This window comes from Bradyrhizobium sp. 154 (assembly GCF_023073875.1).
Classification (GTDB): Bacteria; Pseudomonadota; Alphaproteobacteria; order Rhizobiales; family Xanthobacteraceae; genus Bradyrhizobium.
In genome coordinates, this window is the sequence record NZ_JADPKG010000030.1 from 171507 (window position 1) to 283688 (window position 112182).

General features: G+C 64.4%; 109 protein-coding genes, 1 tRNA gene, 1 pseudogene and 1 riboswitch (2 of these 112 running past the window's edge). Of the genes and pseudogenes, 58 read left to right on the top strand and 53 right to left on the bottom strand.

The features are described from left to right. From IVA92_RS06360 to soxX, 10 genes are all read right to left on the bottom strand, one after another. A protein-coding gene (locus tag IVA92_RS06360) for an MFS transporter (RefSeq protein WP_247281913.1) crosses the window boundary here: on the bottom strand, window positions 1-363 show its 5' portion. It extends 846 nt beyond the left edge of the window; the window shows 363 of its 1209 coding nt (coding positions 1-363); the start codon lies at window positions 361-363; the stop codon falls past the left edge of the window. Between the two features lie 176 nt (window positions 364-539). Next, window positions 540-728, bottom strand: a complete 189-nt coding sequence (locus IVA92_RS06365) for a hypothetical protein (protein ID WP_247281912.1) — start codon at window positions 726-728, stop codon at window positions 540-542. 86 nt (window positions 729-814) lie between these two features. Beyond that, the gene (locus IVA92_RS06370) at window positions 815-1852 is read right to left on the bottom strand and encodes an MBL fold metallo-hydrolase (protein ID WP_247281911.1); all 1038 of its coding nucleotides are present in this window, start codon (window positions 1850-1852) and stop codon (window positions 815-817) included. A 252-nt stretch (window positions 1853-2104) separates the two neighbouring features. Continuing rightward, the gene (locus tag IVA92_RS06375) at window positions 2105-2563 is read right to left on the bottom strand and encodes a hypothetical protein (RefSeq protein WP_247281910.1); all 459 of its coding nucleotides are present in this window, start codon (window positions 2561-2563) and stop codon (window positions 2105-2107) included. Beyond that, window positions 2560-4311 carry a thiosulfohydrolase SoxB gene (soxB, locus tag IVA92_RS06380; RefSeq protein ID WP_247281909.1) on the bottom strand — a complete coding sequence of 584 codons (1752 nt, stop codon included), beginning with the start codon at window positions 4309-4311 and terminating at the stop codon, window positions 2560-2562. The genes IVA92_RS06375 and soxB overlap by 4 nt, the downstream gene beginning before the upstream one ends. A gap of 153 nt (window positions 4312-4464) precedes the next feature. Then, window positions 4465-4773 (bottom strand): hypothetical protein, encoded by a 309-nt coding sequence (locus tag IVA92_RS06385; RefSeq protein ID WP_247281908.1) that lies wholly within the window; start codon window positions 4771-4773, stop codon window positions 4465-4467. Further along, on the bottom strand, window positions 4770-5633 hold the full coding sequence (gene soxA, locus IVA92_RS06390) for a sulfur oxidation c-type cytochrome SoxA (protein ID WP_247282052.1): 864 nt from the start codon (window positions 5631-5633) through the stop codon (window positions 4770-4772). Before soxA ends, IVA92_RS06385 begins: the two co-directional genes overlap by 4 nt. Continuing rightward, window positions 5633-5944, bottom strand: a complete 312-nt coding sequence (gene soxZ / locus IVA92_RS06395; protein ID WP_247281907.1) for a thiosulfate oxidation carrier complex protein SoxZ — start codon at window positions 5942-5944, stop codon at window positions 5633-5635. Before soxZ ends, soxA begins: the two co-directional genes overlap by 1 nt. Window positions 5945-5957: 13 nt before the next feature. Next, entirely contained in the window at window positions 5958-6449 is a 492-nt protein-coding gene (soxY, locus tag IVA92_RS06400; protein ID WP_247281906.1) for a thiosulfate oxidation carrier protein SoxY, read from the bottom strand. A gap of 26 nt (window positions 6450-6475) precedes the next feature. Further along, complete coding sequence (gene soxX, locus IVA92_RS06405; protein ID WP_247282051.1) at window positions 6476-6829, bottom strand: sulfur oxidation c-type cytochrome SoxX; 354 nt, start codon at window positions 6827-6829, stop codon at window positions 6476-6478. A 259-nt stretch (window positions 6830-7088) separates the two neighbouring features. On the opposite strand from soxX, the gene IVA92_RS06410 reads away from it, so the two are divergent. After that, the gene (locus IVA92_RS06410) at window positions 7089-7763 is read left to right on the top strand and encodes a DUF938 domain-containing protein (protein WP_247281905.1); all 675 of its coding nucleotides are present in this window, start codon (window positions 7089-7091) and stop codon (window positions 7761-7763) included. Window positions 7764-7774: 11 nt separating this feature from the next. Here the strand turns inward: IVA92_RS06410 and IVA92_RS06415 are convergent, their stop codons facing one another. Then, window positions 7775-9844: a prolyl oligopeptidase family serine peptidase gene (locus tag IVA92_RS06415; protein ID WP_247281904.1), complete on the bottom strand. Its 2070-nt coding sequence runs from the start codon at window positions 9842-9844 to the stop codon at window positions 7775-7777. A gap of 198 nt (window positions 9845-10042) precedes the next feature. On the opposite strand from IVA92_RS06415, the gene IVA92_RS06420 reads away from it, so the two are divergent. Further along, window positions 10043-11290 carry an MFS transporter gene (locus IVA92_RS06420; RefSeq protein ID WP_247281903.1) on the top strand — a complete coding sequence of 416 codons (1248 nt, stop codon included), beginning with the start codon at window positions 10043-10045 and terminating at the stop codon, window positions 11288-11290. Window positions 11291-11479: 189 nt separating this feature from the next. After that, entirely contained in the window at window positions 11480-12712 is a 1233-nt protein-coding gene (locus IVA92_RS06425) for an MFS transporter (protein ID WP_247281902.1), read from the top strand. Between the two features lie 165 nt (window positions 12713-12877). On the opposite strand, the gene IVA92_RS06430 is transcribed toward IVA92_RS06425, so the two are convergent. Together IVA92_RS06430 and IVA92_RS06435 are read right to left on the bottom strand one after the other, a co-directional pair. Continuing rightward, a complete protein-coding gene (locus tag IVA92_RS06430) occupies window positions 12878-13372 on the bottom strand; it encodes a VOC family protein (protein ID WP_247281901.1) in 495 nt (164 codons plus the stop codon). A gap of 200 nt (window positions 13373-13572) precedes the next feature. After that, window positions 13573-14118: a carboxymuconolactone decarboxylase family protein gene (locus tag IVA92_RS06435; protein ID WP_247281900.1), complete on the bottom strand. Its 546-nt coding sequence runs from the start codon at window positions 14116-14118 to the stop codon at window positions 13573-13575. A gap of 148 nt (window positions 14119-14266) precedes the next feature. On the opposite strand from IVA92_RS06435, the gene IVA92_RS06440 reads away from it, so the two are divergent. Next, a complete protein-coding gene (locus tag IVA92_RS06440) occupies window positions 14267-15481 on the top strand; it encodes an acyl-CoA dehydrogenase family protein (protein ID WP_247281899.1) in 1215 nt (404 codons plus the stop codon). Between the two features lie 126 nt (window positions 15482-15607). Then, window positions 15608-16747 carry an acyl-CoA dehydrogenase family protein gene (locus IVA92_RS06445; RefSeq protein ID WP_247281898.1) on the top strand — a complete coding sequence of 380 codons (1140 nt, stop codon included), beginning with the start codon at window positions 15608-15610 and terminating at the stop codon, window positions 16745-16747. Between the two features lie 256 nt (window positions 16748-17003). On the opposite strand, the gene IVA92_RS06450 is transcribed toward IVA92_RS06445, so the two are convergent. The 10 genes and pseudogenes from IVA92_RS06450 to IVA92_RS06495 form a co-directional block, all read right to left on the bottom strand. Continuing rightward, window positions 17004-18041, bottom strand: coding sequence for an amino acid ABC transporter substrate-binding protein (locus tag IVA92_RS06450; RefSeq protein WP_247282050.1), 1038 nt, complete (start codon window positions 18039-18041; stop codon window positions 17004-17006). A 54-nt stretch (window positions 18042-18095) separates the two neighbouring features. Beyond that, on the bottom strand, window positions 18096-18689 hold the full coding sequence (locus tag IVA92_RS06455) for a L,D-transpeptidase (RefSeq protein ID WP_247281897.1): 594 nt from the start codon (window positions 18687-18689) through the stop codon (window positions 18096-18098). Between the two features lie 448 nt (window positions 18690-19137). After that, complete coding sequence (locus IVA92_RS06460; protein WP_247281896.1) at window positions 19138-20109, bottom strand: hypothetical protein; 972 nt, start codon at window positions 20107-20109, stop codon at window positions 19138-19140. Between the two features lie 51 nt (window positions 20110-20160). Beyond that, window positions 20161-20763 (bottom strand): thioredoxin family protein, encoded by a 603-nt coding sequence (locus IVA92_RS06465; RefSeq protein ID WP_247281895.1) that lies wholly within the window; start codon window positions 20761-20763, stop codon window positions 20161-20163. 31 nt (window positions 20764-20794) lie between these two features. Beyond that, window positions 20795-21492: pseudogene (locus IVA92_RS06470) on the bottom strand (cytochrome c biogenesis CcdA family protein). Window positions 21493-21859: 367 nt separating this feature from the next. Further along, the gene (locus IVA92_RS06475; RefSeq protein WP_247281893.1) at window positions 21860-22471 is read right to left on the bottom strand and encodes a sigma-70 family RNA polymerase sigma factor; all 612 of its coding nucleotides are present in this window, start codon (window positions 22469-22471) and stop codon (window positions 21860-21862) included. A 338-nt stretch (window positions 22472-22809) separates the two neighbouring features. Continuing rightward, on the bottom strand, window positions 22810-23547 hold the full coding sequence (locus tag IVA92_RS06480; protein ID WP_247281892.1) for a response regulator: 738 nt from the start codon (window positions 23545-23547) through the stop codon (window positions 22810-22812). Window positions 23548-23557: 10 nt separating this feature from the next. Next, window positions 23558-25303 (bottom strand): DUF3369 domain-containing protein, encoded by a 1746-nt coding sequence (locus IVA92_RS06485; protein WP_247281891.1) that lies wholly within the window; start codon window positions 25301-25303, stop codon window positions 23558-23560. Continuing rightward, a complete protein-coding gene (locus IVA92_RS06490; RefSeq protein WP_247281890.1) occupies window positions 25273-27351 on the bottom strand; it encodes an ATP-binding protein in 2079 nt (692 codons plus the stop codon). The genes IVA92_RS06485 and IVA92_RS06490 overlap by 31 nt, the downstream gene beginning before the upstream one ends. Window positions 27352-27357: 6 nt before the next feature. After that, a complete protein-coding gene (locus IVA92_RS06495) occupies window positions 27358-28353 on the bottom strand; it encodes a TRAP transporter substrate-binding protein (protein WP_247281889.1) in 996 nt (331 codons plus the stop codon). Between the two features lie 143 nt (window positions 28354-28496). On the opposite strand from IVA92_RS06495, the gene ugpB reads away from it, so the two are divergent. From ugpB to IVA92_RS06545, 10 genes are all read left to right on the top strand, one after another. Next, on the top strand, window positions 28497-29879 hold the full coding sequence (gene ugpB, locus IVA92_RS06500) for a sn-glycerol-3-phosphate ABC transporter substrate-binding protein UgpB (protein WP_247281888.1): 1383 nt from the start codon (window positions 28497-28499) through the stop codon (window positions 29877-29879). A gap of 210 nt (window positions 29880-30089) precedes the next feature. Next, complete coding sequence (locus tag IVA92_RS06505) at window positions 30090-31049, top strand: aminoglycoside 3'-phosphotransferase/choline kinase family protein (RefSeq protein ID WP_247281887.1); 960 nt, start codon at window positions 30090-30092, stop codon at window positions 31047-31049. 385 nt (window positions 31050-31434) lie between these two features. Beyond that, window positions 31435-33057 (top strand): ABC transporter substrate-binding protein, encoded by a 1623-nt coding sequence (locus IVA92_RS06510; protein ID WP_247281886.1) that lies wholly within the window; start codon window positions 31435-31437, stop codon window positions 33055-33057. A gap of 234 nt (window positions 33058-33291) precedes the next feature. Further along, window positions 33292-34305, top strand: coding sequence for an ABC transporter permease (locus IVA92_RS06515; protein ID WP_247281885.1), 1014 nt, complete (start codon window positions 33292-33294; stop codon window positions 34303-34305). A gap of 218 nt (window positions 34306-34523) precedes the next feature. Next, a complete protein-coding gene (locus IVA92_RS06520) occupies window positions 34524-35423 on the top strand; it encodes an ABC transporter permease (RefSeq protein ID WP_247281884.1) in 900 nt (299 codons plus the stop codon). Window positions 35424-35697: 274 nt separating this feature from the next. Further along, entirely contained in the window at window positions 35698-37482 is a 1785-nt protein-coding gene (locus IVA92_RS06525; RefSeq protein ID WP_247281883.1) for an ABC transporter ATP-binding protein, read from the top strand. 17 nt (window positions 37483-37499) lie between these two features. Continuing rightward, window positions 37500-37679, top strand: coding sequence for a DUF4089 domain-containing protein (locus IVA92_RS06530; RefSeq protein WP_247281882.1), 180 nt, complete (start codon window positions 37500-37502; stop codon window positions 37677-37679). A gap of 7 nt (window positions 37680-37686) precedes the next feature. After that, window positions 37687-39081, top strand: coding sequence for an AtzE family amidohydrolase (locus IVA92_RS06535; RefSeq protein ID WP_247281881.1), 1395 nt, complete (start codon window positions 37687-37689; stop codon window positions 39079-39081). Between the two features lie 12 nt (window positions 39082-39093). Beyond that, window positions 39094-39489 carry an oxalurate catabolism protein HpxZ gene (hpxZ, locus tag IVA92_RS06540; RefSeq protein WP_247281880.1) on the top strand — a complete coding sequence of 132 codons (396 nt, stop codon included), beginning with the start codon at window positions 39094-39096 and terminating at the stop codon, window positions 39487-39489. After that, window positions 39486-40208: a GntR family transcriptional regulator gene (locus IVA92_RS06545; protein ID WP_247281879.1), complete on the top strand. Its 723-nt coding sequence runs from the start codon at window positions 39486-39488 to the stop codon at window positions 40206-40208. Before hpxZ ends, IVA92_RS06545 begins: the two co-directional genes overlap by 4 nt. 113 nt (window positions 40209-40321) lie before the next feature. On the opposite strand, the gene atzF is transcribed toward IVA92_RS06545, so the two are convergent. Beyond that, on the bottom strand, window positions 40322-42127 hold the full coding sequence (gene atzF, locus IVA92_RS06550) for an allophanate hydrolase (RefSeq protein ID WP_247281878.1): 1806 nt from the start codon (window positions 42125-42127) through the stop codon (window positions 40322-40324). A 181-nt stretch (window positions 42128-42308) separates the two neighbouring features. Further along, window positions 42309-42803: a MarR family winged helix-turn-helix transcriptional regulator gene (locus IVA92_RS06555; protein ID WP_247281877.1), complete on the bottom strand. Its 495-nt coding sequence runs from the start codon at window positions 42801-42803 to the stop codon at window positions 42309-42311. Between the two features lie 150 nt (window positions 42804-42953). Here IVA92_RS06555 and IVA92_RS06560 point away from each other — a divergent pair, with 150 nt between their 5' ends. Continuing rightward, on the top strand, window positions 42954-44804 hold the full coding sequence (locus tag IVA92_RS06560) for a feruloyl-CoA synthase (protein ID WP_247281876.1): 1851 nt from the start codon (window positions 42954-42956) through the stop codon (window positions 44802-44804). Between the two features lie 344 nt (window positions 44805-45148). Here IVA92_RS06560 and IVA92_RS06565 read toward each other — a convergent pair whose 3' ends face one another. Next, window positions 45149-45655 (bottom strand): MarR family transcriptional regulator, encoded by a 507-nt coding sequence (locus tag IVA92_RS06565; protein WP_247281875.1) that lies wholly within the window; start codon window positions 45653-45655, stop codon window positions 45149-45151. A gap of 83 nt (window positions 45656-45738) precedes the next feature. Here IVA92_RS06565 and IVA92_RS06570 point away from each other — a divergent pair, with 83 nt between their 5' ends. The 3 genes from IVA92_RS06570 to IVA92_RS06580 are packed head-to-tail and all read left to right on the top strand — an operon-like array spanning window position 45739 to window position 48564. Next, entirely contained in the window at window positions 45739-46959 is a 1221-nt protein-coding gene (locus tag IVA92_RS06570; protein WP_247281874.1) for a cytochrome P450, read from the top strand. A gap of 11 nt (window positions 46960-46970) precedes the next feature. Beyond that, window positions 46971-47294 (top strand): 2Fe-2S iron-sulfur cluster-binding protein, encoded by a 324-nt coding sequence (locus tag IVA92_RS06575; protein ID WP_247281873.1) that lies wholly within the window; start codon window positions 46971-46973, stop codon window positions 47292-47294. A gap of 58 nt (window positions 47295-47352) precedes the next feature. Next, window positions 47353-48564 (top strand): ABC transporter substrate-binding protein, encoded by a 1212-nt coding sequence (locus IVA92_RS06580; protein WP_247281872.1) that lies wholly within the window; start codon window positions 47353-47355, stop codon window positions 48562-48564. A 163-nt stretch (window positions 48565-48727) separates the two neighbouring features. Here the strand turns inward: IVA92_RS06580 and IVA92_RS06585 are convergent, their stop codons facing one another. Next, complete coding sequence (locus IVA92_RS06585) at window positions 48728-49990, bottom strand: NAD(P)/FAD-dependent oxidoreductase (RefSeq protein ID WP_247281871.1); 1263 nt, start codon at window positions 49988-49990, stop codon at window positions 48728-48730. A 312-nt stretch (window positions 49991-50302) separates the two neighbouring features. On the opposite strand from IVA92_RS06585, the gene IVA92_RS06590 reads away from it, so the two are divergent. Then, window positions 50303-51475 (top strand): ABC transporter substrate-binding protein, encoded by a 1173-nt coding sequence (locus IVA92_RS06590; RefSeq protein WP_247281870.1) that lies wholly within the window; start codon window positions 50303-50305, stop codon window positions 51473-51475. A 273-nt stretch (window positions 51476-51748) separates the two neighbouring features. On the opposite strand, the gene IVA92_RS06595 is transcribed toward IVA92_RS06590, so the two are convergent. The 9 genes from IVA92_RS06595 to IVA92_RS06635 all read right to left on the bottom strand — a co-directional run bounded on the left by IVA92_RS06595 (window position 51749) and on the right by IVA92_RS06635 (window position 60728). Next, window positions 51749-53620: a sugar phosphate isomerase/epimerase and 4-hydroxyphenylpyruvate domain-containing protein gene (locus IVA92_RS06595; RefSeq protein ID WP_247281869.1), complete on the bottom strand. Its 1872-nt coding sequence runs from the start codon at window positions 53618-53620 to the stop codon at window positions 51749-51751. Beyond that, window positions 53617-54354: an ABC transporter ATP-binding protein gene (locus IVA92_RS06600; RefSeq protein ID WP_247281868.1), complete on the bottom strand. Its 738-nt coding sequence runs from the start codon at window positions 54352-54354 to the stop codon at window positions 53617-53619. Before IVA92_RS06600 ends, IVA92_RS06595 begins: the two co-directional genes overlap by 4 nt. 12 nt (window positions 54355-54366) lie before the next feature. Beyond that, window positions 54367-55110 carry an ABC transporter ATP-binding protein gene (locus tag IVA92_RS06605; RefSeq protein WP_247281867.1) on the bottom strand — a complete coding sequence of 248 codons (744 nt, stop codon included), beginning with the start codon at window positions 55108-55110 and terminating at the stop codon, window positions 54367-54369. Next, a complete protein-coding gene (locus tag IVA92_RS06610) occupies window positions 55107-56105 on the bottom strand; it encodes a branched-chain amino acid ABC transporter permease (protein WP_247281866.1) in 999 nt (332 codons plus the stop codon). The genes IVA92_RS06605 and IVA92_RS06610 overlap by 4 nt, the downstream gene beginning before the upstream one ends. Further along, window positions 56102-56977, bottom strand: a complete 876-nt coding sequence (locus IVA92_RS06615; protein ID WP_247281865.1) for a branched-chain amino acid ABC transporter permease — start codon at window positions 56975-56977, stop codon at window positions 56102-56104. The genes IVA92_RS06610 and IVA92_RS06615 overlap by 4 nt, the downstream gene beginning before the upstream one ends. A 220-nt stretch (window positions 56978-57197) precedes the next feature. Further along, a complete protein-coding gene (locus IVA92_RS06620; protein ID WP_247281864.1) occupies window positions 57198-58328 on the bottom strand; it encodes an ABC transporter substrate-binding protein in 1131 nt (376 codons plus the stop codon). 56 nt (window positions 58329-58384) lie between these two features. Then, window positions 58385-59263 carry a shikimate dehydrogenase gene (locus tag IVA92_RS06625; protein ID WP_247281863.1) on the bottom strand — a complete coding sequence of 293 codons (879 nt, stop codon included), beginning with the start codon at window positions 59261-59263 and terminating at the stop codon, window positions 58385-58387. A gap of 132 nt (window positions 59264-59395) precedes the next feature. Then, window positions 59396-60334 (bottom strand): LysR family transcriptional regulator, encoded by a 939-nt coding sequence (locus tag IVA92_RS06630; RefSeq protein WP_247281862.1) that lies wholly within the window; start codon window positions 60332-60334, stop codon window positions 59396-59398. Window positions 60335-60551: 217 nt separating this feature from the next. Further along, window positions 60552-60728 carry a hypothetical protein gene (locus tag IVA92_RS06635; RefSeq protein WP_247281861.1) on the bottom strand — a complete coding sequence of 59 codons (177 nt, stop codon included), beginning with the start codon at window positions 60726-60728 and terminating at the stop codon, window positions 60552-60554. A gap of 166 nt (window positions 60729-60894) precedes the next feature. Here IVA92_RS06635 and IVA92_RS06640 point away from each other — a divergent pair, with 166 nt between their 5' ends. From IVA92_RS06640 to IVA92_RS06670, 7 genes are all read left to right on the top strand, one after another. Continuing rightward, window positions 60895-61623 carry a LuxR family transcriptional regulator gene (locus IVA92_RS06640; RefSeq protein WP_247281860.1) on the top strand — a complete coding sequence of 243 codons (729 nt, stop codon included), beginning with the start codon at window positions 60895-60897 and terminating at the stop codon, window positions 61621-61623. Between the two features lie 84 nt (window positions 61624-61707). After that, window positions 61708-62367, top strand: a complete 660-nt coding sequence (locus tag IVA92_RS06645) for an acyl-homoserine-lactone synthase (protein WP_247281859.1) — start codon at window positions 61708-61710, stop codon at window positions 62365-62367. Window position 62368: 1 nt separating this feature from the next. Then, complete coding sequence (locus IVA92_RS06650) at window positions 62369-62587, top strand: hypothetical protein (RefSeq protein ID WP_247281858.1); 219 nt, start codon at window positions 62369-62371, stop codon at window positions 62585-62587. A gap of 304 nt (window positions 62588-62891) precedes the next feature. Continuing rightward, complete coding sequence (locus IVA92_RS06655) at window positions 62892-63809, top strand: branched-chain amino acid ABC transporter permease (protein ID WP_247281857.1); 918 nt, start codon at window positions 62892-62894, stop codon at window positions 63807-63809. Further along, window positions 63806-64750 (top strand): branched-chain amino acid ABC transporter permease, encoded by a 945-nt coding sequence (locus tag IVA92_RS06660; RefSeq protein WP_247281856.1) that lies wholly within the window; start codon window positions 63806-63808, stop codon window positions 64748-64750. Before IVA92_RS06655 ends, IVA92_RS06660 begins: the two co-directional genes overlap by 4 nt. Continuing rightward, window positions 64743-65510: an ABC transporter ATP-binding protein gene (locus IVA92_RS06665; RefSeq protein WP_247281855.1), complete on the top strand. Its 768-nt coding sequence runs from the start codon at window positions 64743-64745 to the stop codon at window positions 65508-65510. Before IVA92_RS06660 ends, IVA92_RS06665 begins: the two co-directional genes overlap by 8 nt. After that, a complete protein-coding gene (locus IVA92_RS06670; RefSeq protein WP_247281854.1) occupies window positions 65503-66216 on the top strand; it encodes an ABC transporter ATP-binding protein in 714 nt (237 codons plus the stop codon). The genes IVA92_RS06665 and IVA92_RS06670 overlap by 8 nt, the downstream gene beginning before the upstream one ends. A gap of 125 nt (window positions 66217-66341) precedes the next feature. On the opposite strand, the gene IVA92_RS06675 is transcribed toward IVA92_RS06670, so the two are convergent. The 3 genes from IVA92_RS06675 to IVA92_RS06685 all read right to left on the bottom strand — a co-directional run bounded on the left by IVA92_RS06675 (window position 66342) and on the right by IVA92_RS06685 (window position 69926). Beyond that, window positions 66342-66683 (bottom strand): hypothetical protein, encoded by a 342-nt coding sequence (locus tag IVA92_RS06675; RefSeq protein WP_247281853.1) that lies wholly within the window; start codon window positions 66681-66683, stop codon window positions 66342-66344. 289 nt (window positions 66684-66972) lie between these two features. Further along, window positions 66973-68418 carry a glutamine synthetase family protein gene (locus IVA92_RS06680; RefSeq protein WP_247281852.1) on the bottom strand — a complete coding sequence of 482 codons (1446 nt, stop codon included), beginning with the start codon at window positions 68416-68418 and terminating at the stop codon, window positions 66973-66975. Window positions 68419-68567: 149 nt separating this feature from the next. Beyond that, a complete protein-coding gene (locus tag IVA92_RS06685) occupies window positions 68568-69926 on the bottom strand; it encodes an aromatic ring-hydroxylating dioxygenase subunit alpha (RefSeq protein WP_247281851.1) in 1359 nt (452 codons plus the stop codon). A 109-nt stretch (window positions 69927-70035) separates the two neighbouring features. Here IVA92_RS06685 and IVA92_RS06690 point away from each other — a divergent pair, with 109 nt between their 5' ends. Next, window positions 70036-70821 (top strand): IclR family transcriptional regulator C-terminal domain-containing protein, encoded by a 786-nt coding sequence (locus tag IVA92_RS06690; protein WP_247281850.1) that lies wholly within the window; start codon window positions 70036-70038, stop codon window positions 70819-70821. Between the two features lie 67 nt (window positions 70822-70888). Continuing rightward, complete coding sequence (locus IVA92_RS06695; RefSeq protein WP_247281849.1) at window positions 70889-71221, top strand: PRC-barrel domain-containing protein; 333 nt, start codon at window positions 70889-70891, stop codon at window positions 71219-71221. Window positions 71222-71272: 51 nt separating this feature from the next. On the opposite strand, the gene IVA92_RS06700 is transcribed toward IVA92_RS06695, so the two are convergent. Together IVA92_RS06700 and IVA92_RS06705 are read right to left on the bottom strand one after the other, a co-directional pair. Then, entirely contained in the window at window positions 71273-71668 is a 396-nt protein-coding gene (locus IVA92_RS06700) for a group II truncated hemoglobin (RefSeq protein WP_247281848.1), read from the bottom strand. A gap of 69 nt (window positions 71669-71737) precedes the next feature. Then, the gene (locus IVA92_RS06705) at window positions 71738-72646 is read right to left on the bottom strand and encodes a helix-turn-helix transcriptional regulator (RefSeq protein WP_247281847.1); all 909 of its coding nucleotides are present in this window, start codon (window positions 72644-72646) and stop codon (window positions 71738-71740) included. Between the two features lie 120 nt (window positions 72647-72766). Here IVA92_RS06705 and IVA92_RS06710 point away from each other — a divergent pair, with 120 nt between their 5' ends. The 4 genes from IVA92_RS06710 to boxB all read left to right on the top strand — a co-directional run bounded on the left by IVA92_RS06710 (window position 72767) and on the right by boxB (window position 78866). Further along, window positions 72767-74308, top strand: a complete 1542-nt coding sequence (locus IVA92_RS06710) for a benzoate-CoA ligase family protein (RefSeq protein ID WP_247281846.1) — start codon at window positions 72767-72769, stop codon at window positions 74306-74308. A gap of 257 nt (window positions 74309-74565) precedes the next feature. Beyond that, window positions 74566-75384 (top strand): alpha/beta hydrolase, encoded by an 819-nt coding sequence (locus tag IVA92_RS06715; RefSeq protein ID WP_247281845.1) that lies wholly within the window; start codon window positions 74566-74568, stop codon window positions 75382-75384. Window positions 75385-75576: 192 nt separating this feature from the next. Then, window positions 75577-77265, top strand: coding sequence for a 2,3-epoxybenzoyl-CoA dihydrolase (boxC, locus tag IVA92_RS06720; RefSeq protein WP_247281844.1), 1689 nt, complete (start codon window positions 75577-75579; stop codon window positions 77263-77265). 149 nt (window positions 77266-77414) lie between these two features. Continuing rightward, window positions 77415-78866 carry a benzoyl-CoA 2,3-epoxidase subunit BoxB gene (gene boxB, locus IVA92_RS06725; protein WP_247281843.1) on the top strand — a complete coding sequence of 484 codons (1452 nt, stop codon included), beginning with the start codon at window positions 77415-77417 and terminating at the stop codon, window positions 78864-78866. Between the two features lie 174 nt (window positions 78867-79040). Here the strand turns inward: boxB and IVA92_RS06730 are convergent, their stop codons facing one another. Both IVA92_RS06730 and IVA92_RS06735 read right to left on the bottom strand, forming a co-directional pair. Beyond that, on the bottom strand, window positions 79041-79850 hold the full coding sequence (locus IVA92_RS06730; RefSeq protein ID WP_247281842.1) for an SDR family oxidoreductase: 810 nt from the start codon (window positions 79848-79850) through the stop codon (window positions 79041-79043). 149 nt (window positions 79851-79999) lie between these two features. Then, window positions 80000-81058 carry a polysaccharide deacetylase family protein gene (locus IVA92_RS06735; protein WP_247281841.1) on the bottom strand — a complete coding sequence of 353 codons (1059 nt, stop codon included), beginning with the start codon at window positions 81056-81058 and terminating at the stop codon, window positions 80000-80002. A 164-nt stretch (window positions 81059-81222) separates the two neighbouring features. Here IVA92_RS06735 and IVA92_RS06740 point away from each other — a divergent pair, with 164 nt between their 5' ends. From IVA92_RS06740 to phoB, 14 genes are all read left to right on the top strand, one after another. Then, window positions 81223-82617 (top strand): OmpA family protein, encoded by a 1395-nt coding sequence (locus tag IVA92_RS06740; protein WP_247281840.1) that lies wholly within the window; start codon window positions 81223-81225, stop codon window positions 82615-82617. 2 nt (window positions 82618-82619) lie between these two features. Continuing rightward, window positions 82620-82919, top strand: a complete 300-nt coding sequence (locus IVA92_RS06745) for a hypothetical protein (protein ID WP_247282049.1) — start codon at window positions 82620-82622, stop codon at window positions 82917-82919. A 126-nt stretch (window positions 82920-83045) separates the two neighbouring features. Further along, window positions 83046-83636 (top strand): TetR/AcrR family transcriptional regulator, encoded by a 591-nt coding sequence (locus tag IVA92_RS06750; protein ID WP_247281839.1) that lies wholly within the window; start codon window positions 83046-83048, stop codon window positions 83634-83636. Further along, window positions 83633-84538 (top strand): haloalkane dehalogenase, encoded by a 906-nt coding sequence (locus IVA92_RS06755; RefSeq protein WP_247281838.1) that lies wholly within the window; start codon window positions 83633-83635, stop codon window positions 84536-84538. Before IVA92_RS06750 ends, IVA92_RS06755 begins: the two co-directional genes overlap by 4 nt. A gap of 11 nt (window positions 84539-84549) precedes the next feature. Further along, complete coding sequence (locus tag IVA92_RS06760) at window positions 84550-84768, top strand: Rdx family protein (RefSeq protein WP_247281837.1); 219 nt, start codon at window positions 84550-84552, stop codon at window positions 84766-84768. Window positions 84769-84787: 19 nt separating this feature from the next. After that, window positions 84788-85219 carry a GNAT family N-acetyltransferase gene (locus IVA92_RS06765; RefSeq protein WP_247281836.1) on the top strand — a complete coding sequence of 144 codons (432 nt, stop codon included), beginning with the start codon at window positions 84788-84790 and terminating at the stop codon, window positions 85217-85219. Window positions 85220-85633: 414 nt separating this feature from the next. Next, complete coding sequence (locus IVA92_RS06770; protein WP_247281835.1) at window positions 85634-86689, top strand: lysylphosphatidylglycerol synthase domain-containing protein; 1056 nt, start codon at window positions 85634-85636, stop codon at window positions 86687-86689. A gap of 33 nt (window positions 86690-86722) precedes the next feature. Next, window positions 86723-88021 (top strand): ATP-binding protein, encoded by a 1299-nt coding sequence (locus IVA92_RS06775; RefSeq protein WP_247281834.1) that lies wholly within the window; start codon window positions 86723-86725, stop codon window positions 88019-88021. Window positions 88022-88166: 145 nt separating this feature from the next. Next, complete coding sequence (gene pstS, locus IVA92_RS06780) at window positions 88167-89180, top strand: phosphate ABC transporter substrate-binding protein PstS (protein WP_247281833.1); 1014 nt, start codon at window positions 88167-88169, stop codon at window positions 89178-89180. Between the two features lie 159 nt (window positions 89181-89339). After that, window positions 89340-90329 (top strand): phosphate ABC transporter permease subunit PstC, encoded by a 990-nt coding sequence (gene pstC / locus IVA92_RS06785; RefSeq protein ID WP_247282048.1) that lies wholly within the window; start codon window positions 89340-89342, stop codon window positions 90327-90329. A 4-nt stretch (window positions 90330-90333) separates the two neighbouring features. Continuing rightward, window positions 90334-91179: a phosphate ABC transporter permease PstA gene (gene pstA, locus IVA92_RS06790; RefSeq protein ID WP_247281832.1), complete on the top strand. Its 846-nt coding sequence runs from the start codon at window positions 90334-90336 to the stop codon at window positions 91177-91179. After that, window positions 91176-91997: a phosphate ABC transporter ATP-binding protein PstB gene (gene pstB / locus IVA92_RS06795; RefSeq protein WP_008541003.1), complete on the top strand. Its 822-nt coding sequence runs from the start codon at window positions 91176-91178 to the stop codon at window positions 91995-91997. The genes pstA and pstB overlap by 4 nt, the downstream gene beginning before the upstream one ends. A gap of 11 nt (window positions 91998-92008) precedes the next feature. After that, window positions 92009-92725 carry a phosphate signaling complex protein PhoU gene (gene phoU / locus IVA92_RS06800; protein WP_091884957.1) on the top strand — a complete coding sequence of 239 codons (717 nt, stop codon included), beginning with the start codon at window positions 92009-92011 and terminating at the stop codon, window positions 92723-92725. Window positions 92726-92739: 14 nt separating this feature from the next. After that, a complete protein-coding gene (phoB, locus tag IVA92_RS06805; RefSeq protein WP_008143479.1) occupies window positions 92740-93447 on the top strand; it encodes a phosphate regulon transcriptional regulator PhoB in 708 nt (235 codons plus the stop codon). 260 nt (window positions 93448-93707) lie between these two features. Here the strand turns inward: phoB and IVA92_RS06810 are convergent, their stop codons facing one another. Then, window positions 93708-94220 (bottom strand): GcrA family cell cycle regulator, encoded by a 513-nt coding sequence (locus tag IVA92_RS06810; protein ID WP_247281831.1) that lies wholly within the window; start codon window positions 94218-94220, stop codon window positions 93708-93710. A gap of 468 nt (window positions 94221-94688) precedes the next feature. Between IVA92_RS06810 and IVA92_RS06815 the strand changes: the two genes are divergently transcribed. From IVA92_RS06815 to IVA92_RS06825, 3 genes are all read left to right on the top strand, one after another. After that, complete coding sequence (locus IVA92_RS06815; RefSeq protein ID WP_247281830.1) at window positions 94689-95897, top strand: aspartate aminotransferase family protein; 1209 nt, start codon at window positions 94689-94691, stop codon at window positions 95895-95897. Further along, on the top strand, window positions 95897-96820 hold the full coding sequence (gene argF / locus IVA92_RS06820) for an ornithine carbamoyltransferase (protein ID WP_247281829.1): 924 nt from the start codon (window positions 95897-95899) through the stop codon (window positions 96818-96820). Before IVA92_RS06815 ends, argF begins: the two co-directional genes overlap by 1 nt. A gap of 155 nt (window positions 96821-96975) precedes the next feature. Further along, window positions 96976-97983: an Hsp33 family molecular chaperone gene (locus IVA92_RS06825; protein WP_247281828.1), complete on the top strand. Its 1008-nt coding sequence runs from the start codon at window positions 96976-96978 to the stop codon at window positions 97981-97983. Between the two features lie 187 nt (window positions 97984-98170). Here IVA92_RS06825 and apaG read toward each other — a convergent pair whose 3' ends face one another. Continuing rightward, window positions 98171-98563 carry a Co2+/Mg2+ efflux protein ApaG gene (apaG, locus tag IVA92_RS06830; RefSeq protein ID WP_176945497.1) on the bottom strand — a complete coding sequence of 131 codons (393 nt, stop codon included), beginning with the start codon at window positions 98561-98563 and terminating at the stop codon, window positions 98171-98173. A 197-nt stretch (window positions 98564-98760) separates the two neighbouring features. On the opposite strand from apaG, the gene IVA92_RS06835 reads away from it, so the two are divergent. Genes IVA92_RS06835 through IVA92_RS06845 form a run of 3 tightly spaced genes read left to right on the top strand, consistent with a single transcriptional unit; the run spans window position 98761 to window position 101792 of the window. Beyond that, window positions 98761-100017 carry an OpgC domain-containing protein gene (locus IVA92_RS06835; RefSeq protein WP_247281827.1) on the top strand — a complete coding sequence of 419 codons (1257 nt, stop codon included), beginning with the start codon at window positions 98761-98763 and terminating at the stop codon, window positions 100015-100017. Further along, window positions 100017-100796, top strand: a complete 780-nt coding sequence (locus IVA92_RS06840; protein WP_247281826.1) for an SGNH/GDSL hydrolase family protein — start codon at window positions 100017-100019, stop codon at window positions 100794-100796. The genes IVA92_RS06835 and IVA92_RS06840 overlap by 1 nt, the downstream gene beginning before the upstream one ends. Before the next feature lie 12 nt (window positions 100797-100808). Next, the gene (locus IVA92_RS06845) at window positions 100809-101792 is read left to right on the top strand and encodes an SGNH/GDSL hydrolase family protein (protein WP_247281825.1); all 984 of its coding nucleotides are present in this window, start codon (window positions 100809-100811) and stop codon (window positions 101790-101792) included. Between the two features lie 170 nt (window positions 101793-101962). Here the strand turns inward: IVA92_RS06845 and IVA92_RS06850 are convergent, their stop codons facing one another. Continuing rightward, window positions 101963-103150: an O-succinylhomoserine sulfhydrylase gene (locus IVA92_RS06850; protein WP_247281824.1), complete on the bottom strand. Its 1188-nt coding sequence runs from the start codon at window positions 103148-103150 to the stop codon at window positions 101963-101965. 73 nt (window positions 103151-103223) lie between these two features. Beyond that, a riboswitch (SAM riboswitch) is annotated at window positions 103224-103303 on the bottom strand. A gap of 110 nt (window positions 103304-103413) precedes the next feature. On the opposite strand from IVA92_RS06850, the gene IVA92_RS06855 reads away from it, so the two are divergent. The 4 genes from IVA92_RS06855 (at window position 103414) to IVA92_RS06870 (ending at window position 107879) form a co-directional block, all read left to right on the top strand. Further along, window positions 103414-104520: a 2'-deoxycytidine 5'-triphosphate deaminase gene (locus IVA92_RS06855; RefSeq protein ID WP_247281823.1), complete on the top strand. Its 1107-nt coding sequence runs from the start codon at window positions 103414-103416 to the stop codon at window positions 104518-104520. 180 nt (window positions 104521-104700) lie between these two features. Next, window positions 104701-105114: a PAS domain S-box protein gene (locus tag IVA92_RS06860; protein ID WP_247281822.1), complete on the top strand. Its 414-nt coding sequence runs from the start codon at window positions 104701-104703 to the stop codon at window positions 105112-105114. Window positions 105115-105218: 104 nt separating this feature from the next. Next, window positions 105219-106271 (top strand): hypothetical protein, encoded by a 1053-nt coding sequence (locus IVA92_RS06865; protein ID WP_247281821.1) that lies wholly within the window; start codon window positions 105219-105221, stop codon window positions 106269-106271. A 162-nt stretch (window positions 106272-106433) separates the two neighbouring features. Further along, window positions 106434-107879 (top strand): MATE family efflux transporter, encoded by a 1446-nt coding sequence (locus tag IVA92_RS06870; RefSeq protein ID WP_247281820.1) that lies wholly within the window; start codon window positions 106434-106436, stop codon window positions 107877-107879. Here IVA92_RS06870 and IVA92_RS06875 read toward each other — a convergent pair. The 6 genes from IVA92_RS06875 to IVA92_RS06900 form a co-directional block, all read right to left on the bottom strand. Further along, complete coding sequence (locus IVA92_RS06875; protein WP_247281819.1) at window positions 107876-108364, bottom strand: hypothetical protein; 489 nt, start codon at window positions 108362-108364, stop codon at window positions 107876-107878. The genes IVA92_RS06870 and IVA92_RS06875 overlap by 4 nt on opposite strands. Window positions 108365-108463: 99 nt before the next feature. Beyond that, entirely contained in the window at window positions 108464-108865 is a 402-nt protein-coding gene (locus tag IVA92_RS06880; RefSeq protein WP_247281818.1) for an SRPBCC family protein, read from the bottom strand. Window positions 108866-109109: 244 nt separating this feature from the next. Next, window positions 109110-109469, bottom strand: coding sequence for a VOC family protein (locus tag IVA92_RS06885; RefSeq protein ID WP_247281817.1), 360 nt, complete (start codon window positions 109467-109469; stop codon window positions 109110-109112). Window positions 109470-109577: 108 nt separating this feature from the next. Further along, the gene (locus IVA92_RS06890; protein WP_247281816.1) at window positions 109578-109856 is read right to left on the bottom strand and encodes a hypothetical protein; all 279 of its coding nucleotides are present in this window, start codon (window positions 109854-109856) and stop codon (window positions 109578-109580) included. A 100-nt stretch (window positions 109857-109956) separates the two neighbouring features. Continuing rightward, window positions 109957-110796, bottom strand: coding sequence for an AraC family transcriptional regulator (locus IVA92_RS06895; RefSeq protein ID WP_247281815.1), 840 nt, complete (start codon window positions 110794-110796; stop codon window positions 109957-109959). A gap of 9 nt (window positions 110797-110805) precedes the next feature. Next, on the bottom strand, window positions 110806-111384 hold the full coding sequence (locus IVA92_RS06900) for a methylated-DNA--[protein]-cysteine S-methyltransferase (RefSeq protein WP_247282047.1): 579 nt from the start codon (window positions 111382-111384) through the stop codon (window positions 110806-110808). 171 nt (window positions 111385-111555) lie between these two features. On the opposite strand from IVA92_RS06900, the gene IVA92_RS06905 reads away from it, so the two are divergent. Next, window positions 111556-111629: transfer RNA gene (locus IVA92_RS06905), tRNA-Gly, on the top strand. 4 nt (window positions 111630-111633) lie between these two features. Here the strand turns inward: IVA92_RS06905 and IVA92_RS06910 are convergent. Further along, window positions 111634-112182 carry the 3' portion of an alpha/beta hydrolase gene (locus tag IVA92_RS06910; RefSeq protein ID WP_247281814.1) on the bottom strand. The gene runs 444 nt beyond the window's last position, so the window shows 549 of its 993 coding nt (coding positions 445-993); the start codon falls outside the window, past its right edge; its stop codon occupies window positions 111634-111636.

Genomic DNA, 112182 nt, shown 5'->3' on the forward strand with positions numbered 1-112182 from the left:
GCTGTTGGCGAGGCCCAGCAGCACGGCGCACGCGATTAGCGAGGCGTAGCTGAGGTGCAAGCCGAGCAGGATCAGCGCGAAGCCGCCGAGCGCGAGCCCGGCCAGCAGAATTCGTCGCGCGCCAAAATGGTCGACGAGATAGCCGGTCGGCGCCTGCGTCAATCCCGACACCACCGCAAACACGGTGAGTGCGAAGCCGAGCTCGATATAACCCACGCCGAGCTGGCTCTTGAGGAACGGGAACAGCATCGGAAGCACGAGCAGATGGAAATGGCTGACCCAATGCGCGATCGAGATCCCCGTCAGCGTGCGCAGCGCGCTGTCCGCCTTGCCTTGCTGCGGTGCGGCGAGAACGTCGACCATTGCAGTTCCGTCTTGCGTCCCAAAGGAGGCGCAAACTATCGGGCAGAGCGGTTATTTGTCCATGAACGCGGGCGCATGGCAGGTAGCGCGGGCGGCGGCATGAGGTTGCCTCCACTTCGCCGGAACGACTTTGGAGGATGTTGCGCCAGCGTGCGCTCAACCCGCGAGCACCGTCCTCACAACGGCTCGTCGTCCGGCCCGTAGCGGTCGCGCTTCGGGGTGGCGATGTCGCCGTCTTCGTAATCGTCATGGTCGATCTCGCGCGGAGGCTTGGGCTTTTTCGCCTTGTCTTGCGCTTGCTTATCGTCCGCGATCTTGTTGTCCGCGATCTTGGGCGGCTCGCTCGGCTTGCCGATCTTGGCCATGGCGGCTCCCGGATGGTGATGCTGCATCCGTCCTAGCCCGACATATGGGAACTTCCTGATCTATCTCAAGCACGGCACTCGGCCGTTCAGTGCACCACCGGCCCGCCTGCCTTCTTCCAGGCATCCAGACCGCCGGCGATGTGCGCGCTGTTGGAGAGGCCCGCCTCCTTGGCGGCGGCCACCGCCATCGCCGAGCGTTCGCCGAAGGCGCAGAAGAACACGACGCGGCGGCCGGTAGCGGCTGCGACCTCCCGCAGCATGCCGCCGGGCTTCAGGCTCTCCTCCACAGATTGATAGGGCGTGTGCAGCGCGCCTTCGAGCATGCCGTGCTTCATCCGCTCGTTGCTCTCGCGCAGATCGACCAGCAGGATGTCGGGCCGGCCGAGGATGCGGATCGCCTCGGCGGCGCTGAGCGCGCGGCCCTCTTTCTCGAGCTCCTCCTGATGCAGGCCGACATGCATGTTGGCAGGGACCGCCACATCCATCATCTTCGGATTGGGCAGCTTCAGATTGGCCATCAGCTCGATATATTCGTCGACCGAGCGGACCTGGAGCCGCGGATTGTAGCGCTTCTCCTCGCCGATGGTGGAGACGGTATCGCCCTTGTAGTCATGCGCCGGAAACACCATCGTCTCGTCCGGCAGCTTGAGCAGGCGGTTGAAAATCGAATCGTATTGCGCGCGCGATGAGCCGTTCTGGAAATCGGTGCGGCCGGTGCCGCGGATCAGAAGCGTATCGCCGGTGAAGACACGGTCGCCCATCAGATACGAATAGGAATCGTCGGTGTGGCCCGGCGTGTACATCACGTCGAGCGACAGGCCCTCGATCGTCACTTTGTCGCCGTCGGCGACCCGCATCGCCACCACGTCGGCCTTGGTCTGATCGCCCATCACAGTCATGCAATGGGTGCGGTCGCGCAACTCGCCGAGACCGGTGACGTGATCGGCATGCAGATGGGTGTCGATCGCCTTGACCAGCTTGAGGTCGAGCTCGCGCAGCAATTGGCAGTAGCGGTCGACCTTCTCCAACACGGGATCGAGGATCAGCGCCTCGCCGCCTGGGCGGCTCGCAAGCAGATAGCTGTAGGTGCCCGAAACACTGTCGAAGAGCTGGCGGAAGATCATGGCGGGACCTGACGTGTGGTGATTTCTAGGATTCTACTACGGGACGGGCCCCAGAGAGAAGCAAATCACTGTGTAGAGAATGAATTTTAGAAGATCTTTATTGCGCGGGTGGCCGTCCCCACCCACCCCTGTCATCGCCCGCGCAGGCGGGCGATCCAGTATTCCAGAGGCGCTGAACGGGATGAGGGGGCCGCCTTCGCGGGGAATGACACCGATTGTGTTGCGCGGACGTGCGACAAGCTCGGACAGCTCCTACGGCCGCACCACCGTGTAGCCGTTCTCCGCCAGGAACAGGATCTGCCCGACGCCCACCTGCACCGGCGTCGCCGCGGGAATGAACTCCGGCCGCTTGCCCGTCTCGCGCTCGATCGTGTCCACCGTATTGAGGCAGATGTCGAAGCGCACGCCCTGTGCGATCAGGCTCTCGACCTGCTTGCGACGCTCGCTGCCGGACAGCAGCAGATCGATACCGGGACCGAACGCCACCACTTCGACCGCGATCTTGTCAGGGTCGTAAGCCTTCAGCAGGTTGTTGGTGACGCTGAGCACCAGTGCCTGTTTCTTCGCATCGCCGTCGGAGAGCTGAAGCACGACCTTGTGCTCGGCGAACGGCTTGTCCTGCAGCGGCACCTGCTGCGCCAAAGCCGGCGGGATCGCTGCCCAGACGAGCAATGCCAGCAGCATCGCGGATGAGATTTGCGACCGCATCATCCTTGTCCTGCAATGCCTGGATTGCCCTCGACCCCTTTCAGCGTGACGCCGGAGCCGAGCCGCTCCTGAAACATCCGGCCCGAGCGCAGATATTTGCCAACGACGTCCCACACCGGCGCGCCTTGCTGGCGGTTGACCGAGGCCCAGCCTGCGACCTTGTAGCGGTGGCTGGCGCCGAGCGCCTTGCCGCCGTTGAGCTTCAGCTCGGAGATGCGGCCGCCGATCGCAGCCTCCGGCGTGCAGGTGTAGCTGAACCCGCCGGCGCGCACCATGTCGCCACCCTGCTGGTAATAGGGATCTGCGTTGAAGAGGTTGTCGCAGATGTCCTCCAGCACGTCCTTGATCTGTGCGCCGGTCATCTCCTGCACATAGGTCTCGGGATAGGTGATCGCGGTTTCCGCGAGCAGATCCTCCATGGTCAGCGCCTGGCCCGACAGCGCCGTGACGCCCCAGCGGAAGCCCGGCGACAGCGCGATCTCGGCATCGAGCTCGCTGCGCAGCGCCGTGCAGATCAACTCGTCGACGGGACCGGAAAAATTGCCCCGGCGGTAGAGCAGGCGATCGGGCGTTGTGATCTTCTCCGACCAGTCGCTCACATGCGGCGCGCGCAGCCGGCCGATCAGCTCGGCCATCCCCGGATCCGGCTTCAGCAGCTCGGAAAAAACCGGCAGCAGATGATAACGAATGTCGCTGACCTTGCCCTTGCCGATTGCGAGATCGAGCACGGCCAGGAATTTTCCGTTGGAGCCGGCATTGGTGACGAGCGTGGTTCCTCCAGCGTTCTTCACGGCAATCGGCTGCGGCACGGCGTCGTGGGTATGGCCGCCGAGGATGACGTCGATGCCGGTGACGCGGCTCGCGAGCTTGAGATCGACGTCCATACCGTTGTGCGACAGCAGGATGACGGCATCGACCTTCTCGGTGGCGCGCAGAGCATCGACATGCTTCTGCAACTCCTCTTCGCGGATGCCAAAGGTCCAGTCCGGCGTGAACCGCTTGGGATGCGCGATCGGCACGTAAGGGAACGCCTGGCCCACAATTGCGACACGATGGCCGCCGAGCTCCTTGATGACAGACGGTTTGAACACGCGCCCGCTGGCCTTGTCGAAGGCGGGGGCGTCGTTGAAGGCGGCCTCTTCGGTCAGGAAGACGTTCTGTGCCAGAAACTCGCCCTTGAAGCGCTCGAGATTGTCGCGCAGCACCTGCTCGCCATAGGTGAATTCCCAATGTCCGGTCATCGCCTCGATGTCGAGCAGATTCGCGACCTCGACCATGTCGCGGCCCTGCATGACGTTGGCAAGCCCGGTGCCCTGCCAGAGGTCGCCGCCATCGACGAGCAGCGAATGTTTTGCGCCGACGTCGCCGCGCAAGCGGTCGATCAGCGTCTTCAGATGGGCAAAGCCGCCGAGCTTGCCGAAGCGGCCCGCAGATTTCTCGAATTCGAAGCAGGTGAAGGCATAGGCATCCGCGCTGTCGGACCGGATGCCGAACCGCTCCAGGAAGGCGCGGCCAACCAGGTGCGGCGGTCGTCCCGCCATCTCGCCGATGCCGATATTGATGCTGGGCTCGCGGAAATAGACCGGATTGAGCTGCGCATGCGTGTCGGTGATGTGCAGGATGCGCGCATTGCCGAAACGCTCGATGTCATAGATGCTCGCGGTGTCGGCACCGCGCGCGAGCCGCGGCAGTCCGAGCGATGCGGCGGCTAGGCCCGCGCTCTTCAGGAAATCGCGGCGGCGGATGCCCATCTTAACTTCTCCGCGCCCTCAACGCTGTCGACTGTTCTACAAGCATATCCGGATCCGAAGGGCCGCGTCAGCGCAAGGTTTGGTGCGGCTTTCCGACAAGATCATGCTCAAAGAATGATCTGGAGCACGATGTTCTCGCGCGCCAAGCCCAGTCTAGCGGATTTCCATCGCCTTCCAGGCCTCTTTTTCGGAATTAGCCTGGAAGATCGACGCCTTCGCCAGCGCCTCGGCCTCTTTCGCTGCGGCAAATGCGCGGTCGAAATCGCCGCCATCGGCCGCCTTCTTCGCCGCCGTCAGCGTCGAGACGGTCGTGGTCCATTGGTGACGCAGGCTGGCCGCCTCCTTGGCTGCGGCTTCGGCGGCGGCATAGGCCGCCTTGTAGTCCGCTTCCGTTGCCGCGCGCGCCGACGGTAGCGCGATGGTCAACGCAACCAATGTGGCCAGGAGACATGCCCGCTTCATGGCCGCGCTCCCGGTCCCGAGATCGGCAGGCCGTTGGCGACGTAGGAGAGGAAATATTCGACGTCGCGATATTCGTCCGATTGCGGCTCCAGCGGAACCGCGCGGGTCTGGCTGTTGCAGGTGACGAAGCGGCGGCTGGTCGTGCCCATGCCGCTCCATTCGGAGCGGTAGATCGGCATCGCATTCAAAATGCCGAGCGCCGGCGCCAGAGTCTCGGCGCGGATGCGCTCGCCCGGGCTCTGCACGTGGCAGCTCGCGCAGGAGAAGTTCATCTGGCCGCGGCGGGTGTAGAAATACCGCTTCCCGTTCTCGAACGCTTCGAGCGCACGGGGATCATCGGGAATCTTGATGTCCATCGGCTTGCCGCGCGAGGTGTAGGCCATGTAGGCGGTGAGCGAGGCCATCTCGTCTTTGACGTAGGAATAGGGCGCCTCGCCATTGGCCTCGCGGCAGCGGTTCAGCGCGAGCTCCAGCGTGATGACCTTGCCTTCCTTGGTGTCGAAGTAAGGATAGTTCTGGCGGATGCCGATGCCGCCGTTCGGGAAGCAGTCGGCGTAAGTCTTGCCGTTCTTGAACGGGGTCGCAAACATTTCCTTGCCGGCGTCGAGCGCGAACTCGTAAGGCGGGAATTCTTCCTTCTCCTGCCACTGCCGCTTCATGTCCTCGTTCATGGAATAAGGACCGTTGACGAAATCCTCGCGCTTCACGTTCGGAAATTTCTGGAAGAAGAAATTCTGGAACGCCTTCGCATCAGCAACGGGATCGACCTTGTCGGCCGCGACGACGCGCGGCGAGGTGAGGGCGCACGCAACGAGTGCGGCGCCTACCGAGCCAAGCAGGAGGGAGAAGCGGGTCTTCATCACGCGATCTTCGCGGTGGTCGTATCCGACGCACCCTTGTTGTCGGTCCAGGAGATCTTGAGCTCGTCGCCCTTCTTGGCGCCCTTGAAGCTGAATTTGACGTAGGGGTCCTTGGAGACCGCCGTGCCCCAATTGGCGACAAAGACGTCCTTGCCGTTACATTCGAACTTCAGCTCCTGGATGAAGTGGGCCGGGATCAGCTCGCCCTTGGAATCCTTGACCAGGCCGGTGTCCATGGGGTGCTGAATCAGCGTCTGCACCTCGGTGATGTCGCCATTGGATGTTGCGCGCACGCGAATGCTTGATGCCATCGGACCGATCCTCCTAGCCGCCGCAGCCGCCGACGGTGACCTTCACTTCCTTGGTCGCGCTGTAGAGCTTGCCGTCAGCCTCGACGATGGCGACCAATTTGGTGGTCTTGGCCATCTTCAGCCGGTTGGCAACGCCCGGAATCGTGCCGTCGGCGATCCTGTAGGACGCGGCGAGAGCGTACGGGTTCTCCGCCACGAAGAACGAGATCGAGGTCACCTTGTCGAGCGTCGTCGTCACTGAGACCGGCACCACGCCGCCATTCTCGGCGATCTCCGGCGCGTCCAGCTTGACCTTGTCGGAGGGCTCGGCGGTCCTGCCATAGAGCGCCTTGATCGCGTCGGCCTCGCTCTTCTGCTTGAAGGCCTCTTCCGGATATTTATCGTTCGCCGCGGCGCTCGCTGGGCGGGCCGCGAACGGCAGGTTGCCGAGCCCGATCAGCGCGACCGAGGCAGCGCCCAGAAGGATCAGGCGCCGCGTCGGATGAGGGCCTGTGGTCGTGGTCATCGGAGGTCTCCTGGCCTACCGGCCGTTTACAGCGTTTGCAGGAAGTCAACGATCGCGTTGATCTCCTGTTCGGTCAAAATCCGGTTCCGGCCGAACGGCGGCATCATGGTCTGCGGATTGCGTTTGGTCTCGTCGAAGATGATCGCGGCCAGCTCGTTGCGGTCAGGGTATCTGGCCTTGATGTCCTTCAGTTCCGGCCCAATCGTCCCCGGCAGGTCGCCCCCCTGGATAACGTGGCAGGTCAGGCAATTGCCCTTGCTGCGGTCGAAGGCGAGCTTCCGGCCCTCGTTTGCCGCGGATTGGGCCTGCGCCGGGCTGGCGAGGCCGGCAGCGACGGCCAGCAGGAGGAACAGGACAGGCGTCCGGGACAAAGCAGGCAAGGCGTCATTCCGAGGCGTTATGGCGATGGTCGCGATCGCTGAAATAAAGGCGTTCCAGAGCATAAAGGACATCGCCTGACAATCGAGACTATGCACGGAGCAAAATGGAGTTAATATCTTCCGCATTGCAATTAAAGACATTATTGGTTCGGCCGATCTGGCCAACAATAAGGACAATGGGCGCGGGCCGGCTGTTTCGAGGGCGTTTTCGCGCCCATCCTGTTTTCATCGCGTTCTCGTGTTTTCAAGGGGACCTCACTTGGCTGAATATGTCGTCGAATTTGGCGGGGATGGCGGACGGGTCGCGCCCGATGGGCGGCTCGATGCGCCGGCCTTCCATCGCAACCACGAGCCGATCTGGGCGGCGCTGGAAAAGCATCTCGCCGGCACAACCGGTGACGTGGTCGAGCTCGGCAGCGGAACCGGGCAGCACGTGGTCCATTTCGCCCGTCATACGCCCGGCCTGATCTGGTGGCCGAGCGACCTCAACCAGCGCCATCTCAAGAGCATCGAGGCCTGGCGCGTTCATTCAGGCCTGCAAAACGTCCGCCCGCCCTTACGGATCGATCTCACCGACCCCGACTGGTGTCCGGAGATGAAAAGCGGGCAGGGGCCGACCAACCTTGCCGCATTGTTCTGCGCCAATGTCATTCACATCGCGCCATGGAGCGTGGCCGAAGGCCTGTTCGCCGGCGCCGGGCGCTATTTGCGCGCCGACGGCAAGCTGTTCCTCTACGGCCCGTTCAAGCGCGGCGGCAAGCACACCGCGCTCAGCAACGCCGTCTTCGACACGTCCTTGCGCGAGGGCAATCCCGAATGGGGCGTGCGCGACATCGGCGATGTCGAGGCGCTGGCGCAGGGCGTTCGCCTCCGGCTGATCGATACGATCGAAATGCCAGCGAACAATCTCACGCTGGTGTTTTCGCGGGACTGAGCGCGAGGCCGTCAGGCCTCGCCGTCCCGCCACCCGATCTTCTCCTTCAAGAACCGATAGCCCAGCACCTCGAAGCCGGCGCGCTCCTTGTTGTCCTTGCCGTAGCCGTGGCCGCCGGCTGCCGGTTCGTAGAACCAGGCCTCGTAGCCCATCGCCTGGAGCTTGGCAGCCATCTTGCGCGCGTGGCCGGGATGCACCCGGTCGTCGCGCCGTGTGGTGGCGATCAGGATCGGCGGATAGGGCTGAGCGGCCTTGACGTTGTGATAGGCCGAGTAGGTCTTCAGCCAGTCCCATTCCTCCGGCTTGTCCGGGTCGCCATATTCCGCGATCCAGCTCGCGCCCGCAAGCAGCTTGGTGTAGCGGCGCATGTCGATCAGGGGGATGGTGCAGAACAGCGCGCCGAAGCGCTCAGGGTATCGCACCAGCATGTTGGTGATGAGGATGCCGCCGTTCGATCCACCCTGTGCGGCGATGCGCTTTGACGTCGTCACGCCGCGGCGGACGAGATCGGCGGCGACGGCCGCGAAATCGTCATGCGACAGCCTCTTGCCGGCGAGCCGCCCGGCATCGTGCCAGCGCGTGCCGAACTCGCCGCCGCCGCGCAAATTCGCCTGCACAATCGTGCCGCCGCGCTCCAGCCACAGCTTGCCGAGCGCGGCATTGTAATACGGCTTCACCGAATGGGCGAAGCCGCCATAGGCGCTCATATAGACCGGTGCATCGCCGGTCTCGCCGGCAGGGCCGGTCTGGACATAGGGAATTCGCTCGCCGTCGATCGAAATGGCCTCGTGCTGCGTCACCACGAGACCATCGGCGGTGAACGTTTTCGGCGCCTGCTTGAGCACGGTCGGGCTGGCGACGCCGCGTTCGATCAACAGCAGCGACGGCGGCGTGAGTGGATCCTGCACATTGGCGAGCAGATCGCCGTTGCTTTCGGACGGATGGCGATCGAGCGGCCAGATGTCGACGACGCCGATCTGCGGCAGACCGCCAAGCATCTCGCGGCTCCAGCCCGCAGCGGATGGCGTGCAGATCTCGAAGCACGGGCGCAGCTCGTCGAGAATCGACAGCATGAGCTTGCCCGCGGCCCAGAACAGACCTTGCAACGCGCGCCGCGGCGCTGGCTCGAACAGCACCGAGAAATTGCGGCTACCGGCGAGGAACGCCGACAGCGACATGCCGAGCACCGTGTCAGCGGTATAGGTTCGGCCTTCGATGGACCAGTCCTTGCGCAGCTTGATCGCGAACCAGTCGCCATGCGCCTGCAACCAGATGCCGGTCGGCAGGTCGAACTTCGTCATCGCGCCGGCCGCATCGCGCAGCCAGATGGCGTGATTGAAGAAGTCGATCTGGTCGACGATCCAGGCGCGCGGCGCCGCGCCGGTGTCGTCGGCCATGCCGTAGATCACCATGTGATCGGCGGTGGTCTCGATAATGATCTCTGCCTGATCGACAGGCTGGCTGCGCCGCCACAGCCGAACGGTGCGCGCATATCCCGAGCTCGTGGCCATGCCCTCGCCATGCGCGCTCGACAGCAGCAGTGTGTCGGCATCGAGCCAATCCACGCCGCCCTTCGCTTCCGGCAGCGTGAACCCGCCGGCCACGAAGCTCTTGGTGTCGAGGTCGAACTCCCGCAACGTGACGGCATCGCTGCCGCCACGCGACAGGCTCAGAATCGCCCGCGAGCTTCCGGGCATCGTGGCGATCTGGCTCAGCAGCCAGTCCTCGCCTTCGCTTGCGGCGAGCTGGTCGATGTCGAGCATGGTCTCCCACGCTGGGTTGGCTTTGCGAAACTCCGCCAGCGTCGTCCGCCGCCACAGGCCCCGCGGATTGGTGGCGTCTTTCCAGAGATTGTGCAGATCGCTGCCGCGCCGGCTGACATAGGGAATGTTGTCGGGCCGGTCGTAGATCGCGGCGAGCGTGTCGCGGTCGCGCACGAATGCTGGGCCACCGAACGCGGCGAGCGTCAGTTGATTCTGCCGTTCGACGAAATCGAGTGCCTGCTTGCCTTCGATCTCTTCCAGCCAGAGCCACGGATCATCGTCGGGAGCGCTGAGCGTAGGCCTGTCGTCGACGGTCATGAGCGAAACTCCAGGAAGATCGCGGCGAATAGGATTCAATCGAGCGCAAGGCGTCAAGGGCGCCGCTCGCTATCATCCGTCCGATTGCGCCAGAGGCATGGCCCGCGCCCGTTTGCGCCGGTTGCCCGCCCTCTCGCGCCCCTCCATAGTGCCGGGATCAATGAGAGCTTCTTGAGCGCCCTTGGGGCGGAAATGCCGATGTTAGACGTGATCTCTACCGCCGAAATCGCCGACGACGCGCGCGTGCGTGCCAATGTGGTGCGCCTTGCCGCCGCGCAGGCGCTGACCGGCGCCAACTCGGCGGTGATCTTCGCCACCGGCTCGATCGTCGGCGCGACGCTCGCGCCGGACATGTCGCTCGCGACCGTGCCGCTGTCGATGTACGTGCTGGGGCTCGCCGCCGGCACCTTGCCGACCGGCGCGATCTCGCGCCGCTTCGGCCGCCGCGCCGCCTTCGTCATCGGCACCGGCCTCGGCACGCTCACTGGCCTCACCGGCTCGTTTGCGATCCTGCACGCCTCCTTCGCGCTGTTCTGCGTCGCGACTTTCCTCGGCGGCCTCTACGGCGCGGTCGCGCAATCCTACCGCTTCGCCGCCGCCGATGGCGCCAGCGCGGCCTATCGTCCCAAGGCGGTGTCCTGGGTGATGGCGGGCGGCGTCTTCGCCGGCGTGCTCGGTCCGCAGCTCGTGCAATGGACCATGGACCTCTGGCCGCCTTACCTGTTCGCCTTCAGCTTCCTGGTGCAGGCCGCGGTGGCGCTGGCCGCGATGGGCATCCTCGCCGGCGTCGACATGCCAAGGCCCGCGCCGGCCGATCTGCATGGCGGCCGGCCGCTCCTCAGCATCGTGGTCCAGCCGCGCTTCATCGCGGCCGCTTTGTGCGGCGTCATCTCCTATCCCATGATGAACCTGGTGATGACCTCGGCGCCGCTCGCCATGAAGATGTGCGGCCTCAGCGTTTCCGATTCCAATTTCGGCATTCAATGGCACATCGTCGCCATGTACGGGCCAAGCTTCTTCACGGGTGCGCTGATCGCGCGCTTCGGTGCCCCGAAGATCGTTGCGGCCGGCCTGCTGCTGGAGGCCGGCTCCGCCGGCATCGGCCTTTCCGGAATCAGCGCAATGCATTTCTGGGCGACGCTGATCGTGCTCGGGGTCGGCTGGAATTTCTCCTTCATCGGCGCCTCCGCGCTGGTGCTGGAGACGCACCGTCCGCAGGAGCGCAACAAAGTGCAGGCCTTCAACGATTTCCTGGTGTTCGGCATGATGGCGATCGGCTCGTTCTCCTCCGGCCAGCTGCTTGCCAATTACGGCTGGTCCGCGGTGAACATGGTGGTGTTCCCGCCGGTGGTTCTGGGTCTCGCCGTGCTCTCCCTGGTATCCTGGGCCCGCCGCCGCAAGGCGCGGCTGGACGCTGCGATGGGCGAGCTCCCGGATGCGATTTGACGCATGATCCGGAACCTGCGCAGCGGCTTTCCGGACCATGGTCAATAGGTTGGCAGGAGGCTGTCAGCAGCGTTGATGCTTCGATCGCGGTCGAAGTGATTTTCGGAGCTGGTGTCGTTACATGATGCTCGTCATGAAGAGACGGGCGTGAAGCAAGGCGCTCGCGGGGGAAACAAAGGAGAAGCGCAAATGCTCGACAATCCCCGGCCCGCTGCTCCAATCAACGAATCCTCTCTCCGCTACGAAGGCTGGCGCATCGTCGCGGTCTGTTTCCTGCTCGCGACCTTCGGCTGGGGGCTCGGCTTCTACGGCCAGAGCGTCTATGTCGCCGAGCTCCAGCGCGCGCATGGCTGGTCGGCGTCGCTGATCTCGTCGGGCACGACCTTCTTCTATCTGTTCGGTGCGCTGCTGGTCGTCTTCGTTGGCGAGGCCATCCAAAAGCATGGCGCGCGCCTCTGCCTGATCGCCGGCACGCTGGCGATGGCGGCGGCGGCAGTGGCGATCGGCGCGGTGCGCGAGCCCTGGCAGCTCTATCTCGCCAACGCCGTGCTCGCCTTCGGCTGGGCCGGAACCAGTCTCGCCATGATCACCAACACGATCAGCCTGTGGTTCGACCACAAGCGCGGTATGGCGATCAGTCTCGCGCTGAACGGCGCCAGTTTCGGCGGCATCGTCGGCGTGCCGCTACTGGTGGCGCTGATCGGTCATGTCGGCTTTGCCAGCGCGATGTACGCCGCGGCCGGCGCCATGCTGGTGCTGCTCCTGCCGGTGATCCTCATTCTCGTCGGCCGGCCGCCCGATCACGGCTGGCATGCGACTGCGAAGCCGAAGCCGCAATCGTCGGCGCAGATCCGCGCGCAGGCCTTGCGTGACGTCGGCTTCCTCACCGTGACGATTGCGTTTGCATTGGTGCTGTTCGCCCAGGTCGGCTTCATCGTGCATCTGATCTCGTTCCTCGATCCCGTGATCGGCCGCGAGCGCGCCGCCGTCGCGGTCGCGGTGCTGACGGCGATGGCGGTGATCGGCCGTGTGCTGTTCTCTCTGGTGATCGACCGCCTCGACCAGCGACCGGCATCGGCGCTCTCGTTCCTGAGCCAGGCGGCGGCGCTCCTCGTCATCATCAATTTTCACAATGATTACGTGCTGATCGCGGCCTGCGCGGTGTTCGGCTTCTCGGTCGGCAACCTCATCACGCTGCCGTCGCTGATCGTGCAGCAGGAGTTCGAGTCCGCCTCGTTCGGCGTGCTGATCAGCCTCAACACTGCGATCAACCAGGTCACCTACGCGTTCGGCCCCGGCGTCGTCGGCTTCCTCCGCGATCTCTCCGGCGGCTACTCGCTGCCGTTCTATCTCTGCATCGCGCTGGAAGTGATCGCCGCCGCGCTGATCATGGTGCGCGGAAGGCGCGCGAACAAGTCATAGAGACGCGACGGCGTTTCCAAAAAATTCCGTCATTGCGAGGAGCACTTGCGACGAAGCAATCCAGACTGTTTCCGCAGAGACAGCCTGGATTGCTTCGCGGAGCCTGTCATCGGGCCGCGCTGCGCGCGGACCCGTAGGCTCGCAATGACGAGGGGAGAGCGGAGCTCACGCCTCCCGCTGCTGCAACAGCGCTTCCACATCCAACCGCTTCGTAAACATCGCCAGCTTCCCATCGGGCCCGAACGGCCATCGCTCCCTCGGCTTGTCCCAATAGAGCTCGACGCCATTCTGGTCGGGGTCGCGCAAGTAAAGCGCTTCGCTGACGCCATGGTCGCTGGCGCCATCGAGCGCAATGCTCGCCGACAGCACCCGGTGCAGCGCGTCCGCCAGCGCCGGCCGCGTCGGATAGAGAATCGCGGTGTGATAGAGCCCGGTCGTGCCTGGCGGCGGCGGCGAGCCACCCTTGCTTTCCCAGGTATTGAGGCCGATGTGATGATGATAGCCGCCGGCCGAAATGAAGGCCGCGCCGGAGCCCATCCGCTGCATCAGCTCGAAGCCGAGCACGCCGCAATAGAAGCCGAGCGCACGATCGAGATCAGCGACCTTGAGATGGACGTGGCCGATCCTGGTGCCGGCGGCGATGGCTGGGCTTTGCGACATGCTGGTGCTCCGTTCACACTATGCACATAAGGCCTGCCTTGGGATCGCGCTACGGGCCGATCCCGAAACCCATTGTTTCCAAACGGGAAGCCAATCGGGGATGAAATTGATGGTGTCGGTATCAGCCCCAGGCGGAGGTGACCTCTCCCCGCTGGGGAGAGGTGAACAAAGTCCGGCGATCGTGCCCAAGGTCACTCGCTCTAGCTCAGCTCCGACACTTCGCCCTCGGGCAACCCGAATTCGAACGTGTTCAGCGTCATCGACACCATGGTGTAATAGCCGCACAGCCCGATCACCTCGACGACGCCGCGTTCACTGAGCAGTTTGACCGCCTCATCGTAGAGACCCTTCTCGACGCCATGCCCTTCGTGCAGCGACTTCGCGACGTCGTAGATCATCTTTCCCTGGGGATCGTCGAACTCAGGCGTGCGGCGGTCGCGGATCGCCTCGATGATTTTTGGATCCATGCCGCCGGCAAGCGCGAGGCGCTTATGCGCATACCATTCGTAATGCGCAGTCCAGTGCCGTGCCGTCACCAGGATCGCGATCTCCGAAAGCCTTGCCGGAAATATGGTGTCGAAACGGAGCACCTCGCCAAGCCGCGTGGCGTGCCGCGCCATCTCGGGGCTGCTCAGCCAGGCCATCATCGGCGCCGGCGGCTTGCCGCGCTTGCCGGCAATGGATTCGTCATAGGTCTGGCGCTGGCTTTCGTTCATTTCGCCAGGCGAAAGAAGTTTCAGGCGCATCCTCGTTTCCTCTTTGTTTTCAAGCCGACATGCCCCGGATTATAGCCGAAGGCAGCGCGGCGCGCGCGGCACGGAAGTGGTTGAATTCCACGGTGCGATGGCCCAGAGTCGCGTCCAACAAGTCGATTTTGATTGATGGAAACGACCAATGGCTGAATCTAGGACCAGCGACACTGAGAGCGCCGATCTCGAACAATTCCGCAACAAGACGCGCGCCTGGCTTGAAGCCAATTGCCCGCCGGAGATGCGCAAGCCGGCGACGTCGGATGCCGACGTGTTCTGGGGCGGGCGCAACGCAAAATTCTCGTCCGAGCCGCAGCGCGTCTGGTTCGAGCGCATGCGCGACAAGGGCTGGACAGTGCCGGACTGGCCGAAGGAGTATGGCGGCGGCGGCTTGAGTGCTGCCGAACACAAGGTGCTGCGCGCCGAAATGGCAAAAATGGGCGCGCGCCCGCCGCTGTCGAGCTTCGGCATCTGGATGCTCGGGCCGGCACTGCTGAAATACGGCAACGACGCCCAGAAGAAGGAGCATCTGCCGAAGATCGCCGCGGGCGAGATCCGCTGGTGCCAGGGTTACTCCGAGCCGAACGCCGGCTCCGATCTCGCCTCGCTCCAGACCCGCGCCGAGAGCGACGGCGACGACTTCATCATCAACGGTCAGAAGATCTGGACGTCCTACGCCAACTACGCCGACTGGATCTTCTGCTTGGTCCGCACCGATCCGACCGCGAAGAAGCACGACGGCATCAGCTTCATCCTGTTCGACATGACCTCGAAGGGTGTCTCCACAAAGCCGATCCTCCTGATCTCCGGCTATTCGCCGTTCTGCGAGACCTTCTTTGACAACGTCCGCGTGCCGAAGTCGCACGTGGTCGGCCAGATCAACCGCGGCTGGGATGTCGCAAAGTATCTGCTCCAGCACGAGCGCGCGATGATCTCGGGCATGGGCGAGCGCGGCGTCGGCCGTCCACTCGGCCAGATCGCGGCTGACACCGTCGGCACCGATGCGCTGGGGCGGCTCGATGATGCCATGCTGCGTGGCCAGATCGCGCGCTTCGACGTCGACGAAGCCGCGCTTGCCGCCTGTGCCGAGCGCGCGGTCGATCTCGCCAAGGCGGGCCAAGCGCATCCGGCGTTCTCGTCCGCGATGAAATATTACGGCACCGAGCTCAACAAGCGGCGCTACGAGATCCTGATGTCGGCCGGCGGCGTCGATGCGCTGGAATGGGAGAGCGAACGCTCGAAGCAGGGCGCCCGCCCGCGCGCCTGGCTGCGCACCAAGGCCAACTCGATCGAGGGCGGCACGTCCGAGGTCATGCTCGGCATCGTCGCCAAGCGCATCCTGGATCTGCCGGGGGCGTAACGTCCCGTCGTTCCGGGGCGGTCCGCAGGACCGAACCCGGAACCTCGAGATTCCGGGTTCGATGCTGCGCATCGCCCCGGAATGACAGCAACAATTCATTCCGCGCGATACTAGAGACTTAGACACATGGCCCTCGTCCTCACCGAAGAACAATCGATGCTCCGCGACTCCGCGCGCGGGCTGATCAGCGACAAGGCACCGGTGTCGCACCTGCGCCATTTGCGCGACAGCAAGGATCCCACCGGCTTCTCCAAGGAGCTTTGGCATTCCTTCGCCGAGATGGGGTTTGCCGGCCTGCTGGTCCCCGAAGAGTTCGGCGGCTCTGGCCTCGGCTATGTCGAGGCCGGTGTCGTCATGGAGGAGATCGGCCGCACCTTGATGCCTTCCCCCTTCCTCGCCACCGGCGTGGTCGCGGCCTCGGCCCTCAATCGCGGCGGCAATGCCGCGCAGAAATCGGAATATTTGCCGAAAATCGCGAGCGGCTCTCTGCTTGCGGCGCTCGCCATCGACGAAGGCGCAAAGCATCGTCCGCTCCAGACCAGCCTCCGGGCCGTGCGCGCCGGTAACGGCTTCAAGCTCTCCGGCGCCAAGGCACTGGTCGTCGACGGGCACGTCGCCGACCTCCTCATCGTCGCCGCGCGCACCGCGGGTGCTGCCGGCGAGCGTGAAGGCCTGACGCTATTCCTGGTCGACTCCAAGGCGAAAGGGATCGCGGTCGAACGCACCGTCATGGTCGATGCGCACAATGCGGCGCGGGTCGAATTCGCCAATGTCGAGGTCAATGCCGACAGCGTGCTCGGCGAGGTCGATCAGGCCGCCGGCCTGCTCGACAGCGTGCTCGATATCGGCCGGGGCGCCGTCGCCTCCGAAATGGTGGGATTGAGCGAAGAGGTGTTCAATCGCACCGTCGAGTACCTGAAGAGCCGCAAGCAATTCGGCAAGCTGATCGGCGAATTCCAGGCGCTCCAGCACCGCGCCGCCGAACTCTACATCGACATCGAGATCACCCGCGCCGCCGTCATGAAGGCGCTTCAGGCGCTGGATGCCGATGTCGCCAAAGCAGCCTCAGCCGTGGCGGTCGCCAAGGCCCGCGCCGGCACCACCTCGACGCGCGCGGTGCACGAAGGCGTGCAGATGCACGGCGGCATGGGCATGACCGACCAGTTCGACATCGGCTTCTTCATGAAGCGCGCACGGGTCTGCGAGGAACTGTTCGGCGACGCCAATTACCACACTGAGCAACTGGCACGGGCGCGGGGATATTAGGCGCACCGTCACGTCACCCTCGGTGTCATCGCCCGCGAAGGCGGGCGATCCAGTACGCCGCGGTTTTCCGGATACGATTGACATCTCGTAATACTGGATCGCCCGGTCTAAGCCGGGTGACGACAGTTGAGAATGTGACAGCGCTTGCCCCAAGCTCGTCATTGCGAGGAGCCCTTGCGACGAAGCAATCCAGACTGCGTCCGTGGAAAGATTCTGGATTGCTTCGCTTCGCTCGTAATGACGGCGGAGGGATCTCCTACCTCATTGGCGGTGCATACTGCACACCACCGGCATTCCACAGCTGGTTCATGCCGCGCGGGATCTTCAGCCTGGACTTCTCGCCGATGTTGCGGTCGTACATCTCGCCGTAATTGCCGACATGGCGGATGATGCGGGCGGCCCAGTCCTTGGTGAGGCCGAGCTGCTCGCCGTAATTGCCCTCGGTGCCGACGAGGCGCATCACTTCCGGCTTCTTCGACTTCAGGGCTTCGTCGATGTTCTCCGAGGTCACCCCCAACTCCTCGGCGTTGATCATCGCATAGAGCGTCCACTTCACGATCATCATCCAGTCGTCGTCGCGCTGGCGCACGACCGGGGCGAGCGGCTCCTTGGAGATCATGTCCGGCAGGATCATGTGGTCGCCGGGTTTTGAGAGGTTCAGCCTGAGCGCATAGAGCTGGGAGACGTCGGCGCTCAGCGTATCGCACTTACCGGTGTCGTAGGCTTTCACCACGTCGTCGAGCTTGTCGAACTTCACCTCGTCATACTTCATGTTGTTGGCACGGAAGTAATCGACGACATTGAGTGCCGTGGTGGTGCCGGACTGGACGCAGACCTTGCTGCCGGTCAGGTCGAGCGACGTCTCCTTGTTGCGCGAGCGCGGCAGCATGAAACCTGCGCCGTCATAATAGGCCACGGCCGGGAAATAGAGGTCGTAGTCGAGCTCGCGCGCCATGCTCCAGGTCGAGTTGCGGGAGAGGATGTCCACCTTCCGGCTCTGCAATTCCTTGAAGCGCTCGCTGGCATCGAGCGCGACGAACTTCGCCTTGCCCGGATCGTTGAAGATCGCCGCGGCCACCGCGCGGCAGAAATCGACGTCGAAGCCGGTCCAATTGCCCTTGTCGTCCGGGATCGAGAAGCCCGGCAGGCCCTTGTTGACGCCGCACAGCACCTCGCCACGGCGCACGGTCCGCTTCAGGGTGCGGGTGTCGTAGAATTCATAGATGATGGCCAGAACGGCGACCAGCACGGCGACCGCGAGCCCGATCAGCAGGCCGCCTCGAAAAGTGCGCATCATGTTGCTCTCTCGAAAAATCGGGAAAAGGAATATTCGCTAAGGCGAGGAAGATCAGAGCTCAGGCTTCTGCCGGATGACAACCTTGGTCCCGACCGGGACGCGATCGTAGAGATCGGCGACGTCATTGTTGACCAGGCGGAAGCAACCCGAGGACACCTTGGTGCCGATCGTATCCGGACGGTTGGTGCCGTGGATGCGGTAGACCGTGGTGCCCAGATACATGGCGCGGGCGCCGAGCGGGTTGCCAGGGCCGCCGGCCATGAAACGCGGCAGATAGGGCTGGCGCTGGATCATCTCGGGCGGCGGCGTCCAGTCCGGCCATTCCTTCTTGTTGGTGATGTTCACCAGCCCCTGCCACTGGAAACCGTCGCGGCCGACGCCGATGCCGTAGCGGATCGCGCGCCCGCCGGGCTGCACCAGATAAAGGTGCCGCTCGGCCGTCGAGATGATGATGGTACCGGGCGCCTCGGTGGTGCGGAAGTAGACCACCTGCTTCTGCCATTCCTGGTCGAGCTGGTAGCCGTCATCGGCGATCAAGCCCGGCTCGTCGCCGCGATCAGGCTGCTGCGCGAAGACGTGGGGAGCCGACAGGATCAGGCCCATCGCAGCCACAAACATCCCGGTCAGGCGACGAAAATCCGTCATGTAAAAGCTCTCCCCGCTGCCACAGCGCAAATCATTTCAGAACCATCAAACCTGAGGGGCAGGTTCATGGCAAGTTGATGGCGCGCCGCCCTAGTATGTCACGAGAATGCTTTGGTTTTTTGACGGGCGGCGCAATGCCACAAACAGGGGATGGCGCGAAAAGCATATATTGTCGCGGCAGGTCGGCGCACTCGCTTTCCCCGCGTGTGGAGAAGGGGATCGCATAGGACTTCCCGGCGGCCTAAGCGCGCGCCTCGTCCGTCGAGACGGCGCTCACGCGCCTCTTCAGGATGAGGCTAAGAGGCATCGCGGCATCACTCAAATTGCTGCCGCGGACTCCGTTCCTCATCCTGAGCGCCCGCCGGAGGCGGGCGTCTGGAAGGATGGCCGCAGGCGATTTGTCAGCTCCTCTCCAGATGCGACCGCTCTGTCGCAAGCAGGGTGAGAGCTAAATCCGGTTATTCTCCGCCGCGATCCCCAGCCGCCGGACGATCTCGGCGCCCACGGCGCGGGCCTCGAGCCGCGAGCCGATGCGGGGGCTGCGGAAGCGCCGCCCGGAGTGCAACCGGATCACGACGATGCAGTGCTCGTCCTCGGATCGGCCGCGGCGCTCGACCGTGATCGCCTTCACGTCGCCGCCCTCGATATGGTCGGCGCGCGGCGTGCCGTCGCCCCACAGGCGTTCGACGCGAATATCCCGTTGCCGGATGATCCAGAAAGCGCCGGTCACGAGATTGGCGTATCTGTGCACGGCGAACGCGGCGATCGCGCCAACCGGCAGCAGCATGATGTCGATCGGTCCGGGCGGCAGTCCGCGCCAGAGTTTGTAGGCGTAGGGAACGGCGCACAGTGCGACAGCGATCAACGCCACGATGCGGATGTCGCGCGCGGAAAACGGCTCGAGGGGTTCGCCGAGATGCATCTCGGGATTGCTGGCATCGAGTGGATTGCTAGGTGCCTCGACGTTGGGAACGCCGAATTGCGCGGCGATCTGGGCCACGGTATCGCGCACATGCGTGACGTCGGAGATCGGTGGGGACGTTAGGCGTTCCCCGGAGGCCAGCGTGAAGGCCAGCTGGAAGCGGGCTTTCGCCCTCTTACTGCCGGGAACCTGCAATTCCCTGATGTCGTCCTTCGGGACGACCCGCGTGCGGAGCTTTCCGAAAGGACGCTGTTGCCCGATCAGGATCTCGTTCGGTGTGATGATCCACACCACCGCCGGCGCCAGCATAATCCCGCAGACGAATGCCGCGCCCAGGAGGAGAGCGGCCACCGAGATGGTCACTTCCAGTGCGTCGTGCGTGAACAGGCCCGGCGTGAAGCACAGCGCAACCGCGGCCGCAGAGCCGGCCATGATCAGCCGCTGCGCGATCGAGGAGCCTTCACGAAGGCGGATGTCGGTGCTGGTGGTCGCGTCCATCGCGGGCGGCTGATTCCGGGGCTGCGAAACTCCACGGACGGCTCCGTGGAGTCAAGCAACAAGGACGACAGATGAAGCCGGCGGGGCGATGCCGGCGCGGCAGCTGTTCACGTTCAGGAGCCGCGCCACCGTCTGGTCGTAGCTGCCTTCGCCTTCGTGCTGGAACACGATCTTGCCGGTCTGGTCGATGATGTACTGCGCCGGCCAATATCGGTTGCGGTAGGCGTTCCAGGTCTTGGAATCGTTGTCCTGCGCCACCGGATAGGTGATGCCGTGGCGTTTCAGCGCAGCCTGCACGTTGGAGGCGGAACGCTCGAACGGGAATTCCGGCGTGTGCACGCCGACAACGATAAGGCCTTTGTCCTTGTACTTGGCGTAGAGGTCGGTGACGTGCGGCAGCGTGTTGACGCAGTTGACGCAGCCATAGGTCCAGAAGTCGACCAGCACGACCTTGCCGCGCAGCTCGGCCATGCTCAGCGGTTTCGAGTTGAACCAGGTGTTGATGCCGGTGAAGTCGGGCGCGGTCTGCTGGCTCGCGGCCGCGGTGACGACGGGCGCAGCGCGTGCGGCCTCGTCGCAGATGCCGGGGATGACGGCGCCTGATATGGTCATGCTGATCAGGGCGGTGGCCACAGCGAGCAGTTTGAAAGTCATGAACGAGTCCTCCGGTTGAGATGCGCGATGATCACAGGCCGATCTGGCCGGTGGGATAGAAGCCGGTAAGCCACGCCACGATCAGCGTGTCGTATTGAAAATAGGCCGCAACCGCGAAGGCGTCACAACGATGCCAAAGCCCTGCTGCAGCCGCGGCGAGATGCGGGCGAGGCTGCGCACCCGCGTGCTGGCGGCCTGGCCGCCATAGGCGATGGCCAGCATCGGGATCGCCGCGCCGATGGCGTAGGCGACCAGCAGCGTGCCGGCCCAGGTCAGATTCTTGGAGGTCGCAACCAGCGTCAGGATCGAGCCGAGCACCGGACCGGCGCAGGGCGTCCAGACCAGGCCGGGCGTGGTGCCGAGCACGAGCCCACCCAGTGCGCCCTCGCGCTGGATGGCGCTAGAGCTGCCGAGATCGAGCCAGCCATTGAGCCGGATCGACAGCCATTCGAACGGCGTCGGCCACAGCATCAACAGGCCGAAGCCGAGCAGCAGGATGGACGCGGCCTCACGCAACACGTTCGGATCGAAATCGAACAGCCGCGTGATTGCTCCGAGCAGCAGCGCGGTGGCCGAGAACGACATGACGAAGCCGAGCGCGATCATGGCGGGGCGCAAGTGCCCCGCGCGCCCGATCGAGGCGCCGAGCAGGATCGGCAGCATCGGCAGCGTGCACGGCGCGGCGATAGTCAGGATTCCGGCAAGGACGGCGAAGAGAAGTTCGAGCATGGAGCCACTCGTGCATGAGGTCACGAGGGCTGTTCGGGATGGATGTGTCAGACGTTACGCAGCGTCACGCCTCGTGACGAGCGAGCTGCGTACCACGACGGCGGTGCGCCCCCTCTCCCGCAAGCGGGAGAGGCGGGAGCGCGCGGCACGAGTCTAGCCCCAAACACAAAACGACCCGGAGGGGGGCATCCCGTCCGGGTCGCTGGAGGTCCTTGGGAGGTTTAAGCAAAACCGTATGTGAGTTTTATAGGAGGGAAGTTTTTCCGCCTGATGTTGTGCTTTGTTTCAATTGTTTCGTCGGCGGTAACACTTCCGTGTCCGGGGATGGGGCCAAAGGAGCGGTCCTATCCCATTGAATCCATTGAGCTTAGGCGGCGAAACGATCCACGCCGGCGCCCTTAAGCAAATCGGCCAGTTGTTTGCGGGCGTAGAACATCCGCGTCTTCACCGTGCTCTGCGGGATGCCGATGATCTGGCCGACCTCCTCCACCGACTTCTCGTGGTAGTAGACGAGATTGATGATCTCGCGGTGGGCGGGCGACAGCTTCTGCACGCAGGCGCGGAGGATGGCGCTGGTATCGTTGCGATCGAGCGAGGTCTCGGGCGTCTCGGCATCGTCGGGGATCTGGCGCACGTCCTCCTGGTCGATGTCCTCGAAGCGCCGCTGGCGCATCGCGGTCAGCGCCTTGAAGCGGGCGATCGAGAGCAGCCAGGTCGAGACCTGCGAGCGGCCTTGGAACTGGCCTGCGGTCCGCCACACGTCCAGAAACACCTGACTGACCAGATCTTCCGCCGTGGTGGCATCGCGCACGATGCGCAGGATGAAGCGGTACACCCGAACGTTATGGCGGCAGTACAGCATGTGCATGGCCGTCCGGTTGCCGTCGGCGATGCTTTCGAGAAGCATATCGTCCGAAGTCGCCTGAACGGCAATGATGCTGTGGCTGGCTTGGGCGTTGATGGCAATGACGTTCGGCATGGACTTAGCTCCCCGTAGCGCCGCAACCGAGCGGCGTTTCCTTAAGCCGGAGTGTTAATGAGCCAACGTTTCGGGACGTCTGCACGAAAAGGAGAAAATGGTTTCGTGCGCCGCCAAATTGTTTCTTCGGAAGGGGTGCGACGAAACATTCGGGGCAAAAAATCGTGGAATTTCAATGTGCGGAAAATACGGGATAGGGGGGTAAAGCCGGGCGTACGCGCCGGGAACGGATTTCCGGCCCTTGCGTTTGGTGCGCCAAACACTCTCCTGTCGTCCCGGGTTCGCTTCGCGCCTAAGGGCGCGCTTGTCCGGGACGACAACTTTATTTGCCGCGCGATTTACGCCTTCTCGCCGGCCGGCGAGAACAGATAGCCGCCGCCGCGGATGGTGCGGATCACGGCGGGTTTTGCCGGGTCGGGCTCGATCTTGCGGCGGATGCGCATGATGCGCAGGTCGACCGCGCGGTCGAAGGCCTCGGCGTCGCGCGCGTTGGCGAGCTCCAGCAGGCGCTCGCGCGACAGCACGCGTTTCGGATTGGCCGCGAACACTTTGAGCAGCCCGAACTCGGAGGCGGTCAGCGGATGCTCGTTGCCCTCGTCGTCGCGCAAGGCCTGCGCTTCGAGATCGAGCCATTTGGTGCCGAAGCGCACCAATTGGTCCTTGTCGGACTTTGCGGCCGCGGCGTCCGGCGCGGCAGCCTTGGCCGGCCCGCTTCGCCGCAGCACCGAACGGATGCGCGCCATCAGCTCGCGCAGCTCGCACGGTTTTGCCACGTAATCATCGGCGCCGAGCTCGAGCCCGACGACGCGGTCGATCGGGCTCGCGGTCGCCGTCAGCATGATCACGGGCACGTTGATGCGGCTCTTGAGATCGCGGATGATCGAGAGCCCGTCTTCCTCGGGCATGTTGAGGTCGAGTACGACGAGGTCGGGCATGCTGCCCTGGATCGCGGCGCGCAAGGACTTGCCGCCGTCGCACAGCGTCACGGTGAAGCCGTGCATCTTGAGGTAATCGCCGACCATCTCCCGGGCCGGGGCCTCGTCGTCGACGATCATGATGTGCTGGCTTTGGGTCATGGTCTTGAGATCACGGCATTTCGGTCGCGGGGAGGGTGATGGTGAAGGTCGAGCCCTTGCCAGGGCCGTCGCTGTTGGCGGTCACCTCGCCGCCATGCATGTCGATAATGCGCTTGACGATGGACAACCCAAGCCCCGTCGAGCTCTCGCCGGCGGTCGGCTTTGCGGACAGGCGCTGGAACCGACCGAACAAGCGGCCGAGATCCTCCGGCGACAGGCCGGCACCCTCGTCGCTGACCCGGACGGTGGTTTCGGTACCCTCATGGGTCACGGCGACGGTGATCTTGCCGCCGATCGGCGAGTATTTGATGGCGTTGCTGATGAGGTTGTCGATCGCCTCGCGGATGCGGTCGGTATCGCACATGGTGACGATGTTGGGCGGCGCGGCGACGCTGATCGTCTGCTGCTTGTTGACGGCGAGCGGCTGGTTGGCATCGGCGACCTCCTTGACCAGGGCCGCGACGTCGACCGGCTCGCGGCGGATGGTGATGTCGAAAGCATCGGCCATCGCGTCCGAAATCAGGTGATCGACCATCGTGGTCAGCCGCTTGGTGGCATCACGGATGTGATCGACCTGAGCAACCACGCCGCTTTCCGATGCGCCGGTCGAGATCAGCTCCTTCAGCATCTCGGTGCGGCCGAGGATGACGCCGAGCGGATTCTTCAGATCGTGCGCGACGGTGCCCAAAATCTCGTTCTTGAAGCCGTTGGCGCGCTGGAGCCGCAGCCATTGCGCGGACAGGCGGCGGTTGGCCTGCATCAGCGCGCGGGTGCGCTGGGCGACGCGATCCTCCAGCTGCGTGTTGGCGTCCTGAAGCTGCTGATAGAGGATCACATTGTCGAAGGCGATCGAGAGCCGGCTGGAGAAGATCTCGACCAGCGAACGGTCGGTCTCGGACAGTTCGCGCTCGGCCTGGAGCAGCACCACCACCTCGCGGCCGCTGCCGGTGCGCAAGTAGATCACGCTGCGGTGGTCGGCGAATTCGTTCTTGCGGCGCTGGAACGCGGCTTCCACCATCTCGCGCAGATCGGGATCAAGCGCCTTCGATGTCGTGCTGCCGATGAAGCGGCTGTAGCAGCCGCTGCCGGCGAGCACCGAGAGCTCGGGGTCGATGCCGCCATTGTCGCGCAAGACCAGGATGCCGGCGCAGTCGACGTTGAGCAGCGAGGCGAGCTGGGTCAGCACGCCCTCGGCGAGCCGCTGCATCGACTTGAAGTCGTACAGCGTCGAGGCGGCGTCGATGATGATCTCGAGCCCGCGCCGCGTCTGCACCATGCGCTCGAGCTGCTGATAGGAGCGCAGCGCCGCGGTCAGCGAGGTAAACAGCTTGTCGGCGGTGAGCTCGGTCTTGGCCTTGTAGTCGTTGATGTCGTACTGCACGATCACCCGCCGCTCGGGCGCCTGGCCGGGCTGCCCGGTGCGCAGGATGATGCGGACAGTCTCGTTCTTGATCTCGTTGCGGATGAATTCGACGAGCTCGAGGCCTGCGACGTCGGTCTCCATGATGACGTCGAGCAGCACGGCGGCGATGTCGCCGTGCTCGGCCATCAGCTTGCGACCTTCTGCCGCGGAATAGGCCGACAGGATCTCCAGGCGCTGGCCGTTGAGGCTGTAGTCGGACAGCGCGAAACGGGTGCCGTCATGCACGGCCGGATCGTCGTCGATGACGGCGATCTTCCATTTCCGGGTGTTGGCATCCTCCGACGCGGTACCGGTGTCGTCGATCAGGTGGAGGACATCGTCCTGTTCGGCCATTGAGAAGTCCCGTCACTTTCTGTGCTTTGCGCGCCGCCCTTGGCAATGCGCGGCATGATAATGCGAAATGTAGTGCCTTGTCCCAGCTTGGATTCCAGCATCATGCGGCCGCCGAGCTGCTGGGTGACGAGGTTATAGACGATATGGAGGCCAAGTCCCGTGCCGCCTTCATTGCGCCGGGTGGTAAAGAAAGGGTCAAAGGCCTGGCGCTGCACGTCGGGGGTCATGCCGGCGCCGTCATCGGTGAAGCTGATCTCGATGTCGTCGGTCCCGCGCGGCCGCGCCGAGATGATGATGGTGCCGGCACGTCCGTCGGCGAAGGCGTGGTTGGCGGCATTGAGGAACAGGTTGGTCAGAATCTGGCCGTAGGAGCCGGGATAGCCGTCGAGCAGGAGCCCTTCGGGCACGTCGACCTGAAGCGTGATCGGCGAGCGCTTCAGCACCGGGCGCAAGCTGGCGATGATCTGCTCGGTGGCCTCGCTGAGCGAGAACTGCCGACGCTCGGCATGGGAGCGGTCGACCGCGACCTGCTTGAACGACTGGATCAGCTCGCCGGCGCGCTGGAGGTTGGCAACCAGCTGCTGCGAGGCCTCGCGCGAGGACTGCACGAATTCTTCCAGCTGCGAGCGGCGCAGGCCCCCATCGCCCTTGAGCTGCGCCTCGAAGATCTCGCTTCGCCGGGCAAAGCTCGAAGCGACCGTCAGGCTGATGCCGATCGGATTGTTGACCTCGTGGGCGACGCCGGCAACCAAGCCGCCGAGCGCGGCGAGGCGCTCGGCGTCGATCAGATTCTGCTGTGCGGTGTTGAGCTCGAGCAGCGCACTCTCGGCTTTTTCCTTCGACGCGCGCAGCTCGTCCTCGGTCTGGCGCTTGGCGATGGCGTTCTCGCGGAACACTTCCACGGCGCGCGCCATCGCGCCGACCTCGTCGCGTGCCTTGGTGCCCTGCACCTCGCGGCCGAGGTCGCCGAGCGTGATCGCGCGCATCGCCGTCATGAGCTGCTGGAGCGGCAGGCGGATCGACAGCGCGATCAAGACGCCGGCGGCGAGGATGATGCCGAGGAAGATCACCGCAACGGAGAGTACGCGGCGAGAGATGTCGGCCAGCGTGCGGTCGAAAGTCTCCTGCGCCTTCTGCTCGCGGTGGCGCATCTTGGTCGAGAGGTCGTCGATGGCGCCGATCGCCTCGGCTTGGCTGGCGTCGATGGTGTTGCGCAACAGCTCGGTGCGGCTCGCCAGCTGCTCGGACAGTTTTGCAAAGCCCTCGCGCAAGGACGCGGTGCGGTCCGCGAGCCGCCGCAAGGCCATGCGCTGGAGGTCGTTGTCGGCGAGGTCGATCATGACCGGGATGGTCTTCTCGATCGTCTCGGTGTTGCGCCGCGCGTCGTCGGCCGCGCCTGACGACAGCGACAGATAGTACGAATTGGCCGCGACCAGCATCGCGGTGAAAGCCTCGCGGGATTTTCCGAGCGAGGGCCAGATCAGCGCGTCGCGATGGCCGGTGGCGCCTTCGATGATGGAATAGAGCCCGGCCATGTCCCTGGCCGGACCCTGCACCTGCTCCTCATAGGTCTTGGCGATGGTGGCTTGCACGCTGCGCAGCTCGCCAAAGCCGTTGAGGAAGCGGTCGGTGGTGCGCTCGAGCTCCTCGACCGAGCCTGACAGCATCGGGTCCTTGGTGGCGCGGCCCGTCAGCGTGCCCAGCACCGCCTCGCGCAGCAGCAGGATCTCGGCGAACAGGTCCGGGCTCGGCTGGTTGATGTAGCGGTGGATCAGGTTTTGCAGCCGCCCGGTCTCGCTTTCGAGCAGCGCCAGGATCCGGTCGGACTCGCGCACCTGGCGCACGTCGTCCCAGGCCGAGCCCAGCACTTGCACGCCGTTCCAGATCATCGCGACCAGCACCACCACCACGGCGGAGTTCAGCGCCGCGATTGACAGGATGCGCCAGCGGATCGGCACCGCCCGGAGCGCGGCGACGATGCGCGCGCGCACCCGTCCGAGCGGGCCGGGCGGCCTCTCTGCGGTCTCGCTGTGTCCGAGCCCAGCCAAGAAGCTCTACTCCACCTTGCGAATGCGTTCGATCAGCGCGGCCGCGGCCGGATCACGCCCAGCCTTGGCATAGATTGGGGCCATCGCCTCCTCGAACGGCTTGCGGTCGACGTCCTTGATGACCGTGACGCCCGCGTCCTGGGCCTTGCGCTGCGACTGCTCCTCGAGATCGCGCCATTTCTCGCGCATGAAGCGGCCAGAGCGCTGCGCGGCCTCCCTGAAGATCACCTGCTCCTCCGCCGAGAGGCTCTTCCAGGCCTTCAGCGAGATCACCAGCACTTCCGGGCTCATCGTGTGCTCGGTGAGCGTGTAATGGCCGGCGTGTTTGTAATGGTCTGTCGTCACGAAGGATGGCCAGTTGTTTTCGGCGCCGTCGATCAGGTGGTTGGCAAGCCCGGTGAGCACCTGCCCGTAAGGCAGCTCGACCGCTTCGGCGCCGAGCGCGCGCATCATCTGGCTCATCAACTCCGACTGCTGTACCCGGATCCGCATTCCCTTGAGATCGGCGACGCTTCGGACCGGGCGGAGAGCGTTGTAGATCGACCGCGCGCCGGAATCGTAGAAGGCGAGCCCGACGAACCCATAGGGCTCGAAGCTGCCGAGGATCTCGCTGCCGATCGGCCCGTCCAGCACCTTCTGCATGTGCTCGATGGACCGAAACAGGAACGGCATGGCCAGCACATTCATCGCCGGAACGAAATTGCCGATCAGCGCCACGTTGGTCCGGTTGAGGTCGATCGCGCCAGCGCGGGTCTGCTCGATGGTCTCCTTTTCCTCACCGAGCTGGCGGGAGTGGAACACCTTGATCTCGTGCCGGCCGCCGGTGCGCTCGGCGATCAGCGTCCCCATGTAGCGCAGCGCCTGGACGGTCGGGTAATCCTCGGTCTGGGTATCGGCGGCGCGAAATTCGCGCGCAACGGCGTCCGTTGCACAGACGGCAAGCAGAAGCGCGACGAAGATCACCCCGGTCCGCGAGAGTTCGGCACGGCTCAGCACTGGCACACTCAACCCCTCAGTGGTGCAGTCTGTGGCGGAAGGAAAAGGTTCAACGCAATCTAGCAGATGGTAAAGGGAAGGCCATCCCGCTCCGGGCGGTGGGCCGATTGTGCGGCGCGGCCGCCGCGCATTCCCGGTTGAAACTGCCAATGCCGCGCCTTAAGCAGGGCAGCCGCCTTTTGTCGCGCGCGCCGGGAAGAGCCATCGTGATTTCAGCATTGCGCTTTTTGCAGGTCGCCGCCGTCTTTGCGGCTGTCGCCTGGGCCACTCCGGTGCGTGCCGCCACGGACATCGCGCTGTGGCACGCGATGTCCGGCGAGCTCGGCCGGCAGCTCGACAAGCTTGCCGCTGACTTCAACGCTTCGCAATCCGATTACCGGATCGTGCCTGCGTACAAGGGCAATTACACCGAAACGGTGACGGCGGCGATCTTCGCCTTCCGCTCGCGCAGCCAGCCCGCGATCGTCCAGGTCAATGAGGTCGCCACCGCCACCATGACCGCAGCGAAGGGCGCGATCTATCCGGTGTTCAGCCTGATGCGGGACCAGGGCGAGCCGTTCTCGCTGAGCGATTACCTCCCCGCCGTCTCCGGCTATTACACCGATGCAGCCGGCAATCTGTTGTCATTCCCGTTCAATTCTTCGACGCCGATCCTCTACTACAACAAGACCATGTTCCGGGATGCGGGCCTCGATCCGGAAACGCCGCCGAAGACCTGGCCGGAATTGGGACTAGCTGCAAAGCGCCTGCGCGAGCGCGGTGCTCCTTGCGGCTTCACCACGTCCTGGCCGTCCTGGATCCATGTCGAGAATTTCTCCGCCTTTCACAATCTGCCGCTGGCGACGCGGGCGAACGGCTTTGCCGGGCTGGATGCGGAATTGACCATCAACAATCCGTCTCTCGTGCATCACATCGCAGTGCTCAGCGAGTGGCGGAAGACCAAGCTGTTCGACTACAGCGGCCGCGGACAAGCGGCCGAGCCGCGTTTCCAGAACGGCGAATGCGGCATCTTCATCGGCTCCTCGGCAACGCGGGCCGACATCAAGGCGAATTCGAAGTTCGAGATCGGCTACGGCATGATGCCGTACTGGCCCGACGTGAACGGCGCGCCGCAGAATTCGATCATCGGCGGTGCCACGCTCTGGGTGCTGCGCGACCGGCCGCGCGAGGAATACAAGGGCGTGGCGCGGTTCTTCGCCTATCTGTCGCAGCCCGGCGTGCAGGCCGCCTGGCATCAGAACACCGGCTATCTGCCGATCACCCGCGCCGCCTTCGAGCTGACGCGGGCGCAGGGATTCTACGAGCGCAATCCCGGCTCGGCGATCTCGTTCGAGCAGATCACGCTGCATCCGCCGACGGAGAACTCCAAGGGCGTCCGGCTTGGCTCCTTCATTCTGATCCGCGGCGTGATCGAGGACGAGCTGGAGCAGGCTTTCTCCGGCCACAAGAGCGCGCAAGCCGCGCTGGATTCGGCAGTCGAGCGCGGTAACAAGCTCTTGCGCCAGTTCGAGCGTGCCAGCCCGGAGCGGTAGGCACCTCGGTGCCGTCGCAAAGAAGGTGCGCTCCCTCCCCCGCCTGCGGGGGAGGGCAGGGGAGAGGGTTGACTCCGCAACGGGACAATCCCCTAGAGGAGAAAACCCTCACCCGACGCTTCGCGTCGACCTCTCCCGCAAGCGGGAGAGGTGCACCGCCTGCTCGGTTTGCACTGAGTCAATCAAGCTTCTCTTGCTGAGTGAATGCGGATGACCAAAGGTCCGTCGCAACAGCTGCCTCACCTCACCGATGCCGCAAGCTTCCGCGCCTTCCGCTCCGCGTCCGCGCAATGGCTGCCGATCGCGCTCGACATCGCCCGCAGCCACGGCCTCGATGCCGGCTCGCCGCAGGTATTTGCGACCGGCACCAATCTCGTGGTCGGCCTCGGCGACACGCTGATCCTGAAGATCTTCCCGCCGCTGCTCGCAGCGCAGTTCGCCTCGGAGCGCGCCTCGCTGACGCAGCTCGCCGGCCGTCTGCACCTGCCGATCCCCGAGATCGTCGCGGACGGGATGCGCGACGGCTGGCCCTATCTCGTCATCACGCGGCTTGCCGGCACGCTGGGCTCGGAGGTCTGGCCCTCACTGCCGGAGCGGCAGAAGGAGCGTCTGCTGCGCCAGATCGGAGAGATCATCGCCTCCGTGCAGCGCGTTCCGCTAGGGGAGCTCGCGTCCATCGAGCCGCGCTGGGACGCGTTCATGCACGCCCAGATGCAGGGCTGTAAGGCGCGGCACACGCGCCTCGGTCTCGCGCCGAAATTCCTCGCCGGCCTCGACGATCTCCTGCGCGATGCGGCAAAACTCATTCCAATGGATGCGCCGCCGGTGATCCTGATCGGCGAATACATTCCGGAGAATTTTCTGCTCGCCTGTGATGACGGCCAATGGTCGCTCGCCGGCCTGTTTGACTTCGGCGACGTCCTGACGGGGTGGCGCGATTACGATTTGCTCGGGCCCAGCGCTTTCATGGCGGCGGGACGGCCGGGCAGGGTGCGCAGCCTGCTCGACGGCTTTGGCTATGCAAAGCTCGACTTCGCGCTCAAGCGGCGCCTGATGGCGCTGATGCTGCTGCACCGGGCCAGCGACCTCAACAGCCACATCTGTGTCGAAGGCTGGCAGGAGAGGGCGAATGATCTGGTCGAATTGCAGGAGCTGATCTGGCCTGGGTGATCCCGCCCCACAGTCCGGGGCGCTGCGGAGCGGCAAGCCCGGAATCATTGTCCCGCGCATTCTGCGGCTGGATGGATTCCGGGCTCGATGCTGCGCATCGCCCTGGAATGACGGCCAATCCTCATCGCTTCAGCAGGTCGCCACGCTACCTGCTCAAGGGATTCTGCTATCGCCTCTGAATGGGCCTCTGCGCTCCGGCTTAATATTTAGGCAATTTCCTGTCCTTGTATGCAGAAGAGGAGCGTGCCGCATCGGCTGTGAAAGGCCTCCTGCCTTCATTTTCGTGGAATACCAATGTCTTAGGATCAGGCTAAGCCTCCATTAAGCCTTGGCACGAACCTTGCGAATCCGGCTCCAACCAAAAACTTTGTGTTGGAGCGATTTCATGAAGCGCCGCGATTTCCTCAAGTCCGTTTCCGGATTGGCCGCTGGCGCGGCGCTCCCGGCCATGCCCTCGATGATCTCCTCGGCCGAAGCCGATGCGCGCTCCGAGACGCTGCTGATCGTCTCCGAGGGCGGCCCCAACAATCTCGACATCCACGGCGTCGGCACCAACGTGCCCGGCTATGAGGTGTCCTGGAATTGCTACGACCGCCTGATCAGCCACGAGATGAAGAGCGGTCCCGGCGGCGTGCCTTATTACGACCGCGACAAGTTCAAGGGCGAGCTCGCCGAGGACTTCAAGATCGACGACATGTCGGTCACCTTCAAGCTGAAGAAGAACGCCAAATTCCACGACGGGGCGCCGGTCACCGCCAAGGACGTGAAATGGTCGCTCGACCGCGCCGTCAGCGTCGGCGGCTTCCCGACCTTCCAGATGAGCGCGGGCTCGCTGACCAAGCCGGAGCAGTTCGTCGTCATCGACGACCATACGGTGCGCGTCGATTTCCTGAAGAAGGACAAGCTGACGATTCCCGATCTCGCGGTCATCGTGCCCTGCATCGTCAATTCCGAGTTGGTGAAGAAGAACGCCAGCGAGAAGGACCGTTGGGGCCTCGAATTCACCAAGCAGCAGACCGCGGGCTCCGGCGCCTACAAGGTGACGAAGTGGACGGCCGGCACCGAGGTCATCGTGGAGCGCAACGAGGATTGGGTCGGCGGTCCCTTGCCCAAGATCAAGCGCGTGATCTGGCGCATGGTGCCGCAGGCCGGCAACCGCCGGGCCCTGCTCGAGCGCGGCGATGCCGACATCTCCTATGAGCTGCCGTTCAGGGATTTTCAGGAGATGAAGGCGAACGGCAAGCTCAACGTTGTATCGCTGCCGTTCTCCAACGGCATCCAGTATATCGGCATGAACGTCACCAAGCCGCCGTTCGACAATCCCAAGGTGCGGCAGGCCATCGCCTTTGCATTGCCGTACCAGAAGATCATGGAAGCGGTGCTGTTCGGGCTCGGCAATCCCATGTTCGGCGCGCCCAAGGACAAGCCGACCGAAGTCGCCTGGCCGCAGCCGCACAAATTCAACACCGACATGGACAAGGCGAAGGCGCTGCTCAGCGAAGCCGGCTACGCCAACGGTTTCGAGACCACGATCTCATTCGATCTCAACTTCGCCGGCGTCAACGAGCCGCTCTGCGTGCTGGTGCAGGAGAGCCTCGCCCAGCTCGGCATCAAGACCACCATCAACAAGGCGCCCGGCGCCAACTGGCGCACCGAATTGAACAAGAAGGAGATGCCGCTTTTCACCAACGTGTTCTCGGGCTGGCTCGATTACCCCGAATACTTCTTCTACTGGTGCTATCACGGCAACAATTCCGTCTTCAACACCATGAGCTACAAGTCGGCGGAGATGGACAAGCTCATCGACGGCGCGCGCACGGCCGCAGCCACCGGCGACAAGGCAGCCTATGAGGCCGACGTAAAAGGCTTCGTCGATCTCGCCTATTCCGACCTTCCGCGCATCCCGCTGTACCAGCCCTTCGTCAACGTCGCGATGCAGAAGAACATCAGCGGCTACCAGTACTGGTTCCACCGCCGCCTGGATTACCGCGCGATGGCGAAGGGGTGAGGGGGCATGGTCGGCGCGCGCGATATGGTCGCGACTCTGGCTGCGTTTCCGAGTGAGGTGGCCACTGCTCTCTCACTCCCTCCCCCCTTGTGGGGGAGGGGCGGGGAGGGGGGGTAGCCACAAACTCCGACCTCTCCCGGAGCCACTCCCCTCCCTAGCCCTCCCCCACAAGGGGGGAGGGAACGCAGTGGAGTGTGCGGCCAGCAGCGCGCGCAACACGCCCAGGAGCACCGCATGCTGACCATGATCGGCAAGCGGTTGATGTTCGCGATCCCCTCGCTGATCGGCGTCGTCATCGTCACCTTCCTGCTGACGCGCGCGCTGCCAGGCGATCCCGCCGCCTACTTCGCCGGCCCCGCCGCGACCAAGGAAGCCGTCGAACAGATCCGCAAGAAGCTCGGCCTCGACAGGCCGCTGATCGAGCAGTTCTTCCGCTACACCAACGATCTCGCTCATGGCGATTTCGGCAACTCGCTGACCACCGGCCAGCCGGTCGCGGCCGAGATCCGCAACCGCCTGCCGGCGTCCGCCGAGCTGACGCTGCTCGGCCTCTTCGTCTCGATCGCCATCGCCATTCCGCTCGGCGTGCTGGCGGCAACGCGGCCGGGATCGTGGATCGACCATCTCTGCCGCGTCACCACCACGGCCGGCGTGTCGCTGCCGGTGTTCTTCACCGGCCTCGTGCTGGTCTATCTCTTCTATTTCCGTCTCGGCTGGTCGCCGGCGCCGCTCGGCCGGCTCGACGTGTTCTACAGCGCGCCGCCGACAGTGACCGGCTTCTACCTGATCGACACGCTGCTCGCGCGCGACATTGAGGCGTTCCGCTCCGCGCTGAGCCAGCTGATCTTGCCCGCGACGACGCTCGCGATCTTCTCGCTGGCGCCGATCGCGCGCATGACGCGCGCCTCGATGCTGGCGGTGCTGGCTTCGGAGTTCGTGCGAACGGCCCGCGCCAGCGGCCTGTCGCCGGGGACCGTCATCGTCACCTACGCCTTCCGCAACGCCATGCTTCCGGTCATCACCACGCTGAGCATGGTGTTCTCGTTCCTCTTGGGTGCCAACGTGCTGGTGGAGAAAGTGTTCGCATGGCCTGGCATCGGCTCCTATGCGGTGGAAGCGCTGATCTCGTCCGACTTCGCGCCGGTGCAGGGTTTCGTGCTGACCATGGCCGTCATGTACGTGCTGCTCAATCTCGTGATCGACATTTTGTACGGCGTGATCGATCCGCGCGTCAGGCTGGAGGGATAGCGCATGAGGTTTGGTGGGATTAAGCTAGCCGCGGGGACGGTCACCTCTCCCGCTTGCGGGAGAGGTCGGCGCGTAGCGCCGGGTGAGGGCTCTTTCCTCTTGGGGAGCCTCAATGAGGAGACACCCCCACCCCAGCCCTCCCCCGCAAGCGGGAGAGGGGGCGCACTTCCTTTGTGGCAACAACCGGATTCGACCGCATCACGATTCTGGGGGACATCATGAGCACCGTTGCACCAGCGGTCGAGCCCGTCGGCCCCGCCCGCACCTCGGGCCTGGTCGCAATCCTCGAACAGACGCGCTATGTGCTCGGCGAGAACAAGGTCACGGGCTTCGCCTTCGCGCTGCTGATTCTGATCCTGGCCGCCGCGATCTTCGGCCCCTATGTCGTGCCGTATGATCCGCTCGCCTCCGATACCGCCGTCGCGCTGAACCCGCCGTCGGCGGCGCACTGGTTCGGCACCGACCAGCTCGGTCGCGACATCTTTAGCCGCGTCATCGTCGCCACGCGGCTCGATGTTTTCATCGCGGTCGCCTCCATCGCGCTGGTGTTCTTGATGGGCGGGCTCGCCGGCATCGCCGGCGGTTATTTCGGCGGCTGGACCGACCGCATCGTCGGCCGCATCGCCGACACGATCATGGCTTTCCCGCTGTTCGTGCTGGCGATGGGCATCGTCGCTGCGCTCGGCAACACCGTGCAGAACATCATCCTCGCCACCGCGATCGTGAACTTCCCACTCTATGCCCGCGTCGCTCGCGCCGAGGCCAATGTCCGCCGCAATGCCGGCTTCGTGCAGGCGGCACGTCTGTCCGGCAACGGCGAATTCCGCATCCTCCTGGTGCACATCCTGCCGAACATCATGCCGATCATGATCGTGCAGATGTCGCTGACCATGGGCTACGCCATCCTCAACGCCGCCGGCCTGTCCTTCATCGGCCTCGGCGTCCGCCCGCCCACCGCCGAATGGGGCATCATGGTCGCCGAAGGTGCGGGCTTCATGGTCTCGGGCGAGTGGTGGATCGCGCTATTCCCCGGCCTTGCTTTGATGATCGCCGTGTTCTGCTTCAACCTCCTCGGCGACGGCCTGCGCGACATCGTCGACCCGCAGCGGAGGACGTGATGGTGGTCGGATTCGTGCAGCGAAGTCGTGAGGAGGGCACGTCTCTCTCGCTCCCTCCCCCCTTGTGGGGGAGGGCAGGGGAGGGGGGTAGCCCCAAGCGACGTCGGAGTTCGTGGCTACCCCCCTCCCTGCCCCTCCCCCGCAAGGGGGGAGGGAATGAGAGAGCCAAACCTCCCTCACGCGCAAAAATCCGTCAAAAATTCCCCAATGATTCCAACGCCATTCTACTGTGCATGGGGTTGTTTTCGCGTTTTTTGAGCGGCGGGACCGCGTCATGACGGCCCAACCCCTGCTCGACGTCCAGGACCTCACCGTCGAATTCACCACCCGTCGCGGCATCGTCAAAGCGGTGCAGCAGGTCAGCATCTGCCTCGCCAAGGGCGAGACGCTGGCGATCGTCGGCGAGTCCGGATCCGGCAAGTCGGTGACCTCCTATGCGGTGATGCGCATCCTCGATCGCGCGGGGCGGATCGCCGAAGGCTCCGTGATGTTCTCCGGCATCGACGTCAAGGCCGCGACCGAGGACCAGATGCGCGATCTGCGCGGCCGCGAGGTCTCGATGATTTTCCAGAATCCGCGCGCCGCCCTGAATCCGATCCGCAAGGTGGGCGACCAGATCGAGGACGTCTTGCGTACCCATGTGCAGCAGGCCCAGGTCGCCGACCATGGTGAAAAAGCCATTGAGGCGCTGGAGCAGGTCAAGATCGCCCGGCCGCGCGAGCGCTACCACGCCTATCCGTTCGAGCTGTCAGGCGGCATGTGCCAGCGCGTCGTCATCGCGCTCGCGCTGGCCTACAATCCGCAGCTCCTGATCGCGGACGAGCCGACCACCGGCCTCGACGTCACCACGCAGAAGGCGGTGATGGACCTGATCGTCGAGCTGACCAAACGACGTGCGATGTCGACCATCCTGATCACGCACGACCTCGGCCTCGCCGCCGCCTATTGCGACCGTGTGGTGGTGATGGAGAAGGGAAGGGTGGTTGAGACCGCCAAGGCCGCCGACATCTTCGCGAGCCCGCAGCACCCCTACACCAAGAAGCTGATGCGCGCGACGCCGCGGCTGGGTGTATCGTTGCGAGACTTGCTGCCGGAGGAGGGGGCTGGAGCGGCGCAATCCCCATCCGTCATGGCCGGGCTTGACCCGGCCATCCATCACACTTCGAAAGACCACCCTCAGTCGATGGACCCCCGGGTCAAGCCCGGGGGTGACGAGAGTACAAAGCCCCTTCTCCTCGTCGAAAAGCTCGTCAAGGAATACCCCCGCCAGGGCGCGACCGCCGTGCTCGGCAAATTGTTCGGCCGCAAGCCGCCCGTCGAGCCGGACGTGTTCCGCGCCGTCGACGGCATCAGCTTCTCGATTCGCGTCGGCGAGAGCGTCGGCCTGGTCGGCGAGTCCGGCTGCGGCAAATCGACGACGTCGATGATGGTGATGCGCCTGCTCGACCAGACCTCGGGCCTGATCCAATTCGGCGGCGATGACATCGGCAGCATCGCGCCTGCCGCCTTCGCCCGGCTGCCGCAGCGCAGCCGCATCCAGATGGTGTTCCAGGACCCGACCGACAGCCTCAACCCGCGCTTCACCGCCGCGCGCGCCATCGCGGACCCGATCATGCATCTCGGCGACATCAGGGGGCGCGACGCGCTGCGCGCCCGTTGCGAGGACCTGGCCACGATGGTCGGCCTGCCGCACGACCTGCTCGATCGCTTCCCACATCAATTGTCCGGCGGCCAGAAGGCCCGCGTCGGCATCGCCCGCGCCATTGCCCTGCATCCAAAACTCATCATCCTGGACGAGCCGACGGCGGCGCTTGACGTGTCGGTGCAGGCCGTTGTCCTCAATCTACTTCAGGACCTGAAGCAGCGCCTAGGTATGAGCTATCTGTTCGTCTCGCATGATTTGAATGTGGTGCGCTTGTTGTGCGATCGTGTCATTGTGATGCGGACGGGACGGATCGTCGAAGAAGGCTCTTCCGAGAAGGTCTTGAGCGATCCGCAGGACGCCTACACCAAGGAACTGCTGATGGCGATCCCGCATCCGCCGTTGCAGGTTCACTGAGATAGTTTGGGAGCGTGATGGCCGAGCCGCTGGACGACTATATCGAAGCCGTATCGAAGGCGCTTGCGCTACCGGTCGAGGAGGCCTGGAGACCCGCCGTTCGCGCCAATCTCGAAGTCTCGCTGCGGCTTGGCCGCCTCGTCGACGAATTCGCGCTGCCGGACGAGACCGAGCCGGCGCCGATTTTCACGGCCTGATGTCGCCATGATCACAAAGCCAGAGATGACCGCCACCGAGATCGCGAGCGCGGTTGCGGGCGGCAGGATGTCGGCGCTCGCTGCCACGGAAACAGCTCTCGCGCGCATCAAGCAGCACGACACCATCCTCAATTCCTTCACCGATGTCACCGCCGACCGCGCCCGTGCCAAGGCGCGCGCGATCGATGCCGAGATCGCCGCGGGTAAGAAAGTCGGCCCGCTCGCCGGCGTGCCCTTTGCAGTGAAGAACCTGTTCGACGTAGCTAACCTCGTGACGCGCGCGGGCTCGAAGATCAACCGCGACCTCTCGCCAGCCAGGCGCGACGCCGCGCTGATCGAGCGGATGGAAGCAGCCGGCGCCGTGCTGGTCGGTGCGCTCAACATGGGTGAATACGCCTACGACTTCACCGGCGAGAACGTCCATGACGGTCCCTCGCGCAATCCGCATGACACCACGCGGATGACCGGCGGCTCCTCGGGTGGATCGGGCAGCGCCGTTGGCGCCGCGTTGGTGCCGATCGCGCTGGGCTCGGACACCAATGGCTCAATCCGGGTGCCGTCCTCGTTCTGCGGCATCTTTGGTTTGAAGCCGACCTACGGCCGGCTGTCGCGGGCGCGCTCGTTCCCGTTTGTCGCGAGCCTCGATCATCTCGGCCCGCTGGCACGCTCCGTCGCCGACCTCGCGCTCGCCTATGACGTCATGCAGGGACCGGATGCCGACGATGGCGCCTGCACCACGCGTGGCGTCGAACAGGTGGCGCCGCTGCTCGGCCAGTCCATCTCGGGCTTGCGCATCGCGATCGCCGGCGGTCACTTTCAGAAGAACGTGTTTCCGGAAGCCGTCGAAGCCGTCAGCCGCGTTGCCAAGGCGCTTGGCGCGACTGAGATCGTCGACATTCCCGAAGCCTCGCGCGCCCGCGCGGCGGCTTACGTCATCACCACTACCGAAGGCGCTTCGCTGCATCTCGATCGCCTGCGCAAGCGCCCGAACGATTTTGATCCTGCCGTGCGCGACCGGCTGATTGCGGGCGCCATGGTACCGGCGCCGCTGGTCGACCGCGCACAAAAATTCCGACGCTGGTATCGCGGCCAGCTCGCCGAGATTTTTAAGTCTGTCGACGTGTTGCTTGCGCCGGCGACGCCGTGCACCGCGCCGAAGCTTGGCCAGATCAATTTCACGCTCGACGGCGTCGAGCTGCCGGTGCGCGCCAGTATCGGCATCCACACCCAGCCGATCTCCTTTATCGGCCTGCCGGTCGTCGCCGTGCCGGTGCCGCTCGAGCCGCTGCCGATCGGCGTGCAGATCATCGCCGCGCCCTGGCGCGAGGACCTCGCCTTGCGCGTCGCGTACGCACTGGAGAAAATGGGCGTGGTATCGGCGCCGTCGCCAAGGGGACTTTAAGAGGATTTTGAGATGGAGATCGATCTTCCCGACGTGATCGCCGAAGTCAGAGCCGCGTTCGAGCGCTATGAGCAGGCCCTCGTCAGCAACGACGTCGCCGTGCTCGGTGAGCTCTTCCGCAACGACCCCCGCACGCTGCGCTACGGTATCGGCGAGAACCTCTACGGCTATGAGGCGATCTCCGGCTTTCGCGCCGGCCGCTCGCCGGTCGGCCTGAACCGGCGCACCGCGAAGACCGTGATTACGAGCTATGGCCGCGACACGGCCGTGGCCTCCACCTTGTTCTATCGCGACACCGCGCCCGGCAAGGTCGGCCGGCAGATGCAGACCTGGATTCGCTTTCCGGAGGGCTGGCGCGTCGTCGCCGCCCATGTCAGCATCATCGACGAGCCGAAAGAGACCGTATGAGGCTTGACGACTTTCCGCCGGGAGCGCTGCCAGCCGAGCCGGTGGTGCCGCGCGTCGACCGTCCCTCACCGTCGCTGCACAAGGTCACGCGCGCGGAAGAGCTGCGTCTTCAGCTCGCCGACGAGATCGTGCGTGGAACTTTGGCTCCCGGTGCGCCGCTCGACGAGACCGACATCGCGCGGCGCTTCAGCGTCTCGCGCACGCCGGTGCGCGAGGCGTTGCGCCAGCTCGTCGCGAGCGGTCTTGTCGAGGCGCGCGCCCATCGTGGGGCAGTGGTGGCGCAGCCCTCGATCGAGCGGCTGAAGAGCATGTTCGAGGCGATGGCGGAGCTCGAGGCATTGTGCGCCGGCCTTGCCGCCGAGCGCATGTCGGCCGCCGAGCGGCACGGCCTGGAGGCCGTCCACGAGGAGCTACGGGTGCTGAGCTATGCCGGCAATCCCGAGCGTTTCCACGAGGTCAACGAGCGCTTCCACAACGCGATCTATGCGGGATCGCAGAACGGCTACATCGCCGAGATCACGCTCGCCACCCGCGTCCGCGTGCAGCCGTTCCGCCGCGCCCAGTTCCGCAATCTCGGACGGCTCGCCAAGTCGCAAGCTGAGCACGACCGCGTCGTCGTCGCCATCATGCGCGGTGACAAGCAGGGCGCCGCGGCAGCCATGCGCGCGCATATCGAATTGGTCCGCGGGGAGTATGAGATCTATTCGGTGTCGGTGTAGGGCGACTCGCTCGGTGCGGTAGGGTGGGCAAAAGGTGCGAAGCACCGTGCCCACCATCCATCCGCAATGATGTTGGATGGTGGGCACGCTTCGCTTTACCCACCCTACCGCACCTACGTCGTCGCGGCTTCCGCCATATACTTCCGCCAGCCGCCATACGCCGTGATGTCGCGTGCATCGGGCAACGCCTCCGGCTCGACGAGAAACCCTTTCACACTGCGGCCGTCAGTAAGCCTTATCGTGCCGATCGCCATCGGCGAAGGAATCGCATTGACGAACTTGCCGAAGGCAGACGACGACAGGGACCAGATCTCCAGCTCGATTGCGGCGCCCTTGCCGGCTTCGACGCGCAGCATGCCCGGCTTGGGCGGCGTCGTCTTGAGTGCATAGAGCTTGTAGTCCGGCGCGGTCTTGGTCGCTTCGATCAGGCGTCCGTTCAGCGCCTTGAGCTCGCCATTCAGCGCCATGCCGGAGAGATGGGCGCCGACGACTGCGATCGGAATCTCCTCGCCGCTGCTTGCGGGCAGCGGCGCGAGCGGTGCTTGCGCCACGTTCTTTGCGCCGAGACCCAGCTGCGTATCCGCATGGAACACACGGCCGATGCTGGCGAGCAACGCATCGCACCCTGCGGGGGCGAGCAGCGTAATGCCGAACGGAATGCCGTCGGCGCGCATCGACGCCGGCACGGCAAGGCCGCAGAGGTCGAGCAGATTGACAAAGTTGGTGTAGGTACCGAGCCGGCTGTTGAGCTCGATTGGATTGGCTAGCACCTCCGCGGTCGTATAGGCGCTCGGCGCGGTCGGCAGCACCAGCGCGTCGATGTTCGCAAATGTGCGCTCGGCGATCTTGCGCAGGCCCTGCAGGCGATAGAGCGCGCAGAAGGTCTCGGCGGCCGTCAACCGCGCGCCGGCCGCCGTGATCTCGCGCGTCACGGGGTGGATCGCATCGGGTGCGGACGCGAGCAGATCCTTGATCACGAGGTAGCGCTCGGCGACCCACGGGCCCTCATAGAGCAGCCGCGCCGTCTCGTAGAATGGCTCGAGGTCGAACTCGACGAGATCCGCGCCAAGCGCGCTCCAGCGTTTCAGCGCATCGCCGTAGGCGGCTTCCGCCGTCTTGTCGCCGAAGAAGATCAACTGCCCGTTGCGTGGCACGCCGAGGCGCAAATTCGCCGGGAACGGCGTGAGCTGCTGAAGCGGCCGGTCGCGCGAGAACGGGTCGGCCTGATCCGGGCCGGCCATCACGGAGAGCGCCAGCGCGGCGTCATCGACTGTCAGTGCGAACACCGAGATGCAGTCCAACGTGCGGCAGGCGGGCACGAGACCTGCGGTCGAGATCATGCCGAGGCTCGGCTTCAGCCCGACGATGTTGTTGAGCATCGCCGGCACGCGGCCGCTGCCGGCAGTGTCGGTACCGAGTGAGAGCGGCACGAGCCCGGCGCCGACGGCGACTGCCGAGCCCGAACTCGATCCGCCGGGAATGAGATCCTCATGGATCGAATTTTTGGGAATGCCGTAGGGCGAGCGCACGCCGACCAGGCCGGTCGCGAACTGATCGAGATTGGTCTTGCCGATGATAATGGCGCCCGCAGCGCGCAGGCGCTCCACGGCGCTGGAGTCGCGCGTTGGCGTATAGGCGAAGGCCGGACAGGCCGCGGTGGTCGGAAATCCCAGCGCGTCGATATTGTCCTTCACCGCAACCGGCACGCCATAGAGCGGCAGGCTCGCGGCATCCTTCGTGGCAAGTCTCTCGGCCTCCGCGATCGCGTCCTTCTCGTCGCGCAGGCTGATGAAGACCGCAGGATCGTTGTGGTCGCGAATGCGCTGGTAGGTCCGTGCGACCGTCTGCGCCGGCGTCAGCGTGCCCGCGCGATGCGCGGCCACAATCGCGGCGATCGTTTCAGGCTGCTCAGCCCCCATGACGACAAAACTCCGGCAACTGGTTCACCCGGCTCGAAGCAAGCGATGTGCCATTGTGTACAGCATCGAGGTTGGGCAAATACCCAGGATAATATCGTGATATCAGGGCTTTGCAGCGAGCTGGGGGTCGAGCGCACGCGCTTGGTTAGGGGGCATCTGCTTAAATTATGAGCAGCCGGGGTCACGTGAAGTCGGCGAGAATCCGAAGCAGGTGTTGCCGGTTCTCCCTTCCGATCTTCGCCTCGACATGCCGCTCATGCTCCGCGGCAAGTCGTTTGAACTTGGCCAGTGCCGTCGCGCCCTGCGCCGTGAGGTGCAACGCGTGCGAGCGCCGGTCCGTCTTCGACTTGACCCGCTTCACATATCTGCGCCGTTCGAGGCTGTCGAGCAGATGCACCAGCCGCGCGCGCTCGATGCCGAGGCGCTTGGCTACCGCCATCTGCGACAGGCCCGGATTGGCACCGATCACCGTCAGCACCGAATATTGCGTCGGCCTGATGTCGACCTCACCGAGCGTCCTGATGAAGTCCTGAAAGATCCATATCTGGAGGCGCCGCACCGCGTAGCCGGCATGCCCGACTAACGCATCGAGGCCGACCTCGTCGGAGTCACTCCGCTGCACTGCGCCGTTGCCGGCGCGTTTGCGTGGGGACGTCTGGGCTGCGCTGCTTGTCACATCGTGTCTCCCTCGGCGCGACCTTAGCGCCTCGACGGGCGGCGCGAAAGATTGTTGTTGACGACAACAATTGTCCCGCCCAACATTGTGGCCAAGCAGCCCGGAACGAGGCGGCAGCCGATCCCGAATCCGGGCGGAGGAGGAAACCCCATGACGACCGCCCCACGCGGTGACGCTGCAAGCCTGTTCGCAACGCCAAGGACGGTCGCAGAGCATCGCGCCGACGGCAGCATCGTGCTGCGCTCGCCCGAGCCACTTGGCGCGAGCGCGCGCTGCACCGGCGACTGGCTGGAGCAATGGGCGCGGCAAACATCCGATACGATCTTCCTCGCCGAGCGCGGCAGTGCCGATGCGCCTTGGACTACCGTCACCTATGCGCAGGCGCTGCGGCAGGTGCGGGCGGCCGCGTCCTGGATCCTGGCGCAGGGCCTCAGTGCCGAGCGACCGCTCGCTATTCTCTCCGACAACAGCATCGATCACGCGCTGCTCGCGCTCGCCGCGCAGCATGTCGGCGTGCCCTCAGCGGCCGTTTCATCCGCCTATTCGCTGGTGTCGAAAGATTTCGACAAGCTCAGGAGCATGATCGCGCTGCTCGCGCCGGGCGCGATCTATGTCTCCGCAACCAAGCCATTTGCGGCGGCGCTGGCCGCGATCAGGCCGTTGCACACGGCGCAGATCATCAGCGGCCATGCCGACGACGCCGATGCGCTGTCGTTCCGCTCCATTGCGGAGACCGTAGAGACGCTCGACGTCGCCAGAGCCTTCGCCGCGGTGACGCCGGATACGATCGCGAAATTCCTGTTCACCTCGGGCTCGACCGGTACGCCCAAGGCGGTCATCAACACCCAGCGAATGCTGACCTCGAGCCAACAGGCCAAGGCGCAGACCTGGACGTTTCTCGAACCGGGCCGCGGCGATCTCGTGATCCTCGATTGGCTGCCCTGGAGCCACACCTTCGGCGCCAACCACAATTTCAACCTCGTGCTGCGCAACGGCGGCTCGCTCTATATCGACGGCGGCAAGCCCGCGCCGGGTCTGTTTGCGACGTCCCTCGCCAATCTACGAAGCGTGATGCCGACGGTCTATTTCAACGTGCCGCGCGGCTTCGACATGCTGACCGCGGCACTGCGCGGCGACGAGGAGCTGCGCCGCCGCTTCTTCGGCGAGGTGAAATTCGCTTTCTATGCCGGCGCGGCGCTGCCGCAGAATATCTGGGATGCACTCGAAGATCTCTCGATCAAGACCGTCGGCCATGCGTTGCCGATGGTCTCGGCCTGGGGCTCGACCGAGACGTCCCCGCTCGCGACCGATTGCCATTTCCTCGCAGAACGCTCGGGCAATATCGGCGTGCCGATTCCCGGCACCGAGCTCAAGCTCGTCGCCGCCGGCGACAAGCTGGAAGTTCGCGTGCGCGGCCCCAACGTCACGCCGGGCTATTGGAAGGCGCCGGAGCTGACGAAGCAGGCGTTCGACGACGAAGGCTTCTATCTCATCGGCGATGCCGTAAAGTTTGCCGATGCGAAGCGGCCTGAGCGCGGCTTGTTCTTCGATGGGCGCGTCGCGGAAGATTTCAAGCTCAATTCCGGAACTTGGGTCAGTGTCGGCACCTTGCGTGTCGCCGGCATCGCCGCATTGGCGCCGCTCGCGCAGGATATCGTCGTTACCGGCCATGGCGGCGACGAGGTGCGCTTCCTGGTGTTTCCGAATATTGCTGCCTGCCGCGCCCATGCCGGGCTGGGCGACACGGCGGCTGTGAACGACGTGCTGGCGCATGATAAGGTCAGGACCGCGATCGCGCAGGCTCTGACGCGGCTGAAACAGCAGAGCAGCAACTCCTCCGGCCATGCCACGCGCGCGCTGCTGCTCGCCGAGCCGGCCTCGGTCGACGGCGGCGAGATCACCGACAAGGGCTACATCAACCAGCGCGCCGTGCTGACGCGTCGTGCCGATGCGGTGGCGCGGCTGAATGATGATGCGTCGAGCGAGTGGGTTGGCTTGTAGCTATCTGCTGGTCGAGACGAAGTCAGGCACGCTCTTTCCACGTCGTCGTTGCTGTGCAGAGGGACCCTTGCGACGAAGCAAATCAGACTGTCCCCGTGGAAGGACTTCCGGCGAAATCCGACTAAACGGCTTGGCCAATAGGCCAGTCATTCTGTCGCAATATCTTGCCAATTCTTTTTGTTGCCCAAGCAACTAATTTATGCGAACCGTTTCCGGCAGGGAGGACGGCGGGGCAACCGCCGCATCCGCTTCGGAGGAACACCATGCGCGGCAGGAATGGCACCGTCGGCAGGTGCCGGCGTATGCCTGGGCAGGAGAGGAGCAGACAGCTCGCGCGCGATCTGTCAGGGCTCAGTGCTGCCGGTCACCGCGCCGAGATTTTCGTGCAGCCGACGGAGCAGGTCGATCAGCACCTCGCGCTCGTCCTTGCTGAGGCAGGACAGGAGGCGCCGCTCGCGTTCGAGCGCCGCGACGATCACCTTGTCGTGGGTGGCGCGGCCCTTCGCCGTGAGCGAGATCGAATGGGTGCGGCCATCGTTCGGGTCGGTGCGGATCGACACCAGCCCGCGCTTTTCGAGCCCCGCGAGCGTCCGGCTCACCGGGCCCTTGTCGAAGCCGATGACGTGGCAGATGCGCGACGCCGGAATGCCGGGCTCGATCGCCAGCAGCGACATGATCCGCCATTCCGTGACGTTGACGCCGAACTGCCGCTGATAGAACGAGGTCGCGCTGTTCGAGAGCTTGTTGGCGATGAAGGTGATGAAGGCCGGGACGTAACGGTCGAGATCGAGCGTCGGCCCGAATTCGGCGGGCGCAGGCTTTTGGCGGGCTCTGGTCAAGGACGGCGGCATATCGGGGTTCTGAGTCGCGGCTTGTCCCATGACCTAAGGGTAAGCGCCGCCCTTTCACAAGATCAAAATGAGAGAGGTCTTCCATGACCGCATCCGGCTCCCCTGTAGCAACTGACGTCGCGGCCGTGCCGCATCTCGACGTCGATCCCTTCGCGATGAGTTTTTTTGCCGATCCCTACCCCACGCATGAACTGCTGCGGGAGGCGGGCCCGGTCGTCTATCTCGACAAATGGAGCGTGTACGGTGTGGCGCGCTATGCCGAGGTCCATGCCGTGCTGAATGATCCGGCGACCTTCTGCTCCAGCCGCGGTGTCGGCCTCAGTGATTTCAAGAAGGAGACGCCGTGGCGGCCGCCGAGCCTGATCCTGGAGGCCGATCCGCCCGCGCACACCCGCACCCGCGCCGTGCTGTCAAAGGTGCTTTCCCCCACCGTGATGAAGCAGGTGCGCGACCGCTTTGCCGCAGCGGCCGAGGTGCGGGTCGATGCGCTGCTGGAGAAGCGCAGCTTCGATGCGATCGCGGATCTTGCCGAGGCCTATCCACTCTCGATTTTTCCGGATGCGCTCGGGCTTAAGCCGGAAGGCCGCGAGCATTTGATTCCCTATGCGAGCGTCGTGTTCAACGCCTTCGGCCCGCCCAACCAGTTGCGCCAGGAGGCGATCGAACGTTCGGCGCCGCATCAGGCTTATGTCGCCGAGCAGTGCCAGCGCGAGAATCTGGCACCCGGCGGATTCGGCGCCTGCATTCATGACCGCGTCGATGACGGCGAGATCACCGCGACCGAAGCGCCGCTGCTGGTGCGCTCGCTGCTGTCGGCCGGCCTCGACACCACTGTCAACGGCATCGGCGCCGCGGTCTATTGCCTCGCGCGCTTCCCGGATCAATGGCAGCGCCTGCGCGAGGATCTCTCGCTCGCGCGTGGCGCTTTCGAGGAGGCCGTGCGGTTCGAAAGCCCGGTGCAGACCTTCTTCCGCACCACCACGCGGGAGGTCGAGCTGTCCGGCGCGAAGATCGGCGAAGGTGAGAAGGTGCTGATGTTCCTCGCCGCCGCCAACCGCGATCCGCGGCGCTGGGACAAGCCCGACAGCTACGACATCACCCGCCGCACCTCGGGCCATGTCGGGTTCGGCTCCGGCATCCATATGTGCGTCGGTCAGCTCGTCGCCCGCCTCGAAGGCGAGGTGATGCTGACGGCTCTGGCGCGCCGTATCGCGAAAATCGAGATCGCGGGTGAGCCGAAGCGCCGCTTCAACAACACGCTGCGCGGGCTCGACAGCCTGCCTGTCACCATCACCCCGGCCTGACGAGGAGCTTCATGCCCGCCATCACTTTCATCCATCCCAACGGCAGGTCTGATCGTGTCGAGACCAGCGATGGCGAAAGCGCCATGCAGGCCGCGACCCGCCACGGCGTCGACGGCATTCTGGCCGAATGCGGCGGCAACGCCATGTGTGCGACCTGTCACGTCTATGTCGACGAGAGCTGGCTCGCGCGCCTGCCAGCAATGGCCGACGAGGAGGATGCGCTGCTCGAGGGCACCGCAAGCGAGCGGCTCCCGAACAGTCGGCTGTCCTGCCAGATCCACATCACGCCCGCGCTCGACGGGCTCATCGTGAGGCTGCCGGAGCGGCAGGTCTGAAATCTGTGCCGCGCCGGCAACGGTCGGCGTGGCAACACATTCAACAGGAGAGGGAACGATGAAGCATCTGAAGTGGACGCTCGCACTGGCTGCGAGCCTGATGGTCGGCGCGGCAAGCGCCGAGATATCCGACAATGTCGTGCGCGTCGGCGTGCTCAACGACATCTCCGGCATCTTCCAGGACACCAACGGCATGGGCTCAGTCGAGGCCGCGCGCATGGCGGCCGAGGATTTCAACGGTGGCGGCAAGGGCATCAAGGTCGAGATCGTCTATGCCGACCATCAGAACAAGGCCGATGTCGGCCGCGCCATCGCGCGCAAATGGCTCGACGTCGAAGGCGTTGATGCCATCGTCGACGTGCCGAACTCGGCGGTCGGCCTCTCCATCAACTCGCTCTTGCGCGATAGCCGCATGACGTTCCTGGCGTCCTCGACGGCAAGCTCCGATCTCACCGGCAAGGCCTGCTCGCCCAACACCATTCAATGGGTCAACGACGCCTGGGCGACCGGTAACACCACGGCGGCCGCGATGATGTCGCGTGGCGGCAAGGAGTGGTATTTCCTCACGGTCGACTACGCGCTCGGCAAGGGAATCGAGGCTGAGGCACAGAAATACATCGAGGCGCATGGCGGCAAGGTGGTGGGTTCGTCCAAGCATCCGCTCGGGACCTCCGATTTCGCGTCCTTCCTGTTGCAGGCGCAAAGCTCGAAAGCGCAGGTTATCGGCCTCGCCAATGCCGGCGGAGATACCATCAACGCAGTGAAGCAGGCCGCCGAATTCGGCATCCAGCAGAGCGGCCAGAAGCTGGTTGCCTTCCTGCTCTTCATCAACGACGTCCACGGCATGGGCATCAAGGTCGCGCAAGGGCTCCAGCTGATGGAAGCCTTCTACTGGGACATGAACGACGACACGCGCGCTTTCGCCAAGCGCTTCGCCGCGCGGCCCGGCATGAACGGCAAGATGCCAAGCGGCAATCAGGCCGGCGTCTACGCCTCCACGCTCGCCTATCTCAACGCCGTCGCCGCCACGGGCAGCGATAATGCCAAGAACGTCGTGCCCGAGATGAAGAAGTTCAGGGACAAGGACAAGCTGTTCGGCGACACCACGATTCGTCAGGATGGCCGGGTCGTGCACCCAATGTACCTGTTCGAGGTGAAGAAGCCCGAGGAGTCGAAATACCCCTACGACTATTACAAGCTGGTCTCGACGATTCCCGCGGACCAGGCGTTCCGCCCGCTGGCGGAGGGCGGGTGTGAGTTGGTGAAGTAGGTGGAGCTGCGCGCGCTGCTGCACCCTCTCCCCTTGTGGGAGAGGGTGGCTTCGCAAAGCGGAGCCGGGTGAGGGGTTGTCTCCTCACGAACTCCCTTTCGAGTTGAGAGAACCCCTCATCCGGCGCTTCGCGCCACCTTCTCCCACAAGGGGAGAAGGAGAACTACACCACCTTGCTACTCCCTTGCGTGATCAGTCGCGCCGCCCGCTGGTCGCGGGCGTAGATCCAGAGCCAGCTCAGCGCGACGCTGAGGCGGTGGCGGAGGCCGATCAGGAAGTAGATGTGGGCGATGCCCCAGATCCACCACGCGATGGTGCCGCGCAGCTTGATGCGGCCGAAATCGATTACCGCGAGCCGCTTGCCGATCTGCGCGAGGCTGCCGGCGTGCTTGTAGCGGAAGGCGCCCTTCGCCTGCCCGCGTAGCCGAGCCTTGATGGTCTCGGCGACATGGCGGCCCTGCTGCTTCGCCGCCGGCGCGATGCCGGGCACCGGCTTGCCCTCCCAGGCATTGATGCTGACGGTATCGCCGATCGCGAAGATCTCGGGATGCCCCGGAATGGTCAGGTCCGCCTCGACCTGCACCCGCCCGGCGCGATCGCTTGGTGCGCCCAGCCATTCGGCAGCGGGCGAAGCGCGCACGCCGGCGGCCCAGATCCTGGTCTTGGCGTTGAGCCGCGTGCCGCCGAACACCACGCCATCGCGGTCGATCTCGGTCACGGGTTGCCCCAGCACGACCTCAACGCCGATCTTTTCCAGCGACGCCTGCGCGTAAGCCGAGAGGTCGTCGGCAAAGCCGGCGAGCACGCGCGGGCCGGCCTCGATCAGCACGACACGCGCCTTGGTCGTGTCGATGTTGCGGAAATCGCCGGGCAGAGTGTGGTGCGCCATCTCGGCGATGGTGCCGGCGAGCTCGACGCCAGTCGGGCCGGCGCCGACGATGACGAAGGTCAGCCGCGCCGCGCGCCTCTCCTGATCCGTTTCGCGCTCGGCGCGCTCGAATGCCACCAGGATGTGCCGGCGCAGCGTTGTCGCGTCCTCCAGCGTCTTCAGGCCCGGCGCGAATTGCTCCCATTCGTCGTGGCCGAAATAGGCGTGTCGCGCACCGGTGGCTAGCACCAGCGTGTCGTAGGGCACCTCGCTGCCGTCGTCGATCAGAACGCAGCGACGTGCCGTGTCGACGCCGCTCACTGTGGCAAACAGCGTCGTCACCTCACGGCGATCGCGCATGAGATGGCGAATTGGCCAGGCGATCTCGCTGGTCGCCAGCGAGGCGGTCGCGACCTGGTAGAGCAGCGGCTGGAACAGATGATGGTTGCGGCGGTCGATCAGCGTGATCTCGACCGGCGCGCCCGCGAGCCGATAGGTCGTCTCCAGCCCGCCAAAGCCGGCTCCGACGATGACGACGCGGTGCGGTGTCGTGGTCATGATGCGCCCCTCGAATCGCGCTGCTCTATTTGTTCATTTAAGTGCGGTTCTGGGGCCGCGGTCCAATAGGCGTCATCAATCGTCGAATAGGCCAAGTGTATCGATGTGGCGCGAAAAAGCGCCGCAGCGTTGATCATGGCTTGGCCGAAGTGAGTAGAACTATATTTCTTGCCATCTCCAATTGGGGCGAAATATGGTGCAGGGACGGGCCCTGAGCCATTGGCGGCTCGACAGATTTTGCGTTCAATAGAGACTGGCCCGGGGGCGGCGATCACCCCGCCTCGGGACCGATAATCAAGGAGGGGAGTGGTTATGAGGACGGCATTCTGGCTGGCGGGCGCAGCGGCGCTGGTGCTGGCAAATCCGGCATGCGCCGGCGACACCATCAAGATCGGCTTCGTGTCGACCTTCAGCGGCCCGACCGCCGTGATCGGCAATGACATGCGCAATTCCTTCGAGCTCGCGCTCGATCATCTCGGCCGCAAGATGGACGGCAAGCCGGTCGAGGTGATCTACGAGGACGACGGGCAGAAGCCGGATGTCGGCAAGCAGAAGACCGAGAAGCTGGTGCAGTCCGACAAGGTCGATTTCATCGTCGGCTACATCTGGTCGAACGTGCTCCTGGCCTCGCTCAAGACCGCGGTGGACTCGCAGACCTTCCTGATCTCGGCCAATGCCGGTCCCTCGCAGCTCGCGGGCGAGCTGTGCTCGCCTTATGTGTTCTCGACCTCCTGGCAGAACGACCAGACGCCGCAGGCGATGGGCCTCTACATGAACCAGAAGGGCGTCAAGAGCGTGTTCCTGATCGGGCCGAACTACGCCGCCGGCAAGGACATGCTCGCCGGTTTGAAGAGCACGTTCAAGGGCGAGATCAAGGGCGAGGAGTACACGGTCTGGCCGAGCCAGCTCGACTTCTCCGCCGAGCTCTCCAAGGCGCGCGCCTCCGGCGCCGAGTCGATCTTCGTGTTCTACCCCGGTGCCGCCGGCGTGCAGTTCCTCAATCAATATGCCCAAGCCGGCCTCAAGAGCACCATGCCGCTCTACACCGTCTTCACCATCGACGAGCTGTCGCTGCCGCTCCAGAAGGAGAATGCGCTCGGAGTGCCCGGCGCGCAGGAATGGGTCAATGACCTCCCCAACGAGCAGAACAAGCGCTTCGTCGCCGATTATCGCAAGAAGTATCCCGGCCTGCGGCCGACCTACTACGGCGCACAATCGTATGATGCCGCCCAGCTCATCAACAGCGCCGTGGTCGCGGTGAAGGGCGACACCAGCAAGAAGGATGCGATGAAGGCCGAGATGGAAAAGGCCAACTTCAAGTCGCTGCGCGGCTCCTTCAAGTACGGCAACAATCACATCCCGATCCAGAGCTTCTATCTCCAGGACGTGGTCAAGGACGCCGAAGGCCAGCTCGCGCTGAAGACCGTCGCCACCATCGTCGAGAACGACCAGGATCGTTTCCACGACAAGTGCAAGATGAAGTGAGGTCTTGATCTTCCCCTCTTCCCGCGCTTGCCCGCCGAAGCTTTAGCGTACGCGGATGCGGGGAGAGGGGCTGGGTGAGGAGAAGTCTCCGTTGGGACGGAGAGAGACGTTTATTCGATAGTCGCCGCACCGTCATTGCGAGCGTAGCGAAGCAATCCAGAGTCTTTCCGCAGAGGGATTCTGGATTGCTTCGCTACGCTCGCAATGACGTGTTGAGGGAGCCTTGCTCGTCGCTGCGATGTGACTCGCGGAGACCCCCTCACCCGGAGGAGCCTACATCCTTGGCATGCTCGCAGGCCGCACCTCGCGGGCCTGCGCTGCGAGCCTGATGCCGGCATTGGCCGCGCCAAAGCCCTGATAGCGCCGCCGTTCGACGATCTCGAAGAAGAAGCGCTCGTCGAAGATGTGGGTGTAGACCTGGAAGAATTCGCCGTCACCCTCGCGGTCGTAGAGGATGTGATTGGCGCGCAGTTGCGCCATCAGCTCGGGCGAAAGGTCGTATTTGGCTTCGATGTCGTCGTAGTAATTATCAGGGATGTCGAGGAAATCCGCGCCGCGCTTGCGCATCTCCGCGACCGTCGCAAAGATGTTGCGGCACGAGAACGCGACGTGCTGCACGCCGGAGCCGAAGAACTCGGAGATGAAGCGCGACGGCAGCGTGCGGTTGGCAGAGGAGCCGTTGAGCACGAAGCACAGGCTCTGGTCGGCGTTGATGATGGCCTGGCTCTGCACCAAGCCTCTCGGGTCGACGATCTCCATCTGCGGCAGTCGCGTCAGGTCGAGGATGCCGGTGTAGAACAACAGCCAGGACAGCATCTCGTCATAGGGCATCGACTGCGCGATGTGATCGACCGCCAGCAGCGCGTCCTCGCTCGCCTCGCTCGGTACCGGCTCGAAATCGGTGTCCCAGTTCTTGCCGGCCTGATCCAGAAAATAGAGCAGGCTGCCGCCGACGCCGTGGATCGCCGGGATCTCGAGTTCGCCCGGCCCGACCGGCTGGTAGAAGGTGCGCGCCTTCAGCGCTTCGGCGCGCTGCATGGAAAGGCCCGCATTGTCGACGTCGAGTGCGATCGCACAGACGCCGGGGCCATGGGTGACGTAATGCGAATGCGCAAAGCCGTCCGTCTCGGAATTGATGACGAGCTCGACCTTGCCTTGCGACCAACGCTCCACCGCCTTGCTGCGGTGCTTGCCGGTCCTGCGAAAACCGAGCTGCGCGAACAGTCGGGCAAGCTCGCCGGCCTTGGTCTCGTTGACGGCGAACTCGACGAAGCCGGTACCGTGGCTTCTGGATTTCGGCGCCAGCGGCTCGCGGACAAGCTTTGGCCAGTCCGGTGCGAGCTGGTCCTCCAGCAGGATCAGCGAGCGCAGGCCGTCGACCGCCGTCTGGGCCGCCGAGCCGGCGCGGAACTGGTCGTTGAAGATCTCCAGCGACAGCGGCCCGGCATAGCCGGTCGCCGCCACCGCCGCCATGAACTCGCGGACCGGGAGGTCACCCTGGCCCGGGAAGGAGCGGAAGTGCCGGCTCCAGGAGAGGATGTCGAGCTCGAGCTTCGGCGCGTCAGCAAGCTGCACCAGAAAGATCTTGTCGCCGGGAATCGAAGCCATCGCGCGGGTCGGAAAGCCGGGCGCCAGCGCATGAAAGCTGTCGAGGATGATGCCGATTGCCGGATGATCGGCGCGGCGCACGATCTCCCAGGCGTCGCGGTAGTCGTTGACGTGTCGTCCCCAAGCCAGCGCCTCGTATCCGACGCGCAAACCACGTTTCACCGCACGTTCGCCGAGCTCGCGAAAATCGTCCGCGGCACGGTCGATGCCGCCAAGCGAGGTGGGCGAAACGTTGGAGCAGATCAGCAAGAGATCGGTGCCGAGCTCTTGCATCAAATCGAACTTGCGCATCGCACGGGCAAAGTTGCGCGAACGCTGCGGCTCCGGCATGCCTTCGAAATCGCGGAACGGCTGGAACGCGCAGATCTCGAGATTGAGGTCCTTGCAGAGCTGTGCCACCTCGCGCGGGCCCGCGCCGAACGACAACAGATCGTTCTCGAAGATCTCGACCGCGTCGAAGCCGGCTGAGGCGATGGCGCGCAGCTTTTCGTCGAGGGTGCCGGAGAGGGACACGGTTGCGATCGAACGCTTGTTCATGCGGCGCTCTCCTCCATGGCGCCGCCCAGGAACAATTGCCCGATGCGGGGATCGTTCAGAATGCGCTTGGCGTCGTCGATCATCCGGGTCTGGCCGAGCTCGAGCACGATGCCGATGTCCGAGATCTCCAGCGCCGAACGTGCGTTCTGCTCGATCATCAGGATCGTGACGCCGCGGTCGCGCAAGCTTTTGAGGATATCGAAGGTCTGCTGCACCATCAGCGGCGACAGGCCGATCGAGGGCTCGTCGATCAGCACCAGCCTGGGTTCGAGCAGCAGCGAGCGGGCGATCTCGAGTTGCTTCTGCTCGCCGCCGGACAGCGTGGAAGCCTGCTGCGTCGATTTTTGCCGCAGCGCCGGAAACAGGTCGAGTGCCGCCTCGATCCGCTTGGGAAGATCGAGGCTCTTGTCCGCAGCGACGCCGCCGAGTTCGATGTTGTGGCGTACCGAAAGCTCGGGAAAGATGTTGCGGCCCTGCGGCACGTAGCAGATGCCGGCATTGAGCAGCGCGCGCTGGCTCAGGTTCGTGACGTCGCGGCCGGCAAAGCTGATCTTGCCCTCGCGCAGCTTGAGCAGGCCGAAGATTGCCTTGAAGACGGTGGACTTGCCGGCGCCGTTCGGGCCGATGATCGTCGTGATCGTGGCTTGCGGCACGGCGAAGGTCGTGCCGTTCAAAATCGTCATCTTGCCGTAGCCGCCGACGAGATTGTGAACAGAGAGGATCGGGTCGCTCATGGCTCGCGCTCCCTAATGTCCGAGATAGGCTTCGATGACGGCGAGGTTTTTCCGCACCTCATCCGGCCGTCCCATCGCCAGCACCTTGCCTTCCGCCATCACCATCACCCGCGAGCACAGCGACATCACGAATTCCATGTTGTGCTCGATCACGACGAAGGTGGCGTTCTTCTCGCGGTTGATCGCAACCAGGCGGTCCTTGAGGTCCGCCAGCATCGACGGGTTGACGCCGCCGGCTGGCTCGTCGAGCAGCACCAGGCGCGGTCCGCCCATGAAGGCCATGGCGGCATCGAGCAGTTTTTGCTGGCCATAGGAGAGGCCGCCGGCCGGCTCGTCCGCGAGATGGTCGAGCTTGAAGAAGCCGATCATCTGGTTGGCGGCGTCGCTCAGCCCGGCATCGGAGCGGCCGACGAGGCGCGAGGCCATGTTGCCCTGGTGCTCCTGTCCGGCCAGAATCAGGTTCTCCCGCACCGAGAGCTTTGGAAAAACCTGCAGGAGCTGGAAGGTGCGGCTGACCCCCAACTTGTTGAGTTCGGAGGGCCGCAGGCCCGTCACCACCTTGCCGTCCAGCCTGACCTCGCCGCCTGACGGCGTGAGCTGGCCGAGGATGCAGTTGAACAGCGTCGACTTGCCGCAGCCGTTCGGTCCGATCAGGCCGAGGATCTCGCCCTCGCGCACGTCGAAGCTGACGCCATCGACGGCGCTGATGCCGCCAAAGTTTTTCTTGATATTGGTAACCTCGAGGACTGCGCTCATTGCACCGTCTCCAGGCGTGACTTTGCGACGGCGCGCAGCGCGGACGCCGCCTTGGTCCGTCGCGCCGCCATCGCGCGATCGAGGATTCCCAGGATGCCGGTCGGCGACCAGATCAAGAGCAGCATCACCGCAACCGCATAGAGCATGAGATAATAGCCTTCGGTGAAGCGCAGCCATTCCGGCAGCAGCACGGCAATCATCGCGCCCAGGAACGGACCGAAATAGAAGCCGGCCCCGCCGACGATCACCATCATCAGCAGGTCGAGCGAGAGCGACAGGTTGAACGGCACGGGATCGATATATTGCGTCAGCGGCGCATAGAGTGCGCCGGCGACGCCGCCGAGCGCCGAGCCGATCGCAAAGGCCATCAGCGTGTAGCGCCGGGTGTCGACGCCGAGCGATTGCGCACGCAGCGGATTCTCGCGCAGCGCCATGAAGGCGCGGCCCCAGGGCGAGCGGATCAGCCACCACACGGCAAGCGACACGATCGCGAGCGAGCCGAGGCAGACATAATAGAAGGGCAGCGGCTTGTTGGTCGCTAGCCCGAAGACGTGCGGGCGCGGGATGTTGGAGATGCCGTAGATGCCGCCGGTGAGCCAGCTCTCGTTGCGGAACACCAGGAAGGCGAGAGTGGAGAAGGCGAGGGTAACGAAGGCGAGGTAGTGGTGCTGCACGCGCAGCGCGGGATAACCCAGCACCCAGCCGACCGCAAAGCTCAAGGCGATCGCGACCAGAATCGCGGCCGGCAGCGGCCAGCCATGGGTGGTCATGATCGCCGCCGCATAAGCGCCGATGCCGACGAAGGCGCCCTGCGCCAGCGAGACCTGGCCGGCATAGCCGAGCGTAAGGTTGAGCCCCATCGCGGCGATGCTCATCACCGCCCATTGGCTCAGGATGAACAGACCGTAACGGTTGAAGTTCATGGGGACAATGATCAGCGCGGCGATGGCGATGAGGCCGAGCGCAATCTTCAGGGGTTTGCCAAAGCTGATCATACCGTGCGCTCCTCGGCGCGGCCGAGCAAGCCCTGCGGCCGGAACAGGATGACGGCGATCAGGAAGATCATCGGAACGGCGGCGCGATACTGCGTCGAGACATAGGCGGCCGCGAGATTGTCGAGCACGCCAATCAAAAGACCGCCGGCGATTGCGCCGCGCACCTGGTTGAAGCCGCCGACGATCGCGGCGATGAATGCCGCCTGGCCCAGCACCTCGCCGGAGGAGAATTTGGCGAGATAGATCGGCGTGATCAGCAGTGAGGCTAGCGCCACCAGGAAGGCGTTGATCAGGAAGGTCAGCAGGATCATGCGCTCGACCGGCACGCCGATGATCCGCGCCACCGTCGGGTTCTGCGCCGCCGCCTGCATCTGGTGGCCGAGCGAGGTGCGGTTGAGCAGTGCGGTCAAGCCGAAGACGGCAAGGATGGCGACGACGAGGACGCCGATGCTTTGCAGCGACATCGCATGGCCAAGGATGGAGATATCGCCGGTCGGCGCGATCGACGGGAAGGGCGAGGCCTCGGCGCTGAAGAACTGCTTGACGGATTCCTTGATGCCGATGGCCAGCGCCATGGTCGCGATCGCCAGCGGCAGCACGCCGTGGCGCATCATCGGATCGACCAGCAGCAGCTTGAAGGCGAGACCGAGCAAGATCATCGAGAGCAGGATGCCGAGGATGATCGCGAGCCAGAACGGGGCGCCGGCATGCATCGCCGCCAGCATCAGGAACGCCGGCAGCATCACGAACTCGCCCTGGGCGAAATTGATGGTCTGCGAAGTCTGCCACAGCAGCGTGAAGCCGACCGCGACCAGCGCATAGATCGCGCCGGTGGCAAGTCCCGCGACCAGAAGATCGAACAGACTGGACATTTTCCCCTCTCGCCGTTCTGCCTTCCCGTTCGTCACGTTTGCGGGCAGAGGCGTAGGCGGCCTACGGCCGCCGTTCTTAAGAACGCCGATGCGAAGCATCGGCTACGGTGAGGGCGAGCCTTCGCGAGGGCGGTAATAGTTGGACCCGCGGAAGCTCCCCCTCACCCGGAATTTGCTGCGCAAATTCCGGTCTCTCCCCGCAAGCGGAGAGAGACGAACCTCACTTCACTTTCGGCAGCACCTGCTTCACGACCTGCTTGCCTTCGACCACCTCGACCAGGAAGCTCTGACGGTCGATGTCTCCGGTGTCGCTGAAGGTGACGTCCATCAAAATGCCCGGCTCGTCGGCGGCCTTGATGGTCAGGCCATGCAGCGTGTCGGCAAACTTCTTCGAGTCGACCTTGCCCATCTTCTCGGTGGTGGCCTTGACCATGTAGACGGCGAGATAGCCCTTCAGGCCGTTATGATCAGGCACGTAATTGTACTTCTTGGAAAATTTCTCGCGGAACGCCTTGATCAGATCGACCGGGGCATCGGTGGTGAGGCCGACATGGCCGCGCGCGCCCTTGGCGGCATCGCCAGCGAGCTCGATCACCTTCTGGCCGATCAGCGTGGTCTCGCCCATCAGCGGTGCGGTGACGCCCTGCCGCTTCAGTTCTTTCAGGATGCGCGCGCTCTCTTCCTCATTGAGATAAACGAACACGGCATCGGGATTGGCAGCCTTGATCTTGCCGACGTCGGCGGCGAAATCGGCCTGGCCCGCTTCGGTGGAGAGATCGGCAACCACCTTGGAGCCGAGCCGGTCGAGCTCCTTGACGACGACGTCGCGGCCGCCGCGGCCGAAGTCGTTGTTGACCCAGACCACCGCAACCGTCTTCGCCTTCATCTCGTCGTGGATGTATTTGGCGACCTTCGGCATCGAGGATTGCTGGCCGAACGAGGTGCGGAACAGGAACTTGTTGCCCGCCTGCGTCAGCTCTGCGGCTTCGCCGCCCATGATCTGCGCGATACCGGCTTCGGCCGCGAGCGGCGCGGTGACCTTCACCGAGCCGGAATAGCCGGGACCGAGCAGCACATAGGGCTCGGCGTCGAGCGCCTTCTGCACCTGGGCGCGGGCGACGCCGGGGTTGGACTGCGAGTCGGCGTGGGTGACCTCCAGCTTGCGGCCGAGCACGCCGCCCTTGGCGTTGATCTCCTCGATCGCGAGGTCGATGCCGTTCTTCCAGTTGGTGCCGACGGTGGCGCCGCCGCCGGAGAGCTCGGCGACGTCGGCGAGCTTGATCGCCTGGCCAAGGGCGCTCGTTGCCGTCATGGCGGTGAGCAGCGCGCCCACCAATAGCGTTGATTTCATCGTCCTCTCCTCCCGTTTCAAATCTTGCAAGCGGCCTTGTGCCCGGCCGCTTCGTCTCAAGCTGCCTGATAGGCGGCGGTGCGCGCAGCCATCACGGCATCAAAAGCCTCTCCCATGATCTCGGTCGATGGAGCAAGGCCGGTGAACAGTTCAAAGGCGTCGGCGGCCTGATAGATCGCAAGCTCCCGCCCGGTCATGATCAGAGCGCCTTTCTGTCGCGCTGCGGCAAGCAGCGGCGTGATCAGCGGCGAATAGACGGCATCGGCGACCCACAGGTCTGCCCTGAGCAGCGCCGCCGGCACCGGGGTGTCTCGGTTCGGCAGCATGCCGACCGGCGTGCCATTGACGAGACCGGTTGCACCATCGAGTGCGTCCTCGACGTTTCCGGCCACCCTCGCGCGGCCCTGCCTGGCAAGCAGCGAGGCGAGTTTCTCGGCGCGCGCCGGCTCGCTGTCGAAGATGCGGATATCGGTCACCTCCAGGCCCGCCAGCGCAAACGCGATCGCCTTGCCGACGCCGCCTGCGCCGATCACGGCAACGGAGTTGGCTGATGGCGCCAGCAGCGGGGCCACCGCACGCGCAAAGCCTGTAGTGTCGGTGTTGTGGCCGGTCAGCTGGCCGTCCCTGACGACGACGGTGTTGACCGCGCCCATGGCGGCAGCGTCCGGCGCCAGCGCATCGAGCAGTGGGACCACCGCTTCCTTATAAGGATAGGTCACATTGACGCCGGCAAAGCCGAGCCGGCGCACGCCTTCGAGCATCATGCGGAGCCCGGCCGCATCGGCACCGGCCACTTCGATGAGCTGGTAGTGGCCGCGCAGGCCGAGCGCCTCGGCGGCGCGCTCATGCATGGCGGGGGACGCGGAATGCGCGATCGGCGCGCCGATCAGGCCGGTGAGAAGCTTCCTGCTGGCGGCGTGTTCGCGCTTCGACATGGTTCGCTATCGTCTCGTTGGGAGCGTCCGGGCCCGGCCATTAGCGGGGAAATCCGCGCAATTCCAGCCGCGACGATAGCCTTTCCCCTGCCTAACACAATTACCCTTTTATCCGGTAAACCTAACATAATGTTATTTCTTCCGCCCGCGTGCCGAAACGGCCTTGCCGTTGCCGCGGGACGGCTCGACCGCGCGCATCTCGGCGCGCAGGGCATCGATGAAATACTCGGCATGGAGCGACAGCGGCGCGCCGCGCTTCACCGCGATATAGGTGTCGAACCGCGTCGGCTCGGTGATCTTCAAGAGCTCGATTCCGGGATAGCCGCCATGGGCCACCGTGAACTGGTCGATGATGGCGATGCCGAGCCCCGCCTTGACCAGGGCGCAGACCGTGGTGCCGAAGCGCGCGCGGATGGTGATGTTGTAGTCGAGCCGGTTGCGCGCAAAGATCTCGGCCATGATCCGTCCGTAAGGGTCGTTCGGATCGATCCCGATCAGCGGATAGCGGGTGATCTCGGCGGCAGAGACCTGCTTGCGGCCGGCGAGCTCATGTCCCGGCGGCACGATGCAATAGAGCTCGCCCGAGGCGAGCGGCATGAGGTCGAGCCCTGAATGTTCCAGTCGGTAGCTCATCGCCACGCACTCGCCGCGGCCGAGCATCAGATAATCGATGGCTTCCTCGAGCTTGAGGATGTTGATGTCGATGCCGAGGTCCGGATAGCGGCGGCGGACGCGCTCGATCGCGCGCGGCACCATCACCTGCGAGATGCTCGGCACCGAGCCGATGCGCAGCTCCGACAATCCGCCGCGGCCGATCTTGGAGATGATCTCGGAGAGGTCGTCGACCTTCTTGTAGACGCCGTTGATCTGCTCGAAGATGTTCTCGGCTTCCGGCGTCGGGAAATAGCGCCCGTTCTGGCGCTGGAAGAAGCGGATGCCGAGCGAGCGCTCGGTGTATTTGACGAGGCGGCTGATCCCCGGTGCCGAGACGTTGAGCAGCTTCGCCGCGCCGCCGATGGTGCCCGTCACCATCACGGCACGTATCACTTCAACCTGGCGCAGCGTCATCATGTCCGGGCGTCCGAAGGATGATCGTGATCTCGATCATCTCACGAGAGCCGAGATGTCATCCAGCGGCAAGTGTCTGTCAACATGGGCGGAGGAGGCAAGTTGCTCTCGGGTCCTTAGGCTTCCCGCTCGGGAGGGGAGACGGCAACAGTCGGATCGTTTCGACGGAAATCAGCGCGTTCAAATGGAAGCGGGGCGCGTGAAGCTGCAACTGCGTTGGCTAACCCGCCGGGCCCTCGGGCAAGAGGCTGTTCGCCAGCTCGGCGCGCTCGCTTTGCAGCACCTCGCGCGCGAACTCGATGATCTTTTGCTTGTTTGCCGTTTGGCGGACGGCGAAAAACACGCGGTTCAATTCCAGGCCGAGCACGCTGTTGAGAGCGATGTCCTCGTCTTCCATCGTGGTTTTCCCGCTTCGTACGCTTCAGGTGTATCGTGACGTCATTTCTGCCACAAGTAGATTAAGTCTTCGGAGCGGATGAGCACCGGTAAACTACGGCCACGGCGACCTGAGGCAGCTCCCCAATGCGTGCTATACGGCGGGGCGAGAGTCAGGAAACGCACTGATGTCCGCCGTAGACTATGGTCGGGAGGCGCTCGACTTCATCGAAGGCTTGGAAGCCTATACCAAAGTTCCGGACGCCATGGACGCGCTTGCGACCGCGTTCAGCCGATACGGTTTCGAACATATCATCGTAACGGGCTTGCCGAATCCCGATCAGCGCTTTTCCCAGATGGTGCTCGCCAAGAAATGGCCGGCGGAGTGGTTCAACCTCTATGTCCAAAAGAGTTACGACCGTGTCGACCCCGTGATCCGCAAATGCCGGCAGACGGTGAATCCTTTCGAGTGGTCTGAGGCGCCGTATGATCCGGAGCTGGAGCCGGGTGCGGTGGAGGTGATGCGGCGCGCCGCCGATTTCCGCATGTCGCGCGGCTTCGTCGTGCCGATCCACGGCTTGACCGGCTATGAGGCCGGCGTCTCGCTCGGTGGCGTCCACCTCGATCTCAATGCGCGCAGCAAGCCGGCGCTGCACCTGATCGGGATGTACGGCTTCGATCACATTCGCCGTCTGCTCGATCCGGCGCCGCATCCGTCGATGCGCCTGACCCCGCGCGAGCGCGAGGTGATTGCCTGGGCGTCGCAAGGCAAGTCCGCCTGGGAGATCGGCGAGATCCTGCACATCACGCAACGCACTGCGGAAGAGCATCTTGCAACTGCCGCGCGCAAGCTCGGCGCCGTCAACCGGACGCATGCGGTCGCGATCGCGATCCGCCACAGAATCATCAATCCCTGAAATCCTCGCCTACTGGGAAATTTCCCAATAGTCGACTTTGCCTTTTTCGCTGAGGCTCCCTTCATTTCGAGCCAGGGGGAGTGCATGATTCATGTGATTTCTGCCGCCAATCGGCACCTCAACGAGGACGTTCTCGAACAGTATTTTCGGGTCCGTCACGAGATTTTTGTCGAGGAGCGGAAATGGGAGTCGCTACGCAAGCCCGACGGCCGCGAGATCGATAGCTACGACAATGACGATGCGGTCTACCTGCTGGCTCTCGAAAACCGCCGGGTGCTCGGCAGCTTCCGCCTGTATCCCACCGCCAGACCGACAATGATGAGCGAAGTCTTCCCGCATCTCGCGGCCGTGCGCGGATGCCCGTCGGACCCGCTGGTCTGGGAGTGGTCGCGCTTCTTCGTGTCACGGGAGCGCCGCGACGGCGCCTTCAATCTGCAATTGATGGCGGCTGCGCAGGAGTTCTGTCTCGATCAGGGCATCGAGCGTCTCTGTCTCGTCATGGAGACGTGGTGGTTGCCGCGCTTCAACGACATCGGATTCATCGTGACACCGCTGGGATTGCCGGCGCGGATGGAAAATTCCTGGACCATGGCTGCAACGATCGAGGTCAGTCAGGGGTCGCTCGATATCGTGCGCGACCGTATCGGAATGACGAGCATCGTCCAGCAGGACGGTCCGCGGATCGACTGTATTGCCCGTGCTAACCTCCGCGGCGTCGCTGCCGCGCAACGAAAGAGCGCTTGAGATGTCGAACATGATGCGGGACAGCCAGATCATGGCGCAGATCGAGGACGAGAATCTCGGTTACATGTCCGACATGGCGCTCGAGCTCGCGCAGATGGCGGACGATGCCGGACTGACGACGCTGGCCTATCTGTTCAGGATGGCAGCGCTGGAGGCCTCGACGGTGAATAGCGTGCTCGCTGAACCGGACGACCTTCCCCACCAGATGACGTCGCACTAGACGCATCTCTCGCTAAAGCTTCAACGACATTCCACCCTCCCTCGGCTTGCCTGGGGGAGGGTGACCGTTTGGGTGCGGCAGGTTGCCCCATACCGCGCGGCAATCTTCTTGCATTGCAAAGCAGGTGTCGGCCGCGTGGCGCCGGGATGCAACAAAGTGCATGTTTGGTGTCAAATCGCACTTGCCTCGGAACGATACTGCCATTACCCATTTTTCGGCCTTGAACAGGCAGGGGGAGCTCTTTCACTGATGGCGACCGTGTTCGAACATCGGCGTGACACTGCGTGCGCCTGAAAGAGTCTTGATGCTGCTCGTCGTCGAACAGTTCTTGAACGGATTGCAGTTCGGCCTGCTGCTGTTCCTGCTCGCCGCCGGCCTGACGCTGGTGTTCGGGATCATGGATCTCGTCAACCTCGCGCACGGCTCGCTCTACATGATGGGCGCCTATTTCGCCGCGACCTTCGCCGCGTGGACCGGCAGCTTCCTGCTCGGTGCGCTGATGGCGCTTGGCGCAACCCTCGTGCTCGGCATCGTGCTCGAGATGACTGCGCTGCGGCATCTCTACGGGCGAGACCATCTCGACCACGTGCTCGCGACCTTCGGCCTGATTCTGTTCTTCAACGAAGCCGTGCGGCTGATCTGGGGCCCGGCCGGCCTGGCGTTGCCGCTGCCGGCCTGGCTCACCGTGCCGGTCCCGATCCTGCCCGGCATTCATTATCCCGCCTATCGCCTCGCCATCATCGCGGTCGCGCTGCTGGTCGCGCTTTTGCTCTATCTCGGCGTGATGCGCACCCGCATCGGCATGCTGATCCGGGCCGGGGCCTCCAACCGCGAGATGATCGGCGCGCTCGGCATCAACATCAAGCTGCTCTACACGCTGGTTTTTGGCTTAGGTGCCGCGCTCGCAGGCCTTGCCGGTCTGATGCAGGCGCCGATCCTCACCGTGCAGATCGGCATGGGCGAGAACATCCTGATCCTCGCCTTCGTCATCATCGTGATCGGCGGCATTGGCTCGATCCGCGGCGCGTTCCTGGCCGCAATCTTCGTCGGCATGATCGACACGCTCGGCCGCGCTTTCCTGCCGAACCTGCTCCGGCAGGTGCTGAGCGGCGCCGCGGCCTCCACTGCCGCGCCCGCGCTGTCGTCCATGCTGATCTATCTCCTAATGGCGATCGTGCTGGTGGTGCGGCCGGAGGGGCTGTTTCCGGCCAATCGTCGATGAAGGCTTTCAGTGTGAGCAAAGCCGTGACGGCCCTGATGCTGGCGGGCCTCGTGCTGCTGCCGCTCTATTCGCACCTGACCGGCAACATCTTCATCCTGACGCTGTTCACCCGTATCATCATCTTGGCGCTGGCGGCGGCGAGCCTCAATCTCATCATGGGCTTCGGCGGCATGATGAGTTTTGGTCACGCTGCCTATCTCGGCATCGGCGGCTACGCAGTCGGGATGCTCGCGCAGGAGGGCGTCGGAAGCGGCTTCATCCAGTTTCCCGTCGCGCTTGCGGCCTCCGCGACTTACGCGCTGGTGATCGGCGCGCTCTCTTTGCGCACGCGCGGCGTCTATTTCATCATGATCACGCTGGCCTTCGCGCAGATGGCCTATTACGTCGCCTCGGGCCTGGCGCGCTACGGCGGCGACGACGGTCTCACCGTTTACAAGCGCAGCGACTTCTCCGGACTGATCAATCTCGGCGACCGCATGCAGTTCTATTATCTCTGCCTCGCCTGCCTGCTCGGTGTCATTTTCCTGATCTGGCGCATCGTCAATTCGCGCTTCGGCCTCGTCGTGCAGGGCCTGCGCTCCAACGAGCAGCGCATGCAGGCGATCGGCTTCGCCGCCAAGCGCTACCAGCTCGTCTGCTTCGTCATATCAGGCACCATGTGCGGCCTTGCCGGCGCGCTGCTCGCCAATAACACCGATTTCGTCAGTCCCGCCGTGATGTACTGGACCCGCTCCGGCGATCTCATGGTGATGGTGATCCTGGGGGGCATGGGCACGCTGTTCGGTCCGATCATGGGCGCGGTGGTGTTCCTGCTGCTGGAAGAGTTCTTGTCGCAGATCACCGAATATTGGGCGCTGATCATGGGCCCGCTCTTGCTGCTCATCGTCCTGTTCGGCCGCGGCGGCATCATGGGCGCGCTCGGGAGGGCTGGCCGTGGCTGAACCCCTGCTCCGCGTCGAAAAGCTGGTGCGCCGCTTCGGCGGCATCATCGCGACCGACAACGTCTCGCTCGAGGTCGCTAGCGGCGAGTTGCACGCCATTATCGGCCCGAACGGTGCCGGCAAGACCACGCTGATCAGCCAGCTCACGGGGCACCTCGAACCGCATTCCGGCAGCGTGTCGCTGGCGGGGCGGGACATCACCTATCTGCCGGCCTATCGCCGCTGCGCGCTGGGCCTCGCCCGTTCGTTCCAGATCACCTCGCTGCTGCTCGACTTCACCGCCGCCGATAATGTCGCCCTGGCAGCCCAAGCGCATGCCGGTACGTCGTTCCGCTTCTTCGCCAATGCGCGCAAGGAGAAGGGCCTGCGCGATGCCGCCCATGCAGCGCTCGATCGCGTCGGCCTGTTGCACCGCGCCGATGTCGTGGTGTCCAGGCTCAGCCATGGCGAGCGGCGCGAGCTCGAGCTCGCGGTTGCGCTCGCGAGCAAGCCGAAGCTCCTGCTGCTCGACGAGCCGATGGCAGGTCTCGGCGTCACCGAATCGCAGCGCATGGTGAAGTTGCTCCAGGAGCTGCGCAAAGAGGTCTCGATCGTGCTCGTCGAGCACGACATGCCCGCGGTGTTCGCGCTCGCCGACCGGATTTCGGTGCTGGTTTATGGCCGCGTCATCGCCTCCGGCGATCCGGCCGCGATCCGCCAGAACGAGGACGTCAAGCGCGCCTATCTCGGCGATCAGCATGTGGTGACGCATCATGGCTGACACGCTGCTGGACGTCGAGGGCATCGAGACCTGCTACGGCCTGTCCCAGGTGCTGTTCGGCCTGTCGCTGTCGATCAAACCGGGCGAGATGGTCTCGCTGATGGGCCGCAACGGCATGGGCAAGACCACCACCATCCGCTCCATCATGGGCCTGACGCCGGCGCGCGCAGGCAGCATCCGTTTCGCGGGCGTCGAGGTGCGGCAGCTTCCGTCATACCGGATCGCCCAGCTCGGCGTCGGCATCGTGCCGGAGGGACGTCAGATCTTCCCGAACCTCACCGTGCGCGAAAATCTCGTAGCCGCCGCCGCCGATCGTTTCGCTAGCCCCAATCCCTGGACGCTGGCCGCGATCTACGTGCTGTTTCCGCGCCTCGCCGAGCGTGCCTCCAACATGGGCAACCAGCTCTCCGGCGGAGAGCAGCAGATGCTCGCCATCGGGCGCGCACTGATGACCAACCCGAAGCTTCTGATTCTGGATGAAGCGACCGAAGGCCTCGCGCCGCTGATTCGCGAAGAGATCTGGAACTGCCTGTCGCTGCTCAAGAGCCGCGGACAGTCGATCCTGGTGGTCGACAAGAATGTCGATCACCTCGCCCGCATCTGCGACCGCCACTCCATCATCGAGCGCGGCAAGACGGTCTGGAGCGGCACCTCCGACGAGCTGATGGCCGCGCCGGACCTTCAGCATAAATATTTAGGAATCTGAGGCCCCTAAGGAGCGCGACGTCCGCCCCAACTTCGCCCTTGCGAGCGCAGCGAGCAATCCAGGATCCTCGGCGGCAGTCTGGATTGCTTCGCTTCGCTGGCAATGGCGGTCGTGAGAGCTTGCCCTCACCAATAAATCCCGTGGCGATGCAGTTCGCGGATCACGCGCGCTTCGACGGAGGGCTGGCGTCGCTTCGCCTTGCTGCTGCCGGTCGTGCTGCTCGCGGGCGTGGCAGTCGACTGCGCGGCCGTTGCGGCGGTTGCAGCAGGTGGCGGCGTGGGCGTCGTCGTTGTGGCCTGAACGGCCGCGGGCCCTGCCGGGGCCTGGGTCGACTGCGGCGCGGCCGTCGCGGCGGGCTGCTCGGCCTGGCTCGCATCGGTTGCGGCGAGGCTCAGGCTTCGCGGGCCAGCAGCAAAGGCTTCTGTTGCAACCAGCAACAGGGCCGCGATCAGAATCAGCTTGCGCATGTAAGTGCCCATTTGGCCAATGCGTGTTACCTATTCGGTCCGATAGGGAAGTTAACGCGCTAGCCGATGCGTCCCGATCTCAATCAGCGTGGTCCGGCAGGAGAGGTGATAGATCAGGCTGAATAATTGGTCCCACATGATCGAACTCCGTTGTTCATCACGGCTAATCTAGACCCGGCGTCTTTCCGCCGGTTTTCGAGGGATGGGGAAAATGGCTTCGTCGGATGGCAGTCAGATGTCGTCGGAACAGGTGGGACGAAGTCGCCTCACGGAGGCGTGAGCTCCTCGATTAAAACATCTCGAAATATTCGCGGTGCTCCCAGTCGGTTACCTCAGACAGGAAGCGATCGATCTCGGCGTTCTTGATGTGGGTGTAATAGTCGGCGAACTCAGGCCCAAGCTTTTCGCGGAAGAACGGATCGTCCTTCAGCGCAGCGACGGCGTCGCGCAGCGATTTCGGCAAGAGCGGCGCCTTGGTCTCGTAGGGTGTGTCCGCCGACGGGCCTGGATCGAGCTTGCGGTCGACACCGTCGAGGCCGGAGAGAATCTGTGAGGCCATGTAGAGATAGGGATTGGCGGCGGGCTCGCCGATGCGATTCTCCAGGCGCGTCGCAGCATCGCCGGGCGTGCCGAGCACGCGGATCATCACGCCGCGATTGTCGCGGCCCCAGATCGCGCGGTCCGGTGCCAGCGAATAGGAGCGGTAGCGCTTGTAACCGTTGATGGTCGGCGTGGTGAACACGGTGGAGGCGCGGGCGTGGTCGAGCAGGCCGGCGAGGTACGCCTGGCCGAACGCGCTGAGCGGCTCGCTGTCCTTTGCCGTTTCCTTGGCCATGAACAGGTTCTCGCCATTTCCGCGCGAGACGATCGATTGGTGCAAGTGCCAGCCGCTCGCGAACACGTTCGGCAGTTTCGGCCGGCACATGAAGGTGGCGTGATAGCCATGCCGGCGCGCGATCTGCTTTATGGCAGAGCGGAACAGCACCATGTTGTCGGCGGGCTCCAGCCCCTTCTTCGGCGCGAAGGTGAACTCACACTGGCTGGGGCCGAACTCGACCTCGACCGAGCGCAAGGGCAAGCCGAGCGCGACGATGTCACGCCGCAAAATCTCCAGCACCGGTTCCATCTGGTCGAAGCGCTGCTCGGTGAGATATTGATAGCCGTGGCTGAGCAGGCTGACCGAGGGCGGCGTGCCGGGCTGGCCGGCGTCCTCGGGCCGCATATGCGCGTCGTCGAGCTTGAAGACGTGGAATTCGACCTCGAGCCCGGCGACGAAATCATGGCCGCGGCTTGCGAGGTCATCGAGAACCTTGCGATACAGCGCCCGCGTTGCGAACGGCACGGCGCGGCCATCGTTGAAATAGAGATCGCACAGCACCCAGCCTGTGGCGGGCGCCCACGGCAGCACGCGAAAAGTGCTGGGATCGGCGACCATCAGCACGTCGGCTGCGCCCTCCATCTCCTTCATGCCGAAGCCGCCGCCGGAGGTGAACACCGGAAACACCGTGCGATGCGAGGTGTCCTTGGCAAGCATCGTCGTGGTGATGGAGCAGCCGCTCTCCAGCGAGGCGAGAGCTTCAGCGGCGATGATGGTCTTTCCCCGCAAGATGCCGTGCTGGTCCGGGAAGGCGAGGCGGATGATCTCGAGGTTCTTTTCCTCGACGATGCGGCGCATGCGCGCCGCCGCGTCCCTCTGCTCATCCGACCACAGCGCATGGCGCGCGACGAAAGTCACTTTGCTACTCCTGAAGCCGTAAGGCGCGAGGCCGCTGCAACATACCCCGTCATTGCGAGCGCAGCGAAGCAATCCAGGGTCTTTCCGGAGAGGCAGTCTGGATTGCTTCGCTGCGCTCGCAATGACGAAGGAGGGCCCTGCATTCCGCGCTACTCCGCCGCCGTCAGCCGGTGCACGTTGTCGGCGATGTCCTTCGGCACCGGCGCGGTCCATGGCGCGTCGCGGCGGCGCTTGACGTCGACCTCCATCCAGTAGGTCTCCCAGCCCCGCGTCGGACCAATGCCGTCCATGGTCGCCGGTCCCTGGATGCTGCGCGCGTTGGCCTCGTCCAGGAACAGCATCGGCTTCTCGCCGCCCGACACCTTCTCGATCTCCTGCCGCAGCAGGCGGCGATATTGCACGATCGCCTTGTCGCTCTGACCGAGATGCTCCTTGGTGCGGTCCTGGATCGCGCCCATCGATTCCACCGCCCACTGGTCGTGGACGTTGATGTCGGTGCCCATGCCGGTGTAGGTCGCGGTCTGCTGTTCGTGCGGATCGAAGCCGTAATCGTTGCTGCGGTTCTTGCGCGATTTGTAGTCGGGCAACTCATAGAGCTCGAGCCGCTGCTCGCGCATCTTCGCCTTGTCCACCGGGTTCGTGTAGCTGGTGAAGATCGCGTACCAATAGCAGTTCTCGTCATCGAGCGGCACGTGCCACTGCGTGATCGTCATCTCCGTGCTCATGGGGATGACGAAGCCGTGTGGGAAGAGCTGATTGGTGACGCGCACATGGGTGCGCTCCTCGTCGATCTCGCGCAGCGCGATCAGCCTGAGGCCGTATTCGGTATGCTCGACATTGATGATTGGACGGTCGTATTCGCGCAGGATCTTCGTCATCGGCAAGTCAGAGCCGGCGGAGGCACCGCGGAATTGCTTGCCGTAGGCGGTCGAGGTGTCCTCGTCCTCGAAGAAGCGGTGCAGATAGGAGGCGTGCGCGGGATCGATGCCGACCTCCAGCGCCTGGAGCCAGTTGCAGGCCATGTGGCCCTTGAAGGCGAACGTGTGCGTGCCGGGCGCAACAAAGCAGTCGAGCTCCGGGAAGGCCGGCGGCGCACCTTCGCCGAGATAAGCCCAGAGGATGCCGCTCTTCTCGACGACGGGATAAGAGCGCTGGCGAATGTTCTGACAGAGCTTGGAATCCTTCGGCTCGGCCGGCGTCTCGATGCACTGGCCGGTGGCGTCGAACAGCCAGCCATGGAAGGCGCAGCGCAGGCCGCTATGTTCGAGCCGACCAAAGGCGAGGTCGGCGCCGCGATGCGCGCAATGGCGGTCGATCAGGCCGTACCGTCCGGTCTCGTCGCGAAACAGCACCAGGCTCTCGCCGAGCAGTTTTACGGGACGGATCGGCCGCGCACCCTCTAGCTCGTCCACCAGCGCCGCCGGCTGCCAGTAACTCCGCATCAGTCTGCCGCAGGGGTCCTTGGGCCCGGTGCGGGTGATCAGGTCGTTCTGCTCCTGGCTCATCATGGCGCGTACATCCTTGTGCAGGGAGTTTGTTCGCCTATTGAACGAATGGGCGAATTATGACATGCCTTGGCGCGGCAGCAAGCACTATTTTGCAGGATCATCTGAAGCCATGCCCAAGGTAAAGCGGAGCGAGAGCGAGGAGCGCGCGACGGATTTCGTCGAGAGCCTTGATCGCGGTTTACGGCTGCTCCAGTGCTTCGGCACTACAGCCGGCCCGATGACGCTGAGCGATCTTGCCCGCGCCGCCGATCTGCCCCGCGCCACCGCGCGGCGCATGCTGTTCACGCTTCAGCGCGGCGGCTTCGCTTCCGGTGACGGAAAGCTGTTCTCGCTGACGCCTCATGTGCTGACGCTGGCAGCGTCCTATCTGCGCTCGAACCAGCTCGTCGTGGTCCTTCAGCCGGTCCTTGATCGCATCGCGACCGCCGCGCAGGAGATCTCGTCGCTCGCGGTGCTCGATGGCGATGACGTCGTATTCATCGCGCGCGGAAGCCCTGCGCGCGTTTTCTCCGGCGGTCTCGAGATCGGCTACCGCCTTCCGGCCTTCTGCACCTCTGTCGGTCGCGCAATGCTCGGCCAGTTCGATGACGCCGATCTTGCAGCGCGACTGAAGACCATGAAGCGCGAGGCGCTGACGCCGCAGACGGAGGTTGATTCAAAAGCGCTGCTAGCGCGCATCACTGCCGACCGCGCGCAGGGCTATTCACTGGTCGACCGCGAGGCGGAGCCGCATTTCCGCTCGATCTCGGTTCCCGTCCGGCGCTATGACGGCGTGATCGTCGCCGCCATCAACATGGGGGCTCACGTCGACCGCGTGCCGGCACAGGAGCTGCTCGACCGTTTCCTGCCGCTGTTGCGCGAGGGCGCGGAATTGGTGCGCTCGCAGCTTCTGTAGCTGCATTCCCGTCGCCTCGAAACCGGTGCTATAATGAGGGCAAGCACAAGAGAACAGGGAGGACGCCATGCACCATACCATGGTTCCCAGCGATCGCGTGGAGCACGTCGCCGTGTACGGACGCGACGGGACGAAGCTCGGCACGATCGAGCGACTGATGCTGGACAAGATGAGCGGAATGGTCGCCTATGCCGTGATCAAGACTGGCGGGCTGCTCGGCACCCGTCACCATTACCCTCTCCAGTGGAGCGCGCTGAAATACGATCCAAGCCGGCAGGCGTTCCAGACCGAGTTGACGCTGGACGAGCTCAGCAGCGGCCCATGCGAGTTCGACGACGATGCGTTCGACTGGGGCGACCGCTCGCGGTCCTACCCGCATCCGCATTACTGGTCGGTCTAGCCGCGTCGCAGCTCGTGTGGGCGGGCTAAAGGTCGGCAGCACCACGCCCGATCAATTCCGGTTGCGCATCCAGTCGGCGAGACCGGACAGCGCCTTGGCGAGGTCCTGCCGCGCGTTCGTGTCACTGACCGTCTCCTCCAGCGCGCCGCGCATGCAGGCCATCCATGCGTCGCGCTCGGCATCACCGATCGCAAAGCCGATGTGGCGCTGGCGCAGCCGCGGATGGCCTTTCTCGACGGAGTAGAGCCGCGGGCCGCCGGTCCATTCGGTCAGATAGCGCTTCAGCACGTCCCTGATCAGACCGAGGTCGGCCGCATGCATCGCGCGGATGACTTTCGCTTCCGGCAGCGTGTCCATGCGCTCGTAGAAGCGATCGACCAGCCGCTCGATCGTGGCACTGCCGCCGATCCGCTCGAACATGGAGATTGCGACGTCGCTATCGGTCATCGGTCTTCGCTTGCTGTTGGGCTGGGATATAGTGAAATTGGAGGGTGTAGATGCAGCGAGGAAGGGATTCTACAGCGCGAGGCTGCGCAGGCCGAAGCTGCGCGCTTCGTTCTGCAGCACCGGGCGGACCGCGTCGATCAGCCGTGCGGCCGCGGCATCGACGGACAGGCCCGCGGTGTCCACCACCGCGGTGGCGCGCGAATACAGCGGTTCGCGGCTGAGCAGGATGTTGCGCAGCTCGGCCATCGCCGAGCGATCGTCCGCCATCGGACGCAGATCGCCCTGGCGGCGGACGCGGGCCATGTGATCCTCCGGCTCGGCCTTCAGCCAGATCGTATAGAACGACGACAGGATCTGGTCGAAGGTCAGGGGCTCGGAGACGATGCCGCCGCCGGTCGCCAGCACCATCAGCTCGTTGCGCGCGAGCAGCTGCTGCAGCGCCGCCTGCTCCATGCGGCGAAAGCCTTCCTGGCCGTACAGCGCAATGATCTCGGCGACCGAGAGCCCGTTCTGCTGCTCGACCTCCTTGTTGAGCTCGACAAAACTCCAGCCGATCTTCTTCGCCAGCATCCGACCAAGTGTGGATTTGCCGGCGCCGCGTAGGCCGATCAGCGCAATGCCGCAGAACGGCGCGCGCCGCGGTGCAGACGCGCTGCCGCCGGCGAGCAGATCCTTGGCCTGTGCAATCTGCGCCGGTGTCGCCTTGCGCAGGAGATCGCGGAACATCTGCCAGTCTGGCGTTGGATCGGCGCTAGGAAGCAGGTCTTCGAGATGTGCACCCATCGCGTCGGAGACGCGTCGGAGCAGCACGATCGAGACATTGCCCTTGCCGCTCTCGAGTTGCGCGATGTAGCGCTCCGAAATCCCTGATACTTTGGCGAGCACTTTGCGCGACATGCCGCGCAGCGCGCGCATGGTGCGCACGCGCTGGCCGAGCTGTTCGAGAAATCGGGATTCGGCGTCGGGACTTTCGATCATGAGTCTTCTTTAGCGGATGTCCTGCGGCGCATTTTAATGAAACATAATGCCTGCTGGCATTGACAGCAAGCCGCCACAGTGTCTTTCTATGAATTATAATTCTAAATTGGGGAGACGTCCGTGAGCGAGGGATCCTACAACGCGGTGACCTGGCTGCTCGACCGTAACGTCGAAGAGGGCAGGGGAGGCAAGCCTGTCTTCGACGACACCGTCTCGCGGCTCACCTATGGCGAACTGCAGCACCAGACGCGCCGCGCCGCCAACATGCTGCGCCGGCTCGGCATCCGTCGCGAGGAGCGCGTGGCGATGATCATGTTGGATACGGTCGACTTCCCGATCGTGTTCCTCGGCGCGATCCGCGCCGGCATCGTGCCGGTGCCGCTCAACACGCTGCTGACCGCGGACCAATACGCCTACATTCTCGCCGATTGCCGCGCCCGCGTGCTGTTCGTGTCTGAGGCGCTCTATCCCGTCATCAAGGACGTCGTCGGCCGCATGCCCAATCTCGAGCACGTTGTGGTCTCCGGCGACAAGCAGAATGGCCACAGGCAGCTCGCCGAGGAGCTCGCGGGCGAGAGCGACCAGTTCACCACGGCGGCGACGCATCCGGACGAGCCGGCGTTCTGGCTCTATTCGTCGGGCTCCACCGGCATGCCCAAGGGCGTGCGCCATCTGCATTCGAACTTGCAGGCGACCGCGGATACCTACGCCAAGCAGGTGCTCGGCATCCGCGAGAGCGACGTCTGCCTGTCCGCCGCAAAGCTGTTCTTCGCCTATGGCCTCGGCAATGCGCTGACCTTCCCGATGTCGGTCGGCGCCAGCGTGATCCTGAACAGCGAGCGGCCGACGCCGGCACGCATGTTCGACCTGATGAACCGCTACAATCCTTCGATCTTCTACGGCGTGCCGACGCTGTTCGCGGCCATGCTCAACGATGAGTCGATGAAGAACGAGCGCGGCGGCAAGGCGTTGCGCATCTGCACCTCGGCCGGCGAGGCGCTGCCGGAATCCGTTGGTCGTAGCTGGAAGGCGCGCTTCGGCGTCGACATTATTGACGGTGTCGGCTCGACCGAGTTGCTCCACATCTTCCTGTCGAACGCGCCCGGCGACATCAAGTACGGCTCCTCCGGCAAGCCGGTGCCGGGCTATGCAGTGCGGCTCGTCAACGAGGCCGGCGAGGACGTCGCCGATGGCGAGATCGGCGAGCTCCTGGTCGATGCGCCCTCCGCTGGCGAGGGTTACTGGAATCAACGCCATAAGAGCCGCCGCACTTTTGAAGGCCCGTGGACCCGCACCGGCGACAAATATGTCAGGGATGCCGACGGCCGCTATACCTTCTGCGGCCGTGCCGACGACATGTTCAAGGTCTCCGGCATCTGGGTCTCCCCCTTCGAGGTCGAGAGCGCACTGATCACACACCCCGCCGTGCTGGAAGCCGCTGTCGTGCCCGAGGCCGATCCGGAAGGGCTGTTGAAGCCAAAAGCCTTCGTCGTGCTGCGTCCGGGTGCGAAGACGACGGACTTGCAGGAGATGCTGAAGGAGCACGTCAAGCAGAAGATCGGCCCGTGGAAATATCCGCGCTGGATCGACGTGGTGGATTCGCTGCCGAAGACGGCGACCGGGAAGATTCAGCGGTTCAAGTTGCGGGAGGGGGCGAATTGAGCGGGCCTATGCGACGTGCGACTCGCGCGCGCGGCAAACTCCGCTGCGCTCCCTCCCCCCTTGTGGGGGGAGGGCGGGGGAGAGGGGTAGCCAAGCAATCGGTCATTGTCGTCGCGCAACGATGTTCTTCGTCACACCGGGAGTTCCCGTGTGGCACCCCTCTCCCTAGCCCTCCCCCACAAGGGGGAGGGAACGACCGAGCGAGCCGCGCGTGATTGCGTCCCACGCTCGATACGACGAGAGAGAAGAGTAACACCATGACCAACCTCACCCCCACCGGTTTCCTCAGCATCGATGGCGCCTGCCTCGAATACAAATGGCTCGCGCCGCAAGCTGCAGACGCGCCCAGCATCGTCATGCTGCATGAAGGCCTCGGCTCGCTCGCGCAGTGGGGCGACTTCCCGGACAAGCTTCAGCAAGCCACAGGCGCCGGCATCTTCGTCTATTCGCGCGCAGGCTACGGCCAGTCGAGCAAGGTCGCGCTGCCGCGGCCGCTCGATTACATGCAGCGCGAGGCGCTCGACGTGCTGCCGAAGCTGCTCGACATGATCGGCTTCAAGCGCGGCCTCCTGCTCGGCCATTCCGACGGCGCCTCGATCGCGACGATCTATGCCGGCGCGCATCAGGATCATCGCCTGAGCGGCCTCGTGCTGATCGCGCCGCATTTCATCGTCGAGGACGTCTCGGTGAAATCCATCGCCGCGATCAAGACGGCCTTCGAGACCACGGACCTTAGGGCCAAGCTCGCGCGCTGGCATCAGGACGTCGACAACGCGTTCTACGGCTGGAACGGCGCCTGGCTCGATCCAAAATTCCGCGACTGGGACATCTCGGAATACCTCGCCTATATCCGCGTTCCCGTCATGGTCCTGCAGGGCGTGGACGACCAATACGGCACTCTGCGTCAGGTCGAGATCGCGCAGGAGGAGTGCTACTGCCCGGTCGATCTGAAAATCATTTCAGGTGCGGGGCATTCCCCGCATCGAGAGGCGCCGGCGGCGACGCTCGAGGCGATCGCGCAATTCGCGAAAGCGGCCCTGCGCGACGATCGGGGCCTGCAAGGACGCGCCGCATGATGGCGGCGGCGTGACAGGTCCGAGACCGCGTAGGACCGCAGCGGGCTCGTAATATCAAGGCAGTCTTGGCCGGCATCGGCATGAAACAAAGTGCATGACGCGGCAGTTAATGGCTAGACGCATCCAAAAAGATGCATTATTGTGCATCTAACGCTACGGCGAAAATGCATAATCAAGCTTAGGGTGTGACCCATGGCCGGGGAAGATCGGCGCCTCGCAGGCGGCGCGACGTTCATCGATTTCCAGACAGACCCGTCCCGCTACCGGCATTGGAAGCTCGCGGTCGATGGCGACGTCGCGACGCTGATCATGGACGTCGACGAGAATGGCGGTCTGTTCGAAGGCTATCTTCTCAAGCTCAACTCCTACGATCTCGGTGTCGACATCGAGCTCGCGGATGCGATCCAGCGGCTGCGCTTCGAGCATCCCGAGGTGAAGGTCGTCGTGATGCGCTCGGCCAAAAACCGCGTGTTCTGCGCCGGCGCCAACATCCGCATGCTCGCCGGCTCCACCCACGCTCACAAGGTCAATTTCTGCAAGTTCACCAACGAGACCCGCAATGGCATGGAGGACTCCTCGGAGAATTCCGGCCAGCGCTTCATCACCGTGGTGAACGGCTCGGCGGCCGGCGGCGGCTATGAGCTCGCGCTTGCGACCGACTACATCATCCTCGCCGATGACGGTTCGTCTGCCGTTGCCTTGCCCGAAGTGCCTTTGCTCGCCGTGCTGCCCGGCACCGGCGGACTGACCCGCGTCGTCGACAAGCGAAAAGTGCGCCGCGACCACGCTGATTTCTTCTGCACCATCGAGGAGGGCGTGAAGGGCAAGCGCGCCGTGCAATGGCGCCTCGTCGATGAGATCGCGCCGAACTCAAAGCTGGAGGCGAAGATCGCCGAGCGTGCCAAGGAATTCGCGGCCGCCTCGAAGCGCAAGGGGAGCGGCAAGGGCGTCGCGCTGACGCCGCTCAAGCGCCTGATCGACGAGACCAGCATCCGCTACGGCTTCGTCACGGTCGACATCGATCGCACCGCGCGCATCGCTACCATCTCCATCAAGGCGCCGGAAGCGGCGCCGCCGGCCGACATTGACGGCATGATGGCGCAAGGGGCTTCGTTCTGGCCGCTCCAGGCCGCGCGCGAGCTCGACGACGCCATTCTGCATCTGCGCATCAACGAGCTCGAGATCGCCATGCTGGTGTTCAAGAGCCATGGTGACCGCGCTCATGTGCTTGCCAGCGACGCCTTCCTCGAAGCCAACAAGGCGCACTGGCTGGTCAATGAACTCAGGCACTACTGGAAGCGAGTCCTCAAGCGCATCGACGTCACCTCGCGCACGCTGGTGACGCTGGTCGAGCCCGGCTCCTGCTTCGCCGGCACGCTCGCCGAGCTCGTGTTCGCTGCCGACCGCTCCTACATGCTGATCGGCACGCGCCAGGGCGACAACCGCCCGCCGCCGTCGATCGAATTGTCCGCGATGAATTTCGGCCCGTATCCGATGAGCCATGGGCTGACGCGGCTTCAATCGCGCTTCCAGGCTGATCCGTCCGATGTCGAGCGCGCGGAGGCGACGCTTGGCACCGCGCTCGACGCCGAGCAGGCGGAAGAACTCGGCCTCGTCACCTTCGCGCTCGACGACATCGATTGGGACGACGAGGTCCGCGTGTTCCTCGAGGAGCGCGCCAGTTTCTCGCCCGACAGCCTCACCGGCATGGAAGCGAGCCTGCGCTTTGTCGGTCCCGAGACGATGGAATCAAAAATTTTCGCGCGCCTCACCGCGTGGCAGAACTGGATCTTCCAGCGCCCCAACGCTGTCGGCGAGGAAGGCGCGCTGCGCCGCTACGGCAGCGGTCAGAAGCCGAAATTCGATATGACGCGGGTGTGACAACTTTCGTGTCCCGGGCGCGCTGCGGCACGAAGTGACGCTGCGCAGAACCGGGACCCCGCTGGACCAGACAATGGGTCCCGGCTCTGCAGCGCACCGCTTCGCGTTGCGCAGCGTCCGGGAAACGAGACAGACCAAGGAGCACGGCCATGAACATGAATATCATGAACGTCGACTACTCGACCAAGATCCCGAACAACGTCAATCTCGCCGAAGACCGCCAGGTGCTCAAAGCGCTGGAAGGCTGGCATCCCGGCTACATGGACTGGTGGAACGACATGGGGCCAGAAGGCTTCCAGGAATCGCTGGTGTACTTGCGCACCGCTTATTCGGTCGATCCGCGAGGCTGGGCCAAGTTCGACTATGTCCGCATGCCCGAATATCGCTGGGGCATTTTGCTTGCGCCGCAAGAAGAGAACCGCGTCGTGCCCTTCGGCGAGCATTACGGCGAGCCGGCCTGGCAGGAAGTCCCGGGCGAGCATCGCGCCATGCTGCGCCGCCTGATCGTGATCCAGGGCGACACCGAGCCCGCCTCGGTCGAGCAGCAGCGCCATCTCGGCAAGACCGCGCCGTCGCTCTATGACATGCGCAATCTGTTCCAGGTCAATGTCGAGGAAGGCCGTCACCTCTGGGCGATGGTGTATCTGCTCCAGAAATATTTTGGCCGCGACGGCCGCGAAGAAGCCGATGATTTGCTGCGCCGCCGCTCGGGCGATGCCGATGCGCCGCGCATGCTGGGCGCCTTCAACGAGGCGACACCGGACTGGCTGTCCTTCTTCATGTTCACCTATTTCACCGACCGTGATGGCAAGATGCAGCTGCATTCGCTGGCGCAGTCGGGCTTCGATCCGCTGTCGCGCACCTGCCGCTTCATGCTCACGGAAGAGGCGCATCACATGTTCGTCGGCGAGACCGGCATCACCCGCGTCGTGCAGCGCACCTGCGATGCCATGCGCGAAGCCGCTATCACCGACCCCACCGACATCGCAAGAGTCCGCGCACTAGGGGTGATCGACCTGCCGACCATCCAGAAGAAGCTGAATCTGCACTACACGCTGTCGCTCGACCTGTTCGGCTCGGAAGTGTCGACCAATGCGGCCAATGCCTTCAACGCCGGCATCAAGGGCCGCTACCACGAGACCCAGATCGAGGACGATCACCAGCTCAAGAACGCCACCTATCCGGTGCTCAAGTTCATCAACGGCGAGATCAAGCTGGTCGATGAGCCGGCGCTGACCGCGCTCAACATGCGCCTGCGCGACGATTACAGCCAAGACTGCGTCAAGGGCATGCTACGCTGGAACAAGGTGATCTCGACCGCAGGCTACGACTACAAGCTGACGCTGCCAAATGTCGCCTTTCATCGCCACATCGGCGAGTTCAAGGATATCCATGCTACGCCCGACGGCATCCTGATCGACGAGGCGACCTGGGCCAAGCGCAAGGACGAATGGCTGCCGTCGGCAAGCGACGGCGACTTCATCACCTCCTTGATGCAGCCCGTCACCGAAACCGGCAAGTTCGCCTCCTGGATTGCGCCGCCAAAGGTCGGCATCGACAACAAGCCCGGCGATTTCGAGTATGTGAAGATCGAGTCGTAAGCGTCGGGCCTGAGGCTCGCGCAACACAAACGGTGTCATCACCCGCGAAAGCGGGTGATCCAGCATTCCAGAGGTAGTCCTGGCTTTGCCGAGAAGCCGCGGCGTACTGGATGCCCCGCCTTCGCTGGGCATGACGGCGCGCGTGAGGCGAAAGCATCGAACCCCCGCAACCCCTCAGCTATCCCATCCGCTCCCCTTGATCCCCGGATTCGCATAGACGATGCCGCCGTCGACGGCGATGGTCGCGCCCACGACGTAATCCCCCGCGCGCGAGGCGAGATAGATCGCGGCGCCCGCCATGTCCTCGTCAGTGCCGATGCGCCCCGCGGGCACCCGCGTTGCGACCTCGTCGCCATGGTCGCGCGCGGCGCGGTTCATGTCGGACTGGAACGGCCCCGGCGCGATCGCCGTGACCACGACGTGGTCGGAGATCAGCTTCACCGCCATGCGCCGGGTCAGATGGATCAGTGCGGCCTTGCTCGCGGCATAGGAATAGGTCTCCATCGGATTGACGAAGATGCCGTCGATCGAGGCGATGTTGATCACCTTCGCCGGCCGTTCGGCGGAGGCTGCCGCGCGCAAGGGGCCGGCCAGCGCCTTGGTCAGGAAGAACGGCGCCTTGACGTTGAGGTCCATCACTTTGTCCCAGCCGCTCTCCGGAAACTCGTCGAAATCCGCACCCCAGGCCGCGCCCGCATTGTTGACGAGGATGTCGAGCTTCGGCTCCAGCTTGATGATCTCGGAGGCCAGCCTGTCGCAGCCTTCGACCGTCGAGATGTCAATCGGCAGCGCGATGCATTCGCCGCCATATCGCGCGGAGAGCTCCTTGGCGGTCTGCTCGCACGGCCCTGCCTTGCGCGCGGTGATGTAGACCTTCGCAGCACCTGCACTGAGAAAGCCCGCCGCGATCATCTTGCCGATGCCGCGCGAGCCACCGGTCACGAGCGCAACGCGGCTTTTGAGCGAAAACAGATCGTTGAACATGGTGCCTCCGTTCGGTTGTCACGCGTTGTGGGCGCGGCCGGGAGGGGAGTCAATCTTGTCGTCTCGGAGCGCCTGGGCGCATTGATCCACTCGGTGTCGTCCCGGCTAGGGCCCATGGGCCGCCGTCCGGACGACCGATGCGGTTGATGCTAAGCCGCCGCAATCCTGCGAAAGCCGTTCCACATCGCGGTCGCGGCGCCCGAGGTCAGCACCGGCAGAATTCGTGTGTCCTGGTAGTTGCCGTTGAGCGAAACGCGCGGCAGCGCGGTCATATGGCCGGCGTTTTCGGCGAACAGCATGCCGGGCCGCGTGGTCACCGCCGTCTTGAACCCGGCTGCCGCAGCGAGCGCGAATTCACGCGCGCCCGCCGCTTCACGGTCGCCATAGGGATAGGCGAAGTGCTGCACGGGACGGCCGAGGGCCTGCTCGATCCGCGCGCGGCTCGCCGCCATCTCGTGCGCGGCGATCCCCTCCGCCTGTTTAGCGAGATTGCAATGGCTGATGCTGTGTGCGCCGATCGTGACCAGGGGATCGGCGGCCAATGTCTTCACCTCGTCCCACGACAGGCAGAGGCTGCGGCACAGCGCTTCCATGTCGACGCCGTAATTCGTGCAGAGGCCTTCGATCTCGCGCTTGAGATCGTGTTCGCCCGGTAGCGCGCGCAGCCAGTCGTGCAAACGGTCGAATGCCGCCTGCTTGGCGGCGGGCGTCGTCGCATCGAGCCGCAGCGTGGAATGGCCGATTTTCACGTCGATCTGCTCGGCCTTGGCGATCACCGCTTCCAGCGCCGTCCACCACAGACGTCCGGTGCCCTCGGCGAAATCGCTCGCGACATAGACCGCGAGAGGCGCGTCAAATTCGCGCAGCACCGGCAGCGCATGATCGAGATTGTCGCGATAGCCGTCGTCGAGGGTGAAGGCGGCGAAGCGGCGATCGAACCGGCCATGCACCAGCCGCTCATGCAGCTGGTCCATGCCGATGATGTCGATGTCGCGCGCGCGCAGATGGCACAGCGTGGCGCGCAGGAATTCGGGCGTGACCTCGAGATGACGGTTCGGCTGGAATGCGGCCTCGCGGGCCGGCCGCACATGGTGCAGCATGAAAATGGCACCGACGCCCGACAAAAGCGGGCGCAACAGATGGTGCGCCCCGCTGAAATAGAGTGCTTCCAGCCCGGCGCGGATGACGTTGTTACGCAGTTGCTTCATGGCCGGCTGGCGGACTCTGGCATTCCGCCTTCAACTTACGGGAGAACCCTTGAACAAAAAGTTATTCCAATTGTCGACGCCGGGCCTCCAGAAGGGCACCATTTCCGGTTTGACAGCCTGCCAAGGGTTTGTTTTGTCTCCGGTTCCAGAGTTCGGGTCGTCGAATGCAGAAGCTTTTCAGGTGGGCCAGCAAATGGTGGCCAGGGCTGATCCCCCTTGTCGTCATGTGGGGATTTGCGGCCTGGAATAACACGTTGCCGGTCGAGGCGGACCTGTCGGCCCGCAGCGCGGCGGCGCTCAAGGATACCGTTCTGGACAAGACCCGGATCGCGGTCGACGGCCGCGACGTCAGCCTGGCGGCGGATGCGTTCTCCGAGGAAGGACGCCGCGATGCCGTGACGGCGGTCGAAGCCGTCCCCGGTGTGCGGCTGGTCGACGACCGGACCCGCCTTGTTCCCGAGGCCAAACCCTTCGTCTGGAATGCCGAACGTGACGTGGTGCGGGTGACCCTGTCGGGCTCCGCGCCGCTGCCCTCGATGCGGGCGCGTCTGACCGAGGCGGCGCGCAAGGAAGTCGCCGGCGTCGAGGTGACCGATCAGATGGGCTTGGCGCGCGGTGCGCCGCCACGGTTCGAGGCCGCCGCGACATTGCTGCTCGATCAGATTGGCAAGCTCAAGGACGGCAAGATCACGATAACCGACACCAAGGTCAATCTGTCGGGCATGGCGCGCGAACTCGGTGGTCGCGAGGCGATTGCGGCCGCACTGAAAAACCTGCCGGAGGGTTTTTCGATCGCCGCCAACGACGTCAAGGCGCCGCCCTACATCTTCCAGGCCTACAAGGATCCGGTGGCCGCGACGCTGACGCTGACAGGCTATGTCCCGGACAGCAATGTGCACGCGGCGATCGCAACCAGCGCCTCGCGAAAGTTCTTCAACGAGAAGGTCGTGGACAATCTCAAGGCCAGCATCGGGGCGCCCGGCTCGTTCAACACCGCCATTGTCGCAGCGCTCGGCGCGCTGTCGCGGCTGTCCACCGGCACGCTCGTGGTCACGGATCGCGAGGTGAAGCTGTCGGGCGATGCACTCTATGAAGGTGCCGCCAGTGACATCCGCGCAGGGCCGGGCAAGGACTTCCCGAAGAACTGGCAATACAAGCCGGAGATTACGGTGAAGCCTGCGGCAGGCCCCGTCGACGGCACCGTGTGCCAGCAATTGTTCTCGGATCTCCTGGCCAAGGGCAAGATCCGCTTCACGGCGAAGCGCGCCGATATCGATCCGGATTCCGCCGGCATTCTCGACCATCTGATCGAGACGGCGTTGCGCTGTCCCACCGCCAATATCGAGGTCGCCGGGCATACCGACGCCGACGGCGAGGATTCCTTCAACCTGGCTCTCTCGGAGAAGCGCGCGCAGGCGGTGATCGATTATCTGGTCAAGGCCGGCCTGCCCGCCAGCCGCTTCACTGCGGTCGGCCACGGCAGCACGCAGCCCCTCGCCGGCAACGACACCGACGACGGCAAGGCGCAGAACCGCCGCATCGAATTTCTGGTGAGGTGATGATGCCCTATCTGGCTTCGTTCCATATGGGTTGGCTGGTCGGCTCGCTGCTGCTGGGCTTTTGCATGGGCTGGATCTCCGTGGTCCAGCGTGGCAACGGCACCTCGAAGGTGACCGCGCGGTGGCTCGCCGCGCTTGCCGCCGCCATGGTCGCGGCGTCGTTTGCGCACGTGGTCCCCGGCCGCTTCGGCTATTGGCTCGACCTTGGCCTGATCATGTTCGCGTGTTATCTCGTGGGTTGCACCATCGGTGCCTGGCTGCGCGACCGGGTAGTCTCGCGAAGCACGCCGCCAGCAGTGTGAAGCCTGAAGCTCTGACTGATCGGCGGAGCTTGCCTCTTTCATTACGATAACACATTGATCAAACAAGTATATTGCCGAAACGGGAGGTCTGGTTCACAATAATACGTACGTGCGTATTATCGCTTAATGCCAAAGCCCTCGCTCAAAGACGCCATCCTCGACGCCGGCCTCAAAGTCATGTTCCGGACCGGCTATCACGGTACCAGCGTACGTGACGTCACCGCTGCGGCGGGCGCCCCGCAGGGGTCCTTCACCAATCATTTTCGTTCCAAGGAGGCGTTCGCCTCCGAGGTGCTCGACCGCTACTTCGCCATCACCAGGGGATTGGTCGCGGAAGCCCTCGACGACACCTCGCTGACGCCGCGGGCTCGGCTCAGGCGCTATCTCGACATCATCACCGGTCGGCTCGAGGCCGACGGCTATGGTCGCGGCTGCCTGATCGGGGACCTCAGTCTCGAAGCGGCCGGCAGCAGCGAGATGCTGCGCACCCGTCTTGCCGAAATTTTTGCCGAGTGGCGCATGCCCTTCGCGGCCTGCATCGCCGGGGCACAGACGCGCGGCGAAATCGCGTCCGATTTCGAGGCCGAGGAGCTTGCCGACTTCCTGCTTGCGTCCTGGCAGGGGGCGATCCTGCGCATGAAGGTCGACCGCAATCCGGACGCGCTCGAACGTTTCAAGACTATCGCATTTCAAACTGTGTTCAGGGAGCCAACATGAGCAAGCCAGTCAACATGGAAATGCGCACCGCGTCCGTGCTTGGGAGCACGATGGCTTACCGCGCGACAGGAGGGCGCGATCAGCCGGTCGCGTTGTTCTTGCACGGCAATCCCACCTCCTCGCACATCTGGCGCAACATCCTGCCGCTGGTGGCGCCGGTCGCGCATTGCATCGCGCCCGACCTCATCGGCTTCGGCGAGTCCGGCAAGCCCGACATCGCCTACCGCTTCGTTGATCACGCCGGCTACCTTGATGCGTTGATTGAACAGCTCGGCTTGTCCTCGGCTTATCTCGTTGCCCAGGATTGGGGCACTGCGCTCGCATTTCATCTCGCCGCGCGCCGTCCGACCTTCGTGCGCGGCCTCGCCTTCATGGAGTTCATCCGACCGATGCCGAGCTGGCAGGATTTTCACCAGACCGACGCGGCGCGCCAGACCTTCCGCAAGTTCAGGACGCAGGGCGAGGGCGAGGCGATGGTTCTGGAGGCGAATGCCTTCGTTGAGCGCGTGCTGCCCGGCGGCATCATGCGCACGCTGAGCGAGGAGGAGATGGCGCCCTATCGCGCGCCGTTTCCGACGCGGGAGAGCCGCCGTCCCGTCCTCGCCTTCCCCCGTGAGCTGCCGATCGCAGGCGAGCCAGCCGATGTCTACGCAGCGCTGCAATCGGCGCATGCATCGCTCGCCGAAGCGTCATATCCAAAGCTGCTGTTTGCAGGCGAGCCGGGTGCGCTCGTCGCTCCGGAATTTGCCGAGACGTTCGCTGCCTCGCTCAAGCACTGCGCGCTTGTCCGTCTCGGGCCGGGCCTGCACTATCTTCAGGAGGATCACGCGGAAGCGATTGGCCGCTCCGTCGCCGGCTGGATCGCCGGCATCGAAGCGGTGCGTCCGCAACTCGCGGCCTGAAGGAGGACGAGATGTCTGCCGTGACCATCATTTGTTGCCGCCCGTGCGGATACGAGAAGCGCGCCAGAGACGTGGCTGCGGCGCTCCGCCGGCAACTGGCGCTGGAGTCGGACCTCGTCCCCGGCAAGGGCAAGATCTTCCAGATCAGGCTCGGCGACCGGATCGTCGCCAGCCGCAGCAAGGGGCACTTTCCCGGCGCCGATGATATCGTCGCGGCCGCGCGGCACTGACGCGGGGAGGGCTTTGCCAATGTCGATTGCCTGGACCGACGATCTCGCCGCCGTGGATTGGCACGAGCTTTCCGAGCTCTATCGCATCGCGCCGCTCGGCCACAAGACGCCGACCGATCTTGCGCTCGTGTTCGGCAACAGCATGTTTCGCACCTTTGCTTGTGACGAGGGGCGGCTGATCGGTGCCGGGCGCGTGCTGGCCGACGGTCGCGACTGCGCCTATCTCTGCGATGTTGCCGTGCACCCTGATCGTCAGGGACAGGGCCTTGGCCGCGAGATCATCGAGCGCTTGCTTGTGCGATGCCGGACCCACCGGAAAATCATCCTCTACGCGGTCCCCGGCAAAGAGGGTTTTTACGAACGTCTGGGTTTCCGGCGGATGACCACGGCCATGGCGATTTTCGAGGATCAGGCCGGTGCCCATCGCCGCGGCTATGTAACCGCGCCTTGAGTCCATTCTGCGCCCAGCACCCTTCCGGCGCATTCGAATCCGTGAACAATGTCCGGGTCGGCCCCTCTTTCAACAGGCCGGCGTGCCCCATAGATTGACGTCGGCTTAAGCCGTGACGGAACATTGTGCGGTTGAAATCATCAAAACTTCATGGCGTCTGCGCAGGATTGCCAAGGAGATTCGCATTAAGCCTTGCCGCCGAAGGCGCCAAACCTTGCATCAGGAGCCCCCAACCTGCCTAAAACATTGAAGGCACGTGTTTTTGTTCGAATTGGCGAATTCCACTTCGTCCGAAAACGCGCTAGTGGAGGGGCAGGGGGCATGCGCGATGCCGGAGCCGGTTCGTCGAGTGCCCGTGCGTCGTCCGCCTGTCCGCCGGCCACCCTGGCCGCTGAAGCGTTGTTCGAGGTCTAGATGCTGGAAGCCATCCGCAGAGCGACGACGTTTCTGCGCCAGAAGCAAGTCCTGCATAAGCTTGGAGTTGTGATCAGCGTCGCGGTCATCGGCATCGCTTGCTATGTGCTTTACCACATGCTGCGAGGCATCGATCGCAACGAGGTCATCGAGGCAATCAAAAGTACCGAGCCGAGCCAGATTGCGATGGCTGCGCTGTTCGTGGCTGCGGGCTATTTCACCCTGACCTTCTACGACCTGTTCGCCACGCGTGCGATCGGGCACGCCCATGTGCCCTACCGGATCAACGCGCTTGCCGCCTTCACCAGCTATTCGATCGGCCACAATGTCGGCGCCAGCGTCTTCACTGGCGGTGCGGTGCGCTACCGCATCTATTCGGCCTATGGGCTGAACGCGATCGACGTCGCCAAGATCTGCTTCCTCGCCGGCCTGACCTTCTGGCTCGGCAATGCCGCCGTGCTCGGCCTCGGCATCTCCTACCATCCGGAGGCCGCCGCCGCGATCGACCAACTGCCGGCCTGGCTGAACCGGACGCTGGCGCTGATGATCATCGTGGGGCTGGTCGCTTATGTGGTATGGGTCTGGACCCAGCCGCGGGTGGTCGGCCGGGGGCCTTGGACCGTAGTGCTGCCGGGCGGCCCGCTGACGCTGCTCCAGATCGCGATCGGCATTGTCGATCTCGGTTTCTGCGCGCTCGCGATGTACGTGCTGGTCCCGGACGAGCCCAATCTCGGCTTCGTCGTGGTCGCAGTGATCTTCGTCTCGGCGACACTGCTCGGCTTTGCCAGCCATTCACCCGGAGGTCTTGGCGTGTTCGACGCCGCCATGCTGGTCGGCCTCTGGCAGATGGACCGGGAGGAGCTTCTGGGTGGAATGCTCCTGTTCCGCGTCCTCTATTATCTGTCCCCCTTCGTCATATCTGTAATCTTGCTGACGTTTCGGGAAGTTATAATCGGCGCACGTTCGAAGCGCTTGCAGCAGGCGGCGCTCAAGCTCGATCCCGGTCCGGCGCGTGAGGCCGCCTATGTGAGAGAGCGCAGCGACAGCGGCGCCTGACCGACGCAGGCCTTTTAGGAGAAGCCCTCCCCGATGGCGATCGACGCCCCATCTTCTCCCTCCAGCCAGCCCTGGTCCGACCGGCTGCGACACTCGACCATCGTGCTGATCGCCGCGGCGCTGGCGCTGTCCGTCGTGGTTTCGCTCGGCGAATTGTCGGTGCTGCACGCTGCCACCGTATTCCTCTGCATTGCAGCCGCGGCGCTGATTCCCTGGCGCCTGCACGATCCCGCCGCCTCGCGCGACGACGTCAGGCGCATCAATCCGGTCGAGAGCGCGGCGGTGGCCGCGGTCGTTGCCGGCATGCCGGATCCTGCGGTGCTGCTCGACCGCGCCGGCCGCGTCATCCACCTCAATGCCGCCGCCGCCCAGCTCGCGCCGGCGCTGCGCAGGAACGAGCTTGCCCAGTTCGCGTTGCGCTCGCCGGAGATTATCACGGCCTTGCGCGAGGCGATCGCGACCACCGAGCCGCGGCGCGCGACCTATCTCGATCATGTTCCGGTCGATCGCTGGATGGAGCTCATGATCACGCCGGTGCCGGTGCCGACCACCTTCGGCGGCGCCGACAAGTGCATGCTGATGACCTTCCACGACCAGACGCCGCTGCGGCGGGTCGAGGAGATGCGGGCCGATTTCGTCGCCAATGCCAGCCACGAGCTGCGCACTCCGCTCGCCGCACTGTCGGGCTTCATCGACACACTCCAGGGCCAGGCCAAGGACGATCCAAAAGCGCGCGAGCGCTTCCTCGGCATCATGCACAACCAGGCCACCCGCATGGCGCGCCTGATCGACGATTTGCTGTCGCTGTCGCGGGTCGAATTGTCGGCCCATGTCCGCCCCGACACCCTGGTCGATCTCTTGCCGATCATCCGCCAGGTCGCGGACGGGCTCGAACCGCTGGCGCGGGAGCGCCAGGTCGATGTCGAGACCCATCTGCCGGAAGCCGCCGTGATGATCGCGGGCGACCGCGAGGAGCTGCTCCGCCTGTTCGAGAACCTGATCGAGAACGCGCTCAAATACGGCGCATCGGGCGGACGCGTCATTGTGTCGCTGACCTCAAGCGCGGTCACTGATGGGGCTCAGGAAATCCGCGTCATGGTCCGGGATTTCGGCCCCGGCATCGCACCGGAGCACCTGCCCCGGCTGACGGAGCGCTTCTACCGGGTCGACGTCGGCGACAGCCGCGCGCAGGGCGGAACCGGGCTCGGATTATCGCTGGTGAAACATATTCTTAACCGTCATCGCGGCCGGCTTCTGATCGAAAGCGTCCCCCGGCAGGGCGCCACTTTTACCGCCTGTTTTCCCCAGACGAGGACTTCGGCTGCGACCTGAAAATCAAGCGATTCCAATTGCTTGAGGGTGTCATCCAGCTGTCACGAAACCTTCGTAAAAGCACAGCCGACCGCTCCTAAAGGGGCGGCGCGGGGAGCGCGATCGGGCGCGGACGGCGCTTCGCTCCCCCTGTATGGAGACCAGCATGAATTTCCTCAAAACGATCGTCGCTGCCGGCTTGGTCGCCGCCTCGGCGACGGCGGCCTTTGCTGCCGATATCACGGGTGCCGGTGCGACGTTCCCGTTCCCGATCTATTCAAAGTGGGCTGATGCCTACAAGAAGGAGACCGGCAACGGTCTGAATTACCAGTCGATCGGCTCGGGCGGCGGTATCAAGCAGATCCTGGCTAAGACCGTGACCTTCGGCGCCAGCGACGCGCCGCTCAAGGCCGAGCAGCTCGAGAAGGACGGTCTCGTGCAGTGGCCGATGGTGATGGGCGCCATCGTCCCCGTCGTCAACCTCGAGGGCGTGAAGCCCGGCGAGCTGGTGTTCGACGGCGAGACGCTGGCCAACATCTATCTCGGCAAGATCACCAAATGGGACGACGCCGCGATCAAGAAGCTCAATCCGAACGTGAAGCTGCCGGCGGAGGCGATCACCGTGGTCCGCCGTTCCGACGGTTCGGGCACCACCTTCAACTTCACCAACTATCTCTCCAAGGCCAGCGCGGACTGGAAGAGCAAGGTCGGCGAAGGCACCGCGGTGGAGTGGCCGGTCGGCGTCGGCGCCAAGGGCAACGAAGGCGTGTCGGGCAACATCAGCCAGACTAAGAACTCGATCGGCTATGTCGAGTACGCCTATGCCAAGCAGAACAAGCTGACCTACACCGGTCTCGTCAACAAGGCCGGCAAGCCGGTGCAGCCGACCGTCGAGGCCTTCCAGGCCGCCGCCTCCAACGCCGACTGGGCCAAGGCTCCCGGCTATTACGTCATCCTGACCGACCAGCCGGGCGAGAAGTCCTGGCCGATCACGGCGGCGACCTTCATCCTGATGCACAAGTCTGCGACCGACAAGGCCGCCTCCCAGGAAGCCATCAAGTTCTTCCGCTGGGCGTTCAAGAACGGTGGCAAGGCGGCTGAAGAACTCGACTACATCCCGATGCCGGACAGCGTCGTCCAGCTGATCGAGAAGACCTGGGCCGCCGAGATCAAGAGCTGAGGCGAACGGCTCTCATGTCCCGGACGCGCAGCAGCGTGAAATGCTGCTGCGCTGCGCCGGGACAACAACCGGGCCCCGATCAGCGTCGTGCTGTGTCGGGGGCGCGGGACCGGCAACAAGCGTCTATAAATCTGGGTACAGGGGATCGGCGTGGCAGAGATGGCCGTTCAGAGCGACGTAATCGACGACGCCGGACCGTATGACCGCGCCAAGGCCTTGAGCGCGTTCAAGCTCGGCGACGTCACCTTCTACTGGATCACGCGACTTTCCGCGATCTCGGTGCTGCTGATCCTCGGTGGCATCATCATTTCGCTGATCGTTGGCGCCTTCCCCGCGATGAAGGAATACGGCCTCTCGTTCCTATGGACGCAGCGCTGGGCGCCGTCGGCCGATCCGCCCGTGCTCGGCGCGCTCGGGCCGATGTACGGCACGCTCGTCACCTCCTTCATCGCGATGCTGATCGCCATTCCGGTCGGTCTCGGTATTGCGATCTTCCTCACCGAGCTCTGCCCGCAATGGCTGCGCCGCCCGATCGGCATGGCGATCGAGCTGCTCGCCGGCATTCCCTCGATCATCTACGGCATGTGGGGCTTCTTCGTGCTGGGCCCGTTCCTGGCCAACACCTTCCAGCCGTTCATGATCAGGGTCTTCGACGGCGTCCCCGTGCTGGGGGCGATCTTCGCAGGTCCGCCGTCCTATCTCAGCCTGTTCAATGCCGCGCTGATCCTCGCCATCATGGTGCTGCCCTTCATCACCTCGATCTCGGTCGACGTGTTCAAGACGGTGCCGCCGGTGCTGAAGGAAGCCGCCTACGGCGTCGGCTGCACCACCTGGGAAGTCGTCCGCAGCGTGGTGATCCCCTACACCCGCGTCGGCATCATCGGCGGCGTCATGCTGGCGCTCGGTCGCGCGCTCGGCGAGACGATGGCGGTGACCTTCATCATCGGCAACTCGTTCCGCATCTCCTCGTCGATCTTCGCTCCGGGCACCACGATCTCGGCGGCGATCGCCTCCGAATTCGCCGAGAGTGACGGCCTGCACCAGTCCGGCCTGATCCTGCTCGGCCTGCTCCTGTTCGTGCTGACGTTCTTCGTGCTCGCGGCCGCGCGGCTGATGCTGATGCGGCTGGAAACCAAGGCCGGAAAGTGACGCCATGAACCCGATCTATTCGCGCCGTCGCCGCTGGGACATCGTCATCCGCGGTCTCTGCATCGCAGCCGCCGCCTTCGGCGTCACTTGGCTCGCGCTGATTCTGATCACGCTGCTTTACAATGGCCTGGCCGGGCTCAACTACCAGGTCTTCACCGAGAACACGCCCCCGCCCGGATCGAACGAGGGCGGCCTGCTCAACGCCATCGTCGGCTCGCTGATCATGACCGTGATCGGCGTCGGCATCGGCGCGCCGCTCGGCCTGTTCGCCGGCACCTATCTCGCCGAGTACGGCCGCAACGACAAGCTGACCTCGGTGATCCGCTTCATCAACGACATCCTGCTCTCGGCGCCTTCGATCATCATCGGCCTGTTCATCTACGGCGCGGTGGTGGTGCCGATGCGCGGCTTCTCGGCGATCGCCGGCGCGCTGGCGCTCGCCGTGATCGTGATCCCGGTCGTGGTGCGCACCACCGAAGACATGTTGCTGCTGGTGCCGAACCCGCTGCGTGAGGCTGCCAGCGCGCTCGGCCTGCCGCGCTCGCTGGTGATCAAACGGATCGCCTATCGTGCCGCGCGCTCCGGCCTGATCACCGGCGTGCTGCTGGCGACTGCGCGCGTCGCCGGCGAGACCGCGCCGCTGCTGTTCACGGCGCTGTCGAACCAGTTCTTCAGCCTCGGCCTCGACAAGACGATGGCCAACCTGCCTGTCACCATCAACAACTTCGTGCAGAGCCCCTACGCCTATTGGAAGCAGCTCGCCTGGAGTGGGGCGCTGCTCATCACCCTGACCGTGCTTGCCCTGAACATTGGCGCGCGCATCCTTGGCGCCGAGAGGACTGCAAAATGAGTGAAATGTCTGTTTCCGTAAGTGCGCCGACCGTTCATCCCGGCTCACAGCCGCTACCCGAGGCGCCTGCCAAGGTCACCGCGCGCAACCTCAATTTCTACTACGGTGAGCACCACGCGCTGAAGAACATCAATCTGGCCCTCGGCACCAACCGCGTCACGGCCTTCATCGGCCCGTCGGGCTGCGGCAAGTCGACCCTGCTGCGCATCTTCAACCGGATGTACGATCTCTATCCGGGCCAGCGCGCCACCGGCCAGCTGTTGCTCGACCAGACCAATATCCTCGATCCCAAGCTGGACCTCAACCTGCTGCGCGCCCGGGTCGGCATGGTGTTCCAGAAACCGACGCCGTTCCCGATGACGATCTACGAGAACATCGCCTTCGGCATCCGCCTCTACGAGAAGATCTCGAAGTCCGAGATGGACGACCGCGTCGAGAAGGCGCTGCGCGGCGGCGCGCTGTGGAACGAGGTCAAGGATAAGCTCAACGCGTCCGGCTTGTCGCTCTCCGGCGGCCAGCAGCAGCGCCTCTGCATCGCCCGCACGGTCGCGGTGCGGCCCGAAGTGATCTTGTTCGATGAGCCCTGCTCGGCGCTCGACCCGATCTCGACCGCCAAGGTCGAGGAGCTGATCCAGGAATTGTCCGAGAACTACACGATCGCGATCGTCACCCACAACATGCAGCAGGCGGCGCGCGTCTCTGATAAAACCGCCTTCATGTATCTCGGCGAGCTGATCGAGTTCGACGACACCAGCAAGATCTTCACGTCGCCGAGCGACCGGCGTACGCAGGATTACATCACCGGCCGGTTCGGCTGAGGAGACGGGACATGGGTACTGAACATACCGCAAAGGCCTTCGATACCGACCTCCAGGAGCTCACTCGCCTCGTCGCCGAGATGGGCGGCATCGCCGAGCGCATGATCGTCGATTCCGTCGACGCGCTGATCCGCCGCGACGTCGCGCTCGGCCAGCGCGTCGTCACCACCGATGCCGAGCTCGACGCGCTTCAGAAGCGCATCGAGGAGCGCGCCGTGCTCACCATCGCCCGCCGCCAGCCGATGGCGGTGGATTTACGCGAGATCGTCGGCGCCATGCGCGTTGCCACCGATCTCGAGCGCATCGGCGACCTCGCCAAGAACATGGGCAAGCGCGTTGCGGCGCTGGAGACGGACTTCCATCCGCTGAAACTGTTCCGCGGCCTGGAGCACATGACCGACCTCGTGCAGCAGCAGGTCAAGTCGGTGCTGGATGCCTATGCCGCGCACGATTTGCCGGCGGCGATGGCGGTGTGGAAGGGCGACGAGGAAGTGGACGCCATCTGCACCTCTCTGTTCCGCGAGCTCCTCACCTATATGATGGAGGATCCGCGCAACATCTCGTTCTGCATCCATCTGATGTTTTGCGCCAAGAACATCGAGCGCATCGGTGATCACGCCACCAACATCGCCGAGACCGTGTTCTACATGATCGAGGGGCAGGCGATCACCGACAAGCGGCCGAAGGGCGACATGACGACCTTCGCCACGACGGTACCGAATACCTAGGGAGCGACGACAACATGGGCGCACGCATTATGGTGGTTGAGGACGAGGAAGCTCTCACCGAGCTTCTCCGTTACAACCTCGAAGGCGACGGCTATGACGTGGAGACGGTAATGCGCGGCGACGACGCCGACACCCGCCTCAAGGAACACATCCCCGATCTGATCGTGCTCGACTGGATGCTGCCGGGACTGTCCGGCATCGAGTTGTGTCGGCGGCTGCGCACCCGTCCCGAGACCAAGCAGCTCCCGATCATCATGCTGACCGCGCGCGGCGAGGAAAGCGAGCGGGTGCGGGGTCTTGCGACCGGCGCCGATGACTACATCGTCAAGCCGTTCTCGGTGCCGGAGCTGCTCGCGCGCGTGAAGGGCCTTCTGCGGCGCGCAAGCCCCGAGCGGCTCGCCACCGTGCTCGCCTATGGCGACATCGAGCTCGATCGCGACAAGCGCCGCGTCGCGCGCTCGGGCCGGCCGATCGATCTCGGCCCGACCGAATATCGCCTGCTGGAGTTCTTCCTGGAGCATCCCGGCCGCGTGTTCTCGCGCGAGCAGCTGCTCGACAGCGTCTGGGGCCGCGACATCTACATCGACGAGCGCACCGTCGACGTCCATATCGGCCGCCTGCGCAAGCTGCTCAATCTCGGCCGCGAGCAGGACCCGATCCGCACCGTCCGCGGCGCGGGTTATGCGCTGGATGATCGGTTTGCAAAGGCGGAGCAGACGTAGGCCCAACTGCGTCACCAAGCTCGGTCGTCGTCCCGGACAAGCGTAGCTCCCGGCAACGCGCAGCGTTGTCCGGAGCGAAGCGCCGATCCGGACGCATAGCCACAGGACGTGGTTGTTGCGCGAAAAGGTAACTCCGAGTCCCCGTAACCACGGCTTGCGGTGGCTATCGGTCCCGGTCCGGCGCTTCGCTTGTCCGGGACGACGTCGGGTTTGTTGCGCCGTCACCGCGTGACGGCTGCCGGTTCGATCTCAGGAAATAATCACCGCGTGCTCGGCTTCGGTGCCGCCCGCCGGCGATCCGCTGCCGGCTGATAGGCGACGCGCGAGTGCTGGGCGCAGTAGGGCAGGCCTGACAGCGCCTTGCCGCCACAGAAGAAGAAGTCCGGGCTGGAGGGATCGCCGACCGGCCAGTGGCACGTCGCCTCGTTCAATTCCAGCAGCGACAGCCGCTGACTCATCGGCACCACGTTGTCGTAGGTGACCGGTTCGGCCTCCACCTCGACCTCGAAGGCCTGCGCCAGCGCGGTGTTGCCGCGCGAGATCGGCCGGGTCACCCGCATCATATGCTGCGCGGGCCGCGCCTTGCGCGGCCGCGGCGCTGCCGATGAAGGGCTCTTGGCGCGGCCCGACAGGCCGAGCCTGTGCACTTTGCCGATCACGGCATTGCGGGTCACATTGCCGAGCTCGGCCGCGATCTGGCTGGCCGAAAGTCCGGCCTCCCAGAGCTTTTTCAGCTGCTCGACGCGATCGTCGGACCAGGTCAAAACCGTCATTGCACCCTTTCCCTCGTTGCGCGCCGCCATCCTGGGGCCTCACAGCGAATGCTTAAGCCTTGAAAAACCCGTGCCGTCAGAATCCCTTAAGGCTCGCCGGGCGCGTGACTGACGCCCGAACGTTTACGCCGGTACATGAGGACTCTTGGGATCAGAACCGCTGCACGAGATGTCGTATCTGACAGTCCAAACGCTACAATATGGCGTGACTCCCGCGCAAGAGTCCGCCGACTCGCTTCCACATGTTCCGTGGTGAAAACCCCGCAAGATCGGCACCGCAAGACTACGGATTTCGCGTTTCGCGAGGCTTTCCGGGCGGCATTGACACCCGTCTTGCCAGGCATAAGATGGTGACGCGTGCCGCCCTTAAAAGGCGGCACGTTTCGTTTTCCGGACCGGTCAATGGTGCGCTGCGCAAGGCATGCCAGGCAGGTCTCAACGTCCAAATGCAACATCCAAGTGATGGTCATGACCAACAGCGCCGCGCCGCATCTGCTTCCCGTTTTCGCCAGGGCGGACCTTGGCTTCGAGCGCGGCGAAGGCTGCTGGCTGATCGCGACCAATGGCGATCGCTATCTCGATTTCACCTCGGGCGTCGCCGTGAACGCGCTCGGCCACGCCCATCCTGCGTTGGTCAAGGCATTGCAGGAGCAGGCGACCAAGCTCTGGCACATGTCGAACCTGTTCCAGAGTCCCGATGGCGAACGGCTTGCAACGCGTTTGTGCAACGAAAGTTTCGCGGACTTCGTGTTCTTCTGCAATTCCGGCGCCGAAGCGTTGGAATGCGTGATCAAGGTCGTGCGGCGCTATCATGCCGCCAAAGGCCATCCCGATCGCTATCGCATGATCACCTTCGAAGGCGCCTTCCACGGCCGCACGCTGGCGACGTTGGCGGCGACGGGCTCGGCAAAATATCTTGAAGGTTTCGGCCCGCCCATGGATGGCTTCGACCAGGTCCCGCATGGCGATATCGAGGCCGTGAAGAAGGCGATCGGTCCGCAGACCGCCGGCATCCTGATCGAGCCGATCCAGGGCGAGGGCGGTGTGCGTTCGTCAACACCCGCCTTCCTCAAGGCGCTGCGTCAGCTCTGTGACGAGAAGGGCCTGTTGCTCGCGTTCGACGAGGTGCAGACCGGCATGGGCCGCACCGGCGATCTGTTCGCGCATCGCCGTCTCGGCGTCACCCCCGACGTGATGTCGCTGGCGAAAGCGCTCGGTGGCGGCTTCCCGATCGGCGCTTGTCTTGCCACCGCGGAAGCGGCCTCCGGCATGACGCCCGGCTCGCACGGCTCGACCTTCGGCGGCAATCCGCTCGCGATTTCCGCTGCGAACGCCGTGCTCGACGTCATGCTCGAGCCCGGCTTTTTCGATCACGTGCAGAGGATGTCGCTGCTGCTCAAGCAGAAGCTCGCCTCGGTGATCGATCGCTATCCTGATGTCGTCAGCGAAGTCCGTGGTGAGGGGCTCCTGATCGGCATCAAGGCGGTCGTGCCTTCGGGTGATCTCGTTACCGCCCTGCGCAACGAAAAGCTGCTCACCGTCGGCGCCGGCGACAATGTGGTGCGCTTCCTACCGCCTCTGATCGTCACCGAAGCCGAGATCGAGGACAGCGTCGGGCGGCTCGAGCGCGCCTGCGCGGCGATCTCGTGCAGTCAGACCAAGCGGGCGGCAAGCTGATGAGCAATTCGCCAAAGCACTTCCTCGACATCAACGAGCTCCCGCTGTCGGAGCTCAAGCGCATGCTCGCCGCATCCTCCGCCATGAAGGCGAAGCAGAAGGCGCATCAGCCGGTCAGGCCGCTCGAAGGCAAGACGCTGGCGATGATCTTCGAGCGCCCCTCGACGCGGACGCGGGTGTCGTTCGACGTCGCCATGCGCCAGCTCGGCGGCGAGCCCATCATGCTCACCGGCGCCGAAATGCAGCTCGGCCGGGGCGAGACCATCGCCGACACCGCGCGCGTGCTGTCGCGCTATGTCGACGCCATCATGATCCGCATCCTCAATCACGAGGCGCTGCTGGAGCTTGCGGCCCATGCGACCGTGCCCGTCATCAACGGCCTGACGCGCCGTTCGCACCCTTGCCAGGTGATGGCCGACCTCATGACCTATGAGGAGCATCGCGGCCCGATCGAGGGCAAGACGGTGGCCTGGACAGGCGACGACAACAACGTGCTGGCGTCCTGGGCCCACGCCGCCGAGCGCTTCAAGTTCCAGCTCAACGTCGCAACGCCGCCGGAGCTCGCGCCGAAAAAGGCGATGCGCGATTGGATCAAGATGACCAATGCGCCGATCGTGCTCGGCACCGATCCGGAAGCCGCCGTGAGGGGCGCCGACTGCGTCGTCACCGACACCTGGGTGTCGATGGGCGACAAGGAAGGCGAGCACCGCCACAACGTGCTCAAGCCCTACCAGGTCAATGCCAAGCTGATGTCGCTGGCCAAGCCCGACGCGCTGTTCATGCACTGCCTGCCTGCCCATCGCGGCGAGGAGGTCACGGATGAAGTGATCGACGGCCCGCAATCGGTCGTGTTCGACGAGGCCGAAAACCGCCTGCACGCGCAGAAGGGCATTCTGGCCTGGTGCTTTGACGCGGTGAAGTAGCGCAGCCTGGTGAAGGCGAAGTGGGTTTGGTTCGTCGTCCTGGCGAGAAGCCGGGACGACGCCGAACCAGCAGTATCGTGTGTGATCATAACTGCCTCGGGAACACTCCCTCGCGCCCCCTTCCATTTCCCACCTCCGACCCCAGATACACGGCCATGGTTTCCCAATCCCCTGACATGAAAACCGGGCCAGAAGGCCCGGTTCGCGCGCCATCACCGGTTCCGATCGATGACGCCGTGCTGCCCTACGAGGTCGACGCACTCGACGTGCGCGGCCGCTTGGTGCGGCTCGGTCCGGCGCTCGACGACATTCTCACCAAGCACGATTATCCCGCTCCCGTCGGCAAGCTGCTCGGCGAGGCCATCGTGCTGACGACGTTGCTCGGCTCGGCGCTGAAATTCGAGGGCCGCTTCATCCTCCAGGCCCAAACCGACGGTCCGGTGTCGTTCCTTGTCGTCGACTACATGGCGCCGGATCGCCTGCGCGCCTATGCGCGTTTCGATGCCGCGCGTCTCGGTAACGCCAAAGATTCCGGCACGCTGCTCGGCCGCGGTCATCTCGCCATGACCATCGACCAGGGCCCCGACATGAGCCGTTACCAGGGTCTGGTCGCGCTCGACGGTGGCAGCCTGGAAGAGGCCGCTCACGAATATTTCCTCCGCTCCGAGCAGATCCCGACGCGCGTGCGTCTTGCGGTCGGCGAGGAGTGGCGCAGTAGCGACGGCGGCAAGCATCGCTGGCGCGCCGGTGGCATGTTGATGCAGTTTCTGCCCAAGGCGCCGGAGCGCGCGCGGCAGGCGGACCTGCATCCCGGGGATGCGCCCGAAGGCAGCGAGGTGCACAGCGTCGCCGAAGACGACGCCTGGGTCGAGGCGCGCTCGCTGATCGAGACCGTCGAGGACGTCGAGCTGATCGATCCCGAGCTCTCCGGCGAGCGGCTGCTGTTTCGCCTCTTCCACGAGCGCGGCGTGCGCGTGTTCAATTCGCAGGTTCTGGAAGCGCGGTGCTCCTGCTCGCGCGATGCGGTTGCCTCGATGCTCAAGAGCTTCTCGCCCGACGATCGCGCCGCGATGGTCAAGGACGACAAGGTCGTCGTCACCTGCGAGTTCTGCTCGTCGGTCTACCAGTTCACGCCGCACGAGGCGGGCGTGGAGGACGCCTAGGCATCGCGCATAGCTAGGCTAGGAATGACGAGGCTGGGGAGGCTGCTCGCACATACTCGCTGTCATCGCCCGGCCGTGATCGGGCGATCCAATACTCCGAGACGACAGTGATTGAGCCAAACACTGATTGAACCGATAGGCCGCGGCTTGCTGGATTCTCCGCCTTCGCGGGGAATGACATCGGAGGCTAGTTCAACACCCGCTTGTTGTCCGGACTGTCCAGCGAGAACGTCGGCACGTCGATCTCGAAGCGCTCGCCGCTTTCGCTGACCATCTGGTAGCGGCCGGTCATGAAGCCGGAGGCGGTCGTGAGCGGCACGCCGGAGGTGTATTCGAAGCGCTCGCCGGGGGCCAGGATCGGCTGCTCACCGACGACGCCCTCGCCCTTCACCTCCTGCTGGCGGCCGGAGGCGTCGGTGATGATCCAGTGCCGCGTCTTCAGCTGCACGGTCTCGTCACCGGAATTGGTGATGACGATGGTGTAGGACCAGAAATAGCGGGAGCGGTCGGCCGACGACTGCTCCGGAACAAAGTTCGGCTCGACGGTCACTTCGATCTGGCGGGTCACGGCGCGGTACATGATGGCCCATCATAGCGAAATCCGCCCGGGGAACCAAACGCCGGAGACGGCTTTGGCGACATCGTCCCGCCAGAATTCGCGGGGAAGGGACTCCCAAGGGGGAGACAACCTTATGTGATCCGGCCGCTTTGCGAGACGACGGCCGGACCGGTAAACTCCATTGAACGTCGCGATTTGCGGAAGGGTTTTTGGCCCCGATGACCATTGCCGACCAAGTGACGGGATCGACGATCGCGGGAACCGCCGGTGCCAAACCCGCAGGGACCAAGCCGCGCGCCGCCGCGCCAGCCATTACGCTGCCGGCGATCGGCGAGCGCGAGCTCCGGCTCGATCTGTTCCGCGGCCTGGCGCTGTGGCTGATCTTCATCGACCATCTGCCAACCAGCCTGCTGACCTGGTTCACCATTCGCAATTACGGCTTCAGCGACGCCACCGAGATCTTCATCTTCATCTCCGGCTATACCGCCGCCTTCGTCTACGGCCGGGCAATGCTGGAGAGCGGCGCCGTCATCGCCACCGCGCGCATCCTGCGCCGCGTCTGGCAGATTTACGTCGCCCACGTCTTCCTGTTCACGATCTTCCTCGCCGAAATCTCCTATGTGGCGACCAGCTTCGAGAACCCGCTCTACACCGAAGAGATGGGCATCATGGATTTCCTCAAGCAGCCCGACGTCACCATCGTGCAGGCGCTGCTGCTGCGCTTCCGGCCCGTCAACATGGACGTGCTGCCGCTCTACATCGTGCTGATGCTGGCGCTGCCGTTGATCCTGTGGTCGATGAAGTGGAAGCCCGACGTCACGCTCGGCCTCTCGGTCGTGCTCTACGCCGTGACGTGGGAATACGACCTCTACTTCTCGGCCTATCCGAACGGCTTCTGGGCGTTCAATCCGCTGGCCTGGCAATTGCTTTTCGTCTTCGGTGCATGGTGTGCGCTCGGAGGCGCGCGGCGCATGTCGCGCATTCTGGCATCACCCGTGACGATGTGGATCTCGATCGCCTATCTCGCCGCGGCGTTCTACGTGACGCTGACCTGGTACGTGCCGCAGCTCGGCCACTTCATGCCGAAGCGGATCGAGCAGTGGATGTATCCGATCGACAAGACCGATCTCGACGTGCTGCGCTTCACACATTTCCTGGCGCTGGCCGCGCTCACCGTGCGCTTCCTGCCGCGGACCTGGCCGGGCCTGAAATCGCCCTGGCTGCGGCCGCTGATCCTATGCGGGCAGCATTCGCTCGAGATCTTCTGTCTCGGCGTCTTCCTGGCTTTCGCCGGCCATTTCATCCTGGCCGAAGTTTCCGGCGGGGCAGCCATGCATGCGTTGATTAGTCTCTCCGGAATCCTGATCATGTGGGGGGTGGCGTGGGTGATTTCGTGGTACAAGCGCGTGGCTGACAAGAGCGGTGCGAAAACCAAAAACGCCGTCGGCAACGCCGATCTGGCGGGAGGGGGCTGATGAAGGCGAAGGTTCTCCTGAGCCTGATCCTGCTATGCGGTGGCCTCGCCGCGGCCACGGCGCGCGCGGGCGATGCTGCGCCTGCTGCCTCGGCCGCGCCCCCGGCCTGCGAATTGCCGTCCTATCTGCTTACCAGCGAAAGCCAGCTTCCCAAAGTCGCCGATGCCATCAAGTCCGGCAAGCCGCTCGAGATTCTGGTCATCGGAAGCCGCTCGACCACGATTCCATCCTCGGAGAGCAGCTCATATCCGGCGCGCATGGAGACGATCCTCAAGGAGAAGCTGCCCGCGTCCGAAGTGGTGCACGTCTCCGTAGAAATACAGAGCAAGAAAACGGCAGGGGAGACCGCGTCCACTTTCATTAAGCTGATGGAAGCAAAAATGCCTACTTTGGTCATCTGGCAGACCGGGACCGTGGATGCTATCCGATCCATCGATCCCGACGATTTTCGCGGCGCGGTAACCGAAGGGGTTACCGCGTTGCAAAAGGCAGGGGCTGACGTCGTCTTGATGAATTTGCAGTACAGTCCGCGTACCGAAACCATGATCTCGGCGCAGCCTTTTCTCGATAATATGCGTGTGGTGGCGCAGGAGCACGACGTCCCACTGTTCGACCGTTTCGCGATCATGCGACAGTGGAATGATCAGGGCCAGTTCGACTTGTTCAACCCGTCCCGCGGGCCTGAACTGGCGAAACAGGTCCATGATTGCCTTGGCCGGGCGTTGGCACAGTTCGTGATTGATGCTGCCCATCTGGAGCCGGCCCAGCAGCAAAATTGAGGTCTAGCGTTAATGAGTTCTCTCCGCCCTTTTTGCCTGACGTCATGGCTGGCGCCCGCGGCGGCGGCGCTGCTGCTGCTGATGCCCGCTTCGCAGCCGCGCGCGCAGACGCAAGCCGCTCAGGCGACGCCCGCGCAGCCGGCTGATTCCGCTGCCGCACCGCCCTCCCAGACCACCGTCGCCGCGACGTCCCCCGAGCAGCGCGGCGTCACGGCGCGCGCCATCGACAAGGTGAAGGAAGTCGCAAAGTCCGCCGGCGACATCTTCAGCCGCGTGCCCTGCCTGCCGCCGAAGGGCGGCTCGAAGGCGATGGGCTCGCTGCCGCGTGTCGCAAGCAAGCTCGTCGCCGGCCAGCCCGTCGTCATCGTCGCGTTCGGCTCGTCGTCCACCGCAGGATTCGGTGCGAGCTCGCCGGAGTTCAATTATCCGAACCGTCTCGCCGCACAGCTGCGCCGGCACTATCCGACCGCTGACATCACCGTCATCAATGCCGGCGTCGGTGGCGAGGATGCGCCCGAGATGATGAAGCGCCTCCAGACGCAGGTCATCGACGTGCATCCGGATCTCGTGATCTGGCAGGTCGGCACCAACGCCGTGCTGCGCAATCTCGATCCCGCCGATACCGCAAAACTGGTCGAGGACGGCATCAGCCGCATCCAGGCCGCCGGTGGCGCCGACATCGTGCTGGTCGATCCGCAATATTCGCCGGCGGTCAACCAGCGCGCCGAGAGCGCCGGCAAGATGGTGAAGCTGCTCGGCAAGGTCGCCGAGCTCCGTCACGTTGGCATCTTCCCGCGCTTCGAGGTGATGCGCGACTGGCACGAGAAGCAGGCGATCCCGGTCGAGAGTTTCGTTATCGCCGACGGCCTGCACATGAACGATTGGGGCTACGCATGCTTCGCCCAACTCCTCGCCGATGACATCATCCGCTCCGTCGGCCAGATCAAGCTCGGTGTGAACGTGCCCGCGGATGTGCGCACGTATCGGCCGATGTAGGTTGCTTCACCCTCCCCTGGGAGGGGGAGGGTCGATCGCGCACAGGCGAGCGGGGTGGGTGATCTCTCCGCTCGGGCGTTGGATGCGGAAAGACCGTCACCCCACCCCGTCTCACATTTCGTTGCGCTCCATGTGAGCCGACCCTCCCCCTCCAGGGGAGGGTAAGAAGATCACGCCTTCTCCAGCGCCGCGGTCAGATCCTCGATCAGATCTTCCGCATGCTCGAGCCCGGCGGAGAAGCGGATGAAGCCTTCGCTGATGCCGAGCGCGGCGCGGTCTTCGGGCTTCAGACGCTGATGCGTCGTAGTGGCCGGATGCGTGACGAGGCTCTTGGCGTCGCCGAGATTGTTGGAGATCTTCGCCAGCTTCAACTCATTGAGCACGCGAAACGCCGCCTGCTTGCCGCCCTTCAACTCGAAGCCGACCAGCGTCGAGCCGCCACGCATCTGCTTCTTCACCAGCGCGGCCTGAGGATGATCGGCGCGGCCGGGATAGACCAGCCGCGAGATCTTGGGATGGCTCGCCAGCACCTCGGCAATGCGCGCTGCGGTGTCGGTCTGCGCGCGCACGCGCACGCCCAGCGTTTCCAGGCCCTTGAGCAGGACCCAGGCGTTGAACGGCGAGATCGACGGGCCGGTCTGGCGCATGAAATTGTGGATGTGCTCGGCGATGAAGGCTTCCGAGGACAGGATGATGCCGCCGAGACACCGCCCCTGGCCGTCGATATGCTTGGTCGCGGAATAGACCACGACGTCGGCCCCGAGCGCGAGCGGGCTCTGCCAGATCGGGGTTGCGAACACGTTGTCGACCACCAGTCGCGCGCCGCCCTTGTGCGCGATCTCGGCGATCGAGGGAATGTCGAGCACATCTAACGTCGGATTGGTCGGGCTCTCCAGGAAGAACGTCTTGGTGTTCGGCTTGAGAGCGCGCTGCCATTGGTCGAGGTCGAGGCCGTCGACCAGCGTGGTCTCGATGCCGTAGCGCGGCAGCAGATCCTGCACCACATAGAGGCACGAGCCGAACAGCGCGCGCGACGCCACCACATGATCGCCCGCCTTCAGGGGCGCCAGGATCGCAGTCGTCACCGCGGCCATGCCGGTGGCCGCCGAGCGAGCGGCTTCGGCGCCTTCGAGCTCGATCATGCGGCGCTCGAACATCGCGATGGTCGGATTGGAATAGCGCGAATAGATGAAGCCGGGGTCCTCGCCCTTGAACCGCGCCTCGCACTCCTCGGCGCTGTTGTAGACGTACCCTTGCGTCAGGAACAGCGCCTCCGACGTCTCGCCATATTGCGAGCGCAGGGTGCCGGAATGGACCAGGCGGGTTTCGGGACGGTAAGTGGCAGGCGACTTCGACATAGGACCTCCGACATGACCATTCGAGCAAAAATGGTCACAAAAAAACCGGCCTGGATATCTCCATGGGCCGGGATCACAGAGGTCCCCGGCCTGTTTAGCGACTTATTTAACGTGGCTGCAAGCCGGCCGGCTCAAATCACCACGGGATAAGTGATGCTCATATTCCGCAATGCCCTTTCCGTCAAGGCGTCCATCGGATAGCCGTAAAAGGCTAGTATTTCCCGTATCTCGGGATGCGTTTGCCCCTTGCTGAGGACCCCCGGTTGACGTTCACGGTCGCTGCCGACGCCAATGGTATCCTGCCTGACCGCATGATTGCGGCGATGGCAGAGGCGGGGCTGATCCTGCCCGCCTACGACTTCGTCGAAAGCCAGATCCAGCCGGCGAGCCTCGATCTGCGCCTCGGCGACATCGCCTATCGCGTCCGCGCCAGCTTCCTGCCCGGTCCCGGCGCCACCGTCGCCGAGCGCATCGACGAATTGAAGCTGCACGAGTTCAGCCTTGCCGACGGCGCGGTGCTCGAGACCAACTGCGTCTACATCGTGCCGCTGCTGGAGAGCCTCGCGCTGCCGCCGGAGATCGTCGCGGCCGCGAATCCCAAGAGCTCGACCGGCCGGCTCGACGTCTTCACCCGCGTGATCGCCGACGGGACCCGCCGCTTCGACATGATCGGCGCCGGTTATCACGGCCCGCTCTATGCCGAGATCAGCCCGAAGACGTTTCCGGTGCTGGTGCGCGAGGGCTCGCGCCTGTCCCAGGTACGCTTCCGCACCGGTGACGCCATCCTCAATGCCGACGAGCTCGATGGCTTGCATGCGACCGAGCGCCTCGTCGACATCGACGATGCCGATCTGTCCGGCGGCGTCGCTGTCTCGGTTGACCTCTCCGGCGAGAAGGCCAACGGCTTCGTCGGTTACCGCGCCAAGCGCCACACCGGCGTCGTCGACGTCGACCGCCGCTCCGGCTATGCGGTGGAAGATTTTTGGGAGCCGATGTCGGCCCGTCCCGACGGCAGCCTGATCCTCGATCCCGGCGAGTTCTACATCCTGGCCTCGAAAGAGGCCGTGCAGGTCCCGCCCGATTACGCCGCGGAGATGGTGCCGTTCGATCCCTTGGTCGGCGAATTCCGCGTGCATTATGCCGGTTTCTTCGATCCCGGCTTCGGCTATGCCGGTGCCGGCGGGCAAGGCGCGCGCGCCGTGCTGGAGGTGCGCTCGCGCGAGGTGCCCTTCATCCTCGAGCATGGCCAGATCGTCGGCCGCCTCGTCTACGAGAAGATGCTGGCGCGTCCCGATGCGATGTACGGCCAGCGCATCGGCTCGAACTACCAGGCGCAGGGGCTGAAGCTGAGCAAGCATTTCCGGGTCTAGCGCTAGCCCCACGCTCCGCTGTCATGCCCGGCTTGGCCGGGGCATCCAGTACTCTGCGGCGATAGTTCGTTGCAAGAAACTTCCGCAGCGGAGTACTGGATCGCCCGATCAAGTCGGGCGATGACACCGAGTATGTGTCAGGATGCGAGCCGAAGTCCGGGCTACATGCGAGGTGGTGTCATGACCAATCCATCCCAACTCGACGCGAGAATCATCGACGACGTCGCGGACGCGCTGATCTATTCGGATCGCTCCGGCACGATCATGCGCTGGAATCGGGCATCGGCCGCCTTGTTCGGTTTCTCCGCCGGGGAGGCGCTCGGCCAGAACCTCGATCTGATCATTCCCGAGCATCTGCGCGCCGCGCACTGGAAAGGCTTCGAGGCTGCGCTGGCCAGCGGCACGATGAAGCTCGCGGGCAAGCCGACGCTGACACGCGCGCTGCACAAGAGCGGGCGCAAGCTCTACATTGAGATGACCTTCGCGCTGGTACGGGATGCCGGCGGAGCCGTGCTCGGATCGGTCGCGATGGCGCGCGACGTGACGGAGCGCATCGAGCGCGAACGCGCGGCCAAGGCTGCGCAAAATTCGTGATGCGGAATTGACGGGCCGTCGTGCAGGGCGGTCTGCATGCGTGCCATGTTGCCTGTCACCGGGTGCAGTGACACATTCGATCAAAACAACGATCGGGAGCGAACATGACCGCCGCATCAGACACAGCGCAGCAAGCCCAACGGAAACGCTGGCGCGCGGTCGCCGATCTCTATCACGCCTACTTCACCGGCCTGATCCTCACCGTGGTCACGCGGCGCGGCACGGCGGATGCCGCTGAATTTGTCTTCCGCGTGTTCCGCCGCCAGCAGCAGGAGCGCTTCCTGCCGGGGCTGGAAAAGCTCGGCCTCCGTCATCTGCCGCCGGCGGTGGCTGCCGCGCAATATCACTATCTCTCGAACTGGATCGGCGGCGTGCATGTCGAATACATGTATGAGAGCGACACCAAGGCCTGGATCCGCTATCCGCCGCCGCGTTGGATCTGGAAGGGCACCGCGATCTGCGGCGTGCCGGGCGAAGTCAGCTGCGCGATGCTGCGTGGCTGGCACGCCAACAACGGCGTAGCCCTCGGCGATCTCCGCCTCGGCTTCGTCTGCACCAAGCAGAGCGTCGACGGCCAGGATGGGCTCGAAGGCTATTATCATCAATACGATCATCCGCTCGATCTTGACCAGCGCCTGGTGTTCGCGCGGCATCTGGAGGCCCCTACGTTCGATGCGAAGACCGCGCCGGCTTTGCCGGTGGCGAGCTGGCCGAAACCGCGGCTCGAAAAAGCCTATCGCAACTACGCAATGGAATATGTCCGCACCGCCGCGCCCGTGATGGTGCAGCTGTTCGGCCCCGAGGACGCCGGCTATCTCCTGCATCTCACCGGCAAGCTGATCGGCATGCAATATTTCGACGAGGTCGCGGCGGCGTTGGCGATGAGCCGCGGCGGTGCGGGCGAATTCGCATCGTTCCTGAGCGCGCTGTTTGCCGCGCAGGACGATGCGGCCGAGACCTCGCAATCCGAAGGCGCCTTTGCAATCCATCAGCAGAGCTGGAGGCTGATGGACGATGTCGCCGACTATCACCAAACCTGCGCCAAGGTGCTGGAAGGATTGTTCGAAGGCCTCGCTGCAGGATGCGGAAGAAACATAGGCGTGCGCATGCACACCGCGAAGGGCGGCCGCCCGCCGCTGGTCTGGACGATTGAATAGCGACGGTGACAAGCCGCCGCCGCAGGGCACGCCTGCACCTGACGCAGGAGGAATCGGCGCCCGCCATGCTAACAAGCCCTGCCGCGCCCTGCGCGCGAATAGATTGATTGGCACACCTGTTTATTGCCGCGCCGCAAATGGCGCTCGTGTCCGGGAGAAGACATGTCCGACATCGCCGAAATCCCGGTCGATGAACAGGAGCGCCCGCTGCCGCCGCCTCCGCGGCCGGTCAGGAGCGCGCTGACCGACGGTCCGATCCTGCGCACGCTGCTTGGGCTCGCTTGGCCGAACGTGATCGGGTTGTCGGCCGGCATGTGCGTGGTGATCGCCGAGACCTCCTATGTCGGCCGGCTCGGCGTCGAGGCGCTGGCCGCGATGGCGCTGGTGTTTCCGACCGTGATTCTGACCATGACGATGTCGGGCGGCGCCATGGGCGGCGCGGTGGCCTCCGCCATCGCGCGTGCGCTCGGCGCCGGGGATCGCGAGCGCGCCGGAACGCTCGCCGTGCACGCGATTCTGATCGGCATCAGCTTCGGTCTCGTCTTCATGCTGGGAATGCTGATCTTCGGGCCGCGCCTGCTGGAATTGCTCGGCGGCCGCGGCAATGTGCTGACCCACGCCATCGCCTACACGCAGGTGTTTTTCGGCGGCGCGGTGCTGCCCTGGCTGCTCAACACCCTGGCGGGCGTCCTGCGCGGTACCGGCAACATGAAGCTGCCGTCGCTGTTGATCCTCAACTCGGCGGTCTGGCAGATCGTGCTGGGGGGCACGCTGGGCCTTGGGCTCGGGCCGGTGCCGCAGCTCGGCATGCGCGGCGTCGCGGCCGGCGCGCTGATCGCCTATTGCATGAACATCGGCGCGATGGGCTGGTATCTGTTCTCCGGCCGCGCCCGAATCGTCCTGAAGCTGCGCGGCCTGCGCATCCAATGGGCGATGTTTTTCGACATCCTGAAGGTCGGCGCCATCGCCTGCTTCTCGCCGCTGCAATCGGTGCTGACGATCTCGATCTTCACTCACATACTGGCGCAGTTCGGCACCGCGATTCTCGCCGGCTACGGTATCGGCGCGCGGCTGGAATTCCTGCTGACCTCGATCGCATTCTCGTTCGGCATCGCCTGTGTGCCGATGGTCGGGATGGCGATCGGGGCGGGCCGCATCGCGCGCGCCCGGCGCATCGCCTGGATCGCCAGTGCTGCGGCCTTCGTGGCGGTCGGCGCGCCGGCATGCCTCGTTGCGATCTTCCCCGATCTCTGGGTCAACATCTTCACCGACAGCGTGGCCGTGCGCGCGGCGAGCCATCAATATCTCTCGACGGTCGGACCGTTCTACGCCTTCTTCGGCCTTGCAACGACGATGTATTTCTCCTCGCAGGGCGCCGCCAAGGTGATCGGGCCGGTGCTGGCGCAGACCGCGCGATTGATCTACATCGCCGCTTGTGGCTGGTGGCTGTCGGCCCACGGCGCTACAGCGCAGAGCTTCTTCTGGCTCGCCGCAAGCTCGATGGTCGTGCTCGGCCTGCTGTCGTGCTCCAGCGTGGTGCTGACCCGCTGGGGACCGCGCAAGATGAAACCTGCGATCAGGCCAGCTCTGTCAGCTGCTGCCGACTAGCGATGCCTGTGGCGGCGATGGCCGCCGCCGGCATTGGCGAGCCGCATCAATTGCGGGATCATCGCCATCATGTCTCCGCCTCCGGCGCCGCCGAGCATGCCCATGACGTCGCGGCCGCCCATGCCGCCGAGCCCGGCCGGCATATAGCCGCCGCTCATCGGCGTGTAGCCGCCGTAGTTCGGCGCACCGAAGCCGCCGCCGAGATTGCCGCCGGACAGGCCGCCGCCCATCATGCCGCCGAGCCCGCCGCCGTTCTCCATCATGCGACTCATCATCGGGCCCATGGTCTGCATCAGCATGGCGAAGCGGTGCTTGCCCATCTTCGCCTTCATCATCTCCAGCATTGGCGCCATCTGGGCCATCATGTCCTCGCCATCGGCACCACCACCAAAACCCGCAAGCTGCGCCTTCGCCGGCGTGCTCGCGACGGAAAACAATAGCAGCACGGCGGCCGCCTGGCAGATCACCTTGTCCGCACCTCTCATGGCATGCTCCTCGCGTGCGTGGCTCCGCCGGGAAAGCGGAGCCAACCGGACGCACGTCGCATGGTTACGGCTGGCGAGGGCGGATCGCTGTGAGAAAGGTCACGCCGCGGCGGGCGGAAAAGCCCTGTGCAACGCGATCACGGCTTCGCTGGTCTGTCCCTGAACATAGGATGCAAGCTCGTTCGGCAACATGTCGATGGTCCAGACCAGGCGGCACCGCGTCTCGTCCTCGGCGATCACCTGCACGCAGGCGCTGTAGTGCTTCAGCCGCTCGTTGTTGATCGCATAGACCAGCCGTCGTCGCGCGTCGTCGCAATCGACCAGCACCTCGCGTGCCACCGAACCGTTGGCAAAGGTGACGATGCGCGCATCGCCGTCGAGGTTGCAGGCGGTGACGAAGCCCGGCACCAGCCGCTGATGCAGCGCGCCGAAGTCGCGCACCGCGTCCCAGACGTCGCGCGCGGAGGCGGGAAGGGGAATGTCATTGTGGATGGAGGCCATGGGGATTCCTATAATGTGGAGAGGCGGGCGATAGGGCCGTCATCTCAGGTGTCATCGCCCGACTTGATCGGGCGAACCAGTATTCCAGAGATCGACGTGATAGGATCGAGAAGCCGCGGCGTACGGGATGCCCGGTCCCGGCTTCGCCAAGGCTACGCCGGGGCCTCAAGGGTGCTCGGCCGCCGAAGCTTTAGCGAAGGCGGCAAGCCGGGGCATGACGGCTTGTAGCGAGGCGCGAGCACGCTCACGCACAAACCGCCTCGACATTGTTGCCATCAGGGTCGATCAAAAACGCCGCATAATAGGTCGGGCTGTAATCCTTGCGCGGCCCGGCGCCGCCATTGTCGCGACCGCCGTTCTTCAGGCCTTCGCTGTGGAACGCCTTGACCGCGTCGTGACCCTTGGCGCGAAACGCGATATGCGCGCCGTCGGCCCTGCGTCCCTTGTTGAGGTGCAGCCACAGCGCCGGCTCGCCCGTCGGCCCGAAGCCGGCATAGCCGTCGCCGCTCGAGCACAGGACATAGCCGAGCGGCGCCAGCACTGCTGTGTAGAAGCGCGTGGCGGCATCGAGGTCGGCAACGCGCAATCCGATGTGGTCGTACATGATCGTCTCCATTGCAGAAGCGCGCCGCTTGATGGCGCGCGCCGGAGACGAACCTAGTCAGTTGAGGGCAAGCTGCTCTTGGAGAATCTTGCTCTCCGCCCGTGCTAGCTAGATCGGGTAGCGCCATTTCAAGGCGCGGCGCAGCAGCAGGATTATTATGAACAGAACAACCACGATCAACCAATAGGCCCATGGAATCGTCCCCTCGTGCCCAAGATGAGCCATGTAAAGGGAGAGGCCGAGCAACGTCATGGTGAGCGCCGCGGTTGACCAGTACAGCGGTGATCGCGCCATACCGGTTGCGGCATATTCGTCCGCCTTCTCATGCGCACGCCTCATGCGGTAGTAGGCGAAGGCGCCGATGCCGATGATCAGGATCCATTCCACGTTGCGTCTCGCGGCACGCTTCGGTCGGACTTTATCGCGGTGCACGGGAGGCGATCTATTCCGCCGCGTCTGGTCAAGGAAGGCTTAGCGCTGAGCCCCATCAGTTCACAGCCAGTCTTTCGTCGAGAATCTTGCGCTGTCCCTTCGAGGCCTGCCGGAACTTGGTCGGCGAGACGCCCGCGGCGCGATGGAAGGTGCGGACGAAGTTGGAGAGATCGCCAAAGCCGACGTCATAGGCGATGTCGGTGACCGCGGTATCGTCCTCGGTGAGCAGCCGCGCGGCGTGTCGCAGGCGCGAGCGCACCAGATATTGATGCGGGGTGACACCGAGCACGGCCGAGAACAGCCGCAGGAAATGGAACGGGCTGAGGCCGGCCTGCTTTGCTGCCTGCTCGAGGTCGAGCTCGGCATGCGAATTGTCGTCGATCCACAGCGCGGCTTCCACCGCGCGGCGGCGGTCGCGCGCAGTGGGCCGCGCCGGCTTGCGCGCCTTGCCCGAGACGACCTCAATGAAGCGGCCGGCCAGGATTTGGCCAACCTCGTCGAGGCCGAGATCGCTGTTGCCATCTGCCGCCGTCTGGGCCAGCTCGCCCAGCACCATCAGTTCGGGCAGCGGCGACGTCGCGCCGACCTGCCAGACCTCGCGGCGTCCCCCGAGCGCGTCGACCAGATCTTCACTGAGGAAAAAGGACAGGCAGACGTCGCCGCACACGTGCTCATGCGTGCAGGTGTATTCCTCGCCGGGGGCGCCGACCAGCATCGAGCCCGCCACCAGTTCGAAGAAGCCGGCGCGGCAATGGCAGCCGAAGCTGCCGGAGCGGACGTAGGCGATGGAATGGCCGGTGCGGCATTCCGCAAATGGCGTGTCCTCCGGTCCCGCATCGCAGCGAAATTCGGAGACCGTCAGCGATGGCGTCGTCAGCAGCGTGGTCGCTTCCATGCCGCCTATCTAGGTAGGCGCGCGTGGCGGGGCAACCGGCAGCAGCACCTCGAACAGCGTCTTGCTGGCGATGGGATGGGCGCCCTCGAGCGCCAGCAGCCGTCGCTTGGAGATCACGCCGGCGTAGGGCGAGAGTCGGTCGGTGTAATTGCCGGCCTCCAGCACCCGGTGGCAGGGGACGATCAGCATGTAGGGATTTTTTGCGATCGCCTGCGCCACCGAATGCGCGGCACCGGAGGCGCCAAGCGCCTTCGCAACCTCGTGATAAGTGCGCGTGTCCCCGCGCGGAATGGTGCAGGCGTATTCGTAGACGCGCCGGTTGAAGGCGGGCACGCCGCCGGCTTCCAGGCTGACGTCGGAAAAATCGGGGTCGCTGCCCTGCAGCAGGCCCACGATGCCCTCGATTGCAAGCTCGGCGTTTTTGGACGGCCGTTGCTCACGCGCCTCGGGATGGACCGCAAAAATCCGGCGGCGGGTGTCGATCTCCCGCGCCTCCGGCAATTGCACCGCGACCACGCCGGTGCTGCTCCAGACGATGCCGCAGCGCCCTATGGCCGTGTCGAAGATCGCGTAACCACGCCCCACGATGCACACGCCCCACTCAGTGCACGTCTCCCCAGACACGAAATCATAACACCGCCACAATCCGGCGCACCTGGAATCTTGCCAAACCGTTAAGAAGCGTCAGGTTGCCTGCGCCAAAGCGCTTGGCTCGCGGCGCCGTCTCGGCTAATCAGGGGGTGCGCGAAGCACGCGTGCGCGGGCGTAGTTCAATGGTAGAACGGCAGCTTCCCAAGCTGCATACGAGGGTTCGATTCCCTTCGCCCGCTCCAAGCTTCAGTTCGGCAGGCTTCGCAGGAATTCGACGATCGCCGCGTTCACCTCCGCCGGCCGCTCCTGCTGCGTCCAATGTCCGCAGCCCGGCAGCATCTTGATCTCGCGTAGCTGCGGCACCCATTGTCTCATGTTGGCGAGATGCTCGGCGGCACCGGGGAAGGCAATGACCATGTCACGGTCGCCGGCGATGAAGAGTGAGGGCACGGTCACCTTCACCCCCTCGAAGGCCGCCATCAGCTCCCAGTTGCGATCGATGTTACGGTAATAGTTGAGCGGCCCGCGAAACCCGCTGCGGGCAAATTCGGCGCCGTAATGATCGAGGTCGGCGACGCTCAGCCATGAGGGCAGCGGCACCTGCACCTTCGGCAACATGCCATCCTTGCGCGAGACCATCCCGATGCCGACGGTCCTGCCGGCGCGCTCGGCATTGGCGCGGATCGCCGCCGCCCCTTCGCCGGAACCGCCGAAGAGCATGGCGCCGAGCGTAGCGCGCGGATCCCGTTCGAACTCCGCTTCGGCGACACCGGGCTCCTGAAAGTACAACTGATA

What these genes read in the sequence shown, in the direction of transcription:
- IVA92_RS06365 (WP_247281912.1), bottom strand. Translation starts at nt 728, where the DNA reads ATGGCCAAGATCGGCAAGCCGAGCGAGCCGCCCAAGATCGCGGACAAC.
- IVA92_RS06370 (WP_247281911.1), bottom strand. Translation starts at nt 1,852, where the DNA reads ATGATCTTCCGCCAGCTCTTCGACAGTGTTTCGGGCACCTACAGCTAT.
- IVA92_RS06375 (WP_247281910.1), bottom strand. Translation starts at nt 2,563, where the DNA reads ATGATGCGGTCGCAAATCTCATCCGCGATGCTGCTGGCATTGCTCGTC.
- soxB (WP_247281909.1), bottom strand. Translation starts at nt 4,311, where the DNA reads ATGGGCATCCGCCGCCGCGATTTCCTGAAGAGCGCGGGCCTAGCCGCC.
- IVA92_RS06385 (WP_247281908.1), bottom strand. Translation starts at nt 4,773, where the DNA reads ATGAAGCGGGCATGTCTCCTGGCCACATTGGTTGCGTTGACCATCGCG.
- soxA (WP_247282052.1), bottom strand. Translation starts at nt 5,633, where the DNA reads ATGAAGACCCGCTTCTCCCTCCTGCTTGGCTCGGTAGGCGCCGCACTC.
- soxZ (WP_247281907.1), bottom strand. Translation starts at nt 5,944, where the DNA reads ATGGCATCAAGCATTCGCGTGCGCGCAACATCCAATGGCGACATCACC.
- soxY (WP_247281906.1), bottom strand. Translation starts at nt 6,449, where the DNA reads ATGACCACGACCACAGGCCCTCATCCGACGCGGCGCCTGATCCTTCTG.
- IVA92_RS06415 (WP_247281904.1), bottom strand. Translation starts at nt 9,844, where the DNA reads ATGACCGTCGACGACAGGCCTACGCTCAGCGCTCCCGACGATGATCCG.
- IVA92_RS06420 (WP_247281903.1), top strand. Translation starts at nt 10,043, where the DNA reads ATGTTAGACGTGATCTCTACCGCCGAAATCGCCGACGACGCGCGCGTG.
- IVA92_RS06425 (WP_247281902.1), top strand. Translation starts at nt 11,480, where the DNA reads ATGCTCGACAATCCCCGGCCCGCTGCTCCAATCAACGAATCCTCTCTC.
- IVA92_RS06430 (WP_247281901.1), bottom strand. Translation starts at nt 13,372, where the DNA reads ATGTCGCAAAGCCCAGCCATCGCCGCCGGCACCAGGATCGGCCACGTC.
- IVA92_RS06435 (WP_247281900.1), bottom strand. Translation starts at nt 14,118, where the DNA reads ATGCGCCTGAAACTTCTTTCGCCTGGCGAAATGAACGAAAGCCAGCGC.
- IVA92_RS06440 (WP_247281899.1), top strand. Translation starts at nt 14,267, where the DNA reads ATGGCTGAATCTAGGACCAGCGACACTGAGAGCGCCGATCTCGAACAA.
- IVA92_RS06445 (WP_247281898.1), top strand. Translation starts at nt 15,608, where the DNA reads ATGGCCCTCGTCCTCACCGAAGAACAATCGATGCTCCGCGACTCCGCG.
- IVA92_RS06450 (WP_247282050.1), bottom strand. Translation starts at nt 18,041, where the DNA reads ATGCGCACTTTTCGAGGCGGCCTGCTGATCGGGCTCGCGGTCGCCGTG.
- IVA92_RS06455 (WP_247281897.1), bottom strand. Translation starts at nt 18,689, where the DNA reads ATGACGGATTTTCGTCGCCTGACCGGGATGTTTGTGGCTGCGATGGGC.
- IVA92_RS06460 (WP_247281896.1), bottom strand. Translation starts at nt 20,109, where the DNA reads ATGGACGCGACCACCAGCACCGACATCCGCCTTCGTGAAGGCTCCTCG.
- IVA92_RS06465 (WP_247281895.1), bottom strand. Translation starts at nt 20,763, where the DNA reads ATGACTTTCAAACTGCTCGCTGTGGCCACCGCCCTGATCAGCATGACC.
- IVA92_RS06475 (WP_247281893.1), bottom strand. Translation starts at nt 22,471, where the DNA reads ATGCCGAACGTCATTGCCATCAACGCCCAAGCCAGCCACAGCATCATT.
- IVA92_RS06480 (WP_247281892.1), bottom strand. Translation starts at nt 23,547, where the DNA reads ATGACCCAAAGCCAGCACATCATGATCGTCGACGACGAGGCCCCGGCC.
- IVA92_RS06485 (WP_247281891.1), bottom strand. Translation starts at nt 25,303, where the DNA reads ATGGCCGAACAGGACGATGTCCTCCACCTGATCGACGACACCGGTACC.
- ugpB (WP_247281888.1), top strand. Translation starts at nt 28,497, where the DNA reads ATGCCGCGCCTTAAGCAGGGCAGCCGCCTTTTGTCGCGCGCGCCGGGA.
- IVA92_RS06505 (WP_247281887.1), top strand. Translation starts at nt 30,090, where the DNA reads ATGACCAAAGGTCCGTCGCAACAGCTGCCTCACCTCACCGATGCCGCA.
- IVA92_RS06510 (WP_247281886.1), top strand. Translation starts at nt 31,435, where the DNA reads ATGAAGCGCCGCGATTTCCTCAAGTCCGTTTCCGGATTGGCCGCTGGC.
- IVA92_RS06515 (WP_247281885.1), top strand. Translation starts at nt 33,292, where the DNA reads ATGCTGACCATGATCGGCAAGCGGTTGATGTTCGCGATCCCCTCGCTG.
- IVA92_RS06520 (WP_247281884.1), top strand. Translation starts at nt 34,524, where the DNA reads ATGAGCACCGTTGCACCAGCGGTCGAGCCCGTCGGCCCCGCCCGCACC.
- IVA92_RS06525 (WP_247281883.1), top strand. Translation starts at nt 35,698, where the DNA reads ATGACGGCCCAACCCCTGCTCGACGTCCAGGACCTCACCGTCGAATTC.
- IVA92_RS06530 (WP_247281882.1), top strand. Translation starts at nt 37,500, where the DNA reads ATGGCCGAGCCGCTGGACGACTATATCGAAGCCGTATCGAAGGCGCTT.
- IVA92_RS06535 (WP_247281881.1), top strand. Translation starts at nt 37,687, where the DNA reads ATGATCACAAAGCCAGAGATGACCGCCACCGAGATCGCGAGCGCGGTT.
- hpxZ (WP_247281880.1), top strand. Translation starts at nt 39,094, where the DNA reads ATGGAGATCGATCTTCCCGACGTGATCGCCGAAGTCAGAGCCGCGTTC.
- IVA92_RS06545 (WP_247281879.1), top strand. Translation starts at nt 39,486, where the DNA reads ATGAGGCTTGACGACTTTCCGCCGGGAGCGCTGCCAGCCGAGCCGGTG.
- atzF (WP_247281878.1), bottom strand. Translation starts at nt 42,127, where the DNA reads ATGGGGGCTGAGCAGCCTGAAACGATCGCCGCGATTGTGGCCGCGCAT.
- IVA92_RS06560 (WP_247281876.1), top strand. Translation starts at nt 42,954, where the DNA reads ATGACGACCGCCCCACGCGGTGACGCTGCAAGCCTGTTCGCAACGCCA.
- IVA92_RS06565 (WP_247281875.1), bottom strand. Translation starts at nt 45,655, where the DNA reads ATGCCGCCGTCCTTGACCAGAGCCCGCCAAAAGCCTGCGCCCGCCGAA.
- IVA92_RS06570 (WP_247281874.1), top strand. Translation starts at nt 45,739, where the DNA reads ATGACCGCATCCGGCTCCCCTGTAGCAACTGACGTCGCGGCCGTGCCG.
- IVA92_RS06575 (WP_247281873.1), top strand. Translation starts at nt 46,971, where the DNA reads ATGCCCGCCATCACTTTCATCCATCCCAACGGCAGGTCTGATCGTGTC.
- IVA92_RS06580 (WP_247281872.1), top strand. Translation starts at nt 47,353, where the DNA reads ATGAAGCATCTGAAGTGGACGCTCGCACTGGCTGCGAGCCTGATGGTC.
- IVA92_RS06585 (WP_247281871.1), bottom strand. Translation starts at nt 49,990, where the DNA reads ATGACCACGACACCGCACCGCGTCGTCATCGTCGGAGCCGGCTTTGGC.
- IVA92_RS06590 (WP_247281870.1), top strand. Translation starts at nt 50,303, where the DNA reads ATGAGGACGGCATTCTGGCTGGCGGGCGCAGCGGCGCTGGTGCTGGCA.
- IVA92_RS06595 (WP_247281869.1), bottom strand. Translation starts at nt 53,620, where the DNA reads ATGAACAAGCGTTCGATCGCAACCGTGTCCCTCTCCGGCACCCTCGAC.
- IVA92_RS06600 (WP_247281868.1), bottom strand. Translation starts at nt 54,354, where the DNA reads ATGAGCGACCCGATCCTCTCTGTTCACAATCTCGTCGGCGGCTACGGC.
- IVA92_RS06605 (WP_247281867.1), bottom strand. Translation starts at nt 55,110, where the DNA reads ATGAGCGCAGTCCTCGAGGTTACCAATATCAAGAAAAACTTTGGCGGC.
- IVA92_RS06610 (WP_247281866.1), bottom strand. Translation starts at nt 56,105, where the DNA reads ATGATCAGCTTTGGCAAACCCCTGAAGATTGCGCTCGGCCTCATCGCC.
- IVA92_RS06615 (WP_247281865.1), bottom strand. Translation starts at nt 56,977, where the DNA reads ATGTCCAGTCTGTTCGATCTTCTGGTCGCGGGACTTGCCACCGGCGCG.
- IVA92_RS06620 (WP_247281864.1), bottom strand. Translation starts at nt 58,328, where the DNA reads ATGAAATCAACGCTATTGGTGGGCGCGCTGCTCACCGCCATGACGGCA.
- IVA92_RS06625 (WP_247281863.1), bottom strand. Translation starts at nt 59,263, where the DNA reads ATGTCGAAGCGCGAACACGCCGCCAGCAGGAAGCTTCTCACCGGCCTG.
- IVA92_RS06630 (WP_247281862.1), bottom strand. Translation starts at nt 60,334, where the DNA reads ATGATGACGCTGCGCCAGGTTGAAGTGATACGTGCCGTGATGGTGACG.
- IVA92_RS06635 (WP_247281861.1), bottom strand. Translation starts at nt 60,728, where the DNA reads ATGGAAGACGAGGACATCGCTCTCAACAGCGTGCTCGGCCTGGAATTG.
- IVA92_RS06640 (WP_247281860.1), top strand. Translation starts at nt 60,895, where the DNA reads ATGTCCGCCGTAGACTATGGTCGGGAGGCGCTCGACTTCATCGAAGGC.
- IVA92_RS06645 (WP_247281859.1), top strand. Translation starts at nt 61,708, where the DNA reads ATGATTCATGTGATTTCTGCCGCCAATCGGCACCTCAACGAGGACGTT.
- IVA92_RS06650 (WP_247281858.1), top strand. Translation starts at nt 62,369, where the DNA reads ATGTCGAACATGATGCGGGACAGCCAGATCATGGCGCAGATCGAGGAC.
- IVA92_RS06655 (WP_247281857.1), top strand. Translation starts at nt 62,892, where the DNA reads ATGCTGCTCGTCGTCGAACAGTTCTTGAACGGATTGCAGTTCGGCCTG.
- IVA92_RS06660 (WP_247281856.1), top strand. Translation starts at nt 63,806, where the DNA reads ATGAAGGCTTTCAGTGTGAGCAAAGCCGTGACGGCCCTGATGCTGGCG.
- IVA92_RS06670 (WP_247281854.1), top strand. Translation starts at nt 65,503, where the DNA reads ATGGCTGACACGCTGCTGGACGTCGAGGGCATCGAGACCTGCTACGGC.
- IVA92_RS06675 (WP_247281853.1), bottom strand. Translation starts at nt 66,683, where the DNA reads ATGCGCAAGCTGATTCTGATCGCGGCCCTGTTGCTGGTTGCAACAGAA.
- IVA92_RS06685 (WP_247281851.1), bottom strand. Translation starts at nt 69,926, where the DNA reads ATGATGAGCCAGGAGCAGAACGACCTGATCACCCGCACCGGGCCCAAG.
- IVA92_RS06690 (WP_247281850.1), top strand. Translation starts at nt 70,036, where the DNA reads ATGCCCAAGGTAAAGCGGAGCGAGAGCGAGGAGCGCGCGACGGATTTC.
- IVA92_RS06695 (WP_247281849.1), top strand. Translation starts at nt 70,889, where the DNA reads ATGCACCATACCATGGTTCCCAGCGATCGCGTGGAGCACGTCGCCGTG.
- IVA92_RS06700 (WP_247281848.1), bottom strand. Translation starts at nt 71,668, where the DNA reads ATGACCGATAGCGACGTCGCAATCTCCATGTTCGAGCGGATCGGCGGC.
- IVA92_RS06705 (WP_247281847.1), bottom strand. Translation starts at nt 72,646, where the DNA reads ATGATCGAAAGTCCCGACGCCGAATCCCGATTTCTCGAACAGCTCGGC.
- IVA92_RS06715 (WP_247281845.1), top strand. Translation starts at nt 74,566, where the DNA reads ATGACCAACCTCACCCCCACCGGTTTCCTCAGCATCGATGGCGCCTGC.
- boxC (WP_247281844.1), top strand. Translation starts at nt 75,577, where the DNA reads ATGGCCGGGGAAGATCGGCGCCTCGCAGGCGGCGCGACGTTCATCGAT.
- boxB (WP_247281843.1), top strand. Translation starts at nt 77,415, where the DNA reads ATGAACATGAATATCATGAACGTCGACTACTCGACCAAGATCCCGAAC.
- IVA92_RS06730 (WP_247281842.1), bottom strand. Translation starts at nt 79,850, where the DNA reads ATGTTCAACGATCTGTTTTCGCTCAAAAGCCGCGTTGCGCTCGTGACC.
- IVA92_RS06735 (WP_247281841.1), bottom strand. Translation starts at nt 81,058, where the DNA reads ATGAAGCAACTGCGTAACAACGTCATCCGCGCCGGGCTGGAAGCACTC.
- IVA92_RS06740 (WP_247281840.1), top strand. Translation starts at nt 81,223, where the DNA reads ATGCAGAAGCTTTTCAGGTGGGCCAGCAAATGGTGGCCAGGGCTGATC.
- IVA92_RS06745 (WP_247282049.1), top strand. Translation starts at nt 82,620, where the DNA reads ATGCCCTATCTGGCTTCGTTCCATATGGGTTGGCTGGTCGGCTCGCTG.
- IVA92_RS06750 (WP_247281839.1), top strand. Translation starts at nt 83,046, where the DNA reads ATGCCAAAGCCCTCGCTCAAAGACGCCATCCTCGACGCCGGCCTCAAA.
- IVA92_RS06755 (WP_247281838.1), top strand. Translation starts at nt 83,633, where the DNA reads ATGAGCAAGCCAGTCAACATGGAAATGCGCACCGCGTCCGTGCTTGGG.
- IVA92_RS06760 (WP_247281837.1), top strand. Translation starts at nt 84,550, where the DNA reads ATGTCTGCCGTGACCATCATTTGTTGCCGCCCGTGCGGATACGAGAAG.
- IVA92_RS06765 (WP_247281836.1), top strand. Translation starts at nt 84,788, where the DNA reads ATGTCGATTGCCTGGACCGACGATCTCGCCGCCGTGGATTGGCACGAG.
- IVA92_RS06770 (WP_247281835.1), top strand. Translation starts at nt 85,634, where the DNA reads ATGCTGGAAGCCATCCGCAGAGCGACGACGTTTCTGCGCCAGAAGCAA.
- IVA92_RS06775 (WP_247281834.1), top strand. Translation starts at nt 86,723, where the DNA reads ATGGCGATCGACGCCCCATCTTCTCCCTCCAGCCAGCCCTGGTCCGAC.
- pstS (WP_247281833.1), top strand. Translation starts at nt 88,167, where the DNA reads ATGAATTTCCTCAAAACGATCGTCGCTGCCGGCTTGGTCGCCGCCTCG.
- pstC (WP_247282048.1), top strand. Translation starts at nt 89,340, where the DNA reads ATGGCCGTTCAGAGCGACGTAATCGACGACGCCGGACCGTATGACCGC.
- pstA (WP_247281832.1), top strand. Translation starts at nt 90,334, where the DNA reads ATGAACCCGATCTATTCGCGCCGTCGCCGCTGGGACATCGTCATCCGC.
- pstB (WP_008541003.1), top strand. Translation starts at nt 91,176, where the DNA reads ATGAGTGAAATGTCTGTTTCCGTAAGTGCGCCGACCGTTCATCCCGGC.
- phoU (WP_091884957.1), top strand. Translation starts at nt 92,009, where the DNA reads ATGGGTACTGAACATACCGCAAAGGCCTTCGATACCGACCTCCAGGAG.
- phoB (WP_008143479.1), top strand. Translation starts at nt 92,740, where the DNA reads ATGGGCGCACGCATTATGGTGGTTGAGGACGAGGAAGCTCTCACCGAG.
- IVA92_RS06810 (WP_247281831.1), bottom strand. Translation starts at nt 94,220, where the DNA reads ATGACGGTTTTGACCTGGTCCGACGATCGCGTCGAGCAGCTGAAAAAG.
- IVA92_RS06815 (WP_247281830.1), top strand. Translation starts at nt 94,689, where the DNA reads ATGACCAACAGCGCCGCGCCGCATCTGCTTCCCGTTTTCGCCAGGGCG.
- argF (WP_247281829.1), top strand. Translation starts at nt 95,897, where the DNA reads ATGAGCAATTCGCCAAAGCACTTCCTCGACATCAACGAGCTCCCGCTG.
- IVA92_RS06825 (WP_247281828.1), top strand. Translation starts at nt 96,976, where the DNA reads ATGGTTTCCCAATCCCCTGACATGAAAACCGGGCCAGAAGGCCCGGTT.
- apaG (WP_176945497.1), bottom strand. Translation starts at nt 98,563, where the DNA reads ATGTACCGCGCCGTGACCCGCCAGATCGAAGTGACCGTCGAGCCGAAC.
- IVA92_RS06835 (WP_247281827.1), top strand. Translation starts at nt 98,761, where the DNA reads ATGACCATTGCCGACCAAGTGACGGGATCGACGATCGCGGGAACCGCC.
- IVA92_RS06840 (WP_247281826.1), top strand. Translation starts at nt 100,017, where the DNA reads ATGAAGGCGAAGGTTCTCCTGAGCCTGATCCTGCTATGCGGTGGCCTC.
- IVA92_RS06845 (WP_247281825.1), top strand. Translation starts at nt 100,809, where the DNA reads ATGAGTTCTCTCCGCCCTTTTTGCCTGACGTCATGGCTGGCGCCCGCG.
- IVA92_RS06850 (WP_247281824.1), bottom strand. Translation starts at nt 103,150, where the DNA reads ATGTCGAAGTCGCCTGCCACTTACCGTCCCGAAACCCGCCTGGTCCAT.
- IVA92_RS06860 (WP_247281822.1), top strand. Translation starts at nt 104,701, where the DNA reads ATGACCAATCCATCCCAACTCGACGCGAGAATCATCGACGACGTCGCG.
- IVA92_RS06865 (WP_247281821.1), top strand. Translation starts at nt 105,219, where the DNA reads ATGACCGCCGCATCAGACACAGCGCAGCAAGCCCAACGGAAACGCTGG.
- IVA92_RS06870 (WP_247281820.1), top strand. Translation starts at nt 106,434, where the DNA reads ATGTCCGACATCGCCGAAATCCCGGTCGATGAACAGGAGCGCCCGCTG.
- IVA92_RS06875 (WP_247281819.1), bottom strand. Translation starts at nt 108,364, where the DNA reads ATGAGAGGTGCGGACAAGGTGATCTGCCAGGCGGCCGCCGTGCTGCTA.
- IVA92_RS06880 (WP_247281818.1), bottom strand. Translation starts at nt 108,865, where the DNA reads ATGGCCTCCATCCACAATGACATTCCCCTTCCCGCCTCCGCGCGCGAC.
- IVA92_RS06885 (WP_247281817.1), bottom strand. Translation starts at nt 109,469, where the DNA reads ATGTACGACCACATCGGATTGCGCGTTGCCGACCTCGATGCCGCCACG.
- IVA92_RS06895 (WP_247281815.1), bottom strand. Translation starts at nt 110,796, where the DNA reads ATGGAAGCGACCACGCTGCTGACGACGCCATCGCTGACGGTCTCCGAA.